Below are 115,343 nucleotides of genomic sequence, written 5' to 3' on the forward strand. Positions count from 1 at the left end.
GGAAGAAAAAGGAGGGGAAGAAGATTGGTTTATTTTAATTTTTAGGAAGAAAATCAAGAAAAGGAAAAAGAGAGATTATACATTTTCAAACCGCTGAAGAAAATACACTTTCAGATCGCCGCTGACAGCAATAAAAGAATAGTCGTAGAGTTTCTGACAAAAGCTGGTGATTGCCTTGACTTCCTTTTGATTTTTTGAAGCCAGTGTCAATTTTACGTTTGTGTAGCCTTTGGCCTGGATACGCTTAATTTTATCAACAACCTCTTGTAAGATATCATATTGATTTCCCAAGTCGAGAGCCACTTCATCAAAAAATCCAGTCGTATCAATTGCTTTCTGATCAACCGCTATCTGAATCTGCTTAGTTTGAAACCATTCTATGATGCTCAAATATTGCTCTTTTTGTGTTAACGCAGTCGTGTTATAGATGTCCATTGATTCAAGAGAGGTTTCTTCAACAACCTCAATCTCTGGGATCTGCGTCATTGAAATTTCCTGCTTTAATTGCTGTAACTCTTTATTTTTCAAATGATATTTTTCAATGACATTTTTAATAAAAGCCACAGTGTCATGAATTGGCGCAACTTCCTTACATTGAGGACACTTGACTGATTTTCCAATATAGTCATTTGGGACTTCTCGAAGATGTCCACATTTATTGCACCGAAATAAAGCCATGAGAAAAGAGTCTCCTAAATTTGAGGGGTTGGAAGCTTGAGAAACAGAATGCCATAATTAGGGCAAAACTCATTCGACCTTACATGAAATATTATTAATCCGTAACCTAAAAAGCTAAAAGAAACACACCCCTTGCGGCATCTGTGAAACTGAAATTGTGTTAATTCAGCGGGAATTGGAGTTTTCCATCAATTGAGTTAACATAGAAGTGGCCCCAAGATTTAGGACCACTGGCTAACCTTTATGATGCTCGACAGAAACATTGTCGCGGTCAGTTCCAGTTCAACCTATCGGGTATTAAGTTAGGTTGGTCTGTCGGCCAGTTGGCAAAAAAAGGAACAAGCATTGAACAACCGCTTGCTGCACATGACCATCCCCCTGTGTCAGGATAGAGTACGCCGGGAAAAAGGAGATCACAACTTGAAATGTTGAATCAACTGTCCCTGCCCTGCTTGGGAAAGATCGTGTCACCAAAGCAAATCAAGCACAACGTCACCGCCATATTTCAACTACCTGTCAGCGTTATTGTCCCCCTGGGCCATAACGAAAAAAATCTCAGTCACCAGGAAGGCGACCGAGATTTAAGGTGATCAACATCTGAACAACGTAAAAAAAGCTTTATAAAAGATTATCGATCTGTTGTTACTTACTAAAAATGGTGGAGGCGGCGGGAGTCGAACCGAACTCCTTTACCATCTCGCTAACCCTTTGTTATTGGTCGAAAGTTTTCCTCATCATCTTGCGTGTGGATAAAGCTTGTGGATAAAACATACAGCCCTTCTCGAAGCATTGCACTTAGTTTTTTACACTCCCCTTCTCAGCAATACTGGCTATGCAACCACTCCAGAGTCAACTCAGCATTTTCTGTATCTGCTCAATCGTCATAACATCATCCTTTCTACGATGAATCATCCTGTGACAGTTAGAACAGACAGGTAACAAATCTTTGACAGGGTCAACAGTTTGCTCTTTCTGGTTCAGATATAAAGGCTTCGTATGGTGAACTTCTATAAAGCCTCGTCCCCTCTCACCGTATACTGCTTCAAAGTCAAAACCACAGCCTTTGCATCTTGTCCCGTGTATCTCGATGGCCCTCATGCGATTCGCAGGGTTACGCTCATAGCGCTTGCCATAGTACTCTTTTGGTGCACCCTCTGGAAAAGCTTCTTCCTCTGCCATTTCGCCTTCAATGTCCTGCTGAACATCTGATCTACTGACAAACTCAAGATTATAATGTTGAGGGTAACCATGCGCATATTTTTCAAAACGTAATACTGGGGACTTACCTTCTAGCCCAGCGTTGTCCTTGAAGGATTCATAGCAATCAGGAAACTGTCGTCGTAAGACCTCTGCTAAGCTCTCACTCCAAAATAGCCTGGTACGACCATTGCTCAATGTCACTTTTGCTTTGTATTCGCTTCCTGCATAAAACAATGTCAGAGCTACTTCATCATCCATAGAAGGGACGTCGAGAGAAAAGAACTCCCTGATGCCTTGGGGTATCACAGTACCATTATGCAGAAATGTCGATTTATCAGAATGTTTCACAGCTATGGTTTCTGATATTTGTTCCCATGAATATGCTGTGATTGGTTTAAAACTCGAAGAGGATGATTCTTGCACAATTTCGAAACCTAGATTTTCCAAATAAGAGTTTGCTTCATTTCCTCCGGAGAAACCAACCGCTGGAAGCTCGTGCCCATTAGCGTAGATATTTGCGATAGCCAGAACATACTTTGGAGGGTACACCTTCCCTTCATGCAACAGGCTGAATTTCGTTGAATGTCTTTTATCTGGGACTCCATTTGATTGAATTTGTTTAATAGCCTTAATGATGTCTTCGTGCTTGATATTCTGAGGTATCATTATGTAAGATTTCCATAGCAGCAATTTTTAAACGACTGGTTCATGTACCCTGTAGCATCAAATATTGAGCATTGCACCCACATGCAGCGCCCAAGTATAATTTGTTGTATACCTATCTGAAATCATCAGCAATCATTTTTCACCAAAGGATATTCGTGCGCCTATTTATTGTTAACCTGTTGCTAACCTTTTTTCTATTGGTCACACCTGCTCTCTCCCAAGTCATAACAGGCAAGGTCATACACATTGCTGACGGTGATACCATTACCATACTGGACTCATCGAGGAACCAGCACAAGATCCGCCTATACGGCATCGATACCCCAGAGAAGGGTCAAGCATTCGGTCAAGCCGCCAAGAAGTTCACCTCAAGTCTCACCGCAAGCAAGACCGCCGAGGTCACAGTCTATGATACTGACAAGTACGGTAGGACTGTAGGCGTTGTCATGGTCAATGGAACTAATGTCAACCAGAGCCTCATCAAAGCTGGCTACGCATGGCAATACAGGAAGTACTGCAAGGAAGCTTTCTGTAATGATTGGCTCAGGCTGGAAGACAATGCGAGGAACTTAAGGTTGGGACTCTGGGCTGATAAACATCCTGAGACACCATGGGACTACAGGAAGGGCATACGGAATGGGACAACATCAAGCAAGACCGAAAGAACATACACAGCGTCAGCAGGAAGCTATCACGGCAATGTTAAAAGCCATGTGTTCCATGCACCGAGCTGTAGGGGCTATAACTGTAAGAACTGCGTGAAGAGTTTTGGGAGTAGACAGGCGGCTCTAAACTCTGGGTATAGACCTTGCGGGATCTGTAAGCCTTGAGTAAATATAACATATTGTAGTTGCGCATAGTTTCATTACCTCCAGATTTACCTTTAGGAGTGAGATATGAACCGTATTGCTACTGCCATTGTTAGAGGAATAAAGTTCCAAAAGTATTCTAAGATTAGTTTTGATCTAAATGGTCAAATAGCTCCCCTCCTGGCTCAAGTCAAAAAGACTCTCCTTTCAGAAGTTGACAATCCTAGTGAAATAAAGGATCTCATATCTTCTCTTGAAGAAGACCCCGAACAAGCAGAAGCTCAAAGAATATTGTCGGATTTAATAGCTGTCCAACAGAAAAGCCTAAGCCTAAAGCTTGCTTCTTTGGCTGAAGACCTCATTGAACTTGTGTTTGATCTTCAAGTGACTCTTGAACATGAATTAGGCTTCAGGCGGGAAAATGTAACGGGCCTGGCAGGCATACTGATTATTCAGGAAACTGAGTTTAAAAGAGGTTACAGTATTAGCGGTGGTGCTCGGCGTCCGGATGTTAAACAGCAAGTTGATACAGAAAGTGGAATTGATATTGATTCTGAGGAAGTAACAGAGCCACTCACTGAAGATTCACCGATTGCTGGTGACTTTCAAATTCTCCTCCAACGTGAGTTTGGCGGTTCTAAACCTCAAAATGTTGACCCCCTAGAGCAAATTGATCTCGATGAAGAGGTAGATACACCCTTTGAATCCGAGGAAGATGATGTCCATGAAATCACAACTATTGAGAAAACGGAATTAAAATTACCTAAACCTTTTCTTGCACGTGTACGACCACATCTATCACCACCTTCAATTTTACAACCAGCCCAAGCAGATCCTGCGATCAAGAGCTGGCGAGAGATACTTGAAGAGGAAATGGAACATCTACAAGTAGGGCAAATTGCTTTTAACCCTCCGGAAATGATGAAGGTAGGAAAGCCCGAAAGAGTAGAGGTAAGAATTACTAGAGAGAGGAACACTGATTTTGTATCTACGATGAAAGGCCGTGGTCACCCTCAAGTTGAAGAACTTAAAGTGTATGAATTCATGAGGGTAGACCTTAGTGGCGATGATTTCACAATCATTCCTTTAAATGAGCCTGATCAGATAATTGCATCGACAGGTTTTACTGAGTGGGCCTGGACGGTTACACCAAGCAAGAGGGGAAAAAAAGTATTACACCTCCATGTATCTCTTAGAATAAAATTACCAGACACTGAAAAGACAAAAGGACACCCAGTTATCGACAAAGCAATAGTTGTGAAGGTCAACCCTGCATATTCAGGAAAGCGATTCATTAAGGAAAACTGGAAATGGTTGATGACTGCTCTGGTGATACCTTTGGCTGGACTTATTTGGAAAAGCTTGAAATAGGAAAGACTTTGTCTGAATCAGTTAGCTATGTGCCATCATAAGCATAACAACGGCAATGTTAAAAGCCACGTGTTCCATGCACCTTCCTGTAAGGATTACAACTGTAAGAACTGCGTGCAGAGCTTTGGGAGTAACTATAGCGCTCAGCTAATTGCACCCGCTTTTGCTGTGCTAATTTCATCCAGCCAGGGCGTTTATACGCATAAACACTCATCTCGGCTGGGTAGAATTCATGTATGTTTGGCGGGGTAACGGAATATGAGAACCATCATTTTGCATTGTCGATGAATGGGTGAATTTATCTCAGCGTTATAGAGAAGCAGGAAGCTTTGAAATCTGGGTATCGACCTTGTGGGATGTGCAAACCGTAGTAGACTACTACGCAATATATTTAGAAAACAAAAAGCAGTTTAATATGAAGATTAAGCACTTCCAAGGGGAAAATACTGATGGACCTAACTGACAAGATAGAGCATGTGTCTAAAAGTGCTGGCCTTAGCGAGATTGGTACCAGAGCTGCCAAAGCATTAGCACGAGACCCACACGGAATTGAACGTGAAGCCGCCCCCTCTATGCTTGCATCGCTATTGGATATATCTCTCAAAGATGCAAGTGATGCAGTCATTGAATTGCTCACAAAAAAGGTTGTGCACGAAAAGACCAAGACAACACGACTCGAAGTTGACCTCTCACTACTTGGATTGACGTCAGAACAGATAGATACTCTAAGGATTCACCAAACTGTATTCGAGAATCATGGTGCCCCACATTCGAACAAAGCCATGCATTCCTTAAGCAAGCTTTTTGAAAAAACAGATGGAACACTATATATTGGGCTTGAGGTTACTCCCCCCTCAATTTTCAAGGATCTGAAAGCTAGAGCAAAGGCGAGGAAACAGACTGTATTCCTGATGCCTAGAAAACGTGACGTATCAACACAGCGCCAGTTACACTACTCTGAGGTATTGAAAGAGTGGAAGGACTTCTTTAGAACAGAAGAGGTAGCCGTGAGAAAAAACACTGAACTTCGTATTACCGAGATTCCATTCAAAGACCTTTATACGAGTGCCCTATCTTCAGATGTAGCTCGGTTTGATGTCCATTTTTTAGATTCTAGCTCAACGAGGAAAGGGGACATCATTGAGGTTAAGAACAAAACATCTCTCTATGAATCAATATCGGCTCGGTACAAAGAAGCGCTCGCCAGGTCGTGCCCGTTGTGGTCTATCTGGTGGTGGAAAGCAATGGCAATTTGGTTTAAATGTTTACTCTTACCACTCTTCCTCATCGTGCTAGGCTTAATCTTAGCTTCGTACACAAACCCATATGCTGCTGTTGTATCAACGATTGTACTCGGGACTTTAGTTAACATTATCACTAAGCACCTAGGAATACTTAATTGGCGCCCAGAAGCTCTTTTCGAAAACTAATTCAAGGTATAGAGGTATGTTACGATCCAGACCTTGACATCATTTCACAAGATAGACTGTCCAGGCAATTTACCAGCCTAAACCGTACTCAAGTTCAAGGCACGTTTGACCTATGTGCTGAAATAACCACATGGTGCAATCTTTTTTGCCAGAACTGTTTTTCATCCTCGATGGCCAGAAAGCAGGGGATTCACCTAGAATATCAAAAAGTCCATTCAGTACTACTCTCCAAAAAAAAGGAGTTAGTGAGATTCTGCATTACAGGCGGTGAGCCATTCCTACATCCCAACATTGAGAATTTCCTCACCTTGCCAAATGAGTTTAGCGACCTGGGGTGCGTACTCACAACAAACGGAACCCTTAGACCGGAACTTGATGTATCCCTCATTGCCAATAATTGGCTTATTGCTGTATCTCTCCATGGACGTGAAGATGCTCACAATGCTTACTGTGGCTTTGACTCATTTCAAGTTGTTCGCAAAAGGATTGAGAGCCTAGCGGGATACACTCGAGTACATGTTTACTGTGTCATACACGATGGATTAACAATTGAAGATATCGAATGGATGTTAAAATTTCGCTCTGAATCTGGTGCCAAGTTTCTGCGATTTATCGTACCACGAGCATTTGGTAGGTATAGGCCTTTGTATAGGCATTCTATATTAGAAGAAATAGCTGTCAGGCTTGATGGGGCCTCCGGTATTAAGCTCAATGCTTCGAAAACTTTGTTCCTTGAATCATCAGGCATTATTCGGTTGTCAGTATAATATGTGTTACAATCTTCACACTGTAGGCACTATGAATGTAAAATTTATGGGGAAAGGAGATTTAAGAGGAAGCTTGGACTCTAGGAATAGCCCTTGTGGGAATATAAAAGCATTGGGCTTCATGCTGATTCAGAACCTAGATTTAACTCTAGAGCGTTATCTTAATTGCCAAGTTTTCTCTGCGCAATTTTCTTTAAGTTCAGAGCGTCAGAATCATCTGGTTTAATTTCAAGAACTTTACTAAAGGCCTCCAACGCTTGCTCGTGCTTGCCAAGGTTGCCCAGCAAAGCACCCTTCCATAACCAGAAGTCTGTATCATGAGGTTCAAGCTCAAGACACTTGTTGAGAGCCTCCAAAGCGTCCTCCTTCCAGTCAAGCTCAAATAGACTAACAAATTTGCCCCTCAAGGCATTGCAATCAAGGGGATTTGTCTCAAGATACTTATTGAAAGCCCCTACAGCTTCCTCGTGCCTGTCAATCCTACTCAGAGCACTGGCTTTGTTGTACCAGGTAGCCACCCTGACAGGATCAAGCTCATGAGACTTGTTGAACGCCTCCAAAGCCTCATGGTGCCTGTCAAGCTTAGCCAAGGTAACACCTTTACTGTACCAAGTAGCTTCCTTGCCAGGTTCAATCTCAAGAGACTTATTGAAAGCCTCCAAGGCTTCATCATTCCTGTCAAGCATTCTTAGGCTAGTACCTTTGCTGAGCAGAGCTTCGCAATCAAGAGGATTTGTCTTAAGAGACTTATCGTAAGCCTCCAAGGCTTCATCGTGCCTGCCAAGCCTACTAAGAGCAATGCCTTTGTTGTACCAGGTAGCTGCCCTGTCAGGTTCAATCTCAAGAGACTTATTGAAAGCCTCCAAAGCTTCATCATTCCTGTCAAGTTCAGCCAGAGTAGCACCTTTATTGTGCCAGCCTACTGAAAGGTCAGGATCAAGCTCAAGACACTTGTCGAAAACCTCTAAAGCTTCCTCGTGCCTGTCAAGCTTAACCAGAACAAGGCCTTTGTTGTACCAGGAAAAGGTACTGTCAGGATCAAGCTCAAGACACTTATCGTAATCATCCAAAGCTTCATTATTCCTGCCAAGTGCAGCCAAAGCATAACCTCGTCTGTGCCAGGCAATCGGATCGTCAGTCTTCATCATTAGCAACAAGTCTGAAATAACCAAAACCTTTCCATGATCACCGGCAAAGGCAAGAGCTTGAGCTTTTCCATGGAGACTTTCAAATATCATTTGGTCTTCCGTACGAGTATCTTCAGCTAGGCTATCTCCTAAAGACACACCTCCCAAATTGACAGCTAAGTGATCCAGTCTTTGCTCAAATTCTTCAAATAAATCATATTGTTGAAATGTTGCCAGTCGCATGTCACCTCTTTCGCAATCTTCAAGTCTTACAGGCACAATGGTAAAAGAACTATCTGGCTGTGCCATAGCAATTTCATATGCTCTGTTGAGTTCATCATCCTGAAAACCTGGTTTATCGTCCCCAATTTTCCGCAGAGCATCCTCACTAATGCAGATAACAAAATAGCGACTTCGAGGGATTGCTTTCATGATCTGTGGTAACCACTTTCCAGGCTTCAAATCCACCTTGTCAAACCAGACATTAACCTTCCGCTTTACAAGTCCGTCATATACCATCCGAACCATCTCAAGGTTATCATGAGCATAGCTTAGAAAAACACGGTTGTTCAATTTATCATCCATAGTTTGACTGATTAAAATGCGGAGAGGTTTAAAACAATGATGTTCACCAAGTACATCCTAACATAATTGTTCCTGATCTTTCTATCAAGACAAGAACTGGCTTTGAGAATCATAAAATAATCCACCTCAAGTTTTACCAGCAAAAAATCTGAGACAGTATCGATGAGGATACTTCCCGCCGACATCCCCCGTCTACCCACCCTTCGTCCCCCACAGGAAGACATTAAACCCAAACCAAAAGGAGAAGACCATATAGCCCTCCCCAATTAATATACACATTGTCACCTACCCAAAGCGGTATACAAGGTCTGCCTTGAGACACCGAGTTCTGCCGCCAGTGCTTTCTTCTGTTCGCCTTTTTGAACCCTCTCCCTGATCTGTTCAACCTGTTCATCAGTCAATTTTTTCTGTGCACCAAACCTCACGCCTTTCTTCAGGGCATTCTGAATACCTTCTCTCTGCCGCTCTTTAATCAAGGCTCTCTCAAACTCTGCTACAGCCCCAATCATCTGAAACATCAGCTTCTGCATTGGGTTCTCGCCACCAGTAAATGTCAGTCTCTCCTTATGGAACTGGACCACCACGCCTTTACCTGTCAGCTTCTCCACTAAGTCCTGAAGGTCTTTCAGGTTCCTGGCCAGTCGGTCAATGCTGTGAACATGAAGCGTATCACCTGCTCTCAGATGCTCTAAACAGGCTCTCAATGCTGGTCTTTCGGTATCCTTGCCTGATGCCTTCTCTTTGAATTCTCGATCAACAGTGAGGCCCTCAAGCTGTCTCTCGGTGTTCTGATCATAACTGCTGACCCTGATGTAAGAAACGTTCTGTCCTGTCATTTGTCCTCCATTTGTTTGACTCAGTGTGCTCCTCTCGGAGAATCCTACCTCTTGCGTGTCTATATTTATCTAAACTACTCTTGACATTGTGTCAATATGAAAATTATCAAGTTTATTGGACACGAAGAAATACGGGTTTGAGAGGTGCTGCGGAAGTGCACAGATAAGTATACTTAACTGGACAGAACCATAGGTGATTGACACTGAGCTGAAACACAGAGCTGACGGACTTCTTGGATGACAACGGAGTAGAGAAGGCTGAAAGGCGACATACTGGAAGACAGCTCAAAGACATCACGTAAAGTTATAATATATCAGTAATTTCTATGACGCCTTCCTAATAGAAGCGAGAATCAAAAAGTGTCTGACCACCGTACACCGCTAGGAGAACAAGGCGAAGGTGTATAAAAGCCAGACCCTCAATTTAAGGGCAGCTCAAAGAAATAAGATAACGTCATAATATATCAACAACTTCTATGACGACACACTAACAGAAGAGAAAAGCGAAAAATGCCTGAAGGGTGGATACACTCAGCTCCTCACACTGGGTTAACTCCGTGCACAGCCCTTCAGGTTTTCTTTGTGAGGAAAAAACACCCTGCATTCGTAGGAATACAATCAATCCAGACACATTAGCCCTACCCAGCTCATGCGGTCAGTGGCATCCCAATGCTTGCATAGTGCAAGTAGTCGGACTGGTGTCTCATTTTATTAACCTGCCTTCGCCAGAGGGCAAACAACAATGTGAGGAGAAATAATGAAGTACATAGTAATTGACGCAGTAATGGGTACAGGAAAATCCACCTACATTACATTGAAGATTAAAGCGGACCCTGAGAGCAGGCACATAGTGGTCCTGCCGATGCTTACAGAATTGAAACGCTACGAGAAGTTGCTTCAGGATATCGAAGGTCTTGTCAGTCTTTATGAAGGCAACAGCAAGAAGGAACGCTTTGATGAAGCCCTTGAGCATGCACCTGTAATCCTGATCACTCATGCCCTCTTTGAGAAGCATCTCAATGATGAGAGCTTTGTGCAGGTCCAGCAGGGAAAATGGAAACTTGTCATGGACGAAGTAGTAACAGCATTTGAAACTGTCGGGGTAACAGATGTTGATATCTCAGGCCTCTGCACTCTGGGTGCGTTGACCATCAAGGAAATGAAGCCAGGTGTCGATTTATTGCAGTCTGATCCGTTGACTTTTCACAGCTTCAGGAAAGCAGACGGTAATCTAGCATCCAATACCCACAAAGCTCTACTGAAAGATGCACTGGTTAAAGACCTCTACAGGGTCACTGCCGATAGAGGAAGTCACTATTATACCTTCTCATTGCAGGAACAGAGACTTTCTGTATTCGAGGAAGTGACAATACTGACCTACCCGTTCAAAGATACTGACCTTGATTACTGGTTCCAGATTAAAGGGATAGAGGTAGAGCACCTTGAGCTGTCACGTAGAGTTAAAACCGGGAGCCTCAGTGATTTTGACCTTCAGCCTCACTCTGGGCATTACTCAGGAAATGCATTTAAGGACCGCATTGAGTTTCTTGAGCCACCAGTTGTGAGAGGGAAAACCAGATATGGACACTGGAACAATCACTTCTCTGCTGAATCTATGAGAAAGAACTTTAAGCCAAGGAAAAAGAGTCAGGAGGGGCAGATAATAGTCAATGAGTTGAGAACCCTATTCAGAAACAAACGAGGCAGAATGGTAGAACCCGACGACTTCATGTTCACCTGTCTTGCCGACTCGATGTTAGCCTTTCGTGATTCAAAGAATGGACTGACCAAAGAGTTCATTTCTGATGAGACTTTCGTTGCCTTCAACAAGAGAGCAACAAATGGTTACAGCCACAAGCACCACCTAGCGTATCTCTACAATGTCTTTCCGTTTCCACCAATTGTGAAGATGATAGAAGCCCATGGCCTGAAGTATAACGCAGAGAGGTGGGCGCTCTATATCCTCATACAGTGGATCTGGAGGTCGGCTATCAGGAATGACGAGAAGATTTACCTCTACCTGCCGTCAAAGCGGATGAGGAAGATACTCGAAGATTGGCTCAATGCCTGATGTTCCCAGCACTGGTGCAGACAATGGCTGAAACACTGTCCGCAAAAAAGCCGCACGGAGGTCTGTAAGCTAATGATATCATTGACGTCTCAAACATGACCCTTAGATAGAAAAGGTCATAACTCAGAGTACAAAACACAGAGGTAAAAGAAGACTCAGAGGTCTGATGAGACATATGCTTCTACTATGAGTTGAGACACATGTATATGTAGTTCTCTCTCATACAGTGACTATGAGTGTCTACTATGGTCTGATTATCCTATCAATAATAATGAGCTATAGTGGACACTCTATGTCTAGACTCATGTATATGAAGTGGGAACATAGAGCTGTTTATGAGCTACGCTGTAAAGACTCTATGCTCCCTAGCCCATGAATATGGAGTCTCAGAGCATAGACAATCAATACTGATGAATCACTTTGAGCTGTGATGATATTCATAAGATAATCATCATTACAGGTAGATAGACTCATAAGATACACTCTGAGTTGAGACACATGAATATGTGCAATAGCTCAGTGGAATTCCAGAGCAGTCATCCTGTTATGATCAGATATATCGATAATCAATACTAATGAAAGAATTCTGAGCTGAGACCTATGTATATGGAGTTCATGAACTCAGAGTATCACTGGTTACAAGTATCATAATTTGACTCTGAGCATCAAATACCTCTGAGCAGACTCTTCCATTCACCAGATGATGGGAGCTTTGAGTATAATCCCGATGGAAAAACCTTCCAGTGTCCACTTGATGCCTTGGCACATATGTCCTGACCTGAGTCAACAAATATTCTTATTGTCTCTTTATATATCTGTCTTCATCAAGCCGAATGGACCTCATTGTGATAACCGAAAGTTCCAACTCTGAGCACCAAATCTCGAAGCATCATCCCTTGATGTCCATCTCTTGTATCTCAAATAGAACAAACATCCGGCAGACCGACTTGGATTATCTCAGATCCGACCTCCCTGATCAATAACCTGCCAAGGAAGCATCTACTATTATTTTCCATAGAATTACTACGACTTAGAGAGAAGCTACTCTATGACGACTTCGTTATGAAGACACCTAACCGTCAAAACCCAAAGCCTTACTCTTTGTAATCCACGAAGAGCCATCTCATATTTCCACATAGTTACAATGCGTTAGATGTATTTCGAGCTATGACGACTTCGTAGAGAATACAAGGAACCGTCATACCGCAAAGCTTCTCCCCTTGAAACCCACAGACAAACCAACTGCTAACTCTCCGGTCTCCTGCATAGGGCAGGCACTGGATCAAACTGCCTCACGGTAATGATACCGGAGGTAAACACTACAAGTGCGCCTGAAGTGCGCCAAAAGGAGAAACATTATGTACACCATCTCAACAAAATCAATCATCAAGAGACAAGCTGAACGTACCTTAAGCATTGACGATGTAATCAATGGTATGTGGGATTGTAAGACAGAAACGCAGCAAGAACTCTTCAAGATTCTTAAGAAGAAAGGGTTCACATTAAGCAATATTTTTGGCGCATACCAATCAAAAATGTTCATGACGAATGCATTCCGTAAATTACTTTACGACCTGCATGATGAAGTTGATCGCATTAGTAACGAGAACAAACAGCTCAGTAGAATAGCCAAAAAATACGCCCAGACTCAGAGAGAATTAGCTCAGAACAAGAGCAGACAGCGGGACTTGCTCTATGAAGAGGAAGAAGGATTTCTTGACTTGCGGAAATATCGTCAGGCTGCAAGAAAACTGGATATTTACTCCAAGTCTTGGGTAACCATTGTTAGCCTTTTCTTCGACGAGAATTCAACAGAGTATCGGCTTGCCCAGCTCCTTGATGAGAGAACAAAAATCAGAGCACGAGCGGCACGCATAAAGAGGCAGCTTGAACAGGTTGGACAAGGTCTCCTTGATAAAAAAAGCGACAAAGATTGTTGAAAAAGATCAGGCCTGAATCACGCAACGCCAAACCGATATCAGCTTTCCAAAACAAGGTTATCAAACATGAGGTGGTCACACAATGTGGTCACCCTTTTTCTATGCTCAATAAAACAAGACGTACATGAAGTATGTCTACTAGGAGAATACAAATGAATACAATGAACAGCGCATACAATTTTTCAATCGATACAGAAGCAGAGAAGCATATGGTTCCTGTTATAGATTCCACCAACATGAATGGCAATGAGGTCAATACCGTTAACGCACGGGAGCTTCATGAGAAACTCGGAAGTCGACAAGAGTTTGCCAATTGGATCAAGAATCGTATTCAACGATATGATTTTACTGAGGGTTTGGACTATTTGATAACTTTGTCAAAAAGTACTGGAGGCAGACCAACCACCGAGTACCACCTCACGATATTCATGGCGAAAGAACTCTGCATGGTCGAGAACAATGAGCAGGGCAAGATGATCAGGAAGTATTTCATTGAGTGTGAACGGAGGGCATTAGAAGTGCCAGCTTATGAAATCCCTCAGACTTTATCCGAGGCTTTACTCTTGGCTGGCCAACTTGCAGCAGACAACGAGAAGCTCCAGCTCAAGGTCCAAGAGGATGCACCCAAGGTTGCCTACGTCGATCATGTCTTAGGTCAGTCTGAAGGTCTGATGACTCTTAGTGACTATGGGAGAGTCTTGAAGGATAAAAGCTTACCAACAGGTGCAAGGAAAATCTTTGAGCAACTCAGGGAACGCAATGTAATCCAGAAGGGTAACTCACTGCCCTACGACAGGTATGTGGACCAAGGGTGGTTCGTAGTGTCTGAAAAAGTTAAAGGGAACTCAGTGTATCCCACCACGTTTATTACACCAAAAGGCAGAATCAATATCTTACGGCTGATCAAAGAGGTCACGATGTATGAGCCTGGAGGTGAAGACCTTGTGTGGGATTTGGAGACTTTAAACTAAACTGCCAAAACGGTGGGTCACTCGTGGTGGGCGATGGTTACCGAACTGTCGTCCACTGTGAGTTTGCCGATTGGGAAGACTGTCCTCTCTCCAAACCACTCCACCGCACATCATTGACAAAAACATTTAGCCTTCCTCAAGTTTATCTTTGCCTTCCTTTCACCGATTATGTATACATTTACCATATATATCAGATATTTACATACATTAATGCATGATAATACACATCCGGATAGATCAAGGATGTTTAATGAGATGCAAAAACAAACGTCTGCCACAGAGAGGTATTAATGAGAGGGCTAATTAAAGTAAGAGGCATCTGGTTTATCGAGTCAATGGTCCAGGGAGTCCGGCTTCGGAAGTCAACAAGGACTGAAGACTATAACGAAGCTTGCCAGCTCCTGCGGGAAGAAAAGGAGAAATTGATCAAGAAGATTGACCACGAACGACAACGTGTAAAACAAAATATTCCACCAAAAGTCCTATCACCCCAACGTAAAACCTCTGTCCCCAAAGCAAATGGAAGACGATTTAGTGTGGCTGCAGCAACTGCCATAAGGCAACTCTGGCAAGATAATGTAACTCTTCGTGAAGCAACGCTAAAAGTTGAACTACTCACAGAGATGCTCGGTGATCCTGACATTAAGGAAATTACCTTCGATATGCTGGAAGACCTCAAGGATCGACTCAGAGAGGGAGAAGGTGGCAGAAAACATGGTGGGAGGGCACCAAGGACAGTCAATAAGTATCTATCAACCGTCACCACTATCCTGAAGAACGAGGTGAGACTTGGAAACCTTCAGAGCTATCCAACCGCCAAGAAGTACAGCGTCAAGAGTCAGAAACGGATTCTCACTCAAAGTGAACTTGATAGTTTGATTGCATATTTTGAAGCACGGGACCAAGACTTTGCCGATGCTGTCAAGGTTTTACTCGATACAGGCATGAGAACTGGCGAATTGTCACAGCTCACAGGCTATCATGTTGACTTCAATCAAAATGCCATCATCCTAAACCGGATCAAGACCAAATCAGGCAGAAGCAGGGTCATCACCATGACGGATCGTGTGAAAGAAATCATGGCAAGACGTGTCACAGGTCAGACTGACTCAGTGTTCCCATACAATAATTCAGACAACTATAAGCAGCGCTGGAAGAAATGGAGAAGGACTCAGCCGGGAGGTGAAGAGGATAAAGCACTGACACCTCATGCTTTGAGGCATACCTGCTGTACTAGACTTTTAGCAGCATACGAAAACATATATGTAGTCAAAACATGGATGGGCCATGCCTCGATTTCTACAACAGAAGAATATCTAGCCCTACTCCCAGGACAACTGGAAAATGCGGCCAAGAAGCTCCAAGAATTTAATGAGAAACTTTCAGCAAACCCGATGGAACCTGTAGAAAAGCCAGAAGTTACGACAATAAAATCTGACAAAGTGGAGTTTGATCTGCACATTACAGTCGATGTAAAACCAAAATGTCAGAAATGAAGTGATAATCTTCAGGTCTTCACTGGCCGATAAACTCCAAAACCAGTCTATTTGTATTGACTACAAGTAGTATCCGCTAGCACTATCTCAGCTTCGCCACAACCTCAAGATATTGATCAATAAGTTCAGGCTTAGGGTTTCCATACGCTTCCATTAAAAATGCCCTAGCAGCCTGATCATCAAGGTCGATTACTTCGTGAATTGATGTGGCATTGAAAATTGCATGAGCCTCGTCTATCAATTGCTCTATTCCGTCAGTGTCCATTCGGTCCTCCCTTGGTGTTTCTAGATTACGTTTTCTTGTATTACTGCAGAATAGACAGGTGACCTGACAAATTTCTTACATTTAGGGGAGGGATTTTGGGGGTTGCTCTTCGCTCGACTCAACGGGGGAGTGCTCAGGCACGATTTACGAGTCAGCAACGCTAAGTGGAAAAACCTCAAATTCACGAAATGGAATTTCAGAATTCGATAAAGTATCAATCACGCATAACTACCACCACTCTTTCTTTTAAAAATTTATCTGTGGATTTACAAAGCTGACCGGTGATTTTTCGTTATTTCGTATTTTCTTTCCAGAAAAACGAACAATTGTATTATTTTTTTGTGTATTCAGATGATCTAAAAAATATTTTTCCATCTAATAACAAACAATTAGGCAATATCATTTTATTTTAAATATTTGGCGTGAATTTTGCCAGACAATAGGCACGGCGCTTAATGTTTGGAGCTAACAATACATAGGGGGGGGGTATGAAAGGAATATTATCAAGATTATTGTTTATCGGATTGTTTTTTTTAGTCAACACAGGGATAGCCAGTGCCGATATTATAGAGGTTAATTTTGTTAGAGTATCGGATAATGCTCCTCAATTGCTGAATTTAGAGGATCAGTTACATCTCACTATAGCAGACAAGTCTTCTGCGCTTGCACTCTATCAGCAGACTATTAATGATGATCAAGTATTATTTGCATTCACAAATGTTGTCGGTATCAATTCAAGTATTTCTGAAATTTATCTTGACGACGCTTGGACATCATCTGGTTATCCAGCAAACCCAGAAACTGATAATCCGTACTTTGCATCACCCCAAATAATAAACAGCTTGGGTGGAAGTACATATTTTACTTTAGGAGCAAACCCAGCCAACTTACCTGAATGGGCCACCCTTTCACCATCTTTTCAAGCCACTACAATTCTTTCAGTTGATTCCGTGGGAAATCCATCAAGAGGCATAGATACAAGCACTGATATATTAGGTTTGGTCTACACTGTAATCCCCGATACTTCAATATTGGCTGGAATAAGCGCCGCATTGGCTTCTGGAGATTTAAGGATTGGAATGCATGTGACATCAATCGATCCTGGCGATTATAGTGATTCATTTGTAAATACGACTGTAGTAACCCCTGTCCCTGAACCGGCCTCCATGCTTCTTGTGGGTACAGGTTTAGCTGGTCTAGTTGGCGTGAGGCTCAGAAGAAAGAAGAAATAACATATCCTTTAATCCGGAATTCAAAGGCAGGGTCATTCATTTGGCTCTGCCTTTTTTTATGGGTTATATCCGAGATGTTTCCAGAACAACAACGATTAACCGCTATGCCTTCAGAATAAGCTGGACAGGCCGAATATTCATAATATCTAGCTGCTGATACTTCCAGCTACTACCTGAAGCGTCTTATAGTAAATTTCTGGGACCTTGCTTCCCCTGCTCCCAGCAACATTCAAGACCTCAATGCCATTCTCTCGGATAAAAGCCTTCAGTAAACCAACAGCCTCACCCATAGTAACTTTCCCCATGTCCAATGAATCATAGGCTTATCAGAATCGACCACATTCTTTTCAGTGCGCTTTGGGTAGGACTTGGTGTCCATCTCTTGCAGGTCATACCTTTCGGGAAGCGCACCGTCCTCAGTAAGTCTCCCTTTCGGTATAGATCCACCGTGCGGGACTCCATGCCTAATCGCAGCGTCTAAACCAGCAATGTCAGCTCCAGTCTGTCCACCTGATATGATTTTCTTTAACATTGGGTCATCACCAAAAAAATCAGGACCTATAAGATTTTCATCTCAACTCTTGTATCACTTCGAGGTATAAAATTTCTTTAGTGGCCATGGGGTTTGCCTGTTGGAGTTATGCTATTTCGACTTCTGTGATTTCTCCGATTTTAACGCTGACCACTCTATAGCCTTGCTCTGACATTATCTCAGCGAAACCCTTTTCAGCTTCACTGTCAGACACGAACCAATCAGAAAATACCGTTGAAGATATTCGTTCACCATTTTTCGTCACAACTCCATGATATTGAAAAAGTCCGTCTATTTCTTTTCTCTGTACGTGCTTCATATTCCCTACCTTTTTGTTATTTATCAATGAGCATTATGCCCAATGGGAACAAATGTAAAGAAAAACAATGCTAGGCAACAATTACTACTAAGCCACCATAAAGCGGGACACAGCGACCTTGATCAACCAGAAATCCACTTCAGGTCACTAAAATCAATCCCGTAGTCGAGCTTCTGGATTGCCTCCTTCAGCAGAATCTCAGGGGTAAACTTCTTGCCATACCGACCCATGGTTTCACTATCAACTGTGTGGCCGTCAAGCTCATGGATCATGAAGGGATCGACTTGCTTATGCTTGAGGTGAGTTATGAATGTATGCCTGAACGAATGGAAGGTCTGTCCTTTGCCAAAGCCTAATCGTTCTTTATACCGCCCAAACCATTTGCTGACAGTCTGTCCATATCCATCACGACGCTGCTGCAACTCAGGAAACAACCGTGCCTCACCTTTTCCCTGTAGGAATTTTGCATAATCGATCAAACCAAGGTCCATTAATTGCGGGTGAATTGGCACCAGTCTCTCACTGGACATATTCTTGAGCCGCTTCTCGTTCTTATCATTGATGTCAAACACCCAGACACCATCTTCCTGCCTGATATCCTCAAGGTGTAGCTGACATATTTCTTCCAAGCGACAACCAGTGTAGAGGGCAATGAGAGGCGTCCAGAAACCATAAGATTGTCTATGATTACCCTCACGATACTCTTTTGATCCAAACAGCTTCTCAAGGTCTTCCTTGGAGTAATCATTTCGCTCTTGGTCAACTCGCTTCTGGCTCTTTATCTGGGTTCCTTCAGCAGGGTTGGTGGTCATGTAACCGTTTCTGACAGCGTAATTGAATAGGCCACTCAACCTTCTGATGTATTTGTTCAAAGTATTTACGGTGAGTGTCTTGGGAGGTTTTGCAGCAATGATATCCTCAATGCTCATGTCTTTGTAAAGAGGACTCTTATTGAGATTAGGAGGCAATTTCATGAGAATTGTCTTGTATTCAGCCATCAGTTTCCGATCAATTTTATCGATAGCAAGGTCCCCCATCACCCGGACAAACAAAGCGAATATCGATAGGTTCTCAGCTTTGGTCTTCTCAGTCCAATTGCCAGCCTTTTCGACCTCACTCTGGTAGCTCTCTTGTACTTCAGAAAACTTCACTGCCGGGATTACTTCTGTTTTCGCCTCAGCACTCTCAGAAATGCCCTGTGCTCGTTGTTTTAATAAAGGTATCAGCTCATCGTCAGGCACAGAGTAATCACCCTGTGAACGCTTAATTCTGACCTGCAGTATAGACTGGAAGGCTACCATCAGCTCTCTGCTTAAGGTCTTATACTCTTCACTATCTGGAGCAACTTCAATGCCATGCTTGGTCAGCAGTCTGTTTGCCACTGGATGTAAGAAGGAATGATCCTGCTGCGCTAACCATCGTTTGACTGAGATATCAAGAGACTCTGCTTCCTTCTGGCCCATGCTTGAGCCACCAGTGACATAGAGTTCATCCATGGTGTGATTACCTAATGCTCTACACTTCTCGTCATCTTCGAGTGTCTGCCTGATGTACTCTCGAACCAATTGTTCAATACGCTCTGTAGAAAACTCTGACATGCTGCTGCGAACCTTTAAAAATAGTTTATGAATATATGATGCGATACAACGTGCTCGATGCTTCGCCACTCTCAGTATTCCAGTACGGAGAGAATACCTGAACTCACACTTGCTGACAATGGCCCTCAAGTCATTTGGAATACGTAATCTGAAGATGTAGCCAGAAGGACTCTGGTACAAATAGGTAGGGTTAGAAACAGAAAAGCCCATCTTTGATTCCTCTCGTTGGTTACCTTGTGGATAACGCAAGTGGATAAAGATAGGCTTTCGTGCATGAAGAATTCGACTTCTTCAATGATTTCAATAAGTTGGTGGAGGCGGCGGGAGTCGAACCCGCGTCCGAAAATGCTCCCCTCTCGTATCTACATGCTTAGTTCCGTGCTTTAATTTTCGTGCCGGGAACTCTGTCGGAACATAGATTTCCTGGAACTAGTCTGTGAGATCTCGTCCTCTGAAAGACAGGCAACCTTCAGGTGACCAGCCCGTTGAGTCGACGCCCCAAGTCCAGCCTTACGGGCGAAGGCTGGTGGAACGGCAGTATGACAGGTATTAAGCTGCTACTGCGTAGTTATAATCGTCTGCGATTATATTTATGTTCTACTGGTTTTACGAGCAAATAGAAGCTCGGCATGCAACAATGAGCTTACACATCCCCGTCGAATCCGTTTCGCCCCCTTTTTTATCTAGATTCAAGTTGCTGGTTATACTTTATCATGGCGCATCTCTCGCTGAATCTCGCGTTTACTCTGCTGTTCTTTGAGGGTGGCCCGCTTATCATATTCTCGTTTACCACGGGCAAGGCCGAGTTCAATCTTCGCCTTGCCGTTCTCTATAAAGTATATCTTCAGTGGTATCAAGGCAAGACCTTTTTCGTTGAGCTTACCGATAAGTTTCTTAATTTCGCGATGATGGAGCAGTAATTTTCGTACTCGAAGCGGCTCGTTTGGATTCTGGGTGGCAAAGGAGTACATCGAAATATGTACGTTATACAACATTACCTCACCACGGGAATCAATCTTCACATAGCCATCCCGCAGGTTCGCCTTGCCGGCCCGGAGAGATTTGACTTCCGGTCCCGACAGGACCATTCCGGCCTCATAGGTTGCATCGATATGGTAGTCGTGAAAGGCTTTCTTATTCTTGGCGACAATCTTTATGGCCATCAGCTGTTATCTCTTTTTTTCTCTTATTCTTATAATTATGCCTCGCATTTACGAGGCAGTCACCCGCAGGGCTTCTTGATAGGTCGTGATACCGCGCCGTACCTTGTCCCACGCGTCCTCGCGTAATGTAGTCATTCCTTCACGTATTGCAACCTGCCGTATTTCCAGGGTGTGCACATCATCGGCAACCATCTTTTTCACCTTGGAAGACATGGGAAATATTTCGAAAATCCCGCATCTACCCTTAAATCCAGTGCCACGACAATCCCGACAGCCCTTCCCGCGTTTCAGCACAAGACTGCCCGATTCCGCCACCGGAAAGCCCATTTTCAGAAGCTCTTCACTTTTCATCTCGAACTCCTCTGAGCAGCCAGGACAGATAGTTTTCACCAATCGCTGGGCCATGCATCCAAGCAGGGACGTGGCGATCATGAATGGCGGCAGCCCGAGGTCTCTCAATCGGGCAATAGACGAAACCGCATCATTGGTATGCAAGGTCGAAAAGACGAGATGACCGGTCATTGCCGCCTGCACCGCATGGGCGGCGGTCTCGCGGTCACGAATCTCCCCGATCATGATGATATCGGGGTCCTGGCGCAGAATGCTGCGCAGGATTGTGGTAAAAGTCACGTCAATCAGCGGCTGGACGGCGATCTGGTTAAACTCTTCATGCACCATCTCCACCGGATCTTCGATGGTGACAATATTTTTTTCCGGCGTGGCGATCTCTTTGAGGGTCGAATAGAGCGTTGTCGATTTACCGCTTCCGGTCGGACCCGTTACCAGGATGATCCCGTGGGGCGAGGCAATGAAAGAATTATACACCTCCATATCTCTTTTAGAAAAACCGAGGCTGTCGATCTGCTGAAACATCAAGTCGGAATCGAGGATACGCAGGACCGCCTTTTCGCCAAAGGCAACCGGAATGGTCGAGACCCTTATCTCCACATCCCTGCCGCTCTTTTCGCCGATTTTAATCCTGCCGTCCTGGGGCCGTCTTTTTTCGGCAATATCAAGGCGGGACAAAAATTTAATGCGCGCAACGATAGCCGCATGGACCGCCTTCGGCAGATTGTAGATGGTATGCAACGACCCATCGATCCTGAAGCGGATCATCGACACATTGCGCTTTGGCTCAATATGGATATCGCTGGCCCGCTGTTCAAGGGCGTAATGAAAGATATGGTTGACCGCTGTCTTGATATGCTGATCAGAGGAGGTAATCTCTTTCGCAGAAGAAATCTTCACATACCTCTCAAGATTGCCGATATCGATGGAACCAGCTCCTCCCGGAATGACCCCGTACTGATCTTCCGCCGCACTGATCGATTTCTGAAAGCCGAAAAAATCACCTATTATCCGTTTGATATCTGATTTTGTCGCCAGATACGGTTTTATCCTGATCTGATTGGCCTGTTCGATATCCGCCAGCGCCGCCTGACAGTCGGGATGATAGATGGCCGTTTCAACCACTCCATTTTCCATTTTAAACGGAAGAAGGAGCTGCCGAATGGCAAAATTGCGGGGAATGGTCTTGGTGGCAACCTCCATATCGAGATCAAGCGGATCAAGCTTTTTAAAAGGCAGATTCTTTTCTTTGGCGACAGCACGCATGATCACTTCTTCATCGATGACTCGTCCGTCGCCTCCCTGCAGCTTGAAGTTGAAGCCCACGGTGATATCGACCATATCCGGATATTCTTTATCGATCTCCCCTTCTTTGCCAGCCTGGCGCAGCAGCTTCTGACGCATTTTGCCTTTTTCCAGCGTGACAATCTGGCACTGTTTAGGGGTGAGCACCTTCAGCTTGACGAGGACGCCGAGAAGGGCATCGCTATGTAAAAATTTCAATGACATACCTTGACTTACCTTTGCAGAGAAAGAACGGAGTTTGCATCTATTCTCCCCCGTGGATCATTATTTTGCAAGAAGATAGCGAAAATTAGTGCGGAGTCTTTCGCAGAAGCGAACGGAGAACCTGCAGGTTTTGACGATCCTCTTCCAGGCTGTCGCTTTTAGGCGTTTCAAGGGTCATCGGCAGGCGGGCAAAACGTCTGTCGTTCAGCAGATTCTTGAACCCGTCGAGCCCGATGGCCCCTTGGCCGATATGTTCATGCCGGTCGACCCTGCTGCCCAGCTCTTTCTTCGAATCATTGAGGTGAAAAAAGAGTATCTTGTCCAGACCGACTGCACTCTCCAGCTCGGCAATTGTCGCCCGGTACCCATCCACGGTCCGCAGCTCGTACCCTGCAGCAAAGATATGACACGTATCAACGCAGACCGCCAGTAAATCGGGGTATTTTGAATTATCCAGGATATATGCCAGTTCCGCAAAACTGCTGCCAAGCCCGGTGCCCTGTCCGGCGGTAGTTTCGACCAGGACCTTGACCTTCCCGCTGCTTTGCTTCAATACTCTATCCAGCCCTGTGGTAAATCGCTCAAGCCCGGCATCAACCCCGTCACCGCCATGGGAGCCGGGATGCAGCACCACATACGGCACACCAAGCTGGGCACAGCGGTTCAGCTCCGAGAGCAGACCGTGCACGGATTTTTCCAATAAACCGTCTTTATCGGTAGCGAGATTAATCAGATAGGAGGCATGCGCAGCGACTGGCATTCCCCGGCTTTTCTCATGAGCTTTGCGAAAGAGTGCAATCTCTTCAGCTGTCAATTCGGCCGGATGCCACTGTCGCTGGTTGCGGGTAAATATCTGCAGTGCTTCACCGCCGACACTTTCGATGCGGGCAAACGCCAGATGCAGGCCGCCCGCGACCGATTCATGTGCACCCAATAACGGCATAGCCTACTTCAACTCCGCCTGGGCTGACTTTTGCGCCGCTTCGAGTGCAGCCATCGATTCCTCATACGTCTGGCTGGTAAACCTGATGATCCGCGCCAGGTAAAATCTCCGTTGGGATGGGTCCAGAGCCGCCGCTTCTTTTTCGGTACTTACTGCCGCATCGATCAGGCCATTTGCCCAATAGGCGGTAGCCAGCGTATCGAGTACATGCCCTTTCGGCTGAAGGGTCGCAGCCGCCCTGGCGAGAGTCAGGGCCTTCGCAGGATCCCTGAGTTTGAGGTTCTCGCTGGTCAACAGCAGCCAGGCAAAATTGTTCATGATCTCCGGGTTGGCCGGATCAAGACTGTACGCTTTTTCGTAGGCGGCCAGTGCTTTTTCTTCCATCTTTCGGGTCAGCATCAGATCGCCGATAAGCCGCTGCCAGAGAGCCCGGTCCGGTTCTTGTTTTATCTTCTGCTGCAGGACCGACTCGGCGAAATTTTCCTGATAACGCTGGGCCAGCATTTCCGTGGGGATCTGGTGAACCAAACCGAGGGTAAGCAGCAGTATTGCCACATACGCGATCAGACTGTAGCGGATCTTGCGGTCATGTCGCCTGACCAGTTCCGGGTCTCTTTCGGCATGTTCGAGACAGTCAATACGTTCGCCAATGCCGAAATGATGCCAGTTCGGCTGGTCACGGATATTACCGCTGAGAGCCGATATCTTTTCAAAGGCCGAAACCAGTGGCTGACCGTTGCCCATCGTCGCAAAACTGAAGAGATCGGCCTGCCTTTCGAAATTACGGATGAAATAGCCGAAAATAAACCGGAAATAAACCAGCATAAAAATAAGCAGCGGCACCGAACCCACCAGAGTCAGGGCCGTTTCCGCCGAAATACCACTCCAGGTAATCAAGGTATTTAAAGAATGCAGGGAGAGAAACATATAGATAAACGGCTCGGCAAGCATCCCGACCAACAGGCTGAAGCCCGTTATCAGAAAGACATACAGCACCAGATGAAACTTTTTCACATGACCGATCTCATGGGCCATGATGGCCTCGATCTCGCCGATGGACATGGTTTGAATAAGGGCCGGGGTAAGCAGAATATAGCGAAGACCGGGGACGATGCCCATCACCGCGGCGGTCAACATCTGTCCTTCAAAAAGAGGCCAGAGATAATAATCGGCACTGAAATTCTGCCTGGCACAAAACGCATCCAGATGTTTCTTCAATGCCCCTTCGGGCAATTTTCGGCATCCCCAAAGCCTGCGTACCAGCGGTGGAAAAAAAATCAGCACAAAAAAGAGGAAAAAGCCAAAAAGCAGCAAGTCACCCCACTCCGAGGCGATAACTTTCTGCAACCCGGGAAAGGGCAGGAAGGCAACGATATCGTAGAGCAAAGACAGCATAGCCCAGGGCAGGACAATAGGCAAATTGGCTTTGATATTGGACAGAATGAATGCCGGAGTGCTTTGTTTTCTGCCGAAGATCAGCTCATATTTGCTTTTTCCGGCCCGCCACATAATGGCCAGGAAGATGACAAAAAGCAGGAGCCCTGCCAGATTGACCAGGGCGGGTGTCGTGTCGCCAAAAGAGAGCAGGGACAGATAGTATTTTGCGTCGCATAAATAGAGGCTCATGCCAAAAAAGACCAGCGCGAGAATCGACAGCTGCTTTTCCGTCTGAAAATATCCCGCTGACCGACTGGCCCGTGATCTGCCGAACAGCCTGCCGGCAAGCCGGGCATAGCCGACCAGCAGCGCCAGAAAGAGGAGCAGCGCCTGCCAGCCAGGCAGAAGTGGCGCGGAAGGGACGCGGTCGATACTAAAAAGAAAAATTGCGACCAGAAACAAGAGAAGATTGGTATACATCAAGGCGATTCACCGGGTTTTAAAAAAGCATCCTAACGATCAATATATTTTAAAATTGTGTTTTAGTAGGATAGTTATCTTGTATTATTTCGCAACCAGAGATGCATCTGCCTGCATCCTGCCAGTCTTGAAAAGATTTTCTTACCGTTTTTGCTTTTTTGATTGACTTTATCCGCGATGTCATTTTTAATATGTTGTTTTATCTCTCAACAAAAAACGAGAGGGGCGCATAGCTCAGTTGGTAGAGCCATCGGCTCATAACCGATCGGTCGTAGGTTCGAATCCTACTGCGCCCACCAATTTTTACAGCAGCACTAATACAGCAGCTTTTGCGCAGAAACAACGGTTCCTTGAATAATTTAACATTACACATTACACAAAAGGGGAAGAGTACAAAACCCCTGATATATACATCTCGGTTCGGGCAAACAAGGCCTGAACGGGCGGAAAGACAAAAAGGTACATCCCCGGTGGGGTGTACCTTTTTTGTTTTATTTCCCATCTATCTGGACTAGATGCACGAAAAAAAATCGCTATGCCGGTACAAGTAAAGGACATTGTCGAAAGCCTGAATCAAGAGGCCCCCTTCAGCCTGGCTGAGGCATGGGACAACGTAGGACTCCTGGTCGGCGATCCGGACCAGGAAGTAACGGCTGTTCTTGCCGGACTTGACCCGACCAACAGGTTGGTGGAGGAAGCGATAGCCCTGGGTGCGAACACCATAATCACCCATCATCCGGTTATCTTCAAACCATTGCCGAACATCAATACCGCCGAACCCGGGGGCAGACTGCTGCAAAAGGCCCTTGCCGGTCAGATTGCCCTCATCGGCTGCCATACCAATTTCGACAGCGCCCGTGAGGGAGTCAGCGACTATCTTGCCCTCCAGCTTGGTCTTATCAACCTTTCCCCTCTTGTCTGTTCACCGGGCGACAATGCATCGGGCACAGGACTGGGACGCATCGGCTCGTATTCTTCCCCGCTCGCTGCAGTTGATTTTGTGGCGCGGATGCTGCGCGTACTGAATCTGCCAAGCGTGCAGATGGCCGGAACACTGCCGGCAAAGATCACCACGGTTGCCATCTGCGGCGGAAGCGGTTCAGATTTGGCCCCCCTGGCCTTTCAGCGCGGTGCAGACGTCTATCTCTCGGCCGAAATAAAACACAGTACAGCTTTGTGGGCCGTGGAAAACAATTTCTGTATTATCGACGGCACCCACTACGCAACAGAAAAGCCCGCGGTCGCCCTCCTGGTTAAAAAACTGCAGGAAGCCGGGGAACAAAAGAACTGGAACATCAGAATTCTACAAACGCAAGACGAACATCCCCCTTTCGTTTTGCTGGATAAAACATACAACCCTCAATAAATACCAGAGAAACACATTCCATAGGAGAATCATCTTGAACGATATCTTAACCCAACTTGTTTCACTTCAGGCTATTGATCTGGAAATCGATCAAATCGACAATGCCATCAAGTCTGAACAGAGCGGACTCGACGAACGCATGTCCGCCCTGGCGAAAAGAGAGGCTTTCATTAACGAATTGCAGGAAATAATCAGCGCTCTGCAAAAGGAAAGCAAAACCCTTGAAGGTGAGATGGCCGACAAGATGGATCATGTCAGAGAGCGCCAGTCGAAAATGATGCAGGTGCAGACCGGTCGTGAGCAGACAGCCCTGCTGAAAGAAATCGAAGACGCCAAGAAAAGCGCCAAGGAAAACGAAGAAAAGATCATGACCATCATGGAGTCGATCGAAAAACATTCGGCGCAGATGGAAGAGGAAAAAAACCTGCTGAAAGGCGAGAAGAAACTGGTTACCGAAGAGACGAATAAAGTTCGGGCCAACATCGAGGCGATCAACAAGGGCAAAAAGAAAAAAGATCAGATTCGCATTGACCAGGCCGGCAAGATAAAGAAATCGCTCCTGCGCAAATACGACACCCTGCGGCAGCATCGCAATGGGCTTGCGGTTATTAATGTGGTCGATGGTGTCTGCCAGGGATGTTTTATGGCACTGCCGCCGCAACGCTATAATATGCTGCTCAAAGGCGACGAAATCTACGATTGCCCAACATGCCAGCGCTTGAATTATTATCTGCCGCCGGCCAAAGAAGAAAACTAACCGTACGTTTTCGCTTTGACTTTTACGCGTTTCCCACTACATTAGCAAACGGAGCGGGTGCATGATCGCTCCGGTCTTACGACCGGAGAGGAAAGTCCGAACTCTACAGGGCAGGGTGGTTCGTAACGCGAACGCCGGGCGACCGGGGGAAAGTGCCACAGAAAACAAACCGCCTGGATCCATCAGGTAAGGGTGAAACGGCGAGGCAAGAGCTCACCGCTTCCATGGTGACATGGGAGGCACGGCAAACCCCACCCAGAGCAAGACCAAATAGGGAGATGTTTGAGGGCGGCCCGTCCGAGATCTCCGGGTAGGTTGCAAGAGGTGTTGAGCGATCAACATCCCAGTGAAATGATCATGGCCCTTCACCGGGTACAGAATTCGGCTTATAGCCCGCTCCTTTTTTAAATGACACACTCAGCTGCAGCCATAATTCCCGCCGCCGGATTCGGCACCAGGATGCACCTTGACCATCCGAAACAGTATCACCTGCTGGCAGGTGTACCGATTCTCGTCCATACCGTCCGTGCCTTTTTCAATCATGGCAGTATCAACCGTATCGTGGTCGTTGTTCCCGCCGACTTCATTGAACAGACCAATACATTATTTACCCGCCACCAGCTCAACAGCAGCAACCTGACAATAATAGCGGGTGGACGCCGGCGCCAGGATTCCGTCCGGGCCGGTCTTGAAACACTCGATAACGATATCGCAATCGTCCTGGTCCATGATGGCGCCAGGCCACTTGTCACCAGGGAAATCATCGACAGATGTTATCTTGCCGCCATCCGGCATGGCGCCTGCATTGCCGCAGTGCCGGTAAAAGACACGATTAAAAGAGGTGACGACACCGGCAGGATTACCGCCACCATCGACCGGACATCCCTCTGGCAGGCACAGACCCCCCAGGCGGTCCGCAGGGAACTGCTGGAAAAAGCCTATCGCCAGAACGGCGATGCCGATGTCACCGACGAAGCGTCCCTTCTGGAAAAAGCGGCAATTCCGGTAACTCTCGTTGATGGTGCTGAAACCAACATTAAAATCACCCGGCCGGAGGACCTTCTCCTGGCTGAAAAAATAATGCACCAGGATCTGCTGCCCAAAATGCGTATCGGTCATGGCTATGATGCCCATCGTTTTACTCAAGACAGAAAACTTGTACTGGGCGGCATAACCGTCCCCCACAGTCATGGCCTGGCTGGACATTCCGATGCCGACGTGCTCACCCATGCCCTGTGCGACGCCCTCCTTGGCGCCCTTGGCTTAGGTGATATCGGCAGACATTTTCCTGATTCCGATCCAAGGTTTGCCGGCATTTATTCGATTACTCTGCTCGAACATATCGTCGCGCTGGCCGAGGAGCACGGATACAACCTTGCCAATGCCGACATCACGGTCGTCTGCCAGGCGCCTCGCCTTGCACCCTACATTGACCAGATGAGAGAACTGCTTGCCCGCACCTGCAAAATCGCTCCCGGTGCTCTCAACATTAAAGCAACTACCACGGAAAAAATGGGTTTCACCGGAAGAAACGAGGGTATCAGCTGTCATGCCGTCGTTCTTCTTCAATCCCTCCAAAGCTCAGTCTAACAACGAAGATACCATAGAGGCTCTATCATGACCATTGCCATAAACCGGGAGCGGCTGGCCGCTACCTTTGCAGAATTATGTGAAATAAGCAGTCCTTTCAGAAAAGAAGGAGCCATCGCTGCCTATCTGAAAGATAAATTTGCTGCGCTGGGAGCCGATGAGGTTTTCGAAGATAATTCAGCTGTCAAAACCGGCTCGGAGTCCGGCAACCTCATCGTCCGTTTTAACGGCAGCTTACCGGAACAGCAGGGGTTTTTCTTATCCTGTCATATGGATACGGTTGAGCCCGCCGATGGCGTCAAGGTGGTGCGCACCGGTGATGTCTTCAGCAGCAAAGGAGACACAATACTTGGCGGTGACGACAAGAGTGGGATTGCCGCCATTCTCGAGCTGCTTACCCTGCTGAAAGAACACAACACCCCGCATCCGATGCTGGAAATTATTGTCACCACCTGTGAGGAAATCGGCCTGCTTGGCGCCAAACATCTTGAATACGACCGGCTTTTGACCACCTATGGCTACGCGCTGGATTCATCCGGCATAGATCACGTCATTGTCGGAGCCCCGGCGGCCAACAAGATCAAAGTGGAAATTAAAGGGTTGGCAGCGCACGCAGGCCTCTGCCCGGACGCGGGGATAAACGCTCTCACTCTGGCGGCTGAAGCCTTAAGCAGTCTGCGCATGGGCCGGCTAGACGAAGAATCAACCCGAAATTTCGGGGTCATCCAAGGCGGGGTGGCGACCAATATCGTCCCGGAACGGATCGTCTTACGGGGCGAAGTCCGCAGCCATTCCACCGACAAGCTGCATCGCTACACCAAAGAAATTTATGACACCTTTGAACAAACCGTGGCGCGCTGGCAGGGTGGTCCAGCCACTGGCGATAAGCGCCCGCTCGTCACTTTCGACATCATTGGTGATTATCCGGCACTGTCTCTTGCCGACGACACCCCGGTAATCAAGAGGATACGCAAGGCATCGGCAATGGCCGGGAAAAACCTGCAATACATCGTCGCCGGAGGTGGCAGCGACGCCAATATCTTCTGCGGTTATGGCCTGCCGACGGCTATCATCGCCACTGGCATGGATAAGGTACATACCCTTGAGGAGCAGCTTGATCTCAACGACCTGGTCCGCCTGACGGAAATTCTCCACGCCGTGGCCACAACTCCTTTTTAGTGACTTAGAAAGAATGTTCTTGTGCTTTCTACAAGTACATTCTTTCGTTAAGGAACTTATCCCCGTCAAGCGAGGACTAAACAGAGTCCCGCAATGCTTTTAGGCGGGATTAGTGACCAATTATTAAACCTCTTGTGCTTTCTACAAGAACATTCTTTCGTTAAGGAACTTATCCCCCTGGGGTACTGCCAAGAGTCCCGCAAAGCCTTTGGGCGGGGTTAAATTGAAAGATTGCCACTAATTAGTCAAATTCCCAGTATCTTGAGCACATACAGCCTGTCCACTCGAACGATCGTCCGGCAAAGGGACTCGAAATATTTTATGCCTGTCGGCTTTGTTTCTTATTGAATTTCGGCAATACTTATTATAGGTTTCATTGTTTGGGTTACCGGAAGAAAGGCACAGAGGTTGTCACTTTGTGCCTTTCGCGGTTTTTGATGGCATTGTAACAGGCCTGATATTCAGGATTTTCACAATGTCATCTCTGCATCGAAAAAAACAACCTAGGACCAACTCCTGATGTTACAACAACAAGCCGGAAAATTGTCAGACGGACGTCCCACCCACGAGTGCGGAGTCTGTGGTGTTTTTAACCATCAAGACTCAGCCAAACTTACCTATTTCGGCCTCTATGCCTTACAGCACCGAGGGCAGGAAAGCGCCGGTATTGTCACGTCTGACGGGACCAAGGTGGCCATGCACAAAAACATGGGCCTCGTTCCGGAAATTTTTACCGAGGAGATCCTCCAGGGATTAAAAGGACATTTATCCATTGGCCATGTTCGATATTCTACCACCGGGGCCTCAAATATCACCAACGCGCAACCGCTGATGGTTTCCCACAAGGGAACAACGCTGGCGGTTGCCCACAATGGCAATCTCGTTAATTCCATTGCCCTGCGCAATGCCATGGAAGAACAGGGGTCGATTTTTCAGACCACCATGGACAGCGAAGTGGTCCTGCACCTTATGGCCCGTTCCACCCATCTGGGCCTTGAAACTGCGCTGAAAAACACCTTCACCTCGCTGCAAGGAGCCTACTCGCTGCTGCTCATAACCGAGAAGACCATGATCGCGGTGCGCGATCCTGACGGGTTTCGACCACTGTGTCTCGGCAAATTAAAAAACGGCGGCTGTGGCCGCGCTGGCGGCTGGGTGGTCGCCTCCGAGACCTGCGCCCTTGATCTTATCGAGGCCGAATTTGTCCGGGAGATTGAACCGGGGGAAATTGTCATTTTTCAGGAGAGCGGCATCAGGTCGATCTTTCCCTGGCCGAAGCAGGACACCCATTTCTGTATTTTTGAACAGGTTTATTTCGCCAGGCCAGACTCGGAAATTTTTGGGATCAGCGTCTACCAGGCGAGAAAACGGATGGGTGAAATTCTGGCCAGGGAGGCAAAAATCGATGCCGATTTCGTCATGCCTTTTCCCGATTCGGGCAATTACGCGGCTATCGGCTATTCCCAGGCATCGGGTATCCCGCTGGAGATGGGAGTCATCCGCAACCATTATGTCGGGAGGACCTTTATTCAGCCGACCCAGTCGATGCGGGACTTCAATGTGAAGGTAAAACTCAATCCGGTTCGCTCTTTTCTTAAAGATAAAAGAGTTATCATCGTCGAGGATTCAATTATTCGGGGGACAACAGGAAAAAGCCGGGTAAGGGCCCTGCGCGAGGCCGGCGCCAAAGAAGTCCATATGGTGGTCAGTTGTCCGCCAACCCGACATGCCTGCTACTATGGCATCGATTTTCCAGACGTTAACCAGTTGATTGCCAATCAGAAAAAAATAGACGAGATTGCGCAATATCTCGGGCTGGACTCTCTGCACTACCTGAGCCTGGAAGGGCTTGTCAAGGCAACCGGGATGACGAAAAAGAATTTTTGTCTGGCCTGCTTTGACGGGGAATATCCGGTGGCACCGGATCGTACTTTTCGCAAGGATGCCTTAGGCTGAAAGCTGTTCTCCTGCGCTGACGGGTGCTTTTCCAACGCACCCGCAAAAGAGGTGATCACACCCGCGCCACCACGCAGTTCTTGCCGGCATTTTTGGCATCGTACATGGCTTGATCTGCCCTTTCTCTGATGGCTGCTTCATCCATTTCTCTCGGCAATTTAATGTTTCTTTTGCACGAGACAAGACCTATGGACAGGGTTGTTGTCCCAAAGCTCTGTTCAACAAAGCTGAGCAGAATGCGCTGGACTATCTCCGTACCCTGATTGGCGGTAGCCTGGGGCAGCAGGACGGCGAATTCATCTCCACCAAGCCTGAAACACATATCTACTTTATCTCTGGTGCATTCCCGCAAAATATCGGCGAGGTTGATAAGAACTTTATCCCCCTCCTGGTGACCATGCTCGTCGTTGTACTGCTTAAAATTATCGACATCAATAATCGCCAGCATCAAGGGATAATTCTGCCGATGGGCCCGCTCCACCTCGTCGGAAAAACGTTGGTCAAACGCCCTTCTGTTCAGGATCGAAGTCAGCCCGTCCTGCATTGACAACCGCTCCAGCTCTCGCATCATGCTTCGCTCACGAACTGCTCGAGCCAGTTTTGCCTCAAGCTCCGCCTGATCTATCGGTTTTTTGATAAAATCAATGGCTCCGGCTTTTATTACCTCTGAATAACTGGCCTTTTCATGATAGCCAGTCGAGATAATAACATCCGTTTCCCGATAATTTTCAATGATATGGGCAAGCAGCTCCAGGCCGTCCATCCCCGGCATGACGATATCGGAGAAAACCAGATCGACTGCCGTCGATTTCAGTACGGCAATCGCCTCAACGCCATCACCGGCAACCAGACAGTGGTAGCCAAGAGAGCTCACCAGGACACTCAGCGTCATGCGGACCAGCTCGTCGTCATCAACTATCAACACTACAACGGCATCTTTCTTTTCTTCCATCTTATTCCGTCACGCATAGATAACGCATTATTATAAGCGGGTGCATCTCTGGCCTAATTTCAAATTTGTATGTCAAATTGTACCCATAAAAACACATAAAGTCTAGACACCACTTCAATTGTATCACAAAAGTATCATACACGACAATCTAACATATATTAACTGTTCGATCTCATTATAGGTTATGTAAAATGAGAAAACATGATAAAATTATCGCAAGTGTCTGTTTTCCGGCAGGTCTATTTGTACAATTATTGCAGTCATTACGTAAATTGACAACACACCCCAGGCAATCAATATGGAAATGAAGAACCTGACCCACATCTTCGAGGGAAACTCTAACGGTACCCCTTTGGATGAAATTATTTTTCTTGCTGCAAAAATCTGTCCTTCCATCGATCTTGGGCTGATCCGGGAGGTAGACGACGACCTGACCGCGATTTTTTCTGAGTCATTTCTCCATTTCCCTGAAAATACCGTCCGATACCATAACCTGCGTCACAGCCAAATGGTGGTATTGGCTTCCGCCCGTCTGTTCCATGGGCTCCATTGCAAGCATATCCACGTTTCGTCCGAAACCCTGTTCAAAGGTCTGCTTGCCGCCTATTTTCACGATACCGGGATGCTGCCCCAGGAACGTGACCAGGCGCATTCCGATGGGCAGGAAACGGTAAAACACGAAACACGATCGATTCTCTTTCTTCAAAAATATGTGGCACAAAAGGGGTTTACCCAGGAAATTTTCCGAGACTGTGCGACAATCATCCGTTACACCGATCTGGACAGTGATCCGGCAACTTTTGACTATCACAGCCATGAGATCCAGCTTGCCGGCCAGGTTGTCGGGTCAGCGGATATTCTTGCTCAGATGGCCGACAGATATTATCTGGAGTGCCTGCCACTGCTCTTTGACGAACAGCAAGCCGGAGGCATAAATCGACATGATTCAGCCCGGGAACTCATGGAACATACGGAAAAGTTTTATCACGAAGTGGTTTTAAAGCGGCTCTCCACCACCTTTTCCAATACATCGCAGGCGATGCAGACCCATTTTCGCGAGATGTATAAACTCGACAGGAATCTCTATCTGGAAAACATTCATAAGAATATCAATTATCTTAAAAAAATTATTGCACAATGCGACAGCCCGGACTGCCTGAACCAGCGCCTGAAACGCAATCCCCCGACTACTTAGTACGAGGGTCCCGGCCCGTCTCAAACATCTCAAACAGATCGTAAAAAAGTTTGGTGACCGTGCTGAAATGGGTGGCCGACCCCGAACTGGCATAGGCCTTGGTGAGCTCCATTGCTTTGGCGATACTCTCCCGGGAGTCCAGATTGTTGGGATCCTTGATGGCCTGCACCAGCCGTTTACCGATATCTTCTTCCACTGCAGTCTTGCCCCTTTCCTGGATTTAAAAAACGACGTTAGCCTTAAGAATCAAGGTTTTTTCTGTTGCAGACGATACCGACCTTGCGATTGAGATTCTCCAGGAATTTCGAAAGTTTCTTTTCGGCATTTCTGATCACGTTGGTGATTTTCACCTCGTCGAGAGCGCCAACTACTGTCCCGCAGGCAACACATTGAATAAGACAGAACTTCTGCCCGGTTTTTGTCGTAACGGGAACAGCTTCAAATTCGTGATATTCACATGTCGGGCATTTTGACCTGGCCATAGACATACCTCTTGATAGTTTTAAACACTCAGTCGTTTACCATAACGCTAAACAGGTACCTGTTCAAGGGCGACTTTTACACTATTAATAATCCATGCCTGCTGCATCATCGGCTCAGCTCTCTGATTTTTATAAATAAAGATTGAAATATCAAATATTCGGTGCTACCATCAAAAACAACTTTTGTCAGTTAGGATTGAAAGAAACAGCTTAAAAGGCAATATTTATTTCCGCGTATCCTCCCGGTTGACGGGGAGATACATTTTATTCACAACCATCCAAAAGGAGATCCACATGAAAATCATTTTTCAACTACTGCTGGCACTGGCGTTGTGTACCGGAACTTTCACCACCCCATCGCACGCGGGAGACACGGACCCGCTGTTCATCAACTTGACCAGCAATGATGCACATCGCGCGAATATGGCAATCACCTTTGGCAGCCAACAGCACGAACGCGGCCATGCATTAACAATTTTTCTCAATGACAAGGGGGTTCTGGTCGGCTCCACGACCCAGTCCAAAACTTTCGCCCACCACCACAAAGCACTGACGGAGATCATGAGCAAGGGGGCCACAGTCCTGGTTTGCCCCATGTGTATGAAACACTTCGGGGTTAAAAAAGAGGATTTACTGCCAGGGTTGAAGGTTGGCAATCCTGAACTTACAGGCGGGGCCTTGTTTAAGGACAACACCAAGACACTCACCTGGTAACAACCCTATACTGCTTCGTACCGGAAGATGTACGTGAGGGGACAGGCAACTGCTCTGGGTGTATTCTTCGGTAATTTTTACCGATTGACACCACAAATAAACCACGATAACTAACGCATATTATTTTCCAGGTTTCACGAGAGTGGAGCAAGGGGGAACCCGGTTAAAATCCGGGACGGGCCCGCCGCTGTAACCGGGGACAAACATTGCAGTAAAGTCACAGTTTGCCATTTGCAAACGGGAAGGCGCAACCGCCGGTCAATGGATGAAATCTTCACCCTGGCCGAACAAAGTGAATGGGATCTGATCAGAACGAAGACCGGCGGATGCAGAGACCATGTGATTCGGGTGCTGATCGTCGGCATTCTGCACCGAAATTACGATATAGGTCGGGGGATGGAGGCGGAGGCCGCCGTGGCGCCGCTGCTGGGCAGCTTCGGGACGGTACTTGGTATTTTCAATCCTTTTGAAATGCTGGGAACCGGCTCAATCACCGAAAAAGTGCCTGTTCCATCCACGGCCATAAAGACCGGACCAGCCAGCCCCCACTATGACCAAAAACCCGAAACCACCCTATCCACCTGTCGCGCGAAAGCGCGGTTGGCAGGGAGTGGTTCTTCTGCCGGTCCGACCAAAAAGAATGTCCCTACATCCATGAAAGTACTGTTACCGGTGCATTTGCTCCTGCAATGAACCTGGACGTTACCGGGACAGCAGGCTTCACCGGCAAAGGACCTCAGTTCAGGATAACGCCCCTCAGGGGAGAAGTACTATTTTGCCGCAATTGCCATCATTCATAACCAATTGGTGGGCCATTGGCGCTTCGGCCAGAGCCATCTCACGGCTGATGCCTGGCACCAGGACGCCGCGTTCCATTGCCGATGCCAGGGCGGAATGCGTTTGATTTGTTTCTTCGGGAGTTGCATTGAAAACGGCAAGGCCTCTGATTTCGGTTTCTTTGCCCATGGTCAGCCGGGGATCAATTTCAATGCGGCCCCTGCTGCCGATGATAACTACCCGTCCACGCCGGGCCAGCAGATGTAAATCCTTTTCCAGGTTTTTATTGGCAAGCATCTCTAAAATAAGATCAAACCCTGCGCCGGAGCTCGCCTCAAGGAGCTTGTCTTCATAGCCCGGCTGGTTATGAGAAACCGCCTGAGCTCCGAGTTTTTCTACCAGGGAACACCCCCGATCACTGCCGGCCGTCCCGTACACGCTCATCCCGGCATCCCTGGCCAACTGCACTGCTGCCTGGCCAACCGAGCCGCTTGCCCCGTGAATCAGCAGGCGCTCACCCACCTTGCCCCGGCCCCGGATAAAAAGCGCCCGCCAGGCGGTGGCCGCAGGAACACCGATGGCAGCGCCCTGCGCAAAGGAAATATTTGCCGGCAGCCTGAAGACCTGATCTGCTTTGCAGAGCGCCATTTCAGCATAACCGCCACTGACTGTCGCGACACTATAGACCCGATCGCCTTTCTGCCACCGGGTAACTTCCGGGCCGCAGGACGCAATAGTCCCAGCCACATTACCGCCGGGAGTATAAGGTAATTCCGGCAGCATGGGATACGTTCCGGCGCGGATATAGGTCTCGACCGGGTTGACGCCAATTGCCGCAACCTGCACCACTACCTCATCCGGTCCGGGTAATAGGGCAGGTTTTTCGACCAGTTCCATGACCTCGGGCGCACCAAATTTTCTTACTTCGATAGCCTTCATCATCTTCCTCCTTTCTTCCAGCTTTTTTCCTTGCCGTGCAGCAACCGGTTGATATTTTCATGATGCTTCAGCCAGATGAGCAGAGCGATGCACGCCGCCGTACCGATGGTTATGCTCGAGGCGCCGAGAAAATACAACCAGAGGGGAATAAGGCCGGCGGCGAGTAAGGAGCCGGCAGAAACAAAACCAGTCAGTCCAACAGTTGCCAGAAAAACCACCAGACTGATCAGTATCGCCGGGGCAGAAAGATATAAAAACACCCCCATTCCAGTCGCGACCCCTTTGCCACCACGAAACTTTAAATAGACAGGAAACATGTGCCCCAGCACCGCCATCAAGCCGGTAAGGGCGACTACCAGCTCTTTGCCCGCCGATTCGGGCAGCAGGGCCGCTGCTCCATACATTGGCAGAAAACTTTTGAGACAGTCACAAATCAGGGTAATACAACCGAGCTTTTTACCGAGCAGTCTGTTGACATTGGTAGCGCCGATATTTCGACTCCCCTGCATGCGGACATCGACACCAACCATCTTGCCAATGACCAGACCAAAAGGAATCGACCCAACCAGATAGCCGATTACCGGCAATAAAATATGCATATGTTCCAAGACCTGAAAAGAGAATCTACAAAAACAACTCGTCCGCCAGAGCCAACTTAATCCTCGTTGCCCAGATGCCGGATGATTTTCCTGCGGAGTTTATCAGAAATTTCTTCATCACGATAGGAAATGACCGTAACCGGGCATTTCTGAAACATTTTCTCTGCCACCGATCCTGTAAAAATATGGCTGAAATCATGGGCTTTTACCCCCATCACCACGACATCCACATTTTGATCAATCACCACTTTCAACAACTCGTTTGCCGGGTCGCCGATACAGAAAGTATGGGTTAATTTTTCCTCAGTCAGCATCAGTTCACCCATAATTTTTTTCAGCTCTTCCCTTCGTTCAGCTTTAATGGTTTCAACATAATGCTCAACATCCACCTTGTAACCAAAGGAGGTGATCTTATTCACTGCCTCCAGACTACGCTGGTTGATGACATTGGCGACAAGCAGTTCAGCGCCGGTAGCTGCCGCCAGATCGGCGGCAAACCGCAGGATTCCCTTGGAGTATTTAGAAAAGGCAAGCGGTACCAGTATTTTTGTAATCATCAATTTCTCCCGAGTGGATGATAGCAGGGTGGCTGAGAAAAACTCGTCAACTCTTCGGCAACACAATAAATAACATATCCCCTCATTACAAGTAGTAATACATTTACGACAAAACACCATCAGCAAGACAGGTATTTCCCTGCCCGTCGACACAACACGCTTGCCAAGCCTTCGATTCCCTCCTCCTGCCCGCTATCAATTAGTCAATAGCATTTACTCATGTCATGCTTATCTTTGTAAGCGTAGCAGAAACGGAGCTGCTATGGTACATTGCCGGCAACAGAAAAAATCAACTATTACTGAGGATGTTTTAAGAGATATACCAATGAGTATTCAAAGAATTTACCAATATCCAGAACCGGTTTTACGCCAGAAAACGGAAAAAATTGCAACTTTTGACAACGGCCTGGCCCAGCTGGTCGAAGACATGGCGGAGACCATGTACGACGCCCCGGGCATCGGCCTCGCCGCGCCGCAGATCGGCAAATCAATCAAACTGATTGTCGTCGACATATCTGAAGACAAGGAAGGGGAAAAGAAATTCATGCCCCTGGTCAATCCCGAAATCGTAGCCCATGAAGGAAACCAGATAGATGAGGAAGGTTGCCTGAGCGTCCCTGAGCTGACAGCCAATGTCAAAAGATATCAGAAAGTCACCGTCGCCTATCAGGATCTGCAGGGACAAGCTCACGAACTGTCGACCGAAAATCGTTTTGCCGTTGTCCTGCAGCACGAAATCGATCACTTAAACGGTATTCTTTTCATTGATCATCTCAGCCCTTTGAAACGGAATCTGTATAAAAAGAAAGTGAAAAAGTGGCTGGAAAAATAACAGGAGCGAAAATGTCGAAGCGACCGCTACGTATTATTTTCATGGGAACCCCTGATTTTGCCGCAGCAACACTCCAGGCACTTATCGATGGCCCGGATGAGGTCGTTGCCGTTGTTACCCAGCCGGACCGCGCCAAAGGCAGGGGCAAAAAGCTCACCCCGCCGCCAACCAAAGTCCTCGCCGAGGCTGCCGGAATTCCCGTACTACAGCCGACTAAAATCAAGACGGAAGCTTTTCACAACGGCTTGCTTACCTATCAGCCGGATCTGATTGTGGTTACGGCCTACGGCAGAATCCTGCCCAAATCGCTGCTTGAGCTGCCTCCCTTAGGTTGTATCAACGTACACGGTTCGCTTCTGCCTAAATATCGCGGGGCCGCGCCTATCCAATGGGCGGTGATCAACGGGGAAAAGGAAACGGGGATTACGATTATCCAGATGAACGAGGGCATGGACACCGGTGACATCCTGCTCAAAGCAAAAATTAACACCGCCCCCGACGAAACCGCCGGCAGCCTGTTCGACAAGCTTGCAGTCCTCGGCAGCGCAACACTGTTAACCGCTATTAAGGGATTACAGGAAGGCACCATTATTCCGGTCGCGCAGGATCATGACCTCGCAACAGTTGCCCCAATGCTGAAAAAAAACGATGGCCTGATCGATTGGCATAAAGATGCCAAAGAGATAGAACGCCTTATCCGCGGCCTTGATCCCTGGCCTACTGCCTTTTGCTTTCTTGACGGCACGCGACTGCGCCTTTTCCGTCCGGAGGTGCTGCATCAGGACAGCGAGATGCAGCCGGGAACCGTGCTCCAGGCCGACAAGCGGGGAATCCTGGTCGCCTGCGGCCACAATACCCTGCTCACCAGAGAGATACAGCCGGAAGGGAAAAAACGCATGGACGTGGACTCCTTTCTTTGCGGCCACCCAATTGCCCCGGGGACACGCTTCGTCCAGTGAGCTCTCCTGCACCCCCTCAAATAGCCTACCTGGACTGTTTTTCCGGCGTCAGCGGCGATATGCTGCTCGGTGCCCTGCTGCACGCCGGCCTCGATCGCCAGCTGCTGACCGAAGAGCTTGGCAAGCTGCAGCTTGACGGGCTTGAACTGCTTGTTGAAGAAAAAAACGTCAATGCGATCAGCTCCATTAAGGTTACCATCAGCAGCAAGCGACGCCAGGAACTCCGAACGCTGCCGGCCATTGTGCAGATTCTTGAACAAAGTTTTCTTGCGCCGGCGATAATTGACCAGGCGAGCAAAGTGTTTCAGGCCCTGGCCCGCGCCGAGGCCAAAGTCCATGCCATCCCCGTCGATCAGGTGCATTTTCATGAGGTGGGTGCTCTCGACACCATTGTTGACGTGGTAGGAACCCTGGTCGGCCTGCATCATCTCGGCATTACCCGCCTTTTTTGTTCATTTTTACCAACCAGCCATGGCTTCGTCAAATGTGCCCACGGCCTGCTGCCACTGCCTGCCCCGGCGGTTTGCGAACTTCTCGTCGGCATTCCCACCTACGGCGTAGACCTGCAGCAGGAGCTCATCACCCCGACCGGCGCGGCACTGGTTGCGACCCTGGTCGAGGACTATGGCCCACTGCCGTCCATGGCAATCAGCGCAACCGGATATGGCGCGGGCAGCCACATTTTGACCAACGGGCAGCCGAATCTGTTGCGAATCATCATCGGCAGGGCCATCGACGTTGACGAACAACAAAGTGTCGAGGTCATCGAAACAAATCTTGACGACTGGAGTCCCGAGGGTTTTCCTTATCTCTGCGAACAATTATTCGCCCAAGGGGCGCTGGATGTGACGCTCGCCCCGATTCAGATGAAAAAGGGCCGACCGGGCTTTGCCCTGCAGGTCATCAGCCCGCCCGCGTATGCACATTTGCTCAAAGAAATCATCCTTTCGGAAACAACCGCCATAGGACTGCGCTTTAGAAGAGAAACACGACGGACGCTTCCCCGTGAGAAAGTTGCAGTCGCTACTCCATGGGGAAATATCATGGCCAAAAAAGTGCACACCCCGACGGGCAGCATCATCTATCCTGAATATGAAGAATGCCGGGAAATCGCCCGCCGGCACAGGGTGCCGCTGCAGGAAGTGTATAATGCGGTGCGCAGCAATACGGTACGTTGCTCATGAATCAATTGATAATGGCCCTTGCCACCGGGTTATATGTGGGAAAAATCGGCTGGGCACCGGGCACCTGGGGCTCATTGGCCGCATTGCTGCCCTGGCTGCTGATCAAGGATCTGCCCCTATCGACCTATCTGATGGTGTTATGCGTACTGTTTGTGGTCGGTTTTTTTGTCTGCGGCTCCGCCGAAAAAATTCTCGACCGCCCGGATGCCGGCTGCATCGTCATCGATGAAGTCCTCGGCATGTTCATAACCCTGACCCTCGCCCCGCCACATCCTGGCGCATGGCTGCTCGGCTTTGCCCTGTTTCGCATCTTTGATATTTTCAAGCCCTTTCCGGTCTGCTGGTTTGATCAGAAGATTCATGGTGGAATCGGCATCATGATGGACGATGTCGTCGCCGGGTTATATGCTCTTCTTTGCCTGCAGCTCTTGTGGTGGGGGCTCATCAACCCAATCTTTCTTCGATAATCGGGTCAGGTTCCCATGCAGCACATGGAAACCAGGTGGTGGCTAAGTAAAAAGCTTCGAAGCAGGGTCCCATGCGCCGCATGGGACCCAAATGCAGCTATAAGTTATCCGTCTTTATAAGAATTGTTACCGCCACGTTATAGGAGACGACAATCACGGCAACCCAGCCAATTAATAATACTGCAGCCATAGCTTTCTCCTCTTTTCAATACGCTTTTTTATCATTTATATCGCGCACACCAATCTTTTTTGAATCCATCTGCCGCCAGACATAGATTATATATGCCAGTACCGCAGGGATAAACAAAGCCACATAGGTCATTGCGGTCAAGGTATAATGGCTTGACGATGCGTTATAAATGGTCAGGCTCGATTGCAGATCAACCTTGGATGGATAAAACGGCGTTCCATTAAATCCGGCGGTGAAAAAAACTGCCAGGCCTACCAGCACGGTCCCCAGCCCACCAAACCAGATGCCGGTGGTTGACCGTGCCAGGCTCGTGCGGGTAACTCCGAGAATAACCAGAAAGAGGCCAACGAGCAGCAGACCAAGCACGATCGGCATTGCCAGCAGATTGGTCAGATATTTATGCTCTACCATGCTGACCATCCCATTCCCGTCGGTTGCAAAACCATCCATCAGCACCAGACTGACCACTACATAGAGCAAAAAAGGCAGAGCGCAGAGAAAATTGATCAGACAGGACTTTCTGACCCGCGCCTCAAACTCCGGAAAACCGTGGTAATCAATGTTATTCGCCAGATACATGGCACCCAGCGTCCTGGCGTTAAAGACCAGGAACAGGCCTAATGCAAGATTAAAGAATGAAAAGGCCGCCTCCACCCCACGCAAGGGGTTAGTCCAGGTCACCTGGCTAAAATCGTTCAGGGTAAAATTGGATCCGGTAAAAAAGGTGCCAACCGCCGCCCCGATAAGAAGCACACCAACCGTACCATTGATAAAAAGAAACAACTCATAGGTTCCGGCCCCGAGCAGGTTGTTTGGCTTCGCCCGAAACTCATAGCTGACCGCCTGGACAATGAAGGTGAAAAGAATCAGCAGCCACACCCAGTATGCGCCGCCAAAGCTTGTTGCATAAAATTTGGGGAATGCGGCAAATAAAGCCCCGCCAAAAAGTACCAGGGTGGTAAATGTCAGTTCCCATTTTCTGCCGAGGGAGTTTATTACCAGCGACTTTTCGCGGTCGTTCTTGGCCACCTGCCAGAGCAGGGTATTGCCGCCCTGGACAAAGGTGAGAAAGAGAAAGAGGGATCCAACGAGCGAGCAGATGATCCACCAGATCTGCTGCAGGATCACGATATCTAATTTTCCAATCATGTTACACGCCCTCCGGTCCTATTTTGATCTGCTTGAGCATAATTTTAATCTCCGCTAAGAGCAGCACGGCAAAGAGTACAAAGAAAATGGCAAAGGATGCCTGCACGTGGCCTGCGGCAATTTGGGTTGTGGCCATTTTCACCGGCAGTAAATCCTGAATAGCCCAGGGTTGACGGCCAACTTCCGCCACCACCCACCCAAGTTCCGAGGCGGTGAGTGCCAGAAAAAAGGAACAGAAGCCCAACACCAGCAGCCATTTCTTTTCAGCAAGCGTGTCTTTATAGGAATAATAGAGAAACAGCAGGGTGAGCAGCAGGAAAAAGGTGCCGAGATAGACCATTACATGAAAAGAATAATAGGTGCTGGCGACCGGCGGAACCGCCTCCTCAGGGGTATCGAGGTAGCCGAAGCCGAGATAGTCCTGATTCACCTTGAATCGTTCTATCGCTGCCGTTTTGGCCTGTTCGTCGCCATCTTTTTTCGCTTTCTGGATCAGGGCCAGATCAGCAATAGCCACCTTGCCTTTGGCCATTTTATCTCCAACCGACATGATCCCTTCCGCCTCGTTGCCATAGACCAGATCCTTGATACCCGGCACAAAAGCGCCGAAATCCCGTTTGGCCAACAGCGAGAGCCCCTTGGGGATGGACACCTCAAAGGCAAAAGGCGGCTGGCCGTCGCCTACTTTCTTGCCGCTGGTCAAAATTCCCATAGCAACGAGATCTGCCCCTTTAGACCCTTCGTAGAGTCCTTCATAGGCAGCCATTTTCATCGGTTGAAAATGGCCATTGGCATACGCCGATTCATCGCCGGTAAAGGCGGCGAAGACGGAGCCGATCAGGCCAAAAACCGAGGCGACGATGATTGACTTTTTGGCCATCTCCACATGCCGTCCCTTGAGCAGGTAATAGGAGGAGACAGTGATGACAAAAAGCGAACCAACAACGAAACTCGAGCTGGTTGTATGGGTAAACTTGGCCATGGCGACAGGAGAAAAAAGAACCTCCCAGAAATTCTGCATCTCGAAACGGGCACTCGTAGGATTGAAGGCCATGCCAACCGGATACTGCATCCAGCCGTTGGCCACCAGGATCCACAGGGCCGAAAGATTGGAGCCGATCGCCACCATCCAGGTGGAAAAGAGGTGGAAACCTTTCGACGTCCGTTCCCAACCAAAAAACATTACCGCGAAAAAGGTTGCTTCGAGGAAAAAGGCAAAGATACCCTCAATGGCCAGCGGAGCACCGAAAATGTCGCCAACCATCCAGGAATAGCTGGACCAGTTGGTGCCAAACTCAAATTCCATGATGATACCGGTGGCAACACCAATGGCGAAATTAATACCAAATAAGGTCATCCAGAATTTGGTCAGATGCTTCCACTCCTCCTTTCCGGTCCGCACGTAAATTGATTCAAAAAATGCGCAGAGAAAAGACAGCCCCAAGGTGATCGGGACAAATAGCCAGTGATACATCGCAGTCAGGATAAACTGTGCCCGCGCCCAGTTCACCGTGGCCAGATCTATTTCACCCATTACAACGTCCTCCGTAGTTAATTAAGATGTGCCGATCCTGTCAATTGTTCGATGACATGGTCAGCCCTTTGTTGATCGGTCGAAAAATTTGTCTGCAAGAAATCGGGGAAAAAGAACACCTTCAAAACGGCAAACATTATAAATAACTTTATGAAAATAATCTTCCATAGAGTCTTTCCGACGGTCATGCTTTTAAAACCGTTCCGATAAAAACGATATATCTTCCCAGGTTGAGGCAATAGCATATAATTCCCTCCATTATTCAATACACCCTGTCGGGATCACTCTCGCCCCGGCAGACGGGGAGAAAGCTGGATTTTTTAAACAGCCACTTGAAGTGGTAAGATACTAAACAATTCCTCTTAAACCGGCAATCAATCTAAGGAGGCATATTGCCAAATAGCTTGCAAATTTTCAAGAATAATTATCATTTGCACGCAAGGATAACAACAAAAAAAGCCTTCCCTCCGCAATTTATTGCAGAAGGAAGGCTTTCTAATCCCGGCGAATGTGAAAAAAGCCGGGATGAGTACCTTAGCGCAGGTTATCTTCTATCAAAAAGCAGCAGAAAACCCGCAGGTACTACTAGTCAGGCCCCGTCATGGCAGAGAACAGGACTAACTATATTGCGTCTTTACCTCTTTCCCCCGTCCTCACTCTCAGGACATCTTCAACAGGCAGGACAAATATTTTTCCATCCCCGATTTTTTCCGTATTGGCTGCTGTCCGAATGGCATCGACAACCTTGTCGACCAAATCAGCGGCCAGCACCAGTTCAATTTTTATCTTTGGATTAAAATCCACATTATATTCAGCTCCGCGATACATCTCCTTGTGCCCTTTCTGGCGCCCATATCCTTTGACCTCGGAGACAGTCATACCGGTGATGCCGATATCGGTCAATGCGTCCTTTACCGCCTCAAGTTTAAAGGGTTTGATTATTGCTTCTATTTTCTTCACGAGTACTCTCCCTTATTATTCTTTAGTAAACTCAGGATATACAACCAGACCACACTCCAAGACATCGACACCCCGCAAATCTTGTTCTGCTCATACAAACATCTCATGAACAGAGCTGCACTGATTTTTTTTGCAGCAACTGTCTCAGATTAATACAAGAATTGCGCCATATACTGTATATTTACACATTTCACTTTAATATCTGATACTTAAAATACTATCGCCCTGTCAGACCACCAGTCAACTCGGCATAAATCTTTCATTTTTGCAGTGACGATATGTTTTATATTACAATTATGTACTAAAATTTTGCAGCTATTGATGCCTCCAAAGGTCGCTGCAGAAAAAGGTAAAACGACCGCAACCCAAAAGCAAGGGGACCAAAAATCAAGCAAACCGTCGATCTGGATATTTTTTTTGAGTTAAAGTTGACTGCAAACTCAATCTTGAGCTATTCTATTGTTTTCAGGGCAGCCTCAAGTTCAACCCTTGAAAACATTCCTCCCCCCGACAGCTGTCAGACCTTTTTTTATCTGGTAAATCCGGCGCCAGTGCGTTGCTGGGAGTTGAGCCATAGCAAACGACACGACACACCCGACCACAAGCCAATAACAACTTTCATAATTAACACTATAAGTAAAAACATGATACGCGATTTAGCCCTTGCAGCAAAAGCATCATGCAGCCTTGAAGATCAAGAATCTTTGGTTCCTCTGGTACTGCAACTGAAAAGACTGTCTGAAATGGTCTCTAAACAGGGCATCCTCGCCCTGGAAAACGAACTTCCTCAGATCAAAGACACTTTTTTAAACCTTGGCATACAACTGATTATCGATAAAGTGGAGCGGGCAAACATCCAGGATATTCTCGATTCGGATATTTATTACAATCAGTCTAACGGCAGAGAATTATTAAAAAAAATAATCACCCGAGAGGGACTTCTGCGCATCCAGGCCGGAGATAGCCCGAGAAATGTGTTGATATGCACAAAAATATTCCTCGCCAAGGTTAACGATGCCAATTTTCAAAACCATTAAGGATTGCCAGCCAGAAGGCGAGAAATATATTCTGCCGCATATGCGGCGCCGCCGGCATGCAAAGCAACGGCTGGATTCAGCTTTCTTTGCAGATGGGCCAGCAACAGCCGCTCAAGCTGCTCAGCCGAAAGCAGGGATTCAGCAACCGTCACTAGAGCTTCGCCCAAGGATTCCTGCAGTTTTTGAAGATGAATCTGCTGCTCCTCATCCTGCATTTCCCGCAGGACGACCAGGGCAGGAATATTGGCATGAATAACATCCATAAGACTGTTATAACCGCCATATATTACCGCAATCCTTGAATGCAGCAATGCCGAAACGTATCGTTCCCCGGGCGGTTCCAGTTGACAATTTCCTGTTTCACTAAAGAGTTTCCTGATTTTCTGGCATACATCGGAATTGTTGTCCATATCGACAAAAATCCGCCAGTCACCATAGGATTGGGGGATTTTGGCTAATACCCTTGCCAGAATCAGCAGGAAATCGATGGTTTTTTCCCCAAGCCAGGGGATGGAGACAGTTCCGGCTATCACCCCTTCCTGTTCGAAAAGCCGTCCATTCCAGTGGGCATATTCTGCCAGCCGCACGACATATCCGCATTCAACCGGCTCCGTATTGTATTGATGCTGCAGCTGCTCACAGTGCGAATTACCGAGTACCGCACTGTCTCCGTACCAGAGCAGTGCATGATAATGATCTTTAAACAAATTTCCGGCAAACTCTGATCGGGCCTGCGCCACGGCGCCGACCACCCCGCGCACACCAAGTACCCAGAGAGCATCACTGCCTTTATCCGCCAGCAAGGCCGGGATAAGCTCCCGGTGCTTTCCCTGCGGAGTATGGTCAACCAGAACCAGTCGCGGCCGATACAGGGAAATTAAATGGGCCATCTCTTTTGAGCGCAACCAGCCAAGCTGCGTATCGGTAAACAGCGACTTTCCCGCCACTCCGATTGATTTTCCCGCAACCACCCTCGTTGCATACGAGGGAAGTTTCAGCCAGTCAAGCGGCGCTTTGCCGATTAACTCCTGAGAAAGACTACAGCCCGAGACAAAGAGAACCTTCAGCTCCGGATACAGACGACGCAGAGCCATACCCACGCCAATGCTGCGGCTGGCATGACCAAGACCACGACCATCGTGGGCATAAATCAAAACATCCAATCTTTCGGTCTGCACTGTCGTCTCACTCTTTTTCAAAAAAAACCAGAGATTAGCACTGCTTCAGAAAAGCGATGCAAAATCTTAGAATATTTGGTTTTCTGCAGCAATGCAATCTCTTTCATTTTCCCCATACGGTCGGACGACAAAGCCATGAAGATCGCCTACTACATGCCGTTCAAACCCATGGACCACCGCAATCCTTCCGGTGACCTGGTCACGGGGACCGAGATTTACAATTATTTGGCCGGCAAAGGTCATGCAATCACCCTTGCCAGCAGACTCCGCTGCCGCTGGATCTATTATCGGCCGCTGGTTTTGTTGCAGCTGTTACGGGAAAAAAACCGAATCCTCCGCGAGTGCCGCACGGAAAAGCCTGACCTCTGGCTCAGTTATCATTCGTACTACAAAGCTCCGGATCTTCTGGGATCAACCTGCAGCAGGAAACTGGGAATTCCTTACGTTATTTTCCAGGGGATCTATTCAACCAAACAGCGCAGGCGAATAAAAACCCTCCCGGGCTATCTCCTCAACAGACAAGTTCTCCAATCGGCCGATCATATTTTCACCAACAAACAAAGAGATTTTACCAATCTCAAAAGGCTCATCCCGGAAAATCGACTCAGCTATATCGGTCCGGGCATTCAGCCGCAGCTGTTTCGGTTTGCAGACGACTGGAGATTAAGATTACGGCGACAATGGGCGATTGACAACGAGACGATCGTCATGACCGCCGCCATGATGCGCCCCGGCGTAAAAACCGAAGGGATTGGACTCGTGATCGAGTCGTGCAGCGAGCTTGCCCAAAATGGCTTTCCCATCCGACTGATTATTGCCGGTGACGGCACCTGCAGGCAGCAACTCGAACAAAAAGCGGCCCAGCTGCTCCCAGACCGTGTCCAGTTTCTTGGTAAAGTACCCAGGTCAGAGCTCTATCGATACTACAGCGCGGCGGACATTTTCGCCTTTCCAGGCATCCAGGAATCGCTTGGCATGGTCTACCTGGAAGCCCAGTCCTGTAACCTGCCAGTCGTTGCCTATCGGGACTGGGGCGGCGGGGAAGCGGTTGTCGACGGGCAGACCGGGTTGCTCTCCCCCGCGGCAGCGCCTTCCCTTTTCACAAAAAACATCCAACGGCTGATAGAAGACAAAACAAAACGGGATATACTTGCCAATGCGGCCGGTGAGCACATCCGCCACAACCACGACCTGGACCGGAACTATCGCCAGTTAGAACAAAAACTCGTGCATATGGGGTCAAATCTTTAATCTTGACACATCCTGCCGTGTCAAGATTAAAGATTTGACCCCGCTTGTACCTCCCGCCCGCAATTGTTTGACAAAATACAATTTTTATCCTAGAAAATAGGACACTATTTTTTTCAATAATGGGGGGGCTTATGGAAAATCATCTTGTCAAAGATCTAATGGTGCCGATTTCCGAATATGCAACAGTAGTTGTCGGGACATCACTGATCGACGCGATACTGACCCTGGAGAAAGCCCAGGAAACGTATACCATGCGAAAATACATGCACCGCGCGGTGCTGGTCCTTGATGAGAGCGGCCAGGTTGTCGGCAAGATCAGCCAACTGCGGGCATTAAAGGCTATTCAACCCGATCATAAGGCACATGAGGAAATTGAACGACTTAAAGCGTTCAATTTCAGTGATAATTACATTGCCCAGCTCCGCGATCTGTATCGATCCCATGGCAAGATTATGAGCGACCACTCCTTACGCCAGGCAGCCACAAAAAAAGTAGAAGAATTCATGCAAACGCCCTCGCCCGGCGAATTCGTCTCGGAAAACAGCAGTCTCGACACGGCCATACAAAGACTGGTTGCGGGAACACACCTGTCTCTTTTAGTCACCCGTGATGATAAGATAGTCGGTATCCTGAGAATTTCCGATGTCTTTGCCGCCGTTTTTCACAAAATGACCAGTCTCGACAACTGATCCCGAGCTATAGTCCACTTTCAATACTCCCTGAGGATATCTTATGAAAGAACTGCAAAAACTTTTTAATAGAATTGTCCAGAGAGTCAATATCAATCTCAGAGAATTGAAATTTGACGTCAGCCCCTACGCCGATGCCCTGATCCCGCCGGATCAGATGAATAAGTTTTACGCCTTTTACGGTATAACCCCTGATCATCCGCTCGATCTGCACTTTGAGCATTCCGCCCTGGCCGGCAGCTATTTCCTGGGAAAATGCCGGGTCAGGAACTCGCTGTTATATAAAAGTGATATCCGCGGCGACGAACTGAAGCGAAAAAATGATGTCCGTAAATTCAATAGTTTCACCATCACCCTGACCAAAGATGAAATTATCGATATCGAGGACAGCGCCCTAGTCAAAACCCTGGTGCACAATTACTCCCACGACCCGGAAACCCCGGAAAAATTCTTTATAAAAGACACCCTGGCCATGGACTACGCCAACATCCATGGTGCTCCGTCCGACGGCTGTTTTCTCGGCCCCTTCGCCACCGTCGATCTCACCACCATGCGTGACTGCGTGATCGGCGCATATTCGTACATCCAGGCCGGCGAAATCAATCACCTCAAGGTCGATCCCGGCACAATCTGGGTAAACAGCCCCGGTAATTTCAACTTTTTCTATAAATATCCGCAGGAACCACTGGCTCATTACGTCTCACTTTCCCCGGACAATGTTCCATGGGGCATCCTGATTGATTTTATTGATGAGCGAAAGGATCAATTCCAGCGCGTATTCGACTTTGTCAATCTTGACACAATAGAGTCCGTCCCCGAGACCGCCTCGCTTGACCGATATGCGGTGGTCCTGCCCAATATTAAAATCGCCGACAATGTGCTGGTTGCCCAAAGGGCCTATATAGAAAATTCAAGCCTCGGCAAGGGTGCCAACGCCCAGGAAAACTGCTTTATCATCAATTCATGCCTGGAGGGATATAATGTCACCGCCCATGGCGCCAAAATAATCGAGGCCCGCCTGGGATCGAATGTTTTTGTGGGATTCAACAGCTTTCTCTACGGGAAAAAAGAGAGCCGACTCAAGATCGGCAGGGGATGCGTGATCATGCCCCATACCATTATCGATGTCGACCAGCCCCTGGAGATCCCCGAGGAACATATCGTCTGGGGCCTGATTAGAAACAGTGAAGAACTGCGCACCAATTCCATGTCGCTGGCAGAACTGGCCAGTGTCGAATGCTCTTTTACCAAGGGACGCATGCACTTTGAGGGCAAAGGGGCACTGCTAGTCAATGCTTTCAAGGAGCGGATCCAGCATATCCTCGAGGCCAACGGCGCCTTTTTTGAAGATGGTGCAAATGCCGGCCATGCCCAGCGCAACCAGAAACTTTCCCTGAACACCATCCAGCCGTTCCAGTTTGGGGAGATGGTTGGGATGTATCCCAGTATCAGGATATTGCCGTAGGCTCAGGCAGCATGTACTATACAATAATGGCAGAATCCCCCCCTAAAAAAAACCGCCGCAACCTGCTCATGCGAACACGCCCGGTGTTACGATGGGTTATCAAGCTGCGCAGTTCACCGCGTGCCATCGCCGGAGGCTTGGCACTGGGAACCTTTATTGCTTTCACGCCGACAGTCGGCGTACAGCTCGTCCTGGCCTTTGTGGCTGCCACAATTTTTAATATGAACCGTCCGGCAGCAATGATCCCGGTCTGGATCACCAACCCGGTAACTGTAGCGCCGATTTACACCTTTTGCTACTGGCTTGGAACTACGGTGTGGGCTGGCCCTCCCCTGTCAAAAGTATCCGGGCTTTTCATTGATATCGGACGAACCCTGGGTCATCTTGAATTCTGGAATATCAAAGAGCAGTTCTTTGCCGTTTTGCAGATGGGTAAAGAGATACTTATTCCCCTGCTCATTGGGAGCGTTGCAATCGGTGTCGTCTCCGGTATTCTCGTGTATGTTCTTTCACTCAAACTTTTGTCCATTTTTTTTAGCAGAAGGTCGCAAAAGCACTTGTTGAATCACCGAAAAGATCGCTAGTCGAAACATTTTCTTTCTATAAACATTTCAAGCAAAACAATGGATTAAGTTATACAACGACCCAAAGTTCCGCTCTATTCCATTTCCAGGAACTTCAAAAAAACTTGCCTGCCAGTTCTTATGTGAGTACATTAGCTCAACTTTATTTTATGCTTTTTGCAAGAAAACAATGGCTTGCTTGCCATGTCTCCCACATATTCTTCCAGGTGCAGTTTTAATGACAATCCTAGTAACCGGCGGTGCCGGCTTTATCGGCAGCAATTTCATTCTTGATTGGCTGGCACTGCATGATGAACCGATCGTTAATCTCGATAACCTCACCTATGCTGGAAACCTGCAAAATCTGGCAAGCATCGCAACTGATCCAAAGCATATTTTTGTTAAGGGTGATATTGCTGATTATGACCTCGTTTCAGCTCTTTTGAACAAGCACCAGGTCCGGGCTATAGTAAATTTTGCCGCCGAGAGCCATGTCGACCGATCAATTCATGGCCCGGACGATTTTATTCAAACGAATATTGTCGGAACCTTTCGCTTGCTTGAAGCTGTGCGTTATTACTGGAATGAACTGACGGATCAGAAGAAGAAAGATTTTCGTTTTCTCCATGTCTCAACCGATGAGGTCTATGGTTCACTGGCCCCGGCAAGCCCTCCGTTCGCCGAAACGAACCGGTATGAACCGAATAGTCCCTATTCGGCCAGCAAGGCGGCATCCGATCATCTGGTTCGCGCCTATCACCACACCTACGGATTGCCGGTCCTGACGACTAACTGCTCCAACAATTATGGCCCGTATCAGTTCCCCGAAAAACTGATCCCGCTCTGCATCCACAACGCACTCGCCGGAAAACCCTTACCTATATATGGCGATGGGCAACAGATCAGGGATTGGCTCTATGTGGCAGACCACTGCAGCTCAATCCGCTCGGTACTTGATGGCGGGCATGTCGGAGAAGTCTACAATGTGGGTGGCTGGAACGAGAAGACTAATCTGGAGGTCGTGCATACCATTTGCGACATCCTTGACGAAATGGTTCCACCGAGATCCGGTTTTGCGTTTTCGACCTACCGGTCGCTGATCACCTATGTAACAGACCGCCCTGGACACGACCGACGCTATGCAATTGATGCGGCTAAAATCGAACGCGAGCTTGACTGGCAGCCGGCTGAAAATTTCACATCGGGTATTCGAAAAACCGTGGCCTGGTATCTTGACCATCAGGATTGGGTAGCAAATATCACCAGCGGCGCGTATCGCGAGTGGGTGGAGAAGCAATATAAGGCATGAAGATTTTACTGTTGGGAAAAGATGGCCAACTCGGCTGGGAGCTGCAGCGGTCACTGGCGCCATTGGGTGAGGTTACCGCCTGTGGACGCAATGAGGCTGATCTGACAAAGCTGACGGAATTGCGGGCCCTAGTTCGTGCTACCTCACCCCAGATTATCGTCAACGCAGCCGCTTATACTGCTGTTGACCAGGCCGAATCCGAGCCAGAACAGGCTTTTCTCATCAACAGCGAGGCTGTCGATCTACTGGCACAGGAGGCCTGTCTGCTGAACAGCTGGCTGATCCATTACTCCACCGATTATGTCTTTGATGGCACGGAAAACGGTGCGTACGTGGAAACGGATACCCCCGCTCCTCTTGGTGTCTATGGGCAAAGCAAGTTGTCGGGCGAAGAGGCTGTCCGTGCTTCGGGTTGCCAACACCTGATCCTTCGGACGAGCTGGGTCTATGCTGCTCGAGGCAACAATTTCATTAAAACGATGCTTCGACTTGCCAGTGAGCGCGATGAGCTCAAAGTTGTCTGTGATCAAATCGGTGCGCCGACAAGTGCTGAGCTGCTCGCCGATGTCACCGCTTACTGCCTGTATCGTCTGCAGTATGATGCATCCTTTTCCATCGAAAAGAGTGGAACATATCATCTTACAGCGAGTGGAATAACCAGTTGGCACGGCTTTGCCCGGTTGATCCTGGAAGAAGCCTTTGAGCATGGCGTTGAACTTCGGGCAACCGCTAAAAATGTGCTGGCTATCCCCACCTCGGACTATCCCCTGCCAGCAAAACGTCCGGCGAATTCGCAACTCACAACCGAAAAAATACGCAACACCTTTAACCTGGAATTACCGCCCTGGCAGCTTCATGCAAAACGTGCTCTAGCTGAAATCGTCAGCTGCAACGGGCTAACCCAAAAAAAATTCCCATGATAAGCCCTTATACACCCAATATCGTCGCCAAACCACTGGTCACTCAGCGCCGCAAGGGAATTATCCTTGCCGGCGGTGCTGGAACACGTTTGCACCCTGCTACCCTGGCTGTATCAAAGCAGCTGCTGCCGGTGTACGATAAACCTATGATCTATTATCCGCTCAGCACCCTTATGCTGGCTGGGGTTCGGGACATTCTGGTTATTTCCACGCCACAGGACACGCCACGTTTCGAACAGCTTCTCGGCTCAGGTGAACAATGGGGGCTGAATGTGCAATACGCAGTGCAACTAGAGCCGCAGGGCCTGGCCCAGGCCTTTATAATCGGCGAATCTTTTATTGGCGATGACTTGTCTGTTCTGGTGTTGGGCGATAATATTTTTTATGGTCATGATATCCATCAATTGCTTGGTAGCGCCATGACCCGTACGCAAGGGGCGAGCGTGTTTGCCTACCGGGTACAAGATCCAGAACGTTACGGAGTGGTTGATTTCGATGCTGCCGGCAAAGTTTTATCCCTGGAAGAAAAACCCAAAAAGCCAAAATCCAATTATGTCGTCACCGGTTTATATTTTTATGATCAGCAGGTCGTCGAACTGGCCAAAAGCCTTCACCCTTCAGCACGTGGCGAGTTGGAAATAACCGATCTCAACCGCTTATATCTGGAAAAAGGCCAGCTTAATGTCGAAATCATGGGCCGAGGCTACGCCTGGCTCGACACCGGTACCCATGATTCCTTACTTGATGCGAGCAAGTTCATTTCCGTTCTCGAAAAAAGACAAGGCTTTAAAGTCGCTTGCCCCGAAGAAATCGCTTTTCGACAGAAATGGATCGATAGTGCTCAGGTGGAGCGTCTCGCTGAACCGATGATTAAAAATGGTTACGGCCAGTATTTATTGCAGCTGCTGAAGGAGAGGATCATTTAATGAAAGTTACTCGTCTTGAAATCCCTGAGGTATGCCTGCTTGAACCAAAGGTGTTTGGTGACGAACGGGGTTTTTTCTTTGAAAGCTTCAATCAGCGCCAGTTCAATGAAGCTATCGGCAAAGAAGTAATTTTTGTGCAGGACAATCACTCTCGCTCGGTAAAAAATGTCTTGCGCGGTCTGCATTATCAGATTCAACGCCCACAAGGCAAATTGGTGCGGGTAGTGCAGGGCGAGGTATTTGATGTGGCTGTGGATATTCGCCGCAGTTCGCCCACCTTCGGGCAGCACGTAGCGCTCGAACTGTCCGCCGAAAACAAACGCATGCTCTGGATACCCGAAGGCTTCGCACATGGTTTTATGGTGCTTTCAGATACCGCTGAGTTTCTCTACAAAACCACCGACTACTGGGCTCCCGAATTTGAACGCTGCATTGCCTGGAATGACCCAGCCATCGACATCCGATGGCCCATCCAAAGTGAACCTACTTTGTCCACCAAAGACCAACAGGCGAAACCATTGGCAGACGCGGAGCACTTCGCATGACCCACATCCCAAACGCGATCAATCCCCACGCCGCCCAACCCACCTCCTTAGCTGCATTGGGCAGAAGCCTCTGGTTCAACCGCCAGTTGATCGTGCAGATGACCAAGCGCGAGGTTGCCGGCCGTTACAAAGGATCTGCCATGGGCCTGGCCTGGTCGTTTTTCAACCCCGTGTTCATGCTGGTGGTGTACACCTTCGTTTTCTCCGAAATCTTTAAAGCCCGCTGGGGTGGGATTGGTGGTGACGATAGCAAAACACAATTCGCAGTAGTCCTCTTTGTTGGCATGATCGTGCTAAACCTGTTTAGCGAGGTATTCAACCGCGCACCCGGATTGATTCTTGCCAATGTCAATTATGTCAAGAAGGTCGTGTTCCCGGTTGAAATACTGCCAGTCATTGCTATGCTCGTAGCCCTGTTCCACAGTCTCATCAGTCTTGGCGTGCTGCTGACCGCCTTTGCATTTTTTAACGGCTACTTACACTGGACGGTGATTTTCATTCCCTTGATCCTTCTGCCGCTGATCACCATAACCCTTGGCTTAGCCTGGATTCTAGCATCAATAGGCGTATTCCTCCGCGACGTCGGGCAATTAGTCGGCATCATTTCCACCGTGCTAATGTTTCTTGCCCCCGTTTTTTACCCGCTGAACATGGTGCCGGAAAGGTTTCGCCCGATTATTATGGCCAACCCGCTAACCTTTATCATTGAGCAAGCGAGAGAAGTGTTGATCTGGGGGCATTTGCCAAATTGGGCGGGTTTGGGTGTTTATACCACAGCTGCTACCGTCGTAGCTTGGGCAGGCTACGCCTGGTTCCAGAAGACCAGAAAGGGGTTTGCCGATGTCCTCTGATATCGCCATCCGCGTCGTGAGTATTTGCAAACGCTACGAGATCTACAACACCCCGCGCGACCGTCTGAAACAGTTTTTTTTGCCCTCGATGCAGCGACTGACCGGTCGTCATCCTCTGCAGTACTTCAAGGAATTCTGGGCGCTCAGGGATGTGTCCTTCGAGGTCAAAAAAGGCGAAACCATCGGTATTGTCGGGCGCAACGGCAGCGGCAAATCCACGCTGCTACAAGTGATCTGCGGCACGCTGTTTCCTACTAGCGGCTCTGTGGAAACCGATGGGCGCATCGCAGCTTTGTTGGAGCTTGGCTCAGGTTTCAATCCGGAGTTCACCGGGCGTGAAAATGTGTATTTGAACGGTGCTGTGCTCGGGTTGGGCAATAAAGAAATTGATATGCGATTTGACGAGATCGTTGCATTCGCGGATATAGGTGACTTCATCGAGCAGCCAGTGAAGACTTATTCAAGCGGCATGTACGTCCGGCTGGCTTTTGCAATACAGGCGAATGTCGACCCTGAAATCCTGATCGTGGATGAGGCGCTGGCGGTGGGAGATCCAGCATTTGTTCACCGCTGCATGGATAGAATTCATACGTTACAAGCGGGAGGGACGACCATACTGCTGGTTACTCACGACAGCTTGGCGGTCAAACGTTTTTGCAGTAAAGCATACTGGTTAGATCGTGGTACGTTACGGTTATCAGGAGAATCCAACGACGTTGTGGATGCCTATTTGCACGAACTATTTGACAATGTTTCCAGCACAGTCAAGACCGTTACTGCCGAAAGTAACTGGAATTATAGTGAAAATGGAGAATTTATTTGGGAGACCACAATACCCAATCAAGATCGTAGACTAGGTGACTTAACGGCTAAAGTGATTGGGCTTGCTATTTATGATATCAATGGACAGAAAATTTCTGCTACTCAAAGCAATGAAAAAGTTCTCCTTCGTTTTAGTGTTATAAACGTTTCGATACCTGTAGGTACCGAGCTTTCGTTTGGATATATTTTTCGTAATTTTCGCGGAGAAGAAATTGCTGCCACTAATACTAATCTTGAAGAGTGTGTTCCTGTAAGGGTATCTTCCTTGAAAGAGGTATTTAATATTGCAGTAGAAATTTTTCTTCCGTCTCTACACTCTGGCAGTTACTCTATCTCTGTAGGGGTAAGCCATTGTTTAAATAGGAAAATAAAACTTGCTGACCGAATTGTAAATGGATTGTTTATTAATGTTGTAAACCCAAAGCAAATAACAACCATAACTAGCTTTGATAGCAAATTTGAGATTAAACCACTATGTTTATAATTTTTGGTTCGCCCCGTTCAGGAACAACCCTGCTAAGAGAATCATTAAATCAACACGATAAAATATTTATCCCTCATGAAACGGACTTTATTGTCCCGATAGCATTTGTGTTAGATAGGGTCTCAGACCCCAGAGTGGGTCGGGAAATAATTTCAAATCTTATTCCAGCCACACGGGATTTTGGGCCAAGTGTTGGCCAGTTTCTCTCCCCTAGTGAAGTAAGAGATTTGGTTCATGTCGCAGATTATTCGCTTCCAATGATTCTCAATGCACTTTATGGAGCAATTGGAAATAAACTGGGACGCGAGGTGGTGGGAGATAAATCCCCCAACGATTTAGGCTTTATAGGAATTCTAAAAAAAGTAGGTTTATTTACGTCTGACATTCGAATTATTCACATAGTACGTGATGTACGTGATGTCATTATGTCATTAAAAAATACAGAATGGGCACCGAAAGATATCGAAACCTATTTCCCGAGAATTTGGGAAGGAAGTAATTTAAACTTGACCACATTTCTGGAGGATTCACAGTATCCATATTTCCGAATTCGATATGAAGACATGGTAAGTAATCCAGGTAACATGTTACCTCTACTGTGTAATTATCTTGGGGTACAGTATTCTGAAAAAATCTTGAACACCGCAAATTTTGGCAACGACCTAAAGCACCTCGACCATCATCGAAATTTGGATAAGGGTTTTATGGTTGACCGGTGTTACGCGTGGAAATCGATGATGCCTACAGAATGGGTAGAAAACTGTTCCAACATGGCAAAAGAAGGGCTGCGTGTATTTAATTATGACTCATAATGCTTCAGTAATATCCGGTTAGAAAATTGCGTGTGAAATATCAATAAATATTAACAGGTTGGGTCCTTTTTTACTTGACAATGAAATAAATATTTTCGGTCGCCCCCTTAAAAGAAAAATCTTTTAAGGGGCTGACATGAAATTTGTGAAATTTTATTCACGGCAGTATGCTGCACCATCGCAGAGGCAATTACTCATACCGTTACACAATATAATGCCTAAAATACCACCACTTAGATCAAGGTCGAACAAACCACTGGCAATGAATACCGAAGAGCTGCTTAATATTTTGACATATTACCACCTGCAAGAGTTCTCGTCGGGCAGTGAATTGATCCAAGCTCTGCAGGAAGACGATTACGCCAGGAATTTAGTCGCCCCTGCTGGAGGTATTAAACACTCAACATTCTTTGATCTTGTTAATGACCGAGGCGTTGAACAACTTCTTGCTGTGTTTACCGAGCTGCAAAAGCAGGCGACCGGGATTTTGCCGACCCAATATCTCGAACTTGGTGATCTTGTTGCCATAGACGGATCCCTGATCGATTCAGTCCTTTCCATACACTGGGCCGAATACCGAACAAATTCCAAAAAAGCAAAACTGCACCTTGGCTTCGACCTCAATCATGGAGTTCCGCGTAAATTGTTTCTGACAGAGGGTAATGGTGCCGCAAGACCCTTTGTCAGCAGAATCATCGACCCTGGCCAAACCGGTGTGCTGGACCGAGGATATCAGGCACATCATTTGTTTGACCAATGGCAGCAGGATGGCTGTCATTTTGTTTGCCGCATTAAAGAAGATACTCATATAGAAATTATTGAAGAGTTTCCTGTGCATGAAAATTCTCATGTATTCTTTGATGCAATGGTTTTGCTAGGAACTCCCAATGCTAATCAAACCAAAAAACCTGTTCACCTTGTTGGTTATACCATTGAGGGCAAATCCTACTGGGTAGCCACCGATCGTTTTGACCTATTAGCTGAGCAGGTAGCGCTGGTGTACAAACTCCGCTGGGACATTGAAATTTTTTTTGCATGGTGGAAACGCCACCTTAATGTCTATCACCTTTTCGCCAGAAGCAAGAATGGCCTGATGGTGCAAATCCTCTCTGGTCTTATCACCTATCTTCTTTTGGCGATCTACTGCCAAGAACAGCACGGGGAACCTGTTTCTATCCACCGTGTACGGCAACTCCGCAATCAAATCCGAAATGAAGCAACACAAATGGCTGTGGAGAAAGCAGCGGTGCAAAATCGGAAACGAAGGAAGCACCTTAAACGATTAAAGAAACCCCATGCAATTTCCTAACCGGACATCACTGATAATGCTTGTTTTTTGACACTTGTATTTGTTTATTAAAAGTCATTCAGGAGAGTGTTATTAATGCAATTATATTTGGCGTAACAAGTACGTCGCCCATGCACACTCCGTTTCGTTTTTATTCTGTATTCAGACAGTTATTGCGAGAAAAATAAATTAAAGCTCTTTACAAATAGCCTCATATAATTTTCTATTATTATGCATATTGTAAAATTCGGACCGAATTCAATTATAGTTGAAAGCCTAACTAATACAAAACTCTACCAACCTACTAATATGTGGTTTCTTGGTGACGGACTTAGCAATTCAACAGTTGTGTGTATTAACAATCGTATTTTAACGAAGACAATAGTTAGTTTAGACAGAAATCTGGTTACAGTAGAGATACCTCAAGACATCCTCTCGCTTGAACAACGGCTATATATTTTCTTGATTGATACACGTACTGATGTACGTTCAAATATTGTAGAATCAAAGGTATCTTTCTTTGACTCAAAGAAAAATCTTTGCTCAAAACCTTTTTCCACTTTGGCACACAGGGGAAGACACATTCTAATTAGCTGCTTTCCCAAAAGTGGCTCGACGTTACTTCTTAAAACCCTCTGTAAAACTACTGGGTTTCAAAACTGTCCAATGGTTTTTGAATACGGGGGCAATGAACAGGACCTATTTTTGCCATCTATAATTGATGCTTACTCAGTAGATACAATTACACAACAACATGTTCGAGCCACAAATACCAACTTAAGATTAATCAAAAATTATGGTTTAAAAGTGATAATCTTGACTCGAAATATTTTTGACACACTAATTAGCCTGCATGACCATTTGCTTTCAGAATCATTGGACATGCCAATGGGATATCTAGATAAAAATTATAGAATGCTCACATTTGAGCAGCGGCTTGATTTTCTTGTGGATATTGTAACTCCTTGGTACTTCAATTTTTATGCTTCATGGTCGACAGTAAATACCTATTTAGCTCCTAATGATTTTTTGTGGATAACTTATGAAGAATTGATCAATGACAAAACTAAAACCATATCCCGACTGCTTTCGAAGTTCGATTTATTAGATGATAAAGAAAAAATATTTAGCTCATTGGCAGAAATAAAGAATGAAGATACACGTTTGAATGTTGGCATATCAGGACGCGGCAGGCAAATGTTGAATGATTGTCAAAAAAAAAGAATACTCGAACTCACCCAACGTTATCCTAATATGAATTTTTCCCTGATTCTAAATTGATAATCAATATTTGTTAACTAGTTTTTCGATGATAACTACCAACATGATCTTCGACCAATACAGCCGCTATAAAGCCTGTTCTGATTTTCTTTACCAAACGGAGTTTAGATCAGGCAATTCCGTTCTTGACATCGGCAGTGGACCAGAATGTCTATTTGGGCAATTCATGCCAAATGCCACAATGAACTATGTTGATCCATTAATCCCAAATGGTTCCGGTCAGGGACATATCACCGGTAATATATTTGCCAGCGAATTGGAAGGCCAGACTTTTGATTGCGTATCTGCGGTCGATGTATTGGAACATGTGCCTCCCGAATACCGACAGGCGTTCTTGGAGCGAATGTCGTCACTCGGAAACAATGCCTTGCTGCTCGGTTTCCCCACTTCGGACTCATCAGATGCGTCGGAGACAGACAGGGCAATCGATGAGCAGTACCGAGCATTTTTTGGTCACAATTATCCCTGGCTGGAAGAGCATTATCGGTATGGCCTTCCTTCGCTAGTTAAAACGGTTGAGCAGCTTAGTAAGTTGGGATGGCATTGTCAGTCGATTGGGCACGGTCACGCACCATGGCTGCGTGAGTTACTGGGCTTTGTGATTTGCTTATGGGATATTCCAGGTCTTCAAAAGGTTGTATTGGATATTAGCGACAAGTTTAACCGTGAACTCTATTCTTGCGATTTCCGTCCTCCTTACTATCGGCAATTTGTAATTGCTTCACGTAACCCATTACCGCCGATAATCGCACCCATTGGCACAAAAAAGAGCGTCAAAGCGGAAAGTGCCTTCCGGGCGCTAATTGAAGATGCACACCGTCAGTATTTTTCCGCGAGTATGCAGCAACTTGTCAATTTCAGCGGTATATTTACCGAACGGGATACGGCGATTGCCGAACGGGATACGGCGATTGCCGAACGGGATACCGCGATTACCGAACGGGATACCGCGGTGGCTCTTATTAACCTTATTAAGCGTAGTACCTCTTGGCGTATAACACAGCCTTTACGTTTTTTGGCCCGATTGGCTCGCTACGGATTTTCCAACGAAGATCGCCAACGGTTAACTCAAGGACTGCGTAATCGTTATCACCGCCTACCGCTGCCAACCCATGCGAAAAAATTGTCCAGTTTTTTCTACCATAAGGTGTTTGGCAAAATTGTGAGGAAGGTGCGCCGCAGTTCCTTACGCAAGGCCAAATTCCACACTCCAACTATAAAGATCGCTGATCAGCACGAGGGGTTGCCTGATTACATAGTCTGGGGCGTCATTGACTGGCATTTCCGCCATCAGCGGCCTCAGCAGTTGGTTCTGGCATTATCAGAAACCAGTCGACGTGTGTTCTATGTTTCACCAAATCTGGTAGACGATGAGCGGGCTGGCTTTGAGGTCGAAGCACTGGAAGCATCGGACCGACTATTTCAAATCAGGTTGTTTGTCAACGGTGCGCCATCTATTTATACTGTAGCCCCAAATCAGGAAATCGTTGGGCAGCTTAGGGCAAGTATTGGTGAAGTTCTGGACTGGACAAACAGCAAGCAACTTGTTGCTATGGTCCAACATCCCTACTGGTGCGACGTAGCTTCTGTTTTACCCAACAGCCGCCTCGTGTATGACTGCATGGATCACCATGAGGGGTTTGGCAACACCGGCAAGACTTTGGTGCAGTTGGAAAAAGCTCTGTTTGGTAAATCCGATCTGACAATAACAACCTCTGATTGGCTGGACAAAGAAGTTGCACAATACACTCAACATCGTGCCCTGATACGAAACGCAGGGGATTACGGTCATTTTTCCAGACCACCTGAAAGCATCTACCGTGATCCCACAGGCCGCCGCATCATTGGCTACTATGGCGCCATTGCTGAATGGTTTGACCTTAAGCTGGTTGAGGCCGTGGCAAAGCACCACTCTGACTGCTGTATTTTGCTAATCGGTGCAGATACCGCTAATGCGAAGTACAGACTTGGAAAACTCCCTAATATCAAGTTTATTGGCGAGGTACCGTACAATAAACTGCCGTATTACTTATACAGCTTCGATGTTTGTTTGCTGCCTTTTCATATCGTTCCACTCACCTTGGCGACAAACCCAGTTAAAGCCTATGAATATCTGAGTGCAGGCAAGCCTATTGTATCTGTAGATTTACCGGAAATGGTTCAATTTGATGGATTAATCTACATTGCCGCCAATCAAGCGCAATTTTTGAATGCTGTTGATCAAGTTCTGACTCGGTCAGAGCCGAAGGACTTGATTCAGCGCCGCAAGGTTTTTGCAGCAGGGCAGACCTGGAATCACCGTGCCGAAGTCCTAATCAAGCATGCGGAGTCCTCGGAGTATGAAGCAAGGGTTAGCGTAATCGTCGCTACTTACAACAACTTGGCATTAACCCGAGCATGCTTAGCCAGTCTCGACGATCATAGCCAGTATGATAACATGGAAATCATCGTTGTCGACAATGCTTCCAGCGATGGCTCAAAGCATTTTCTCGAAAACTGGGCCTCCGCTGGCGACGGTCGCAAACTGATATTGAACGACGATAACTGTGGTTTTGCAGCGGCCAATAATCAGGGCCTTTGTATTGCCACCGGTGACTTCCTCGTCCTGCTCAACAACGACACCTATGTAACCCCAGGTTGGGTGCGCACCTTAATGGGGCACCTGAAGCGCGACAAAAGCATCGGATTGATTGGCCCGGTCACCAACAATATTGGCAACGAAGCAAAGATAGACATTCATTACTCAGACATGAGTGAAATGCTCGTTAAGTCTGCCACCTACATATACCGCCACATCGGGCAAATATATCCGCTACGGACTGCTGCATTCTTCTGCGTGATGATGAACAGAGCAACCTACGAGCGCGTAGGTCCCCTGGATGAAGCCTTTGGCCGTGGTTTCTTCGAAGATGATGACTATTGCCGTCGTATTGAAAAGCTAGGTCTGCGAGTGGTATGCGCCGAGGATGTGTTCATTCATCATGAACTGTCAGCCTCGTTCGATATGTTGAAGCAACAGGAGCGACAAGAGCTGTTTGAAGAAAACAAGAAAATTTACGAGGCTAAATGGGGTGAGTGGGTTCGGCATGGGTATCGAAAAAACCATTTTAACGAGCCAGGTTCCTACCCTGCACCAGAAGTATTCGCTGGCCAAAAAAGTATTAATGGTCAGTGTAACGTTTGTGGAAAACAGACTCGTTTTTTCTATCAAAAAGAATCCTTGTGGCGTGAGTCGCTTAACTGCGAACACTGCCGCACTACCAGCCGATACCGTTCAATAACACGGGGAATTTTACAAGCAATCAACGAATTGACAGGAAATAACTCGACCTCATTAGCAACTCTTCCGCTGACCGGAAAAAAGAGACTTCGGGTTTATGATACCCAGCTTCCTTTCTATTACGAAACCTGCGCTTACCCGCTTCCTGATTTGTTGAAGGTAACGGGTTTGATCGAGGTGGAACTGTCCCAATACAAGCCCAAGAAGCTATTGGGCAAAGTACTTGCCAAGGGAGTAACAAATCAGAATCTCGAATGCCTCACCTTTGATAATGAGTCGTTTGATATCGTGATCACCAGCGATGTCATGGAACATGTGCGCCTGGATGATCGAGCTCACAACGAAATCCATCGCGTTCTAAAGCCGGGGGGAATTTATATTTTCACAATACCTCACAATCGTGCCTGGCACGAAACCCTGAACAGGATTCAGGTAATTGACCCTGAAGATCCGTCTCGAGATGTACATTTACTGGAACCGGAGTATCACGGAGATGCAAACAACGATGAAGGTGTAGGCGTTTTAGCGTATCGCACATATGGAAAAGATATTGAATCTCAATTGAGTCGTATCGGTTTTGAGGTCAACTATTCTAGGGAGGATATGAGTCAAACTGGCATATTGAACACGGAACTCTACTACTGTAGAAAAATAGGAAATTCATGAATCAGTTTCGGTCGATTCTCGTTCTATTGATGCTTGCTTGTGGTGTGCTGACCACGCTATGGGGCTTTTCCCAAATGGCGTGGCCGAGTGCGTCGGCATCTGCCTGGGCTAGCGTCGGTCGATATGTTGTCTTTCTGCTGATGGGGCTTTCGGCTGCAGTTCTTGCCTCGAGATGTTTTAAGGTCAGTTATTTGATCGTGGCCGCTTTTATTTGCGGTGGAATCGCTCTGCTTACAGACGCAACTTGGCCGCTATTTGTGACAATCTGGTTTTGGTTGAGCTCATATGGGTTGGGTGACATTGTCCTAAAAGGTCTGAAAATTGATCCTAAAGAAATAAGTGCTATTTATATTGCCTTGATCGGATCTGTTATCTATGGAACCACTGTAGGAATTATTTCTCATTACCCGATAAACTACCCGGGGTTATACGGGATTGCCCTGGCTCTCCCGCTCATTCTGAGATGGCAGTCCATCTCAGAAACCATTTTGCTTGTATATAGTAGGTTACTAATAAAAGAAAGATCAAATTTTACAGAACTTTTATTTGTTGTTTTAGCGCTTTTTTACTTCTCTGTCGCGCTTATGCCCGAGGTAGGACATGATGCGCTTGCAATGCACCTTTTTGTACCTGCCCATCTGTCACTAAGACATGAGTGGTCGTTTGACGTAACCAAATATGTGTGGGCGGTTATGCCTATGATGGGAGACTGGCTCTTTTCAATTGCCTACATGTTGGGGGGAGAATCAGCTGCAAGATTGATCAATGTAAGTTTTATTTTTGTCTTATGCCGGCTAGTCCGTGACTTGGTAATTTGGGCTGGTGGTAATGCCGTTGGTGCTCGTTGGTCTGTGCTTCTCTTTTTGGCGACACCACTTACATTCACAGAAAGCAGCAGTTTATTCATTGAGTCTGTCTGGGCATCCTTTATCATATCAGGATCATTGTCGATTTTCAAATTACTGCAATCAACTGAAGATAAAAAAAAACAATTGCTGATATCTGGTTTTCTGTTGGGAGGCGCGTTAGCAACAAAAGCAGTAACTTTTACCATACTTCCAGTATTCATGATTTTGCTGGTGTATTGTTACCGTAGTTGGCTTCACCGGAATTTAATCGGCAGCATTGCTTTAGGCTTGTTTTTCTTCCTGGCTATCGGAGCTGTTCCCTACGCAACAGCTTGGCATCTTACAGCAAATCCTGTTTTTCCTTTTTTTAATAACATTTTCAAGTCACCATTTTGGCTGGCCGTTGCATTTGACTCGTCTTCTATCTTTGGAAAAGGTTTGACGTGGGATGTACTTTATCAGGCAACATTCAATACGCAAAAATTCATGGAATGCCACCCGGGGGCTGCTGGTTTTCAGTGGTTGGTTTTACTTGTTCCAAGCTTTTTTGCGCTTGTTTTTCGTCGACAGTTTAAAGGCACTCTGTTATTTGTAGTAGCAGGTTTTTCTATCTTTTTGGCTTTTCAATCTGTTGCCTACCTGAGATATATATTTCCCTCTTTTGCCTGGGTGGCGGCCGGTATTGGTGTGATGCTGTCTACTAAACAGACTGACTCTATTGAAGACAGGATAATGCCTGTCGCCGTATTGGCAGTTGTCTTACTGAACTTGCTATTCTTCAGAGCTGGGACTTATTACGGTGATCTCTCATTGCAGCCGTTGTTGAGTCACACAGGCCGTGAAACTTATCTAAACAACCGCCTACCTATAAGAAATGCAGTTAAATTAGTAAACGAACTCAACATAGGGAGGACCCCAGTTGCCGTATTTTCGTCTCCTTTGACGGCTGGAATTGACTCCGACGTGCTTTATCCTAATTGGTACAACTATCAATTCCAGGCGAAAGTATCCGATGCAAAAACAGCTGATGATATTGCTCATCTTTTAATAGAAAAAGAGGTTGACTATGTTATATTAGATAGCAATTGGGGATCTACTGACAAAAAAATGTTTATTGAGGGCGCAACAGAAAAACTAGCTGAGGTGGGGGCAATCAGTATTCGGAAGCTCGACAACCGCTATCGATTCAAAAAAGAGTTGTTGAAAGATCCTGATTTATCTACCAAAGATGGGTGGGTTCTTCCAACGAACGAAAGTGAAAAATATAATGGTATTCTCACTGTAAGCGTGTCGGCACCAGCATATCAGATAGTCCCAGTAAGGCCGGGGCGTCGTTATAAGAACAGCATAACGGCTCGTTGTGCTATTCAGCCAAGCCAAGGAAGGATGCAGGTGAATTGGCTGGACTCGAAGTCAAATTTCATCAGTACCGATATACAGGTGTTCGGTTGCACAATGTCCGATACCACCTACACAATGGAAGTGGTTGCACCGAGCAAATCTGTAAAAGCGGTTGTCTACGCCTCCAGTCATACAAATATCCCTATCATTTTCAATAGGGTTTCTTTCAAGTAATGAAGACTGAATTGTTTGAAGCCTCTTTTACAAACTCACGGATCGCTGTAGTAATCCCCAGTTATAAGGTAACCCGTCATATTAGTGATGTTATATCAGCTATTCCACCAATGGTTTGGCGTATCTATGTGATTGATGATGCTTGCCCCGAAGGCTCGGGTCAGTTCGTCGAAACGAATGTCTTCGATAATCGTGTGAGGGTGTTGTACCACCAGCAGAACCAAGGAGTCGGTGGTGCTGTGATGACTGGTTACCAAGCTGCAATTGCCGATGGTGCAGGGGTGATAGTCAAGATTGATGGCGATGGCCAAATGGACGCAAATTTGATTCCATATTTTGTCGAACCAATACTCGCGGGAGAGGTAGATTACACTAAAGGAAACCGTTTCTACAATCTCGAGGAGGTTCGCGCAATGCCTCATGTGAGATTGTTTGGAAACGCGGTATTGTCGCTGATGACCAAGCTTTCCTCAGGGTATTGGAACTTATTTGACCCAACTAATGGATATACAGCAATCCATACAGATGTTGCCATACACTTGCCATTTGGAAAAATCAGTCGTCGATACTTTTTCGAAACCGACATGCTGTTTCGACTCAATACATTACGTGCTGTAGTAGTAGACGTACCGATGGATGCAAAATATGGCGATGAAATAAGCAATTTGAAAATATCAAAAATAATTGGCGAGTTCGTGTTCAAACATGCACGTAATTTTTTTAAAAGAATTTTCTACAACTACTACCTGCGTGACCTGTCACTTGCGTCAATTGAATTGCCACTTGGTCTATTGATGTTAATCTCGGGCATCGGCTTTGGAGTCTACCACTGGCTAGCGTCTGCAAGATCAGGTTTCTCGACTCCCCCGGGAACTGTAATGTTGGCGGCCATGCCCATTCTAGTGGGGCTGCAATTTGTTCTTGCATTTATCGGCTATGACATTTCCTCTGTACCAAAGCGGTCGCGACATAGAAAGCGCTTCAGTTTGTTGTCTGACGAGTTAAGGAAGAGCAATGAAAAACCTATTTGATTTATTGCGTGATCCTTTGATGGAGAACATAAACGTCGACGGCGATGAACGATTGGCCATTCACAGTATGATGCTGGATAACAAGCAGATGTTACGCCAAGTGTTTACAGAATTTCATCATCTCTTTCATCGTCTTGACAATAGGTTTTTTTCTGCCAAAGGAATCCGGGTGGAGGTTGGTGCGGGTGTGGTACCAATTAAAGGCTCATATTCGGATGTGCTTGCAACAGACATCGTCCCAGGTCCGGGGTTGGATCGAGTAATAAATGCTGAGGATATGGATCTGGACGACGGGTCTGTTCGTGTTGTGTTCGGTCAGAATTGTTTTCATCATTTCCCTCGTCCTGAGCTTTTCTTTCTAGAACTCGAAAGAGTGCTCTCGCCCGGAGGAGGGGTGATTTTGTTGGAACCCTATTATGGTCCATTTGCCTCTTTTCTTTATAAACAACTTTTTAAGACAGAAGGCTTCGATAAAAACTTTCCTTCTTGGGAAACGCCTGTTATAGGTCCCATGAATGGCGCCAATCAGGCACTCAGTTATATAGTCTTTGTGCGGGATAAACATGAATTCCAGCAGAAATTTCCAACTTTGAAAATTGTTCACACAGAACCCTGTGCCAATTACTTGAAGTACCTTGTTTCAGGTGGATTAAATTTCAGACAATTATGCCCAGACTGGGCTATTCCTATTTTATCGTTAGCACAAGGGATTTTGTCTCCATTTAACTGTTGGTTAGCTCTCCATCATGTTATAGTTCTAAGGAAAGAAAAGGCATGAAATTTGTACGTTATATTGCTGTTCAGGTCCTAGCTTACGGCCTGGATATGGGTGGATTCCTCATCGTATTCGACTATTTTGGAGCAGGGCCAATCATTGCTAATATTGTTGGCAAGATTGTGGCTGGAATTTTCGCTTTTTTTGTACACCGCAGTTTTACTTTTGTCGTTTCACGTGAGGGAAGAAAAACTCGGCAGGCTGCCATGTATTTCCTGCTGCTGGCCCTGAATGTGCCCATTTCTTCAGTTGTGCTCTCGATTGTGCTAATGGCTATTACGCAGCCCGTATTTGCCAAGTTCATTGCTGATGTTATATTTGTAATTGTGACATATTGGATTAGTAAAAAATTTGTTTTTTCAGATAGATGCAAAAAATTGCACTCGATCGCACAAGGTAGCGATATAATATGAGACTATTGGTTACAGGTGCAACTGGATATATCGGCGAACGTCTTGTTCGCCATGCCCTCTCTCAAGGGCACGAAATCATCGCAGCATCACGACGTCGACCAAATGAAGACATTGAATGGATTCCATTTGATCTCTCTGCTGCCAGCGAAATCATCCTACCTGAAGGGATCGACAGCGTTTTTCATCTCGCCGCAACAACGATTTCGCACGATATTGATCCCGATATCGAGATGGAGGCGGCAAAACATCTGATCAAAGCAGCAGTGCAAGCAAATGCTAAGATCATATTCATTTCAAGCCAGACGGCGCGTAAAGATGCACCGACCGTCTATGGCAGGACGAAGTGGCAGATAGAAAAGTTGGTTCTTGCCGCAGCGGGTTTGGTGGTTCGACCTGGGCAGGTTTATGGTGGACCAGAACGTGCCTTGTTTGGAGAACTACTGCGTTCGGTGCGCAGACTGCCTGTAATACCTGCTTTCTTGCCAGCACCTAAGGTTCAACCTGTTCATATAGACGACCTGATTGTTGCACTCTTGCATTGTGCCGAATCGAATAGTATTCCATCTTCAATTCTACATATCGGTGCTACCCAGCCAGTTTCATTTACGAAATTCCTTCGCACAATCTCAATAGTGCGCGTGCGGGGCTATCGACCACCGATTCCCTTGCCCATTGCGCTTGTCCGTTTTGCAGGGTTAATATCAGGAAAGCGTTTACGTATAACTCTCGGAATAGATAGGTTAAGTTCCTTGTCTGATCTGCCAACAATGCAGACTGATCACGACTTGCAGCTATTGGGTGTTACCCTGCGCCCACTGTCCTCAGGAATGACTCGCTCGGGGAATGAACGACGTCGAATCTTGATCCGCGAGGGCCAAGCTCTTCTGCAATATGTGTTGAAGGTCAGACCAACTCCGGCTCTCATCCGAAGGTATGTGCGTAGCATTGAACTAATAAGAGATGGTGAATCTTTAAACCTGCCTGAATTCCTGCTTGTTGCGCCTATGGCCATTGCTCTACTAGATCACACTCCCGCACAGTCGACGTCCTACGAAGAAGAATTCACATGGCGCTTGAATACAGCTGTTGTTCTTGCTGAAGCCAGTGTCCAGGGTGCGAAACGCTTCCTTGGAATTGGTGAATATAACGGTTTTGTTATCTGCCTCGGTCGAATGACGCGTGCGGTAATTTTGGAGCTATGCTGGCGAATTCTGCGATTGATTGCCTGTCCTTTTTGGGGAATACTATTTCGTAATTCAAGGTTGTCAAAATGAGCGCTGACTTTGATGCCATTGTAGTGGGAAGCGGTCCTGCCGGTGTATCAGCCGCCTTTCCTTTGGTACAGGCAGGTCTAAAGATATTATTAGTTGATGGTGGGCGAGAAATGCAGGTTAAACCACCATCGAAACCTTATCTGGTTAGCCGTGCAGAAGACGAAAACCAATGGGAGTGGATGGTTGGGCGAGATTATTACTCTCTTCGCAATATAAACACCGTTTCGCCAAAGCTTAGAGTTCCTACACTTTCCTATGTTTTTGAGGGATTCGAAGCTGCAAACAGGATTAATGCCCACGATTTCATTGCTATTGGCTCCTTAGCTCGTGGCGGGTTGTCGAGTGCTTGGGGATGCGGAATTGCCCGTCTTTCTCCTGAAGAGTTGAACGACTTCCCTTTTTCTCCATCCGAAATCTTGACGTCTTATGAGACAGTATCCCGTCGTATCGGTTTAAGCGGTGCCTTAAAGGATGATCTTTCAGAATATTTTGGCATTGATGAATGGGCTGACCCACCGATCCCGATTGATGACTTGCGCAGTAGAATATTGCACAGATATGAAAAGCGTAAAGCAGACGTAACGCCGCTGGGATTCAAACTGGGACGTTCACGTATTGCTGTCCTAAGCCAAGATCGAGCAGAACGCAAAGCCTGCGATACGTCAGGAAACTGTATGTGGGGATGTCATCGGCGTGCTTTATACACGGCAGCAGAAGATCTTGAACTTCTAAAAAAATTCTCCAATTTTACCTACAGAAGCGGTTTCGTGGTTGATGAACTTGATTGCGCTGGAGCACTTCGAGCGGTGAGGGGAAGCGATATGTCGGGCAATCAAACCATCTCTGCCAGCAAAATTATCCTCGCTGCTGGAACTCTTGCGACCACTCGACTTGCTTTACAGGCGCTAAATCTCAATAAACCAATAAGCATGCATGCATGCCCGATTGCTGCATTCATGCTCTGGTTACCAAAAGCTTTAGGTAGTGCACGGCCACCTGCTTTTGGTCTCGGGCAATTATCATTTGCCCTTAAACTAGAACATGGCGTCGCTGGTTTTGGCTCTCTTTTCAATACAACAGGCATACCCAGTGCAGAATTTGTGCGGCATATGCCTTTAAGCAAACGGTATGGGATTGATTTCCTCAAAGCTTTGTTGAGTTCCTGTGTCGTAGGAAATTTGTTTCTACCAGGAAAATTATCAACGTCGATGCTCTCCCTGCGCACTGATGGCTCCTTGCATGTGGAGGGCGGTTTTCGAAAGGAGGTGCCCGAGTTAATGCATCTGGCTGAACAACGCCTGCGAAAAGTGTTTTGGAAACTCGGGGCGGTACTGCTTCCCATGAGTTTTACTGTGGGAAAACCCGGCGGCGATATACATTATACTTGTTCACTGCCGATGCGAGCAAGACCGGATTACGGTGAAACCGACGCCTTTGGTGAACTTTTTGGGTTGGATGACATCTATGTTGTTGACGGCGCAAGCCTTTCTGACCACTCTGAAAAATCACATACTCTGACTATTATGGCAAATGCAGACCGGATTGGTAGAAAAATATCTTATGATTACAAGGATGCTAAGTGCAATATAGTGTAGTCATCCCTGTCTATAACAGCGCTGCAATCGTCGGAGAGACTGTTGATCGAGTGCGTGAGTTTTTCCTTGTGCAAGGTCATCATTACGAGATTATCTTAGTCAACGATGGCAGCCGAGACGATAGTTGGAGCGTTATTACTCGCCTGGCCAGAGCTTTTCCCGAGGTGATAGCGATCAACCTGCTAAAAAACTACGGTCAGCACAACGCCAACCTTTGTGGTTTCCGCGAGGCCAAAGGGGATTATGTCATCACCATGGATGACGACCTGCAAAACCCACCGGAAGAGGTTAGTAAATTGATCGAGTCGGTTCGGCAAGGCCATGATCTGGTAATCGGCCACTTCGAGAGCAAGAAACACTCTCTAATGCGTCGCATTGGCAGCCATATGGTTGGATGGTTGATCCGCACGGCATTTGACGTGAAAGACGATCTTGTATTGAGTAATTTCCGCATTATCCGGCGCGACGTTGTTGATCGTGTCTGCCGCAACACTTCAGTGGCCCCTTATATTCCCGGCTTGGTTCTCAAATATTCCGCGCATCGCTGCAACGTTTTGGTACGTCACCTTCCGAGGGCCGAGGGCAAAAGCAATTATACAATTCGCAAATTGCTGGGTCTAGTAGCCAATATAATGTTTAACCATTCCACCATACCCCTGCGCTATGGAGCCGCGTTTGGCTTCATAGTTTCCGGCATCAGTTTCTTGCTTGGCTTGTTCTATCTGCTGCGCACGCTGATTGACGGTGTCGGTATTCCGGGATGGGCCACTCTGGTGGTGCTGATGTCCTTTTTCAACGGGGTACTTATTCTGCTGTTAAGCGTGATTGGAGAGTACCTTATACGTGTTCTGCGTGAAATAGGTACTTTCCGTAGCTACGAAATAAGCGAGGTAGTTCGCCAATGAATCATCTGTTCATTATTGGAGCCCAACGATCTGGGTCAACCTATCTCTATCATCTTTTGAACACTCACCCGCATGTGTTGATGGCACAGCCTGTCCAACCAGAGCCCAAGTTTTTTTTAAATGATAAGCTCTATGCCAAGGGGCGGGAATTTTACGAAGCTGCATATTTCAATTCCTGGACAAATGAAACACGCTACTTAGGCGAAAAAGGTACATCCTATATTGAAACTGAAACAGTCGCGCAACGTATTCGAGAGTTCTACCCAAATGCCCGTATCTTGATGATTCTACGCGACCCGGTGCAGAGAGCATGGTCCAATTACCGTTTCAGTGTTCAGCATGGTCTAGAGCCACTTGATTTCAAGACCGCACTTGTGGCTGAATCTGATCGCCTAAAGCATGCCGCATTCAATACTTCGGTCAATCCATATGCTTATCGCCGCCGGGGGCATTACATCGATTACATCAAAACCTATCTCAATATTTTCGATGCCAATCAGGTATGCATCCTTATTCTTGAGGAAATTGCCGGTAATCTTAAGGGCGTGCAGGCCTTGTATCGCTGGTTGAATATCGATGACTCATTTAACCCACCTACACTTGGAGAGATAATCAACCCAACGAACGTTAAAGGAGAAGCACCAATAAAGGCTTTACGTGACTTAGCGTCTGGTTATCAGCAATCTCAAGAAATGCTAGAAAGCTACCTTGGTCGTCGGATCGAAATGTGGCGCCGTCATTGGGAGACCTTGTGATTTCACACCCCCTCATTATAGTCACGGCAACGGTACTTCTGGGGCTGGTGAGCGCAGTTTTGTTGAAGGAGGCATCCTTCCAGCATTTCCAATCTTGGCTGCCTATGTGCTTTCTTTTCTTGGGCGTCTTGTTTGTAAACTGCTTGAGATTTTTCCTCTGGGGTTACGTGCACAAACGCCATCCCATTAGCTTGACTTACCCGCTCGGCAGTACCTTCTTTCCCCTTATTTTGCTAGTTGGACATTTCTTGTACGGAGAGCCGGTGACCATACAAAAAATGATCGCCTCTAGCATCATCATGCTTGGTGTAGCTTTGCTTTCCATAGAGGAATCGGTTGATGGTATTTAATTTTAGGCAATGGCTGTACCGCAATCATTACGCGAAAAGTGTTGTCAATAGCTTGTATGTCTATGGAATATTTTTATTTCATATGGTTACCAACTGGATGCCTGGAATATTGCGTACTGCTTTTTTCAGGCTGCTCCTTCGTCGCTGCGGAAAACGGGTCTTTTTTGATCACAATATTTATATAAAATTTCCTTGGCTCGTTGTTATCGGTAACTCTGTAGTGCTCAATCGTGGCGTTGAGATTTATAGCGATTTCTTTAATAATTCGATGGTTCGAATTGGCTCTGGAGTAAGACTGGCTCCCAACGTTCAGATTCATGCCTCAGGACATGAAATTGAATCTGGAGAATTTCTTCATCAAGGTGCTGGAGTGGAGATCGGCGACAACGTCTGGGTAGGAGCTGGTGCCATTATTCTTTCAGGGGTTTGCATCGGCGAAGGCAGTGTCGTTGCAGCTGGAAGTGTTGTGACCAAAAACATTCCACCCCATTCGTTGGTGGCAGGCGTACCAGCTGTGGTGAAAAAATCAATGCTATACGGTGGAGCTGGGATATAATGTTGCTCCCATTGGTGTTGGCGATCGTTACTACCGCAGGCGCTCAGGTGCTGTATAGACTTTTTTTTCTCCGTCGAAAAAAAAGATATCTCTTGGCTACGATTGGACTGTTTTGTTTAGCACCAGCAATGAGCTACATTGCTTTGCAACACTGGAGCTTGAGCACAGTTTACATGGCCACCGGGCTGACTTATGCTCTCGTTCTGATTCTGGCAAAGGTGGTACTCGGTGAAACGATTAGTCGACGAAAGATGCTTGCGATGTTGCTGATTGTCGGCGGCGTTGTCATTTTTAATCTATAATTGGTTCTGAGTCCTTATGACAATTCGATTTAATTTCCCCTACCTGGTCGGCACCGAGCTTGAATACATCCAAGACGCTGTGAAATACGGACGACTTGCCGGTGACGGCTTATACACCAGGAAATGCTCGGAACTGCTTGAAGCCTATTTGGGTCACGGCAAAGTGCTGCTCACTCACTCCTGTACAGCTGCGCTGGAAATAGCCGCCATCCTGGCAGACATTCAACCTGGTGACGAAGTCATTATGCCATCCTACACTTTTGTGTCCACGGCGAACGCCTTTGTGCTCAGAGGAGGTGTACCGGTTTTTATCGATATCAGGCCAGACACCCTGAACATAGACGAACGGCTGATCGAGGCAGCCATCACTCCACGCACAAAAGCCATTGTGCCGGTCCACTATGCGGGGGTGGCTTGCGAGATGGATTTCATCATGGAGATTGCCAGGCACCATGGTCTGCTGGTTATTGAGGATGCAGCACAGGCACTAGGCAGCAGTTACAAGGGGCGTAAGCTTGGCACGTTGGGCGATTTTGCCGCTTTTAGCTTTCATGAGACTAAAAATATAGTCTCCGGTGAAGGTGGGGCGCTGGTCATCAACACTCATCACTTTGTGGAGCGAGCGGAGGTTATCCGTGAAAAAGGAACCAATCGTTCGCGCTTTTTTCGAGGCGAAGTGGATAAATATACCTGGGTGGATGTGGGCTCGTCCTACTTGCCGAGCGAACTCGTGGCGGCGTTCCTCTACGCCCAGCTTCAGCATATCAACGAAATCAATCAAAAGCGCATGTTGATTTGGAAGAAATATGAATCGACTCTCCAAGGCACAGCACATCAGGGTCACATCAGACTGCCTGTCATCCCTGAGGCTTGCGTTCATAATGCACATCTTTTTTATCTCCTTACGCGCACACATGCCGAACAGATCGAACTATTGGCTGCTATGAAGGCTAAAGGGGTTAACGCCGTATTTCACTATATTCCCCTGCATGCAACGGATGCCGGACAGAGGTTTAGTAAAACAGGCAGTTCCATGGCAATTACAGAAGACTTGGCTTGGCGATTAATAAGGCTGCCTATATATCCTGGACTAGGAGCGTCTGATCAACATGAAATTCAACGGCAAGTAATTGATTGGGTGAGTGATAATGTCAGATAAACTGTCAGGTAAATTGTGTGGCAGCTTAAAAAATATATCACACCAGAATTTGATTGGAATATTTCTCCTTGTTTGCGTTTTTGGAGTGCTCTTTGCCAAAGAAGTACAAGTAGTCGATTTGCGGCAAGTTGACACCGTAATGTTTATCGAGGCACTTGAAAACACCAAAACACTCGGTTTGCCGCTATCGGCGAGCAATAAAACCGTGAGAGATGCCGCCTCTATGTTTAGATGGAATGCGGAAAAGGTTTGTCATACAGAGAACTATGCCCTAGATGATTCTCTAGCAAAAAATGTACTTCAGAATCATGCATACTATGCTGTTTACCTCCTTGCACCGTTGGCTTACGTATTGGATTCGAAGCCCCTTGCTGCAGCGATACATGTTCTTATATATGTCATTTTCGCTGGGTTGGTTTACGGGTATCTGATACGAAGCGGAGTGGGTGCACTTGCATCATTGTTATTCGTAGCCCTTGTCATGGTTCAGCCAAACTGGTCTTTAGGTGTGCAAGGTCAGTATTATTTTGATCGCTTGTTTATTCCCGTTGGATTTCTGTTGGCATGTATTACTTTCGGCTTACTAAAGCGAAATTTTGATTACAAAAAATTTATACTGCTTGCAGTGGTTACTTTTTTAGCTGCCTCAATACATGAACGTGCGGCACTTATGACCGCGATATTCTTCGCTGCATTTTGTTTTTTGTTTTTTAAAACCATTAATAAAAAATTCCTAGTTTGCCTTTACTGTTTATCATTGCTGCTTTTCGTCTACACGATATGTATAATGTCTACATTTACATCCGATGCCCTTCAATCGAATTCTTCTTTATATTTAAAGGCAATAAATAAGGCCCTAGACCCGTGGTATATTTACGGAGATCCTGAAAAGCGGATGCTCGTGTATGTATTTCTGCTTGTCAATTTGCTTATTGGATTTTTTGGTTTTTTTTCGGGCCGCCTCATGCTTCTTGCGTTATTGATGATGCTACCCAATATTCTTATATGGGCACCTGGTGCTGCAAGCAAAACAGGCTGGCTATCCCACTATCACAGTTACTATTTCCCATTTCTTGTCTTTGCTTCAGCAACTGGATTTGCAACGCTAATGAATCAGCAATCTTGGAAGAGAGTTACATTAATTGGGGTGACTATGCTTTTGACCTTATCATTGTATTTGGTACCATATCCCACAGGTTTAGGACTTTCTCTCCAAGCAATCAATGATAACGCAATAGTTTCTTCTATTCGATTTTTATCTAAAAACGAAGTGTCTGAAAAAGTATTTTTGTCTAATATGAATGACTTGAGAACAATCATTCCGCAGGGATCTACTGTATCAACGACTGAGCAGTTTTTTTCAGCCCTCTACGGGAATCGCACTCTGTATTATTTCCCGATAGGTTTAAGCAAGTCGGATTTTGTTGTGTTGCCTAACTACACCGAGCAAGATAATGGACCCAAATTTCATACTGCTGTGACATATCAAGGGAAAGAGGCTCAACGATTCATAGATATGTGTATGGAAAAAAGAATGAGAGATCATGGATTTGACGTCGACGGTAGGGAAGTTATCGGATATTTTAGCGTTATTTCAAAGAAATAATAATTCTACTCTGTGGGTACATTGTTGAATGCAAAAAAAAATATTTTAGTTGTTGTGGGCACACGTCCTGAGGCCATCAAAATGGCCCCAGTCATTCTCCTTTTAAAACAGCAATCTTGGGCAAATGTTCGTGTTCTTGCAACCGCCCAACATCGCCACATGCTGGATCAGGTTTTAATGTTCTTCGCCATCAATCCGGATATTGATCTGAATATCATGCGACCCAATCAGTCTTTGACCTCGCTCACAGCAAGATTATTGCTTGAGCTCGACGATGTATTACTAGCAGAAAAACCGGATGTGGTGCTTGCCCAAGGCGATACGACCACGGTGATGACGGTGGCACTGGCCTGTTTTTATCATCGCATTTCCTTTGGCCATGTTGAAGCTGGTCTGCGAACTTGGGATATGCAAAATCCGTTTCCGGAAGAGGCTAACCGTGTGATTGCCGGGCGCCTGGCGCGCTGGCATTTCGCGCCCACCGAAAGTTCACGTCAAAATTTGCTGCGAGAAGGCATGAGTGATAGCGATATCGTTGTCACCGGTAACACAGTCATTGATGCGCTGTTAATGACGGCATCGAAAGAGCTTGAACTTGGTATTGCACTGGATGACACCAAGCGGCTGGTGCTGGTAACAGCGCATCGGCGTGAGAACTTTGGTGAGCCATTCCGCAATATTTGCCATGCGTTGAGAACTCTGGCCGAATGTAATGCCGATATCCAGATTCTCTATCCAGTGCATCCAAATCCGAATGTGAAGGATATGGCTCATGAGATATTGGGCGCTTTTGACAACATTATCTTGTGCGAGCCTTTAGATTATGCGCCATTCATCGCGGCAATGAAAAAAGCCTATTTGATCATTAGCGATTCTGGTGGTGTACAGGAGGAGGCGCCAGCGTTGGGTAAACCGGTATTGGTTTTACGTGATGAAACTGAACGGCCCGAGGCTGTCAAAATGGGCGTAGTGAAACTGGTTGGGTCTAACTACGAGCACATAGTCAAAGAGGCTCAGTTGCTTTTGGATAATGAATCTGCCTATCAGGCAATGGCACGAGGTGTTTCTCCATATGGTGATGGTAAAGGCGCCGAACGAATCGTGAAAGTGTTGCAGGATCACTTTTCCTGATGCGGCTAGTTTATTTCTCGCCTGTCCCATGGGAAAGTTTTGCACAGCGCCCCCATAAATTTGTGGAGTGGTGGTTACATGCCAGTCGTGGCGGAGAGGTTCTCTGGGTTGATCCCTACCCTACGCGCTTGCCGGAATTAGCAGATTTTAGGCGTATAAAGGTTGTGGAAGGAAGTACGACAAAGCTAGCAGTTAAGGTGAATACTCCAGCGTGGCTAACTGTTCTCCACCCGAATTCATTGCCGATTGAACCGTTGTCAGGCGCCGGTTGGATTAATGCTCAGCTCTGGAAAAATATCTTCCAGTCAATCAAAGCGTTTGTTGAGAAAGGGGGATGCAAGTTCGCGATTGGAAAACCATCCAAACTCGCGCTGCAAACACTGAGACGACATCCGCTCGTTCCTTCACTTTATGATGCCATGGATGACTTTTCGGCGTTTTATCGTGGACTGTCTCGGATAGCAATGAGCCGAAGAGAACGTGAGGTATCTGAACGGGTTACACGGATATCAGTATCGTCTACAATACTCGCCGAGCGGTTCGGCGCCTATCATTCAAAACTTGCTTTGGCACTTAACGCCTGCGCGATTGAAACCTTGCCGCCTCCCAAAGCGATTACTAAAAACTCGGGAAAGCTTGTGCTTGGCTATGTTGGCACAATAGGCCATTGGTTTGATTGGCCTTTGGTGTTTGATTTAGCAAAAGCGAATCCATCCATGTGCATCCGTCTGATTGGTCCCACCTATTCTTCACCTCCTGAACCTTTACCACGCAACATTGAGTTGTTGCCAGCTTGTGACCATGCGAAGGCGATGAACTATATGCAGGAATTTTCGGTTGGATTAATTCCCTTTAAACGTACCGATCTTACAGCATCAGTTGACCCAATCAAATACTACGAATATCGGGCTTTGGGTTTGCCAGTCATCTCCACGAGTTTTGGAGAGATGGCTCTGAGGGGTCGACAAACGGGAGTTTTTCTTACAAACAAATATTCTGATCTGGCCAAGCTAGTCGAAAAAGCGATTGCATTTGAATGTGAAGTTGATGAAATACAAGAATTCCGCACTTTGAATTCCTGGGAGGCACGTTTTAACGCTAGCGGTATCCTACCTTGTTAACGATTTAGTCATCGGAAATTACAACGCCGATAAGATACTATTGTTCGGTTGACGAAATAAGCAGATATTTTAAAAAACCTGGTAGAAAAACAAATATGAGTACAATCGTCTCAACAATCATCGTCAATTATAACGCGGGTGCGCTGTTGCGTCGATGCATTGATTCATTACTTAATTGTCCACTAGAAATCAAAATTATTGTAATTGATAACGCATCGACGGATGGCAGTTTAGATACGTTGCGGGGATTACCAAATGTACAGATAATTAAAAATCTAACCAACGTAGGTTTCTCTACTGCTTGTAATATTGGTTTACGTGTTGCTTCTGGATCATTTCTGCTGTTCCTTAATCCAGATTGTTCCTTCCAACCAGGGGCCCTTGCTGAATTGCTGTCTACAATGAGTTTGGATGATCGCGTTGGTATGGTGACAGGGGTTCTGACTAATTCAGACGGATCCGAACAACCTGGCGGGCGCAGAGCAATACCCACCCCTTGGCGATCATTTGTGCGGGCATTTGGACTGGCCCGTTTTTCTCATCGTTGGCCTCGCTTGTTCTATGATTTTCACATGCACAAGCAACCTTTACCACATCAGCCTATTGAGGTCGAAGCCACTTCAGGTGCCTGCATGTTGATTAGACGTGAGGCGATGCAAGATGTCGGTGATTGGGACGAAGGGTATTTTTTGCATTGCGAAGATCTTGACCTATGTATGCGCTTTCGCCTAAAAGGTTGGAAAATTCTCTTCGCCCCAACTGTTAATGTTATTCATGATAAAGGCACTTGCAGTCGAGCCCGTCCAATATTTGTCGAGTGGCATAAGCACAAAGGCATGATAAGATTTTACCGAAAATTTTTTCGACATCAATACCCTGGAGTGTTGTGGCCACTTGTTGTGTTTGGTGTGTGGTTTCGTTTTGTGACTGTGGCAGGATATTACGGCATTCGTCGAATGGCTGGAGCTGTCGGAGAAAAGTGTGTTTAGCAAAAAAATTGGCTTGTTTGGGGCAACCAGTCTGGTTGGTGAAAGATTGATTTCACTATTGCATGATTGTGGTGAACAGATTCACGCTTTTTCGCGAAAGGCACAGAAACCAGGGAGTGATGGGCTGGCCTGGCACCAGTTATCAGCTATAGATTACAGGAACAATGATATAATAGAAGATTGGCTGTGTGCCGCACCAATTTGGGTTTTACCGGACCATTTCATCCTACTTGAATCCTACGGGGTGCGTCGTATTGTAGTCCTCTCTTCCACTAGTCGTTTTACCAAGACAACGTCCTCGGATCAAACAGATATAGCTACTGCTGCTCGTTTGTCAGAGGGTGAACAAAGGCTTAAAACCTGGGCGGCTAGCAAAGGGATTAAGTGGATTATTCTTCGACCTACCTTGATATATGGGCATGGTCGGGACAAGAATATTGCTGAGATAGCTCGTTTTATTCGTCGGTTTGGATTTTTCCCATTGCTGGGCAAAGCGAACGGCTTACGCCAGCCTATTCATGTCGAGGATGTGGCAAAAGCGTGTGTCGCAGCTTTGAAATCCCCTGCGGCAGTAAATCGTTCATACAATATTTCTGGTGAAGAAACCCTGCCCTATCATGAAATGGTCAGCCGAGTGTTTGCCGCTTCACATCGTTCACCACGAATGTTACGGATACCTTTGGCAGTATTCAGCTTTGGGGTGAGTTGTATGCGCTTGCTGCCAAGATATAAACATTGGTCCGTTGCCATGGCGGAGAGAATGAACAACGATTTGGTTTTCGATCATTCAGATGCGGTACGGGATTTTAGTTTTTCGCCTCGTCCATTTCAACTCTCAGCGGAGGATTTACCGCGCTGAGCTGGTACAGATGAGATCTAGTCTTCAACATTCAACACTCGATAATTTAAGATACTTTTTTCCTAACCCAACAGGTAAAACCCATAAATATTACACTACAAAGAGCCAAAACCACCAACTGATTCCAAAGCCCCCTATTCCATGCCCATAGCATGGTTATTCCAACAACCAACTGAACGAAACCATAACCACAGGATACAAGCCAGTGGGGCAAGGCACAGTCATTGGCCAAGACTTGATAGAGGTGACATCTGTGTGCTTGGGTCAATTTTTCTCCATCTCTCCAGCGTACAAAGAGCGTCGATAATGCATCGGCGTAAAATGGAAACATAAAGGCAAGAAAACAAAGAAAACTTCCCAGATCGTTCGACAGGGTAAAAGTGATTCCAGCAAAAACAAATCCCAGCAGGATGCTTCCCACATCCCCCATAAAAACTCTGGCTTTGGGAAGATTGAAAGGGAGAAAACCAGCACAGGCGGCTGACATTGCCAGCGATAAGAAAAACAGTGTGCTGTCAGCATCTACTATTCTGATAAACGCGGCAGCAAGACCAAAACCGACCACACCGGTAATACCGGCAATTCCGTTGATACCATCCATGAAATTGTAGAAGTTGGCTGTGCCGACAATGAAAAGCAGCCAAAAAGGGATAAAGATCAGGTCTAGATAAGAGAATTCGTTAACCCCGGCACCGAGGACCATAATAGCAGCAGCTCCAAGCTGAAAAAGAAGTCTTGCCCTTGGGCTTAAATCCAAACGATCATCAAAAAAACTCACCAGGGCGAGGAAAGTGGCTGGCAGCCAGAGGCTCTCAGAGGCATGTGTAAGAAAAACAGAAACCACAAAAAATGCGAGCAGCAGCCCTACCCCACCTCCACGGGGAGTTGGGCTGGTGTGGGAACTTCTGCTGTTGGGAAAATCTACAAGTCCTAAAGAGAATGCATATCTGGACATAAACCAGGCTCCTGCCCCTCCCAAGAACAACCCAATAAATATATACATCATCGGCTCAACCACGTGCCAGATACCAGTCGACAGTCTCTTGAATACCCTGGTCCAAAGTATAGGGTGGCTGCCAGTCCAGAACTTCCCGTATCTTAGAGGTATCGACACAAAGAGAACCTGTTAATCGTTCGATTTCAGCTCTTTTACCCGTCAATGAGAATATTGCCTTGAGTAGATTTAGAGAAATCGGCAAAAGGATTGCCTTGCGCCCCATGGCAGAGGCGAGTTTCCGGAATAATTCTGGTGTAGAGACATCCTCACCGTCACTGACCAAAAAGGTTTCACCTGCAGCTTTTGGGTGCTCTAGACACGAGGTAATGGCGTTTACGAGGTTACCTATATAGACCATGCTGCGACTATTATGGACACTTCCCAGCGGCACAGGAAAATGGTTTTGAGTCAGCTGGAGGAGCTTGAAGAAATTGGCTTTAACCCCTGGCCCGTAGACCAGTGGTGGACGAATAATCACCACCTCCATTCCGGTCTCGGTCATCAACTCCCGCAACTCATTTTCTGCTTCGTGCTTGGAAATACCATAAGGGTCAACAGGTGAAGGTAGATCATCAGCGGTAAAAGACTGCCCGGGCACTGTGCTCTCCCCATTTACCTTGACCGAACTGACAAAGACAAACCGCTTGACACCTGCTTCGGCGGCTTGCCGGGCTAAATTCAGCGTACCCTGTACATTCACATGACGAAATTCAACCAGGGGGGCAGTAGATGTGCCTTGCATTTTATCGGTGAGCGCTGCGGCATGAACCACTGCACGACATCCGTTCAACGCCTCATGCCAGTCGGCGGTTGCTGTAAGCCCTTCAACAAGAACAGGTTCAATGCCTCGCGTCGAAAATTGCAAATCAGTACGCAGGGCTGCACGAACGGAAAAACGACTGTCAGAAGCGGTTTTTGCCAGGAATGTTCCGCCAATAAAGCCGGTAGCCCCGGTAACCAGAACCTTCATGAACCAGTTCCTGTCAGGCTGTGATAAATTTCCATATGAGCCGATATAACCTTTTCGATTGCAAATTTTCTCTCTGCCAACCTCCTGCCTGCCAGTCCCATCCTTTTGCACAACTCCGTATCTTCCAGTAGATGCTGGATGGCATCTGCCAAGGCAACGGCATCCCGTGGCGGAACCAGTATTCCAGTTTCATCCTGCACAACTGCATCACGACAACCTGGCACATCCGTTGTAACTACTGCGCGCCCCGAGGCTGCCGCCTCAATCAGTACCTTGGGCAAGCCCTCCCTATACGAAGGCAACACCACAAGAAAGGCTTGAGCGAATAGACCTATAACGTCAAGTCTATACCCCAGGACTTCGATTGTCTCTTCACTGCGCCAGGCCAGGAGGTCTTCTTTCTTGACACTGGCAGGATTGTCGGGATCCGGCTCACCTACCAGCCAGAACCTTGCATTAACTCCACGCTGCTTCAGTAATCGCGCCGCACTAACGAACTCATACACCCCTTTATCACGCAGCAGGCGAGCAGCCATAATCACTACGGGGACACCTTGCGGGAATTGCATGGGCGTATATGCGGACAAATCAACTCCCGAACCCGGAATCATTGCCACCTTTTCCAACGCCAGGCCTGCCGCCTGCATTAAGGCTTCGCGATCATCGGGATTTTGACAAATCACTTTCAAATTGCGCTGGCCGAGTGCCAAACGATACAGACCCGCCACCAAAGAGCGAACAACTGTCGCCTTCCAGCCCTTGGCCATAAATATATACCCAAGGCCTGAAATTGCCGCCACCACCGCAGGAACGCCCGCCAGACGAGCGGCAATACCACCGAAAAGCACCGGTTTTATTGTAACCAGATGGACAATATGAGGCTGAACCTTACGGAAAACCTGCAAAATTTCCCAGAAGGTTTTTACCTCGCCTACAAGGCCGGTGCTGCTTCTTTTAAGCGACAACGGATGAACGATCAAACCGTTAGCATGCAGTACATCCAATTTATTGGTAATACCTGTTGCTATATGGACTTCATAACCCTGCCTCAGTGCCTCTAGAGCGATTGGCAGCCGGTGGGACAAAAAGAACCAGTCTACATTGATGAGAAACAGAAGTTTCTTTTTCAAGATTTCTGAGCCTTCGTTTTTTTCGGAAACATCAGTGGTGCCTCGCAACTACTGTACGAAGCAACCCGGCAACAACGGGACCGGTTTGCTGCAAACAATACGTTTCTTCCACTCGTCGCCGACCTGACGCTCCCATCCTGGCACACAATAAACGATCACCTAACAGCCGCTGCAATGCATTCACCCAGTCATCGGTATTGTTTGCGATAAAACCATTTTCTCCAGACTTGACGATTTCAGGATTACCCCCTACACCGCTTGCCACCACCGGCAGACCGCAGGCCATATACTGAATCAACTTATAGCCGCATTTCCCGCGCTCCCACGGGGAATCAAGTAACGGCATGATACCAACAGCACATCCTCGTATATTCTCAGTTTCCGTGGCTTCAGACCAGGTCATAGCCTCTACTGGGACACCAGGTAGTCCGATTTTTGAGCCACCAATGATGCGCAAGACAAAAGGGTTTTGTTCGGCCACAGCCTGGAGAGCCTCTCCGATCAGATGCAGATAGTGGACAGTAGAGGGAGAGCCTATCCAGACGATGCGCGGCAGCGTATCCGGAGCACCGTCAACCGTTTGTGTTTTCGCCGGCACGGGATAGCGCGCTAGATCTATTACCGTGGGCACCACCTCCACCCATGTTGCACCGGCATCCATTGCCCGTTTGGCAAGATACCTGTTTCCACCAATTACCAACGCTGATCCAGCCATCAAGCCATCTAGTCGTCGACGATAAATACGTCTCACCCACGACGAAGCATGTCGGTCGTAGTTATGAAAAATGGCATCGTCATAGTCCAACACATAGGGTACCCCTCGCAACAAAGCTCGTTCCGTCCACAGAGGCCACCACGGTAAAGCTTCCTTTTCAATCCATACTATATCAAATTTTCGGCATTGAAGTAAATTTTTGCATCGATCTGCATACGCTCGAGACAGGGCTGCGATCCCATAGAAACCGCGCTGATAACGCAGTCGTAAAAGCTCATCGGAAAGCAGAGGTTGCACAGTAATTTCAAAACCCTCTTTCTCTAGAAAAGGCAGATACTGCCAGGTACGCATACGCGAGGAAGCCCCCAAACGTGCGTATTTAGTCAAGGCCAGGATTCGAATGGAATTAGAATGTCGTAGCTGTCTGGCATCAAAATAAACCATCTCATCCCCTTCCAAACAGCCACTTCGGCAGCCAACACCACAACCATGTATAGGCTACCCAGATCTCCTTCAGGTTTGTAACGGAACGCCGTAGCACAGCGAGCAAGGAGCGCGACACGGGTTCAACCAGCAGCGTTGTGAGGAAAACGCACACCGCTCCAAACCGGGAAAAGTGTTTGCAGGCATATAATAAGCGGCTGCGCAACGAATAAAACAAACGCCGCGCTTTCACCTGTTTGGAGGTACCGCCACCGACATGGAAGGCCTGCGCTTCAGCCAGAAAAACGCTACGCCAGCCAGCATTGTAGGCACGATACGAAAAATCCAGGTCTTCCAGATAAACGAAAAATCGCTCATCGAATCCATCCAGCGCTACAAATAATTCACGTCGAACCATAAAAAATGCCCCGATTACATGATCAACCCGCCGTGTTTGCTGATGATCCCATTCGGTCATGAAATGCCCCAACCCTTTAATAAAACGAGTCAGTCCCATCGCATGCGCAACAAAACCCATGGCAGTAGGAAAACGCGAGCAACTGCGCGATACCAGGCCGGCTTCATCCAGTAACTGCACGCCACAAATACCGACCTGGCTATGGGCCGGCTCCTGCATATAGGCGAGCACCCTTGCCAAGGTATCATCATAGAGCGCCGCGTCGGGATTCAGGAACAGGAGATATCTTCCTTGAGCATGGCTGGCGCCAAAATTGCAAGCCCTGCCAAAACCCAGATTCGTACCCGCACGAATCAGGGTGACATTAGGTAGATCTTCAATGCTGGTATCAGAACCATCCTCTGAGCCATTGTCAACCACGACGATCTGTTGAACGAGTCCGGTGCTATACCGAAGAATGGAATCAATGCAGGTGCGGAGTTGATTCCCGGCGTTCCAGTTAACGACAATGACAGTTAGCACAAGAGCACCATTTCGCGGTCAATTTTTGCCACGCAACATGGCGCGAAAAATATACTGACTGGCAAGAAACTCGGAAAAGAGGCCAAGGGTAATAAGATTAAATTTTCCAGAATTTAAAGAGATATCAAGACTTGTCCGTTTTGTTGCCTCAATCGTTAATCCCGCACTATGCAACAGCTTCACGGCAGAACTTCTGGTAAAGAAGCGAAGGTGTGTTTTATCAATTATGCCGCGTTCGGTATAATCGAATTTACCAAACAAAAGAGGTCCAACCAGGGAAAAGTGCCGCGCATTCGGCAAAGAGATTATTACCCTGCCACCGACGCTGAGATGTTTCTCCGTCAGTCGTGTGAGCAAAGACCACGGATCGACCAGATGCTCTAAAACATCCAGCAAGAGAATAAGATCGAATGTACCAATGGTATCTGGCAGTGTCTGTTTCTCAACATCCATACAATAGACGAGATCAATGTTGTTGCGAGCCTCATCAGCCGCCTCTGGAAACAATTCAATGCCAACGGTCTCGGTACAGAGCTTTTTTTTCTTCAGCATTGCCAGCGTCTTCCCCGAACCACAGCCAATTTCCAGAACCCTCTGCGAAAAATTCGGGATAAGCTCAAGAATATCGGTCCGCGTACTGGAAAAATAGTCCGCCTTTTTATCGTGATAGTGTTTCATTTACGCAACAATTATCAATTTCGTTTTTTGCTCATCAGTATCAAGGCCAGTGTATCCATGGTCGCGCGGATGCTCCATGCAACGGCACAGCCAATTATGCCAAATTCAGCAATAAGATAGACGAGAAGCACCATATAAAAGGGCAATTCAATGCAGTGTAAAATTGCCGTCTGCTTCACACACCCCCTGGCGTGTAATAAAGAAAAATACATTGCCCCGATCGTATTAAAAAAAACGCCAACACAAAGGAGCTGCCCTACCCGAACAGACTCTTCTGTTATCCGCTCGCCGACCCACAAGTGCAATAAGGTTGGCATAGCGTAGGCGAGCAGGGACAATACAACAAACATTACCCCGACGATGCGAGCCAGCCAGAGGTGAAATACGGCCATCGCCTGTTCCGGTTCTTTGTTGAGCAGATTTGTCACAACCGGAAAAATGACCGTAGTAAGGGCCCCGGCCAGAATAAGGGTCTGCGTAGTGACCTCATATGGAATTACATATAGCGTAACTGCTGTCGCTGATACATAAACGCCGACAAAAAAACGGTCCGCCTTGACCATTATCGGACCGACAATACTGGTGATTGAAAACCATCCGCCGAATCGCAGTAAGTTTTGCGCGTGACGCTTGATATATTTCCCGCGCGCAAGAGGACTGTTATTAAAAATGCAACAGTACGCCAGATGCCTGAAGATGGCTAATGCCAAAAAACGAGAAAGCACCAGTGTCGCAACCAGCCAGTATACTTCTGTTGTGTACATTGCCACCAGGTACGGGGCGCCAAAATTGGCCACCCCCAACGCCGTCCGCAGGATATTGATACCCCTGAAATTAAGATAGGCTTCGTTGACACCGCGATAGGTCGCGCTGATAGCCTGCATCGGTAAGGCTAAGGCGAGCAAAATCATTGAAACTTCAATCTCACCGGCCGGTACGGTTTCAACATGGATAAAGCGATATGCACCGCTCAGGGCAGCTAGCAAAATTATCAGCATCCCAATCATGCCGGTTATTGTCGTTATCCTGATTGCCGTTGCAACCACATCGGGGATCTCGTTTTCCCCTGCATTATTCCGCAATAACGAGACACGCTGTGTCGTCGCACGACCGATGCCCAAATCCAACATGCCGGCATAGCCGATTAATCCCCAGGCCAATGCCAGAAGACCAAATCGCTCCGAGCCAATACGGGTAAGCAGACCGGGTATGGCGATAAGTGCCATGAACAAAGGCAGACCAAGCCCCATCAGGTTCCACAAAATATACCTAATGCGCACTCCAAACCTCGCTGGTCTCATCCCCCAGTCCTACCGGACTGGATTGCATTGGAACGTTAAGAAGATGCATGAAATGCCTGAACAATCGATACCGCCTGCAGATCAGGCGTATATTCCGGAAGGATCTCCTGCAAAATTTCTTTTATACCGCGGGCATCATAGAGAGTGGCCTTTTTTGCTAATTGGCGAAGCAGCTCCTCCATTTCCGGCTCTGACTTTCCATTTCCAAGCAATACCATGATTTTTTCATGTTTTGTCGGCACAATGCCTTCACCTTCCGTAATCAACTCTTCATATAATTTTTCACCCGCACGGAGTCCGGTATATTCTATTTTGATATCTTTTTCCGGCTCATACCCCAACAGTTTAATCAGATCACGGGCCAGGTTCACAATCTTCACCCGCGCTCCCATCTTCAAGATGAAAATCTCACCACCTCCGCCCATGGCTCCAGCCTGAAGGATAAGCTGCGCTGCTTCTTCTATCGACATAAAATAGCGGGTCATCTCTGGATCGGTGACGGTAACCGGCCCACCTTTTTCGATCTGTTGTTTAAAAAGAGGGATGACCGAGCCGGAAGATCCGAGAACGTTGCCGAATCGCACCGCCATAAAAGCCGTATTATTTTTATTACCTGCAGAGGAATGTGCCGATTGTTCGTGACAATAGGCGAGCATAAGCAGCTCGGTGACCCGTTTGGTCGCACCCATGACATTGGTCGGCCGCACCGCCTTGTCGGTTGAAACGAGCACAAACCGTTCGACTTTATGGGCGATGGTTGCTTCAATCAGACCTTTTGTGGCAAATACATTGTTGAAGACTGCTTCCCAGGGGTTTGCTTCAACCAGAGGCACATGTTTATACGCTGCGGCGTGAAATACCACAGAAGGTGCATATTCAGTAAAAATTGCATTGAGCAATGGTTGGTTCTGAATTTTACAGAGAACTGGAACATAGTCATGAAAGTGATGATCATGGTGCAGTTCCATCTGGATTTTATAAAGATTCTCTTCGCCTGCATCCAGCAGGATAATCTTTTTAGGCTCAAACCGGATGATCTGCCGGCAGAGCTCAGAGCCGATGGACCCTCCGGCCCCGGTGACGAGTACCGTTCGACCGGTCAGATAGCGGCCGATTTCCTCTTGATCCAGATGGACGACGGGCCGGCCGAGCAGATCTTTGTAGGCGATTTCCCGACTGGAGGTGACACTTAATTTCCCCCTGATGATTTCACCCATGCTCGGCAGGACCTTGAATTTCGTCTCTGATTTCTGGCAGAGATCAACGATCCTCTGCATCTGTTCGGCGGTCGCAGATGCAACGGCGATTAAAAGTTCGGCCGGCCTGGTCCTGGCGATGCACTGCTGAAGATTATCCAGTCCACCGACCACGGGGATGCCGTGAATTTTCAACCCCTGCTTGCTTCGATCGTCATCAACGAGGCCAACGACCTCGTACGGTACGTTATTGTTATCTCTGATTTCACGAATAACTTTTTCGGCAGCAGCACCTGCCCCGATGAGCAGCAGCCTTACCTTATCCTGTCTTGCCACATCATGAACAAGCCAGGGCATCTGTTCTTTATTCTGCAGAAAGAACCGGATCGTACCGCGATGCAGACAAAGCAGCAGAAAAGTAAACACCCCGTCCATGACGAAAACCGATCTGGAAAATCCGATAAATCGATTAAAATAGAGAACCGACATAATAATAAAGCCTGACGAAACCGCGACAGCCTTGGTTATATTGAGCAGATCGGTAGTGCTCGCATAACGCCACATTCCCCGATAAAGGCCGAACATGTAAAATATGGGGATCTTACAGAGAATCATGAAGGGCAGGACGCTTGCAATCTGCGGAATCCACCAAGATATCTGCGAATCGAACCGGACCAGATAGGCAAGAAAAAAAGCAGCAACGATAAGAACGATGTCTACCAGGAGAACTATCCAGAAATTTCTCCTCCGGGCAAGAGTCCACAGAAGGCGGGGTTGTTCTTTCAGCCTTTTGATAAAAGTCATTTCCATGGACCAGTTATTTCCCCTCTCGCGAGGGGTGTTTTCGTACAGTCATTTCGCATTTTGCACAGTCAAATTCAAGTAGATAGGCACCGGTATTATCCATAATGGTTAACGGCCCAGCCGACTCGTCGCGATGGCTGGTCATTTTGGGACATGTTTTCAACTGGGCCCTGACACAATACCTGGTGGTCATCAGGGCGCAGTTTTCAATGTCCGCTGCCCGGAGCGTTGTGCTGTCAATTTTATGCACGCCATGCCGCCGGTAAAATGCCGCAGCTCTTTTATTAGCTATATTATCGAAATAACTGACCTCTTTTGCCGGCCAGGGGAAATCATTGGCGATGATTTCAATACGTTCAACCACGTATTGCCGGATCCTTGTCGCCAGATGATGGTCCAACCCTTTACGCCGTAGATCATTAAAAACCGCGGCGGGAAAGAAAAGTTCTGGATCAAGATCCACGGAGACCTGTTCAATTGAGAAAACGGAACCACCACTTTTTCTCAGTTGCTTTTCCGCCACAGCTGCTATCATTCCAGCTTGTTTGGCCACCGCTTTTTCTGCCTTGACATCGGTTGTCGATTCTATGCCGTCTTCATCTCTTATCAGCAGCTGCAACCCATCGTCAGTCTCTTTTAGCTTCAGCTGTGCTGCAATTGTTCGGCACTGCCCGCTGTTGGTCAGCAGTTTATTGAAGACCGTATCGGAGTTGCGGTATACCATAGTTCCAACGGGAAAGCCCACTGGATCTTTGGCATATATTTTACCATTTTCAACCCGGTTCACTCTTATCCCGACCAGACCTCGTGCACCATCAAAATAACAGAGCCCGTCGCCGTTGCTGATGAGCTGCTCCGTTGCCACACTAAAATACTGTTTTTCGGCGTGCACAACCTGCCCCAGCATCTGTCCTGTTGATTTCGGGCTGTCAATTGCGCCCGGCGTATTGCGCCGTTTATTCAGAAAATATTCCGTCGATCCCCGATTGAATGATTTTTGCGGATCCGGGGTAAAACCAAAACTGCACCTGCCGGACGAAGCACGTTGCAGGTCGGTATTTGCATCAATTATTGTATCGAGCGCCTGACGGTAGTAGGCGGTCACATTTTTCACATAATTCTCATCTTTAAGGCGGCCTTCTATTTTAAAGGAGCTGATCCCGGCATCGATGAGCGCGCCCAGATGGGCCGAAAGATTTAAATCCTTGAGGCTCAGCAGGTAACGATCTCTCTCCAAAATTTTTCCCTGTCCGTCTTTCAGGGTGAATTTATGGCGGCAAAACTGGGCACATTCTCCTCTGTTGGCACTGCGCCCGGCCATGACCTCGCTTATATAACATTGGCCACTGTAAGAAACACAGAGCGCGCCATGCACGAAAAACTCCAGCGGGACACTCGTGGCCTCGCGAATCTCTTTGATCTGGGTAAGGCTCAACTCCCGGGCCAATACCACCTGGGCAAAGCCAACCTTTTCCAGAAATCGGACTTTCTCCACCGTCCGGTTATTCATCTGGGTGGAACTGTGCAGAGGGATTGGCGGCAGCTCCGTCTCCAGTAATCCGACATCCTGGATGATGAGTCCATCGACGCCGATTGCGTAGAGCTGATGACAGAGCTTGACGGCAAGATCGATTTCGTGATCGGTTAAGATGGTATTGAGGGCAACATATACTTTTGCCCAAAACTGATGCGCATGAGCCACCAGTTTTTCAATATCGGCCAGGCTGTTGCCGGCAGCGGCCCTGGCGCTAAACTGTGGGCCTCCGATATAGACCGCATCGGCGCCATGGTTTATCGCGCTGATGCCGCAGGCAATATTTTTGGCCGGGGCCAGCAATTCAATTTGTTGAAACAGCATGGTGGGATACGTTTAGAGCCGTTCAGAACGAGATTACTTGATACCCGTCGCGGACAAAGCCCTCAATGGATGGATGTCCCTGCATATCGCCGACAATTGCCAGGCCCTGCTTTTCCGCCTCAGCCAGAGTCCCCATTTTCTGGGAACACGCCTTGCATATACAGGTAAGCAGGTTTTTGTCACGAAGTTGACTGTAGAGGTTGGCAAAAGGGGCACCGGTTTTGGCCAGCTCGGTAATAAGGCTGGTGGCAGCGCCTTCAATCACCACCTTCACCTCATAGCCTTTTTTTTCAAAATCAAGGGCATAGAGCATAACATGGGCAAAACAGGTGAGTTCCCCATTATAGGCAAGCAGGGCGATTTTTTTCATCATTGACTCCGTTCAGGGTTCTGTTCTCGTTCCCATGCAGCGCATGGGAGCGAGCCTACTGTATCATTTATGTACTCCGGATAACACCATACTAAAACTTGCCCGATTATGAAAGTCCGGTTCCGGTCCAAGGTGATCAATGGCCCAATAGCTGATGCTTCCCCGGGTATCCTGTATGACACTGCTGACCGCCAGCTCAAGGTCGGCCGAATCGTCGACGAGAGCCTGGCAGTCAATGGCGCAGCCAAGCGAGAAAAGAGCACCATCGGCGGCAACATGACAAACAGGTGGATCGACCTCTGCTTCCTCCCGCATGCCGGTACGGTAACCCGTAAAGCGATAGATATTCCAGCAGCCATTTGGACTCAGATTCACTTCCCAGTAGGCGGGGTCACCCGGAATTGCAAAAAATAATTCAAAACAGGTGTGCCGCCACAGTTCCTGACAACGCCCGGTACTCCGGGATGTTCCAAGCCAGTTCACCCATTCCAGACCACCTTGCACCTCGAATGCTGCATGAAGTGCCCCGGATTGCCTGGCTATTGATCCGGAAATGGATATGGTTTCGGTCACCGATCCGGCCGCAAACGGATAAAGCTTGAATTCTTGCAACGAAGACATACCCTTAAGAGCTGCAACTGGCATCGCTATACCGTCAGGCTCTGCCCATGCAGCGGGACTTCAACGGTAAATCCCTCGCTGCGGAGATATTCCGCAAACGCAAAAGACTGCTCTTCTTCACCATGGACCAGTGCAATTTTTTTGATTGACAGGTTCGACTCTTTCAGCACCCTGGTCATTTCCTTCCGGTCCCCGTGGGCACTGAAACCACCCAGAGTCACCACTCTTGCCCGCAGCGGGTAATCCTTGTTATAAAACCGGACGACCGGAGGGTCCCCCTTCCGCCCATTGGCGGCATATTCTTCGCCTTTTTCCTGCAAATTTCTGCCGAAGGTGTTTTGTCCCATATAGCCAACGATCAGCACGGTATTTCGTTCGTCATGGATCTTATGCCGGAGATGGTGCAGTACCCGCCCGCCCTCACACATACCCGATCCTGCGAGGACAATGTGCGATCTGGTATCGCGGTTCAGCGCCATCGACTCCTCAACCGTCTGGACAAACTGCAGCTGTTCAAAATCAAAAGGGTTGATGCCGTTTCTCAGGAAAGTCTCATGGGTCTCCTCGTCGTAGGTCTCCGGGTGTTCACCAAAAACGTTGGTGATATTTGTTGCCAGCGGGCTGTCTACCCAGACCGGCATCGGCGGAATTTCTTTGGCCAGGAAAAGTTCATGAATAAAATAGAGCAATTCCTGGGTACGGCCGTAGGCAAAGGCCGGAATAATCACCGAACCACCCCGGTCGAAGGTTTCGATTAAAACTTTTTTCAGCAGCGGCTTCATGTCGACTACCGGCTCGTGAAACCTGTTTCCGTAGGTGCTCTCCATGATCATAAGATCAATATTTCGGTGTTCTTCAGCAAAATCAAGGGTCGGATCATTGATGATCGGCTTATCAAAGCGCCCCAGATCACCGGAATAGAGCACCGTTTTCGTCTGACCACCTGCCTTATACTGGATGACGGACATCGCCGAGCCGAGGATATGACCGGCATCATACAATGTACAGGTGAGATCCTGACCGATGGTAACAGTTTCGCCTAACGAGATGCCTTGGAAATATTCTAAAGACTCTTCTGCCTCCGCTAAGGTATACAAAGGTACAATAACCTCCAGATGATGGTCGCGCAGCAGTTGTTCGGCGACTTCCGTGCGCAGATCATGGTCTCCCGATTTCAAGAGAGCCTTAATCTCCTGCTGGTCGGCCTGGGAGATCTCTGTTTTTCCTCCGCCGGTTTTTATCTGGGCCAAAAAAACTTTGGCTGTTTTATAATTGAGATACGCAGCGTCACCTTCCTGAATCTTCGCCGAATCCCTCAGCAGATAGGCACTGGCATCCGCTGTTGCCCGGGTGCAGAATATTCGTCCGCTGAATCCATCTTTGACCAGCATGGGTATGCGGCCGGAATGATCGATATGGGCATGGGACAGCACCATGTTGGTCAAAATTTTCGGATCAATAGGGAAAACGCGGTTCTTGGCCTCGGTTTCCTTTCTCCTGCCCTGAAAGAGGCCGCAGTCGAGTAAAATATTATCCTGGTCGGTTACCAGGGTGTGAAAAGAACCGGTAACCTCTCGAGTAGCCCCATAGAATGTGACGTGCATAGATTCTCCTTAAGGGATAAATAATACAACTATTTCTAAGTCACTAAAGACCCTGACATCGCATTATTTCTTAACAATTCGTTCGACAAAACTCAACAGCCATCCATTGAAGCAATGTAATCATTATTTCACGAAATTCGGCTATCTATACAGATCCGGTAGATATTTGGCGCACAATGCCCGCAGCGGGTGATGGTTGACGAGAGGACCGTCCGACCGCAGGCGGCGGATGCATCGCTGATTTTCGCAAGCGACTGGTCATACAATGCGGTTCGCTGCATATCATAGAAATGCAAAACACCGTTTGCCTTCAATGCCTGCAATGCGCATGATAAAAATTCTGCACCCCTGGTGGGCAGGGGCATGATCACCCGGTCAAACATTGCCGGCAGAGTCGGCACCACATCCCGCACATCGCCGAGATAAAGCTCTATGTTCTTGTGGTATTTGTTGCGGCTCAGGTTTGTGACCGCATAGGCGTGGGCCTGAGGATTTTTTTCTATGCCGATGATGGTTCCGGCTTGACTGTGCCTGGCAATGACCAATGGAAAAGGGGCAATTCCGGAAAAAAGGACCAGAACCGACTCCCCTGGCGCGACCAGAGAGGCAATTCTCCTTCTTTCATTGCCGCTTCTGACCGAATAATAGACGGTCTCCGGATTGACCACCAGCCGGACGCCGAATTCTTTCACCTCGGTCTCTTTTCGTTTTTCGCCGGCAAGAATCTGCAGCGGCAGAGTTCTGAATTCGCCGCCGTAATAACCGGCTCTTTTGGCGACAACTTTGATCTTGCGGTTACTGGCCAGGATCGCTGTGGCAATAGTCTGTTCTTTGGCGGTCAGCGCCTCCGGAATGATGACAATGGCAATATCGCCCACCACATCATAGGCGCCTACCAGGGCTTTTAACTCTCTTGCCGAAAGACTCTCCGCCAACCGTTTCTTCAGTTGCATCTGCAAAAATCGGCCACCCATAAAAAAAACAGCGCCAGAGAACCTTGGAAAGTTCCCATGACGCTGTAGCAATCAAAGTCCAATCCCAATGAGGCTTGGACTATGGGAAGAACGTGTCAGATCTTGACTACATTCTCCGCAGCGGGGCCTTTTGCTCCGTCCACAATATCAAATTTCACCCGCTCTCCTTCCTCAAGAGACTTGAAGCCTTCCATCTTGATCGCCGAATGATGAACAAAAACGTCCTTTCCCCCATCTTGCTCAATAAAACCAAAACCTTTAGAGTTATTGAACCACTTCACTGTTCCTTCTGCCATGACATACTCCTTTGACACAAAATGCAATTATGACTTTTTTTGTACCATACAAAAGTCAGCCTGTTTTTCCTTATACCCTTACTGCCATAAAATAAAAATAAAAAAGTTTATTTTTCACTCTAAAATAACTGATTGATAGCGTTTTTCACCCAACCAAGGCAACAAGATGCGCGGGGCAATGGCGTCGCAATTTCAACTGCCGCCCCGTTCACAGGAAAACGAGCCAGTCCCGTATACGCAGAAAACCGTTATCGTTTACCCGTGCCGAAGATGGGCGGATCTGGTCTTTAAATGGTACCAGTTACACATGAAGGCCAAATACAGAACAGATCCGTCGCCGATTGACAGTTACCTGCTCCATGACACTGCCGGCACAACAATAGAGGTTGATTTAATAACGACTTTATGATTACTTATCCCTGGAAAAATCGCCTAAAATCGAAATATTTTCTGTCTGTAGGATTCAATGTTTTTTACACTTGGAGGGAAAAATGTTTAAGATTGTGAAACGCGAAGAAATGGCTGAAGGGACTGTGATTCTCAATGAAATCGACGCCCCGTTAATAGCCAAAAAGGCAAAGCCTGGCCAGTTCGTCATCCTTAAAGCAAACGAGGAAGGCGAGAGAATCCCCCTTACCATGGCGGACACCGACCCGGTAAAAGGCACCATCACCATTATCTACATGGTTGTGGGGAAATCAACCGCCCTCTTCAGAGATCTCAAGGTAGGCGATTCCTATCAGGATGTCATTGGTCCTCTCGGCAAAGCGACCCATCTGGAAAAAGTCGGCAAGGTTGCCTGTGTCGGCGGCGGTACCGGTGTTGCCGTACTGCACCCGATCACCCGCGGCCTCAAACAAGTCGGCAACGACGTCCTCTGCATCATCGGCGCACGCAACAAAGGACTGCTGATGATGGAAGAACAGATGAAAGCTGCCTCCAATGATCTTCGCGTTTGTACCGATGACGGCTCCTACGGCCATCACGGCTTTGTTACCGATGTCCTCAAAGAGGCCCTTCAAGCAGGAGATATCAAGCTGGTCGTCGCTATCGGCCCTGTTCCCATGATGAAAGCAGTCAGCAATCTTACCAAAGAATTTAATGTCGAGACTATCGTCAGCCTCAACCCGATAATGGTTGACGGTACCGGTATGTGCGGTGGCTGCAGGGTTTCCATTGGCGGTGAAACAAAATTTGCCTGCGTCGACGGCCCTGAATTCGACGGCCATAAAGTAGATTACGATGAGTTAATCTTAAGACTCAGAGCCTACCAGGAAGACGAGAAAAAGTGCCTTCAGGATTACTGCACTATCCGGGATGCCAAATAACCAGGCTCCCCGTTTTCCGATTCGAGGTTAATCATTTGGTGAATTTATTTTTCGTGGCTTACGATTTTCTACGGAGGACATTATGGCTGAAACAGCAGATAAAAAAGTGACCAATACACGACAACCCATGCCTGAACAGGACCCCAAGGTCCGTGCGCGAAATTTCCTTGAAGTACCTACCGGCTACACCATGAAAATGGCCCAGGAAGAGGCCGCCCGTTGTCTGCAGTGCAAAAAACCCGGCTGCGTCAGCGGTTGCCCGGTCGGGGTTGACATCCCGGGATTTATCGATCTTATTGCCCACGGCGATATGACTGGTGCCATCCGCAACCTCTGGACCAAAAACGCCTTGCCGGCAGTGTGCGGCCGGGTCTGTCCGCAGGAAATACAGTGTGAAGGGAAATGTATTGTCGGCAAAAAAGGCGAGCCCGTGGCTATTGGCAATCTCGAGCGCTTCTGCGCTGACTATGAGCGGGAACACGGCACCGGCGAGCTGCCGCCGAAAGCCGCCCCGACCGGCAAAAAAGTGGCCGTAGTCGGTTCCGGCCCATCGGGATTGACGGTGGCCGGCGACCTCATCACCAAAGGTCATGACGTGACTATCTTCGAAGCCTTCCATAAGCCGGGTGGCGTTCTGGTATACGGCATCCCTGAGTTTCGTCTGCCAAAAGCCATTGTTGCCCAGGAGGTTAATTTCCTGGCACGACTGGGGGTTAATGTACAGTGCAATGCCGTTGTCGGCAGAACGGTCTCACTCGACGAATTGCTCGAAGAAGGTTACGACGCCATCTATGTCGGAGTCGGTGCCGGTCTGCCACGATTCATGAATATCCCCGGTGAAAACCTGGTCGGGATTCTTTCGGCCAATGAGTATCTTACCCGGGCCAATCTCATGAAAGCTTATCTGTATCCAAAAGTTGACACGCCCATCCCCATCGGCAAAAACGTAGTGGTCCTGGGTGCCGGGAACGTGGCCATGGACTCGGCCCGTACGGCCATGCGTCTTGGTGCGGAAAGTGTCAAAATTGTCTACCGTCGTTCCCGGGAAGAGATGCCTGCCCGTAAAGCTGAGATCCACCATGCGGAGGAAGAAGGTATCGAACTCTTCCTGCTGACCAATCCAACCAAGTATCTCGGCGACAAAGACGGTAGACTTACCGGTATGGAGTGTTTGCGCATGGAGCTTGGTGAGCCCGATGCCTCCGGCAGACGTCGGCCGGTCGCCATCAAAGGCTCCGAATTTGAAATAGCCTGCGACCTGTGCATCGTTGCCGTCGGCTCCGGAGCCAACCCGCTGCTGACCAGCGAGACACCCGATATGCAGTTAAATAAATGGGGTAATATCGTGGCCGATCCCAAAACCGGCAAAACCACGAAGAAAGCAGTCTGGGCCGGAGGTGACATCGTCACCGGCGCGGCAACGGTCATTCTGGCGATGGGCGCTGGCCGTGATGCCGCCAATTCGATGCACGAATACCTGACTCTCGGATGGTAACTGGCCTTCGCCCGTCTGCCAACTGATCTCTTTTTGCCGGCGATCCTGTCACAATCCCTATCGACAGGATCGCCGGAGCCATCTCATGCCCTGCCAATCTTGCCCCTTTCGCCCATAGTTGTGTTCTCACTGCAAAACCGGCACAGCGCACCACCCGAGCATAATCAACTCTGAACATTTTTTTTACTGTTTTGAATAACAAACTCCCGTCAGCCATCCCTTTGAATTTTCGCTATTAAAGCATTTTCTTAAAATCCGTTTTCAGGATCTTTTTCCTTGTCAGACCAAGAAAAACATCCTTTCCAAGACAGGATCAACCTTGTGCGTGCTGTGCGCTTTTCGTGCTCGTTTATACCGAACGATGTTGGTTTTTTTGTTTCTACCAAAGCAATAGTAGTCTATCACATTAATATATATGTTATTTTTACATTTTCATGACAATCCCCTTGATCACCCGCTTCACCCCGGCGAGCCGCCCAAAAAGACCAGAAGCGCCAACATGCAAGCACAACATGCACATTACGATCAACGACAAAACAGCATAACAAACCACCAGAGAAAACTTTAAGTACTTGTTTGCTATAAAGAAATAATTTCTTGACAGGGAATAGAGGGTCCTGTTAATGAATGGTTATTCATAATTCATTTTGTTTCGGTGTGTGCTGTTAATCGGCCACATGGTATGGAAAAAAGCAGTGAGAGGAAAAAACAATGTCAACGGAACTGGTTTTCTCGACAGTGGCACTGATAGGTCTTGCCGCTCTTGTTCCCCTCATCATGGTCGCAACCACGGTTTTGGGACCGCGCTCCAAGGGGAAAATAAAAAATGAGGCCTACGAGAGTGGTATAGGTCCTATCATCGGTACAGTTGACCAGAAATTCAGCGTCAAATTTTACCTTCTCGCTATTCTTTTTTTGATATTCGACATTGAAGCAGTGTTCATGTATCCATGGGCTGTCAGTGTCCGTGAACTTGGCTGGTTCGGATTTACCGAGATGGTCGTCTTCATGCTGCTGCTTCTCACGGGACTCATCTACATTCTAAAGAAAGGGGTGCTCAATTGGCGTTAGGACTCGAAGCAAGCCTCGGCGACACAGTCATCACCACAAAACTGGATGAGTGCATCAACTGGGGTCGGCAATATTCACTGTGGCCATTCATTTTCGGCACCGCTTGTTGCGCTATTGAGTTTATGAGTGCAGCGGCGAGCCAACATGATATCTCCCGTTTTGGCGCTGAAGTTGTTCGCTTCTCTCCGCGCCAGGCGGATCTTTTATTGGTCTGCGGCACCATCAGTTACAAGCAGGCACCTATCTTAAAACGCATCTATGAACAGATGCCTGATCCGAAATGGGTCGTTGCCATGGGCGCCTGCGCAAGTTCCGGTGGGATATACGACAATTACTGCACCGTTCAGGGAATTGATAACATAATACCCGTGGATGTATTTATCTCGGGTTGCCCTCCTCGGCCGGAAGCTGTGCTGGATGCCCTGATTGCGATCCAGGACCAGATCAAAGGCGAAAGTGTACGAAAAGATCGCCATAAAGACTTTAAAGGGATTCTCGACTGATATGAATGCGACGGCTTTAGAAAAAATCCGAGCCGCGTTTCCGGACGCGACCTGCAAAGTTGTTCTGGATTCAGTGGTTATCGATGTACAGCCAGAAAACCTGGAAAACACTCTTTCCCGGTTAAAAAACGAACCTGATTTTAACTGTGGTTTAATGGTAGATGTCACCGCAGTCGACTATCTCCAGTATCCACAACCCCAGAATGCCAGGTTCTATGTCATTTATACCCTGCGCAACTGGGAGAAGAATATCCTGGTTCAGGTACGAACCCCCGTCAAAGATCCAACGGCAGGGATTCCCACTGCCACTCATCTTTGGGGTGCGGCGAAATTTGGCGAACGGGAGGTGTACGATCAATACGGCATCCACTTCCAGGGCCATCCAGACCTGCGCAGAATACTCAATCACTGGCAATTCGAGGGACATCCGCTTCGTAAGGACTATCCCATCGAAAAGGGCCAGGTATGTTTACAGTCTGACAGCCTGGAAAAAGAGATTCGCGCCAGACTGGCCCACAGAGGTGTCGATAAAGCGACAATGATGGACATCAATACCGAGGTCATGTTCCTCAATATTGGTCCTTCTCATCCGGCAACCCATGGGGCAATCAGAATTCTTACCGCACTGGACGGCGAGACCATTCTTGCCAACGTCAATGAGATTGGTTATCTCCATCGCGGTTTTGAAAAAACAGCCGAAAACAGAACCTATAACCAGATTATCCCCCTCACAGACCGGCTCAACTACTGTTCCTCGATGATCAATAACATCGCCTACGCCAAGGCGGTTGAATCGTGGCTGGGTGTGACAATCACCGAGCGGGCCCAGTTCATGCGGGTCGTACTCACCGAGTTTTATCGGGTGCTGGATCATCTCGTCTGCCTGGCAGCCGCGCTGGTCGACATGGGAGGCTTGACCAACTACTGGTATCTCTATAACGAAAAAGAGGCCGCCTACGACCTGATTTCCCGTCTTACCGGTGCACGACTGACCAGTTCTTTTACCCGAATCGGCGGCATGTATCGTGATTTTTACGATGGCTGGGAGACGGATCTGGAACTGCAGCTTCGCGGCATCGAGAAAGGAATAGGCGATGCGCTGAAACTGGTTGATACCAACCGCATCGTCCACGACCGGACGCAAGGGGTCTGTATTGTTTCCGCGGAAACCGCCCTCAATTACGGCTTTACCGGACCTGTTCTTCGCGCCAGCGGCGTGCCTTTCGATTTACGCAAGGATGCACCCTATTATAACTACGAATCTTTTGACTTCGAAGTTCCGGTCGGCACCAACGGCGATATCTACGACCGATTCATGATCCGTTTTTATGAGATGGCCCAGTCTATTCGCATCATCCGCCAGGCCATGAAACATATCCCGGCCGGCCCGGTCAACGTCGATGAATCTCAGGTGTGCCTGCCGCCAAAGCAGCAGGTCTACAACAACATTGAAGGATTGGCCAACCACTTCAAACTGATCTTCGAGGGTGTGAAGACTCCGCCAGGCGAATGGTACGACTCTTTTGAGGCAGCAAACGGGGAACTCGGTTTTCATTTTGTCTCGGACGGGTCAGGCAAGCCCTACAAATTAAAGGTGCGACCACCGTGTTTCTATATCATGGGTGGTTTTCATAAAATGGTTGAAGGTAATATGATAGCTGACGCTGTCATCAACCTGAGCTGTATCAATATAATCGGTGGGGAGCTGGACAGATGAGCGATCGTTCACAACTGATTTCGACAGGAAAGCCATTCCAGTTCGACAAGGAAAGGGATGCTGAATTCGAGAGGCTTATCAAACGATATCCGACCCGAGAATCGATGATTCTTCCTGCTCTGTGGCTGATACAGGAGCAGGAAGGCTGGATAAGTCAGGAGGCAATGGCGTATGCGGCAGATCGCATCGGGACCTTTGCCAGCAAGGTGTATGAAGCGGCAACGTTCTACACCATGTATAACCTGCATCCGATGGGCAAGAATCATATCTGCGTCTGTCGCACCCTTTCCTGCTGGCTCCGCGGCAAACAGGAGATTGTCGACTACCTCAAAAATGAAATTGGTATACAACCCGGCCAGATAAGTGACGATGGCAAGTTCAGCCTGGAAGAGGTTGAATGCCTTGGTCACTGCGGTTCCGCCCCGGTTGTTCAGGTCAATGGCGAATTCCACGAGAACATGGATGTGGATAAGCTGAAATCGCTGCTGGCCACACTGAAATAAGGAGGCGGAAGAAACATGGAAGTCAAAATTCTCAGTGCCAACTTCGACACGAAAGACGCCCATAAAATTAAGGTTGCCAAAAAACACGGCGCGTATTCCACCCTTGATAAACTCTTTTCGATGAAACCGGAAGATGTCACTGATCTGGTGAAAAACAGCGGTCTCAGGGGAAGAGGCGGGGCAGGTTTTCCGGCGGGGGTAAAGTGGTCCTTTTTGCCCAAGAATACCGGTAAACCCGTCTACCTGACAGTCAACTCTGACGAGTCGGAGCCGGCAACATTCAAGGATCGATATATCCTGGTCAAAGACCCGCACATGATGATCGAGGGTATCATCATCTGCAGCTACGCCATCGGTTGCCATGATGCATATATCTACATCCGGGGTGAATATACTACCCAGGTGAAGGCGCTCCAGGCAGCGATTGATGAAGCCTACGCAGCCGGTTATCTCGGTGCCAAAGTCGCCGGTCATGATTTTAAACTGGACGTCACGGTGCACCGTGGGGCCGGAGCCTATGTGTGCGGTGAAGAAACGGCACTGCTTGAGTCGATTGAAGGGAAAAAAGGGCAACCGCGCAGCAAGCCGCCATTTCCTGCTGTGGCCGGTTTGTATGGATGCCCGACAATCATCAACAATGTGCAGACGATAGCATCACTGCCGTTTATCCTCAAAAATGGTGCGGATGCGTACAAGGTGCACGGCACTGAAAAAAGCCCGGGCACACACCTTTTCGGCATTTCCGGTCACGTGGAAAAACCCGGCATGTATGAACTGCCGCTTGGCTTGCCGCTTCTTGAAGTCATTGACAAAATGGCAGGAGGTGTCTGGAAAGGCAGAAAACTCAAGGGAGTCATCCCCGGCGGAAGTTCCACTCCGGTGCTGCTGCCCGAGGAAGCCAAGACGGTCACCCTAGATTACGAATCCATGGCCGCGCATAAAACCATGTTCGGCTCCGGCGGAATAGTCGTCTTAGATGAAACCGTCGATATGGTTAAGCTGGTTAAAAACCTGATCGACTTTTATCACCACGAATCGTGCGGACAATGCACTCCCTGCCGCGAAGGACTTGGCTGGATGTTGAAGATTGTCAAGAAAATACTTGCCAGTGACGGCACAATCGATGACGTCAACCTGCTCCGCGAGCTGTGCGACAATATTGAAATGAAGACTGTGTGTGTTTTATCTGCTGCCTGCACCATGCCGGTGCGCAGTTATCTGGATAAGTTCAGGCACGAATTTGAGGCATATGTGGCAACAAACGATTCTTTAGCAGCAGAAGCGAAATAGGAATAAGGCACCCCATGGCTGACAAGATTAAACTTTTTGTAAACGGAGTCGAGGTCGAGGTCGAAGCAGGCAAAAATCTGATCGACGCGGTCGGTGCTGTCGGCATCGAAATACCTCACCTATGTTACCACCCGGCACTCGGTGCCGATGGCAACTGCCGCATGTGTCTGGTCGGTATTGAAGACGGCAGACCTCCTCTGGTACCGGCGTGCAAAACGCCTGCCCAGGAAGGTATGAAGGTGTTACTCGATGCGGAACATATCAAAAAGATCCAGCACGATGTGATGGAGTTTGAATTGATCAACCATCCCACCGATTGCCCCGTCTGCGACCAGGCCGGCGAATGCAAGCTGCAGGACTATTATATGTCCTACGATCACGCAAAGAGCCGGATGAACGTTCCCCAGGTGGTCAAAGGCAAGAAGATGGATTTTGGTGCCGGGGTGGTTCACGATCAGGAGCGTTGCGTCGTCTGCGGCAGATGTGTCAGATTCTGCCGCCAGATTACCAAGACCGGAGAACTTGGCATCATTAACAGGACCGATGATGCGCGGGTCAATATTTTCCCGGGCAGGCCGCTTGCCAATCGCTATGCCATCAACGTCGTCGACCTGTGTCCGGTCGGCGCGATGACCAGCAAGGATTTCCGTTTTAAACAACGGGTCTGGTTTTTGAAAAAAGCTCCGGGAATCTGCCACGGCTGCTCTAAAGGCTGCAACATCACCATTGATCACAACCGGGAAAAATATAAAGACGATATCATCTACCGGTTTCGACCACGGCTCAATGAGCAGGTCAATGGCTATTTCATGTGCGATGAAGGACGGTTAAGCTACAAAAAGGAAAACGAAGGACGGCTGACCGAAGCGAGGCTTGGCACGAAAGTTCGACCGATAGATGATGTCCTTGCCGCCTGCAGCAAAGAGATGGAACAGGCCGCGAAAATCGCCATCCTGCTTTCGCCGAACTGTTCACTGGAACAGATGGTTACGGTACAGGCCTTGGCTGAGAAAATTGGCGCAGCTCTGTCCGGCTACAGTGAAGGGTACATAAAAACAGGCGATGGTGACGATTATCTCATCCAGGATGACAAATCGGCCAACCGGGCCGGCCTTAACCTTCTTGGCATCGATAGTTCGAAAGAAGGGTTTGAAAAGGCGGTACAGGAAGCCAGCCTGCTCCTTAACTTTAACAACGATCTGACCCTCTCCTACCAGGAAAACGAGCTGACAAAGCTGCTCAAAGACACCAAGATAGTCGCCGTAGCAGCTGCAGCCAACCAATGCACAGCCATGGCCGATATGGCAATTCCGGTTGCGTCGTTCAGTGAATACGCGGGCACGCTTATCAACTGCGATAACATTCTGCAGCACTTTGCCAAGGCGATTACCAAGAACGAGGATCTCGCCGATATCTGCACCATCGCTGCCCGGCTCGGCAGTCCTCTGCAGAACGACAACGAGCGATACTCCGTATTACAAAAATGTATCAGCGCTCTCAAAGAGTTTGGAGTCGACCAGATCCCGGCGGAGGGATTGAACTTAAAGAAAAGTGAGGCTGCCAATGTCACCGCTTGATTATTTAATGATTGCCATACGCGTTGCCTTCAGCGCCTTTGTTCCGCTCTGTTTCGTCGCTGTCTGCGTGTGGATGGAACGAAGAGGCGCCGGGTATTTCCAGGACCGCTCCGGTCCGAACCGCGCCGGTATTTTTGGTTTCAGGGCCGCCGGCCTGGTTCAGAATCTCGCCGATGGTCTGAAACTTGCGTTTAAAGAAGATATTATATCGCAGCACATCAAACATAAATTTTTCTTTGTTCTGGCCCCGGTTATAGTCTTTTTTACCGCAGTTGTCTCATTTGCGGTCGTCCCCTATGCCGACACCCTGGTCCTGAATGGCAAAAGCTATATGATGCAGGGCATTCCCGTTGATCTGGGGATCCTCTGGTTTATTGCCCTGGCCGGTTTTTCCGTGTACGGAATCATCCTTGCCGGCTGGTCGTCATCCAATAAATACGGCATCCTCGGCAGTCTGCGTTCAGCGGCACAGGTTATCAGCTACGAGATCCCCATGGGACTGGCGATTGTCAGCCTCCTTATCGTCTACGGGACCGTCAGCCTCAACGAAATGGCGCAGTTCCAGGGAAAACTCCTCTTTGGATTCATCCCCATGTGGGGCGCGGTTCTTCAGCCTGTTGGCATGGTTATTTTTATCATTGCCGCCTTTGCCGAGTGTAACAGGACACCATTTGATCTGGCCGAGGGCGAAAGCGAGATCGTAGCCGGCTTTCACGTCGAATACAGTGCCATGAAATTTGCCATCTTTTTTATGGGTGAATATGTGGCCATGTTTGCCTCAAGCTCAATCATCGTCACCCTGTTTTTTGGCGGCTATCAGATTCCGTTTCTTTCCACAGCTACCTTGCTGAACTGGGCGAAACCGGTAGCATTTCTGCTGATGATCGCGCTGCCGGTGGTAATGTACTTTTTTGCCGGCTGGATAAGAAGAAGCAATGTAAGTCATTATCCGCGGGAAAATGATCCCCGCGTGTTCGAGGCGAACGTCTATATAAAATGTTTCTGGGGTCTGATCGTCATCCTGGAGCTGGTTCTGCTTGCCATCCTGTTCAGTCCATCCGGTGGTGCGGCAGCGTCCATTTTCGTGGCGCTCCTGCAGATCTGCACTTTGCTGCTGAAAGTGACCATGATGATTTTTGTCTTCATCTGGGTGCGTTGGACCTTGCCCCGTTTTCGATATGACCAGCTACAAAAACTTGGATGGCAGATGCTCCTACCACTGGCACTTCTGAACATCTTCATTACAAGCGCGGTTGTCGTGGCGTTGAGCTAGAGGAGGATGATATGGGTGCAACTGTCAAAACAATAGAAAGAAAAGGTTCGAGTCTTATTGAAAGGCTTTACCTGATTGAGATCTTCAAGGGCATGGCCACCACCTTTGGTCATCTGTGGCGAAATCTTGCCGATAACCGCAGGCTCTATGTCCGGCATTATCCCGAGGTTCAGCCGGAGATTCCGGTCCGCTGGCGTGGTCGGCATCGCCTGACGACACACCCGGACAACACGGTAAAGTGTGTCGCCTGTTTCATGTGCCAGACCAACTGTCCGGCAAACTGTATCATGATTGAGGCTGGGGAAAGGCTGGACGGCAAGGCGGAGAAAATGCCCGTAAAATTTAACATAGACCTGCTTGAGTGCATTTATTGCGGGTATTGTGTTGAAGCCTGTCCGGTGGACGCAATCCGCATGGATACCGGAATTTTCTCCGTTACCGGTAACAAGAAAGAATCATTCGTTCTTGGGCTCGAGGAATTGTTAACAACTCCCGGTGCCTTTTCCGAAGAAGAATATAAGAAAGGGGGCGCTTGATATCATGTTTGCAGAGTGGTTATTTTACGTGTTTTCAGTGCTGTCTGTTCTGGGGGCCGTTGGTCTGGTGCTGTTTCGCCACCCGATGAGCGGGGCAATGAGTCTGATAGTGACAATGATCTCACTGGCTGGACTGTATGCACTCTTATCCGCCAAACTGATTTTTGTCCTGCAGCTGATCGTCTATGCCGGGGCAATCATGTCCCTGATCCTCTTCATCATCATGTTTCTGAATATTCAGACCAGTGATCTGCCTGAGGAAAAGGGGAAATTGTATTTCCTCGCCGGCGGCGTTGTCCTTCTTCTTCCGATCGCCTCCTTTCTCATTAAGGTCGTGAAAAGTCTGCCCGGCAGTGAGGCCACGATCGTCGGCAAAGGATTCGGCGGGGTGAAAGAGGTTGGACTGGTTCTCTTCCAGGACTGGTTATTGCCTTTTGAAATTGTTTCCATTCTGCTGCTTGTGTCTCTTATTGGTGCAGTCGTGCTTGCAGGAAAGAGGAGGGTCGGTAAATGATTCAGCATTATCTCATTCTCAGCATCATTCTCTTTTGCCTGGGAATACTCGGGGTTATATCGAGACGAAACGTTTTTACGGTGTTCATGTCCATAGAACTCATGCTCAACGCGGCTAATCTGGCCTTCATTACCTTTTCACGTCTGCATCTGAGTATGGACGGACAGGTTCTGGCCTTGCTCGTCATGGCGGTTGCTGCAGCCGAGGCTGCGCTGGCTCTCGCAGTAGTCATACTGCTTCATAAGCACAAGGGTAACCTGGATACGAACGTATTCAGCCTGTTAAAAGGGTGATTTCATGGAACATACTGCTGCATATCTCGGACTGATCCCCCTGCTGCCGCTTACTGGCGCGCTGGTTATCGGATTGTTGTACATGTTTACCTGTACGACGAACCCGTTGCCGGAAAAATTGTATGGCGCTCTTGCCTGCGTCGGACCGCTGTTGTCCTTTTTCCTGGCTCTGGTCGTCTTCTTCCATTTAAAAGGACTTCCGCCTGAGGAACGCTTTCTCGTGCACAACGCCTATACCTGGTTTGCAGTAGGTGATCTGCACATCAACATGGGCTTTCTGGCCGATCCTCTGAGCGCTTTAATGTTGCTTTTTGTCACCTTGATCGGCTCGCTGATTCATATCTATTCAGTTGGCTACATGGCCGAAGATAAAAATTACGGCAAGTTTTTCTGTTACATGAATCTGTTTTTGGGCGCGATGCTGATTCTTGTTTTAGGCAGCGGTCCTGTCGTCATGTTTGTCGGCTGGGAAGGTGTCGGTCTCTGCTCCTATCTGTTGATCAGCTATTTCAGCGAAGATACCAACAATGTGCTGGCCGGCAACAAGGCATTTATCGTCAATCGCATCGGCGATCTTGGTTTTGTCCTCGGCATGTCGGTTTTATTCTGGGCAATCGGGGCCAGCGGCTTTGATTATCTCTCACTCAGAGCGAATGCCCATAACCTTACCCCGGCAATTGGCATTACGGTCTGCCTGCTGCTTTTTGTTGGTGCAACCGGCAAATCGGCGCAGATTCCTCTCTATGTGTGGCTGCCCGACGCCATGGCTGGTCCCACCCCGGTATCCGCGCTCATCCATGCAGCAACGATGGTTACTGCCGGTGTCTACATGGTCGCCCGTTTCAGCTTTATCTACGCTCATTTCCCAATCGCCGGTTCGGTGGTAGCCTGGGTGGGTATCCTGACCGCGCTGCTGGCGGCAATTTTTGGCATGTTTCAAAAAGACATCAAGAAAATTCTCGCTTACTCGACGGTGAGTCAGCTGGGCTATATGTTTGCCGCAGTCGGGGTGACGGCGTATTCGGCCGGTATCTTTCATGTCTTCACCCATGCTTTTTTTAAGGCCCTGCTCTTTCTCGGTGCCGGTTCCGTCATCTATGCCCTGCATCACCAGCAGGATATTTGGAAAATGGGTGGCTTAAAAGATAAACTGCCCAGAACCTACTGGACCATGCTGATCGGTGCTTTGGCCCTCTCCGGCGTCCCGCCGTTTTCCGGATTTTTCAGTAAGGACGAGATCCTTTTCTCTGCACTGGCCACCGGACATACCGGAATTTGGTTTATCGGTGTATTGGTTGCCGGAATGACCGCCTATTACACCTTCCGGATGATATTTCTGGTTTTTCATGGTGCACCTCGTGACAAGGAAGCCTTTGATCATGCCCATGAGCCGCCGGCGGTAATGACTATCCCCTTAGTCATCCTCGCGGTTGGTGCGGCTTTTGCCGGGGTGCTCAATCTGCCGGCAATCTTCGGCGGTTCGCTGAACGTCTCGCAGTGGCTCGAACCAAGTCTTGTCGAACATCATGGACATGCAAGCATCTGGCTGGAAATAATGGCCATGCTTGCCAGTATTGGTGTTGTCGCCTGCGGAGTTTACATTGCCTATAAAAAATTCGGCCAGGGTGCTGAAGAGCCTGTGTTTACTGGTTTTGCCAAAATTGGCTACTACAAGTTTTATGTCGATGAGATTTACAACGCCGTCTTTGTCCAGCCCTATAAAGGATTTGGCTCGATAATCAGCAGGTTCCTCGAACCAAAGGTTACCGACAGCGGTGTCAAGCTTTCCAGTTGGCTGTACCAGAAAGCGGGGACGGCGTTCAAGGCCCTGCAGGTTGGCTATGTGCGGATTTATGCACTCTATATGATTATAGGATTGAGCCTTATGAGTCTCTTCCTCTCTCAAACGATCAACTAGGTAAGGTGTAAGAATGTTTGAATATGCCCTTTCAGTCATGATCTTTCTGCCCATCCTCGGCGGATTGGCAATGCTCCTTATGCCCATTAGCAGGGGGGCATCTCGAATCACCGGATTGATCGTTTCGCTGGTTGTTCTCCTCATGGGTATCGAACTGTTCCTCGGCTTTACCGGAACAGGTGGCATGGAATACCTGGAGAATCGACCATGGATCGAATCTCTCGGCATCAGTTATGGCCTTGGCGTAGACGGAATCAGTCTTTTGGTACTCATGACCGGTGCAGTACTGTTCCCCATGGTGTTCGCCATCTTCACCACTCAGAGTAAAGGGTACTACGCGAATCTGCTCATTGCCCAGGGAGCCATGATAGGTGCCATCTGCGCGACTGATCTGGTGCTCTTTTATATTTTCTGGGAGATCATGCTGCTGCCGATTTTCTTTATGATTGGAATTTATGGCGGTCCAAAACGACTGCCCGCCACCTTGAAGATTACTATCTACACTATTGCGGGTTCGCTGTTGATGTTAGCTGCTTTAGTGTATGTAGGCGTTTCTTACCATAATCAATTCGGTAAATGGACCTTTGATATAGTTCAACTCGGGGCGCTTGATCTCGGCGGCGGTTTTGCAATATTAGCATTTCTCATGTTCATGGTCGCTTTTGCCATCAAGATCCCCCTCTTCCCGTTCCATACCTGGTTACCCGATGCGTATACCGAAGCACCCACGGCGACAACTTTTGTGCTGTCGGCAATCATGGCCAAAATTGGCGTCTACGGAGTTATTCGTTTCGTCATCCCGGTTTTTGAAGTTGAATTTGTCCGGTTCGCCGTTCTGCTCTCCCTGGCTGGTGTGGTAGGCATGATGTACTGCGGACTCGCCGCAATTGCCCAGAAGGACATGAAGAGAATGCTGGCATTTTCATCCGCCTCGCACATGGGAATCATCGCCGTTGGCGTTTTTTGTATGAATACCCAGGCGTTAACCGGTAGCCTTTTTCAGATCGCCGCCCACGCTACCAGTACCGGGGTGCTCTTTCTTTTTGTCGGCCTGATGGAGGAAAGAATGGGTACCAGGGAAATTGGTGATCTTGGCGGGATTGCATATCGGGCGCCGATCTTTGCCACCTTTTTTGCGATCGCCATGCTTGCATCCGTCGGCTTACCCGGTACCAGTGGATTCATTGGTGAATTTCTCATTATCCTTGGCGCCATTAAATTCAGCGGTTTCATCGGATTTCTGGCCGGCACCTCGCTTATCATTGGCGTCTGCTACATGCTATGGATGTTCCAACGGGTTTTCTTTGAAAAAGAAAATGACCGCACGGCGGCATTTCCAGACCTCAACGTAAGGGAAATACTCACTTTTCTGCCCGTTATTCTCCTTATTATCGGCATGGGTATTTTTCCCCAGACATTTATCAAAAAAATCGAACCGGCTGCTCAGCTGCAGATTGCCAAAGTATTTGCCATGACTCAGAGTCAAGTTGCCGAAACAACAGTCCCGAAACCTGGACACAACAACCATAAGAATTAAGGCAGGGTACCCACTATGCATGATTTTTTGTCCATCCTCCCTCTTCTCATCATCGTTGGCGGCGCCATCCTGCTGATGCTTCTCTCTGCTTTTGAGAAGGTCCAGGTCGAGATTGCATCATTTATCAGTATGGCGTTCTTCGCTGCGGCGTTTTTCGTTCAGCTGCTGGTCGGCTGTGGCCCTGAGACAGTGGTGTTTGCCAAAATTTTCAATGGGATGCTGGTAACCAGTAATTTTACTATGGTCGGCGGTCTCATCATTCTCGGCTGCGGCTTTTTCACCGCCATGAGTGCCCATAGCTACTTCAAGGTCAATCTTTTCTGTACCCTCGAATTCTATTGTATGATGATGTTTGCCGCCTGTGGCATGCTGCTTCTGACCATGTCGCAGGAACTCATCTCGGCATTTATCGCTCTTGAGATCATGTCGCTTTCCATCTATATCCTGGTTGGCTATGATCGGGCTAATGTTACCGCAACAGAGGCAATCCTCAAATATCTGATGCTTGGAGCCTTTGCCGGCGCCTTTTTCACCATGGGTACAGCACTCATCTATGGCGGAACCGGAACAACTAAGTTTGCCGGCATCGCCACAATGATCAGTGCTACCCCCGCAGCGCATCCATTTTTAATTGCCGGTTCTTTTTTTATCTTCGCCGCCTTACTCTTTAAAGTGGCAGCCTTTCCATTCCACGCATGGGTTATCGATGTATACGATGGTGCATCTACCCCAGTGACTGGATTTATGGCCACCGCACTCAAAACAGCAGTTTTTGTAGTTTTTGCCAACTTCCTGGCCCTTAGTGCTGGCATGCACAGCAGCTGGATAACCTTCCTTTTCTGGGTCTCTGTTCTTACCATGTTTGGCGGCAACCTTGTCGCTATAGGGCAGAGCAGCTTGAAACGAATGCTGGCGGCATCCGGTATAGTTCATTCTGGGTATCTGCTTATTGCCCTGGTAGCCATCAGCACCGATCACTTTACCGGCAGTGTCATCGGTTATTATCTTGCAGCCTATGCCGTTGGAACACTTGGTATCTTTGCCGCACTTTCTTATCTGGGTGGCAAAGATGAAAAAAGAGGTACTTTTGACGACTTTAAAGGCCTTGCTCAAGTCCGCCCATATTCGGCTGCCGCAATCACAGTATTTCTGCTTTCCATGGCAGGTATTCCACCCACTGCCGGTTTTATGGGCAAATTCTATATCATTACCAGTGCAATTTCGGCCGGGCAGACAGCCCTTGCCGTTCTAGGGGTGATCAGCAGCATCCTGTCCATGTGGTACTATTTGCGCCTCGTGATTAATATGTACTTTTATGAAGCTGAGGACAGTTTTGAGATAGCGGGATCACCTCTTGCAACTGCCGGAACTTTTGTATTGGTGGTCTGTGTGTTTGCCATTGGCCTGTATCCTATAATTATATAGCGACACAACAAACTTAGGGGGCATACCAGGTACGGAACTCAATGCAGCAATACCCACCCTGTTGCTGACTGATCTGGGAAAGTTATTTCTAAGTCACTAGCCCCGCCAAAAACCTTTGCGGGATAAGTTCTTTCACGAAAAAGGTTCCTTGCAAAGAACACAAGAAACCTTTTTCTAAGTCACTAAACGTGGAGTCTACGATATGAAAGCAAAAGAAATTCTGGCAACCAAAGGTAGTCGAGTCGTCACCGTTGCAAAGGATAGTTCAGTCATCGACGCCATGTCGATTTTTTCCGCCAACCGGATCGGCTCTCTCCTCGTTGTTGACAAAGACGGCAGGATCCTTGGCATCATCGGCGCCCGTGATGTCCTCATGGCGGTCATTAACCATCTCGACGAAATTAAAACGCTCACCGTCGAAAAAATAATGACCACAGATCTTATCGTCGGTACCCCGGACGATTCTATCGATTATTTGTCCAATATCATGACGGAAAACAGGATTCGTCACGTGCCGATTATTGAAGGAAAGGAGCTCAAAGGCATCGTCTCCATCGGTGATGTTGTGAAATCGCAGTTGAAGGAGACACATGTAGAGAATAAATATCTGAAAGATTATATTGCCGACAAATATCCCGGTTGATGAATAAAGGCTATTAACACGACAGCTGCAAAACGAAAGACAAAAAGCTTTTTCCCGAACTGATTCGGAAAAAAGCTTTTTGTCTTTTTTTATATCCAGGCAAAGAATCTACAAAACCTGGAATTCGTCTTATTTAGAGAAATACTTCTTTGTTTCAGACACAACCACCGGAGTCAAAAAC

Annotated in this window: 107 protein-coding genes, 1 tRNA gene, 2 other RNA genes, 1 pseudogene and 1 riboswitch (1 of these 112 running past the window's edge); of the genes and pseudogenes, 70 read left to right on the plus strand and 41 right to left on the minus strand. The window is 47.7% G+C overall.

Annotation, left to right across the window (positions count from 1 at the left end; translation table 11 throughout):
• Positions 1–75: 75 nt before the first annotated feature.
• The gene (locus FCL47_RS09935) at positions 76–678 is read right to left on the minus strand and encodes a hypothetical protein (RefSeq protein WP_136813359.1); all 603 of its coding nucleotides are present in this window, start codon (positions 676–678) and stop codon (positions 76–78) included.
• 849 nt (positions 679–1,527) lie between these two features.
• Entirely contained in the window at positions 1,528–2,544 is a 1,017-nt protein-coding gene (locus FCL47_RS24760; protein ID WP_205747274.1) for an HNH endonuclease, read from the minus strand.
• A 155-nt stretch (positions 2,545–2,699) separates the two neighbouring features.
• Here FCL47_RS24760 and FCL47_RS09945 point away from each other — a divergent pair, with 155 nt between their 5' ends.
• The 4 genes from FCL47_RS09945 (at position 2,700) to FCL47_RS25615 (ending at position 6,921) form a co-directional block, all read left to right on the plus strand.
• On the plus strand, positions 2,700–3,374 hold the full coding sequence (locus FCL47_RS09945) for a thermonuclease family protein (RefSeq protein ID WP_240744199.1): 675 nt from the start codon (positions 2,700–2,702) through the stop codon (positions 3,372–3,374).
• Positions 3,375–3,440: 66 nt separating this feature from the next.
• On the plus strand, positions 3,441–4,724 hold the full coding sequence (locus FCL47_RS09950) for a hypothetical protein (protein WP_136813360.1): 1,284 nt from the start codon (positions 3,441–3,443) through the stop codon (positions 4,722–4,724).
• A gap of 449 nt (positions 4,725–5,173) precedes the next feature.
• Positions 5,174–6,154, plus strand: coding sequence for a hypothetical protein (locus FCL47_RS09960; protein WP_136813361.1), 981 nt, complete (start codon positions 5,174–5,176; stop codon positions 6,152–6,154).
• Positions 6,124–6,921, plus strand: a complete 798-nt coding sequence (locus tag FCL47_RS25615; protein ID WP_136813362.1) for a radical SAM protein — start codon at positions 6,124–6,126, stop codon at positions 6,919–6,921. The genes FCL47_RS09960 and FCL47_RS25615 overlap by 31 nt, the downstream gene beginning before the upstream one ends.
• 161 nt (positions 6,922–7,082) lie before the next feature.
• On the opposite strand, the gene FCL47_RS09970 is transcribed toward FCL47_RS25615, so the two are convergent.
• Together FCL47_RS09970 and FCL47_RS09975 are read right to left on the minus strand one after the other, a co-directional pair.
• Positions 7,083–8,633, minus strand: a complete 1,551-nt coding sequence (locus FCL47_RS09970) for a tetratricopeptide repeat protein (RefSeq protein WP_136813363.1) — start codon at positions 8,631–8,633, stop codon at positions 7,083–7,085.
• Positions 8,634–8,914: 281 nt separating this feature from the next.
• Positions 8,915–9,469 (minus strand): recombinase family protein, encoded by a 555-nt coding sequence (locus FCL47_RS09975; protein WP_136813364.1) that lies wholly within the window; start codon positions 9,467–9,469, stop codon positions 8,915–8,917.
• A gap of 757 nt (positions 9,470–10,226) precedes the next feature.
• Between FCL47_RS09975 and FCL47_RS09980 the strand changes: the two genes are divergently transcribed.
• The 4 genes from FCL47_RS09980 to FCL47_RS09995 all read left to right on the plus strand — a co-directional run bounded on the left by FCL47_RS09980 (position 10,227) and on the right by FCL47_RS09995 (position 15,947).
• Positions 10,227–11,540, plus strand: coding sequence for a DEAD/DEAH box helicase family protein (locus tag FCL47_RS09980; RefSeq protein ID WP_136813365.1), 1,314 nt, complete (start codon positions 10,227–10,229; stop codon positions 11,538–11,540).
• A 1,358-nt stretch (positions 11,541–12,898) separates the two neighbouring features.
• Positions 12,899–13,480: a hypothetical protein gene (locus FCL47_RS09985; protein WP_136813366.1), complete on the plus strand. Its 582-nt coding sequence runs from the start codon at positions 12,899–12,901 to the stop codon at positions 13,478–13,480.
• A gap of 152 nt (positions 13,481–13,632) precedes the next feature.
• The gene (locus FCL47_RS24540) at positions 13,633–14,451 is read left to right on the plus strand and encodes an antA/AntB antirepressor family protein (protein WP_167496447.1); all 819 of its coding nucleotides are present in this window, start codon (positions 13,633–13,635) and stop codon (positions 14,449–14,451) included.
• Positions 14,452–14,741: 290 nt separating this feature from the next.
• Positions 14,742–15,947, plus strand: a complete 1,206-nt coding sequence (locus FCL47_RS09995; protein WP_136813367.1) for a site-specific integrase — start codon at positions 14,742–14,744, stop codon at positions 15,945–15,947.
• Between the two features lie 82 nt (positions 15,948–16,029).
• On the opposite strand, the gene FCL47_RS10000 is transcribed toward FCL47_RS09995, so the two are convergent.
• Positions 16,030–16,212 carry a hypothetical protein gene (locus tag FCL47_RS10000; protein ID WP_136813368.1) on the minus strand — a complete coding sequence of 61 codons (183 nt, stop codon included), beginning with the start codon at positions 16,210–16,212 and terminating at the stop codon, positions 16,030–16,032.
• A gap of 488 nt (positions 16,213–16,700) precedes the next feature.
• On the opposite strand from FCL47_RS10000, the gene FCL47_RS10005 reads away from it, so the two are divergent.
• A complete protein-coding gene (locus tag FCL47_RS10005) occupies positions 16,701–17,444 on the plus strand; it encodes a PEP-CTERM sorting domain-containing protein (RefSeq protein ID WP_136813369.1) in 744 nt (247 codons plus the stop codon).
• Positions 17,445–17,590: 146 nt separating this feature from the next.
• Here the strand turns inward: FCL47_RS10005 and FCL47_RS25620 are convergent, their stop codons facing one another.
• From FCL47_RS25620 to FCL47_RS10050, 10 genes and pseudogenes are all read right to left on the minus strand, one after another.
• Complete coding sequence (locus tag FCL47_RS25620) at positions 17,591–17,749, minus strand: YpsA SLOG family protein (protein ID WP_136813370.1); 159 nt, start codon at positions 17,747–17,749, stop codon at positions 17,591–17,593.
• Positions 17,710–17,976, minus strand: a complete 267-nt coding sequence (locus FCL47_RS25625) for a YpsA SLOG family protein (protein WP_136813371.1) — start codon at positions 17,974–17,976, stop codon at positions 17,710–17,712. The genes FCL47_RS25620 and FCL47_RS25625 overlap by 40 nt, the downstream gene beginning before the upstream one ends.
• 106 nt (positions 17,977–18,082) lie before the next feature.
• Complete coding sequence (locus tag FCL47_RS10020) at positions 18,083–18,295, minus strand: hypothetical protein (RefSeq protein WP_136813372.1); 213 nt, start codon at positions 18,293–18,295, stop codon at positions 18,083–18,085.
• Between the two features lie 122 nt (positions 18,296–18,417).
• Positions 18,418–19,791, minus strand: a complete 1,374-nt coding sequence (locus FCL47_RS10025; RefSeq protein WP_167496448.1) for a site-specific integrase — start codon at positions 19,789–19,791, stop codon at positions 18,418–18,420.
• A gap of 120 nt (positions 19,792–19,911) precedes the next feature.
• Positions 19,912–20,103 (minus strand): annotated as a pseudogene (locus FCL47_RS25630) (DUF6538 domain-containing protein); the annotation flags it as partial.
• Positions 20,104–20,202: 99 nt separating this feature from the next.
• Positions 20,203–20,568, minus strand: a transfer-messenger RNA (tmRNA) gene (gene ssrA, locus FCL47_RS10030).
• 26 nt (positions 20,569–20,594) lie between these two features.
• Entirely contained in the window at positions 20,595–21,056 is a 462-nt protein-coding gene (gene smpB, locus FCL47_RS10035; RefSeq protein WP_136813374.1) for an SsrA-binding protein SmpB, read from the minus strand.
• A gap of 48 nt (positions 21,057–21,104) precedes the next feature.
• On the minus strand, positions 21,105–22,913 hold the full coding sequence (locus tag FCL47_RS10040; RefSeq protein WP_240744200.1) for a GspE/PulE family protein: 1,809 nt from the start codon (positions 22,911–22,913) through the stop codon (positions 21,105–21,107).
• An 85-nt stretch (positions 22,914–22,998) separates the two neighbouring features.
• Positions 22,999–23,856, minus strand: coding sequence for a deoxyribonuclease IV (locus FCL47_RS10045; protein WP_136813375.1), 858 nt, complete (start codon positions 23,854–23,856; stop codon positions 22,999–23,001).
• A gap of 3 nt (positions 23,857–23,859) precedes the next feature.
• Entirely contained in the window at positions 23,860–25,713 is a 1,854-nt protein-coding gene (locus FCL47_RS10050) for a M48 family metallopeptidase (RefSeq protein ID WP_240744201.1), read from the minus strand.
• A gap of 223 nt (positions 25,714–25,936) precedes the next feature.
• On the opposite strand from FCL47_RS10050, the gene FCL47_RS10055 reads away from it, so the two are divergent.
• The 7 genes from FCL47_RS10055 to purF all read left to right on the plus strand — a co-directional run bounded on the left by FCL47_RS10055 (position 25,937) and on the right by purF (position 32,561).
• Positions 25,937–26,012 (plus strand) — tRNA-Ile (locus FCL47_RS10055).
• Positions 26,013–26,248: 236 nt separating this feature from the next.
• Entirely contained in the window at positions 26,249–27,079 is an 831-nt protein-coding gene (locus FCL47_RS10060; RefSeq protein WP_136813377.1) for a Nif3-like dinuclear metal center hexameric protein, read from the plus strand.
• 34 nt (positions 27,080–27,113) lie between these two features.
• Complete coding sequence (locus FCL47_RS10065; protein WP_136813378.1) at positions 27,114–27,836, plus strand: zinc ribbon domain-containing protein; 723 nt, start codon at positions 27,114–27,116, stop codon at positions 27,834–27,836.
• A gap of 49 nt (positions 27,837–27,885) precedes the next feature.
• An RNA gene (rnpB, locus tag FCL47_RS10070) (RNase P RNA component class A) lies at positions 27,886–28,241 on the plus strand.
• Between the two features lie 3 nt (positions 28,242–28,244).
• Complete coding sequence (gene ispD, locus FCL47_RS10075; protein ID WP_136813379.1) at positions 28,245–29,426, plus strand: 2-C-methyl-D-erythritol 4-phosphate cytidylyltransferase; 1,182 nt, start codon at positions 28,245–28,247, stop codon at positions 29,424–29,426.
• A 27-nt stretch (positions 29,427–29,453) separates the two neighbouring features.
• On the plus strand, positions 29,454–30,605 hold the full coding sequence (locus FCL47_RS10080) for a M20/M25/M40 family metallo-hydrolase (protein ID WP_136813380.1): 1,152 nt from the start codon (positions 29,454–29,456) through the stop codon (positions 30,603–30,605).
• 519 nt (positions 30,606–31,124) lie between these two features.
• Positions 31,125–32,561 (plus strand): amidophosphoribosyltransferase, encoded by a 1,437-nt coding sequence (purF, locus tag FCL47_RS10085; protein WP_136813381.1) that lies wholly within the window; start codon positions 31,125–31,127, stop codon positions 32,559–32,561.
• Between the two features lie 55 nt (positions 32,562–32,616).
• Here the strand turns inward: purF and FCL47_RS10090 are convergent, their stop codons facing one another.
• Positions 32,617–33,513, minus strand: a complete 897-nt coding sequence (locus FCL47_RS10090) for a diguanylate cyclase (protein WP_136813382.1) — start codon at positions 33,511–33,513, stop codon at positions 32,617–32,619.
• 298 nt (positions 33,514–33,811) lie between these two features.
• Here FCL47_RS10090 and FCL47_RS10095 point away from each other — a divergent pair, with 298 nt between their 5' ends.
• Positions 33,812–34,708 carry a hypothetical protein gene (locus FCL47_RS10095; protein ID WP_136813383.1) on the plus strand — a complete coding sequence of 299 codons (897 nt, stop codon included), beginning with the start codon at positions 33,812–33,814 and terminating at the stop codon, positions 34,706–34,708.
• Here FCL47_RS10095 and FCL47_RS10100 read toward each other — a convergent pair.
• Together FCL47_RS10100 and FCL47_RS10105 are read right to left on the minus strand one after the other, a co-directional pair.
• Positions 34,701–34,904, minus strand: coding sequence for a hypothetical protein (locus FCL47_RS10100; RefSeq protein ID WP_136813384.1), 204 nt, complete (start codon positions 34,902–34,904; stop codon positions 34,701–34,703). The genes FCL47_RS10095 and FCL47_RS10100 overlap by 8 nt on opposite strands.
• 43 nt (positions 34,905–34,947) lie before the next feature.
• Complete coding sequence (locus FCL47_RS10105) at positions 34,948–35,190, minus strand: hypothetical protein (protein WP_136813385.1); 243 nt, start codon at positions 35,188–35,190, stop codon at positions 34,948–34,950.
• Positions 35,191–35,484: 294 nt separating this feature from the next.
• On the opposite strand from FCL47_RS10105, the gene FCL47_RS10110 reads away from it, so the two are divergent.
• Both FCL47_RS10110 and FCL47_RS10115 read left to right on the plus strand, forming a co-directional pair.
• On the plus strand, positions 35,485–35,904 hold the full coding sequence (locus FCL47_RS10110; protein ID WP_136813386.1) for a DsrE family protein: 420 nt from the start codon (positions 35,485–35,487) through the stop codon (positions 35,902–35,904).
• 112 nt (positions 35,905–36,016) lie between these two features.
• A riboswitch (cobalamin riboswitch) is annotated at positions 36,017–36,245 on the plus strand.
• A complete protein-coding gene (locus tag FCL47_RS10115; RefSeq protein ID WP_136813387.1) occupies positions 36,244–36,597 on the plus strand; it encodes a hypothetical protein in 354 nt (117 codons plus the stop codon). It overlaps the preceding riboswitch by 2 nt.
• Before the next feature lie 63 nt (positions 36,598–36,660).
• Here FCL47_RS10115 and FCL47_RS10120 read toward each other — a convergent pair whose 3' ends face one another.
• Genes FCL47_RS10120 through FCL47_RS10130 form a run of 3 tightly spaced genes read right to left on the minus strand, consistent with a single transcriptional unit; the run spans position 36,661 to position 38,776 of the window.
• Complete coding sequence (locus FCL47_RS10120) at positions 36,661–37,623, minus strand: NADPH:quinone reductase (RefSeq protein WP_205747275.1); 963 nt, start codon at positions 37,621–37,623, stop codon at positions 36,661–36,663.
• Positions 37,620–38,219 carry a glycerol-3-phosphate 1-O-acyltransferase PlsY gene (gene plsY, locus FCL47_RS10125; RefSeq protein ID WP_136813388.1) on the minus strand — a complete coding sequence of 200 codons (600 nt, stop codon included), beginning with the start codon at positions 38,217–38,219 and terminating at the stop codon, positions 37,620–37,622. The genes FCL47_RS10120 and plsY overlap by 4 nt, the downstream gene beginning before the upstream one ends.
• A 56-nt stretch (positions 38,220–38,275) precedes the next feature.
• Entirely contained in the window at positions 38,276–38,776 is a 501-nt protein-coding gene (locus tag FCL47_RS10130) for a universal stress protein (RefSeq protein ID WP_167496449.1), read from the minus strand.
• A gap of 325 nt (positions 38,777–39,101) precedes the next feature.
• Here FCL47_RS10130 and def point away from each other — a divergent pair, with 325 nt between their 5' ends.
• The 4 genes from def to FCL47_RS10150 are packed head-to-tail and all read left to right on the plus strand — an operon-like array spanning position 39,102 to position 42,218.
• The gene (gene def / locus FCL47_RS10135; protein WP_240744202.1) at positions 39,102–39,608 is read left to right on the plus strand and encodes a peptide deformylase; all 507 of its coding nucleotides are present in this window, start codon (positions 39,102–39,104) and stop codon (positions 39,606–39,608) included.
• Between the two features lie 11 nt (positions 39,609–39,619).
• Positions 39,620–40,567, plus strand: a complete 948-nt coding sequence (gene fmt / locus FCL47_RS10140; protein ID WP_136813391.1) for a methionyl-tRNA formyltransferase — start codon at positions 39,620–39,622, stop codon at positions 40,565–40,567.
• The gene (gene larC / locus FCL47_RS10145) at positions 40,564–41,751 is read left to right on the plus strand and encodes a nickel pincer cofactor biosynthesis protein LarC (RefSeq protein WP_240744203.1); all 1,188 of its coding nucleotides are present in this window, start codon (positions 40,564–40,566) and stop codon (positions 41,749–41,751) included. Before fmt ends, larC begins: the two co-directional genes overlap by 4 nt.
• Positions 41,748–42,218 (plus strand): phosphatidylglycerophosphatase A, encoded by a 471-nt coding sequence (locus tag FCL47_RS10150; protein ID WP_136813392.1) that lies wholly within the window; start codon positions 41,748–41,750, stop codon positions 42,216–42,218. Before larC ends, FCL47_RS10150 begins: the two co-directional genes overlap by 4 nt.
• A gap of 205 nt (positions 42,219–42,423) precedes the next feature.
• Here the strand turns inward: FCL47_RS10150 and cydB are convergent, their stop codons facing one another.
• The 4 genes from cydB to FCL47_RS10170 all read right to left on the minus strand — a co-directional run bounded on the left by cydB (position 42,424) and on the right by FCL47_RS10170 (position 46,051).
• A complete protein-coding gene (gene cydB, locus FCL47_RS10155; protein WP_136813393.1) occupies positions 42,424–43,557 on the minus strand; it encodes a cytochrome d ubiquinol oxidase subunit II in 1,134 nt (377 codons plus the stop codon).
• Position 43,558: 1 nt separating this feature from the next.
• Entirely contained in the window at positions 43,559–45,091 is a 1,533-nt protein-coding gene (locus tag FCL47_RS10160) for a cytochrome ubiquinol oxidase subunit I (protein WP_136813394.1), read from the minus strand.
• A 17-nt stretch (positions 45,092–45,108) separates the two neighbouring features.
• Positions 45,109–45,336 carry a DUF4492 domain-containing protein gene (locus FCL47_RS10165; RefSeq protein WP_136813395.1) on the minus strand — a complete coding sequence of 76 codons (228 nt, stop codon included), beginning with the start codon at positions 45,334–45,336 and terminating at the stop codon, positions 45,109–45,111.
• 376 nt (positions 45,337–45,712) lie between these two features.
• Complete coding sequence (locus FCL47_RS10170) at positions 45,713–46,051, minus strand: P-II family nitrogen regulator (protein WP_136813396.1); 339 nt, start codon at positions 46,049–46,051, stop codon at positions 45,713–45,715.
• Between the two features lie 644 nt (positions 46,052–46,695).
• Between FCL47_RS10170 and FCL47_RS10175 the strand changes: the two genes are divergently transcribed.
• Positions 46,696–47,088 (plus strand): hypothetical protein, encoded by a 393-nt coding sequence (locus tag FCL47_RS10175; RefSeq protein WP_136813397.1) that lies wholly within the window; start codon positions 46,696–46,698, stop codon positions 47,086–47,088.
• Here FCL47_RS10175 and FCL47_RS10180 read toward each other — a convergent pair.
• Positions 47,085–48,266: a glycosyltransferase gene (locus FCL47_RS10180; RefSeq protein ID WP_136813398.1), complete on the minus strand. Its 1,182-nt coding sequence runs from the start codon at positions 48,264–48,266 to the stop codon at positions 47,085–47,087. The genes FCL47_RS10175 and FCL47_RS10180 overlap by 4 nt on opposite strands.
• A gap of 135 nt (positions 48,267–48,401) precedes the next feature.
• Here FCL47_RS10180 and FCL47_RS10185 point away from each other — a divergent pair, with 135 nt between their 5' ends.
• From FCL47_RS10185 to FCL47_RS10330, 30 genes are all read left to right on the plus strand, one after another.
• Positions 48,402–49,517: a glycosyltransferase family 4 protein gene (locus tag FCL47_RS10185; RefSeq protein ID WP_136813399.1), complete on the plus strand. Its 1,116-nt coding sequence runs from the start codon at positions 48,402–48,404 to the stop codon at positions 49,515–49,517.
• A 131-nt stretch (positions 49,518–49,648) separates the two neighbouring features.
• Positions 49,649–50,206 (plus strand): CBS domain-containing protein, encoded by a 558-nt coding sequence (locus tag FCL47_RS10190; protein WP_136813400.1) that lies wholly within the window; start codon positions 49,649–49,651, stop codon positions 50,204–50,206.
• Between the two features lie 43 nt (positions 50,207–50,249).
• Complete coding sequence (locus FCL47_RS10195) at positions 50,250–51,671, plus strand: transferase (RefSeq protein ID WP_136813401.1); 1,422 nt, start codon at positions 50,250–50,252, stop codon at positions 51,669–51,671.
• Between the two features lie 11 nt (positions 51,672–51,682).
• Positions 51,683–52,255 (plus strand): DUF2062 domain-containing protein, encoded by a 573-nt coding sequence (locus FCL47_RS10200; protein WP_136813402.1) that lies wholly within the window; start codon positions 51,683–51,685, stop codon positions 52,253–52,255.
• Between the two features lie 217 nt (positions 52,256–52,472).
• Positions 52,473–53,543 carry a dTDP-glucose 4,6-dehydratase gene (rfbB, locus tag FCL47_RS10205; RefSeq protein ID WP_136813403.1) on the plus strand — a complete coding sequence of 357 codons (1,071 nt, stop codon included), beginning with the start codon at positions 52,473–52,475 and terminating at the stop codon, positions 53,541–53,543.
• On the plus strand, positions 53,540–54,463 hold the full coding sequence (gene rfbD / locus FCL47_RS10210) for a dTDP-4-dehydrorhamnose reductase (protein ID WP_136813404.1): 924 nt from the start codon (positions 53,540–53,542) through the stop codon (positions 54,461–54,463). Before rfbB ends, rfbD begins: the two co-directional genes overlap by 4 nt.
• Positions 54,460–55,389: a glucose-1-phosphate thymidylyltransferase RfbA gene (gene rfbA, locus FCL47_RS10215; RefSeq protein WP_136813405.1), complete on the plus strand. Its 930-nt coding sequence runs from the start codon at positions 54,460–54,462 to the stop codon at positions 55,387–55,389. The genes rfbD and rfbA overlap by 4 nt, the downstream gene beginning before the upstream one ends.
• Positions 55,389–55,934 carry a dTDP-4-dehydrorhamnose 3,5-epimerase gene (rfbC, locus tag FCL47_RS10220; protein ID WP_136813406.1) on the plus strand — a complete coding sequence of 182 codons (546 nt, stop codon included), beginning with the start codon at positions 55,389–55,391 and terminating at the stop codon, positions 55,932–55,934. Before rfbA ends, rfbC begins: the two co-directional genes overlap by 1 nt.
• Entirely contained in the window at positions 55,931–56,785 is an 855-nt protein-coding gene (locus FCL47_RS10225) for an ABC transporter permease (protein WP_136813407.1), read from the plus strand. The genes rfbC and FCL47_RS10225 overlap by 4 nt, the downstream gene beginning before the upstream one ends.
• Entirely contained in the window at positions 56,775–58,091 is a 1,317-nt protein-coding gene (locus FCL47_RS24545) for an ABC transporter ATP-binding protein (RefSeq protein WP_167496450.1), read from the plus strand. Before FCL47_RS10225 ends, FCL47_RS24545 begins: the two co-directional genes overlap by 11 nt.
• Positions 58,082–58,903 carry a sulfotransferase gene (locus FCL47_RS10235; RefSeq protein ID WP_136813408.1) on the plus strand — a complete coding sequence of 274 codons (822 nt, stop codon included), beginning with the start codon at positions 58,082–58,084 and terminating at the stop codon, positions 58,901–58,903. Before FCL47_RS24545 ends, FCL47_RS10235 begins: the two co-directional genes overlap by 10 nt.
• A 136-nt stretch (positions 58,904–59,039) precedes the next feature.
• Positions 59,040–60,212: an IS4 family transposase gene (locus tag FCL47_RS10240; protein WP_136813409.1), complete on the plus strand. Its 1,173-nt coding sequence runs from the start codon at positions 59,040–59,042 to the stop codon at positions 60,210–60,212.
• 210 nt (positions 60,213–60,422) lie between these two features.
• Positions 60,423–61,472 (plus strand): sulfotransferase domain-containing protein, encoded by a 1,050-nt coding sequence (locus FCL47_RS10245; protein WP_136813410.1) that lies wholly within the window; start codon positions 60,423–60,425, stop codon positions 61,470–61,472.
• Positions 61,473–61,515: 43 nt separating this feature from the next.
• Positions 61,516–65,418 carry a glycosyltransferase gene (locus tag FCL47_RS24550; RefSeq protein ID WP_167496452.1) on the plus strand — a complete coding sequence of 1,301 codons (3,903 nt, stop codon included), beginning with the start codon at positions 61,516–61,518 and terminating at the stop codon, positions 65,416–65,418.
• Entirely contained in the window at positions 65,415–67,841 is a 2,427-nt protein-coding gene (locus FCL47_RS10255) for a glycosyl transferase (protein ID WP_136813411.1), read from the plus strand. Before FCL47_RS24550 ends, FCL47_RS10255 begins: the two co-directional genes overlap by 4 nt.
• Positions 67,841–68,872, plus strand: a complete 1,032-nt coding sequence (locus FCL47_RS10260) for a glycosyltransferase family 2 protein (RefSeq protein ID WP_136813412.1) — start codon at positions 67,841–67,843, stop codon at positions 68,870–68,872. Before FCL47_RS10255 ends, FCL47_RS10260 begins: the two co-directional genes overlap by 1 nt.
• Complete coding sequence (locus FCL47_RS10265; protein ID WP_205747276.1) at positions 68,856–69,650, plus strand: methyltransferase domain-containing protein; 795 nt, start codon at positions 68,856–68,858, stop codon at positions 69,648–69,650. Before FCL47_RS10260 ends, FCL47_RS10265 begins: the two co-directional genes overlap by 17 nt.
• Complete coding sequence (locus FCL47_RS10270; RefSeq protein ID WP_136813413.1) at positions 69,647–70,060, plus strand: GtrA family protein; 414 nt, start codon at positions 69,647–69,649, stop codon at positions 70,058–70,060. The genes FCL47_RS10265 and FCL47_RS10270 overlap by 4 nt, the downstream gene beginning before the upstream one ends.
• Positions 70,057–71,334, plus strand: a complete 1,278-nt coding sequence (locus FCL47_RS10275) for an NAD(P)-dependent oxidoreductase (protein ID WP_136813414.1) — start codon at positions 70,057–70,059, stop codon at positions 71,332–71,334. The genes FCL47_RS10270 and FCL47_RS10275 overlap by 4 nt, the downstream gene beginning before the upstream one ends.
• The gene (locus tag FCL47_RS10280; protein WP_136813415.1) at positions 71,331–72,929 is read left to right on the plus strand and encodes an FAD-dependent oxidoreductase; all 1,599 of its coding nucleotides are present in this window, start codon (positions 71,331–71,333) and stop codon (positions 72,927–72,929) included. The genes FCL47_RS10275 and FCL47_RS10280 overlap by 4 nt, the downstream gene beginning before the upstream one ends.
• Positions 72,914–73,834: a glycosyltransferase family 2 protein gene (locus tag FCL47_RS10285; RefSeq protein ID WP_136813416.1), complete on the plus strand. Its 921-nt coding sequence runs from the start codon at positions 72,914–72,916 to the stop codon at positions 73,832–73,834. Before FCL47_RS10280 ends, FCL47_RS10285 begins: the two co-directional genes overlap by 16 nt.
• Positions 73,831–74,589, plus strand: a complete 759-nt coding sequence (locus tag FCL47_RS10290; protein WP_136813417.1) for a sulfotransferase — start codon at positions 73,831–73,833, stop codon at positions 74,587–74,589. Before FCL47_RS10285 ends, FCL47_RS10290 begins: the two co-directional genes overlap by 4 nt.
• Before the next feature lie 339 nt (positions 74,590–74,928).
• Positions 74,929–75,495: a DapH/DapD/GlmU-related protein gene (locus FCL47_RS10295; RefSeq protein ID WP_167496453.1), complete on the plus strand. Its 567-nt coding sequence runs from the start codon at positions 74,929–74,931 to the stop codon at positions 75,493–75,495.
• Positions 75,495–75,797 carry an EamA family transporter gene (locus tag FCL47_RS10300; RefSeq protein ID WP_136813418.1) on the plus strand — a complete coding sequence of 101 codons (303 nt, stop codon included), beginning with the start codon at positions 75,495–75,497 and terminating at the stop codon, positions 75,795–75,797. Before FCL47_RS10295 ends, FCL47_RS10300 begins: the two co-directional genes overlap by 1 nt.
• A 16-nt stretch (positions 75,798–75,813) precedes the next feature.
• Positions 75,814–76,956: a dTDP-4-amino-4,6-dideoxygalactose transaminase gene (gene rffA, locus FCL47_RS10305; RefSeq protein ID WP_136813419.1), complete on the plus strand. Its 1,143-nt coding sequence runs from the start codon at positions 75,814–75,816 to the stop codon at positions 76,954–76,956.
• Complete coding sequence (locus FCL47_RS10310; protein WP_136813420.1) at positions 76,946–78,562, plus strand: hypothetical protein; 1,617 nt, start codon at positions 76,946–76,948, stop codon at positions 78,560–78,562. The genes rffA and FCL47_RS10310 overlap by 11 nt, the downstream gene beginning before the upstream one ends.
• Before the next feature lie 24 nt (positions 78,563–78,586).
• A complete protein-coding gene (gene wecB, locus FCL47_RS10315) occupies positions 78,587–79,693 on the plus strand; it encodes a non-hydrolyzing UDP-N-acetylglucosamine 2-epimerase (protein WP_136813421.1) in 1,107 nt (368 codons plus the stop codon).
• Positions 79,693–80,814, plus strand: a complete 1,122-nt coding sequence (locus FCL47_RS10320; RefSeq protein ID WP_136813422.1) for a glycosyltransferase family 1 protein — start codon at positions 79,693–79,695, stop codon at positions 80,812–80,814. Before wecB ends, FCL47_RS10320 begins: the two co-directional genes overlap by 1 nt.
• Positions 80,815–80,909: 95 nt before the next feature.
• Complete coding sequence (locus FCL47_RS10325; protein ID WP_136813423.1) at positions 80,910–81,803, plus strand: glycosyltransferase family 2 protein; 894 nt, start codon at positions 80,910–80,912, stop codon at positions 81,801–81,803.
• Positions 81,796–82,662 (plus strand): NAD(P)-dependent oxidoreductase, encoded by an 867-nt coding sequence (locus tag FCL47_RS10330; RefSeq protein ID WP_136813424.1) that lies wholly within the window; start codon positions 81,796–81,798, stop codon positions 82,660–82,662. Before FCL47_RS10325 ends, FCL47_RS10330 begins: the two co-directional genes overlap by 8 nt.
• Positions 82,663–82,708: 46 nt before the next feature.
• On the opposite strand, the gene FCL47_RS10335 is transcribed toward FCL47_RS10330, so the two are convergent.
• The 14 genes from FCL47_RS10335 to FCL47_RS10400 all read right to left on the minus strand — a co-directional run bounded on the left by FCL47_RS10335 (position 82,709) and on the right by FCL47_RS10400 (position 97,539).
• Positions 82,709–83,617, minus strand: a complete 909-nt coding sequence (locus FCL47_RS10335; protein ID WP_167496454.1) for a glycosyltransferase family 4 protein — start codon at positions 83,615–83,617, stop codon at positions 82,709–82,711.
• A 55-nt stretch (positions 83,618–83,672) separates the two neighbouring features.
• A complete protein-coding gene (locus tag FCL47_RS10340) occupies positions 83,673–84,629 on the minus strand; it encodes an SDR family oxidoreductase (RefSeq protein WP_136813426.1) in 957 nt (318 codons plus the stop codon).
• Entirely contained in the window at positions 84,626–85,759 is a 1,134-nt protein-coding gene (locus FCL47_RS10345; RefSeq protein ID WP_136813427.1) for a glycosyltransferase family 4 protein, read from the minus strand. Before FCL47_RS10345 ends, FCL47_RS10340 begins: the two co-directional genes overlap by 4 nt.
• 31 nt (positions 85,760–85,790) lie before the next feature.
• On the minus strand, positions 85,791–86,918 hold the full coding sequence (locus tag FCL47_RS10350; RefSeq protein ID WP_136813428.1) for a glycosyltransferase family 4 protein: 1,128 nt from the start codon (positions 86,916–86,918) through the stop codon (positions 85,791–85,793).
• A 1-nt stretch (position 86,919) separates the two neighbouring features.
• Complete coding sequence (locus FCL47_RS10355; protein ID WP_136813429.1) at positions 86,920–87,837, minus strand: glycosyltransferase family 2 protein; 918 nt, start codon at positions 87,835–87,837, stop codon at positions 86,920–86,922.
• An 18-nt stretch (positions 87,838–87,855) separates the two neighbouring features.
• A complete protein-coding gene (locus FCL47_RS10360) occupies positions 87,856–88,515 on the minus strand; it encodes a bifunctional 2-polyprenyl-6-hydroxyphenol methylase/3-demethylubiquinol 3-O-methyltransferase UbiG (protein WP_136813430.1) in 660 nt (219 codons plus the stop codon).
• Positions 88,516–88,529: 14 nt separating this feature from the next.
• Entirely contained in the window at positions 88,530–89,795 is a 1,266-nt protein-coding gene (locus tag FCL47_RS10365) for an oligosaccharide flippase family protein (RefSeq protein WP_136813431.1), read from the minus strand.
• A 56-nt stretch (positions 89,796–89,851) separates the two neighbouring features.
• Positions 89,852–91,822 (minus strand): nucleoside-diphosphate sugar epimerase/dehydratase, encoded by a 1,971-nt coding sequence (locus tag FCL47_RS10370; protein WP_240744204.1) that lies wholly within the window; start codon positions 91,820–91,822, stop codon positions 89,852–89,854.
• A 7-nt stretch (positions 91,823–91,829) separates the two neighbouring features.
• Positions 91,830–93,674 (minus strand): U32 family peptidase, encoded by a 1,845-nt coding sequence (locus FCL47_RS10375; protein WP_136813432.1) that lies wholly within the window; start codon positions 93,672–93,674, stop codon positions 91,830–91,832.
• Positions 93,675–93,696: 22 nt separating this feature from the next.
• Positions 93,697–94,047, minus strand: a complete 351-nt coding sequence (locus FCL47_RS10380; RefSeq protein ID WP_136813433.1) for a DsrE family protein — start codon at positions 94,045–94,047, stop codon at positions 93,697–93,699.
• A gap of 60 nt (positions 94,048–94,107) precedes the next feature.
• Complete coding sequence (locus FCL47_RS10385) at positions 94,108–94,665, minus strand: DOMON-like domain-containing protein (RefSeq protein ID WP_136813434.1); 558 nt, start codon at positions 94,663–94,665, stop codon at positions 94,108–94,110.
• A gap of 26 nt (positions 94,666–94,691) precedes the next feature.
• Entirely contained in the window at positions 94,692–96,269 is a 1,578-nt protein-coding gene (locus FCL47_RS10390) for an MBL fold metallo-hydrolase RNA specificity domain-containing protein (protein ID WP_136813435.1), read from the minus strand.
• Between the two features lie 128 nt (positions 96,270–96,397).
• Positions 96,398–97,222: a class I SAM-dependent methyltransferase family protein gene (locus FCL47_RS10395; RefSeq protein WP_167496455.1), complete on the minus strand. Its 825-nt coding sequence runs from the start codon at positions 97,220–97,222 to the stop codon at positions 96,398–96,400.
• Positions 97,223–97,338: 116 nt separating this feature from the next.
• Positions 97,339–97,539: a cold-shock protein gene (locus FCL47_RS10400; RefSeq protein ID WP_136813437.1), complete on the minus strand. Its 201-nt coding sequence runs from the start codon at positions 97,537–97,539 to the stop codon at positions 97,339–97,341.
• Between the two features lie 491 nt (positions 97,540–98,030).
• Between FCL47_RS10400 and FCL47_RS10405 the strand changes: the two genes are divergently transcribed.
• The 16 genes from FCL47_RS10405 to FCL47_RS10480 all read left to right on the plus strand — a co-directional run bounded on the left by FCL47_RS10405 (position 98,031) and on the right by FCL47_RS10480 (position 115,162).
• Entirely contained in the window at positions 98,031–98,867 is an 837-nt protein-coding gene (locus FCL47_RS10405; RefSeq protein ID WP_136813438.1) for a sulfide/dihydroorotate dehydrogenase-like FAD/NAD-binding protein, read from the plus strand.
• A gap of 82 nt (positions 98,868–98,949) precedes the next feature.
• Positions 98,950–100,362: an NADPH-dependent glutamate synthase gene (gltA, locus tag FCL47_RS10410; protein ID WP_136813439.1), complete on the plus strand. Its 1,413-nt coding sequence runs from the start codon at positions 98,950–98,952 to the stop codon at positions 100,360–100,362.
• Between the two features lie 711 nt (positions 100,363–101,073).
• The gene (gene ndhC / locus FCL47_RS10415) at positions 101,074–101,433 is read left to right on the plus strand and encodes an NADH-quinone oxidoreductase subunit A (RefSeq protein ID WP_136813440.1); all 360 of its coding nucleotides are present in this window, start codon (positions 101,074–101,076) and stop codon (positions 101,431–101,433) included.
• The gene (locus FCL47_RS10420; RefSeq protein ID WP_136813441.1) at positions 101,424–101,936 is read left to right on the plus strand and encodes an NADH-quinone oxidoreductase subunit B; all 513 of its coding nucleotides are present in this window, start codon (positions 101,424–101,426) and stop codon (positions 101,934–101,936) included. The genes ndhC and FCL47_RS10420 overlap by 10 nt, the downstream gene beginning before the upstream one ends.
• Before the next feature lies 1 nt (position 101,937).
• Positions 101,938–103,653: an NADH-quinone oxidoreductase subunit D gene (locus tag FCL47_RS10425; protein ID WP_136813442.1), complete on the plus strand. Its 1,716-nt coding sequence runs from the start codon at positions 101,938–101,940 to the stop codon at positions 103,651–103,653.
• Positions 103,650–104,156 (plus strand): NAD(P)H-dependent oxidoreductase subunit E, encoded by a 507-nt coding sequence (nuoE, locus tag FCL47_RS10430; protein WP_136813443.1) that lies wholly within the window; start codon positions 103,650–103,652, stop codon positions 104,154–104,156. Before FCL47_RS10425 ends, nuoE begins: the two co-directional genes overlap by 4 nt.
• Before the next feature lie 15 nt (positions 104,157–104,171).
• Positions 104,172–105,446: an NADH-quinone oxidoreductase subunit NuoF gene (nuoF, locus tag FCL47_RS10435; RefSeq protein ID WP_136813444.1), complete on the plus strand. Its 1,275-nt coding sequence runs from the start codon at positions 104,172–104,174 to the stop codon at positions 105,444–105,446.
• A 14-nt stretch (positions 105,447–105,460) separates the two neighbouring features.
• Positions 105,461–107,023, plus strand: coding sequence for a 2Fe-2S iron-sulfur cluster-binding protein (locus FCL47_RS10440; protein ID WP_136813445.1), 1,563 nt, complete (start codon positions 105,461–105,463; stop codon positions 107,021–107,023).
• Positions 107,010–108,296 (plus strand): complex I subunit 1 family protein, encoded by a 1,287-nt coding sequence (locus FCL47_RS10445; RefSeq protein ID WP_136813446.1) that lies wholly within the window; start codon positions 107,010–107,012, stop codon positions 108,294–108,296. The genes FCL47_RS10440 and FCL47_RS10445 overlap by 14 nt, the downstream gene beginning before the upstream one ends.
• A gap of 11 nt (positions 108,297–108,307) precedes the next feature.
• Positions 108,308–108,832: an NADH-quinone oxidoreductase subunit I gene (locus FCL47_RS10450; protein ID WP_136813447.1), complete on the plus strand. Its 525-nt coding sequence runs from the start codon at positions 108,308–108,310 to the stop codon at positions 108,830–108,832.
• A gap of 4 nt (positions 108,833–108,836) precedes the next feature.
• The gene (locus tag FCL47_RS10455) at positions 108,837–109,346 is read left to right on the plus strand and encodes an NADH-quinone oxidoreductase subunit J (protein WP_240744205.1); all 510 of its coding nucleotides are present in this window, start codon (positions 108,837–108,839) and stop codon (positions 109,344–109,346) included.
• Positions 109,343–109,639 (plus strand): NADH-quinone oxidoreductase subunit NuoK, encoded by a 297-nt coding sequence (gene nuoK, locus FCL47_RS10460; RefSeq protein WP_136813448.1) that lies wholly within the window; start codon positions 109,343–109,345, stop codon positions 109,637–109,639. The genes FCL47_RS10455 and nuoK overlap by 4 nt, the downstream gene beginning before the upstream one ends.
• 4 nt (positions 109,640–109,643) lie before the next feature.
• Positions 109,644–111,557: an NADH-quinone oxidoreductase subunit L gene (gene nuoL / locus FCL47_RS10465; RefSeq protein WP_136813449.1), complete on the plus strand. Its 1,914-nt coding sequence runs from the start codon at positions 109,644–109,646 to the stop codon at positions 111,555–111,557.
• A 13-nt stretch (positions 111,558–111,570) separates the two neighbouring features.
• Positions 111,571–113,094, plus strand: a complete 1,524-nt coding sequence (locus tag FCL47_RS10470; protein ID WP_136813450.1) for a NuoM family protein — start codon at positions 111,571–111,573, stop codon at positions 113,092–113,094.
• Positions 113,095–113,109: 15 nt separating this feature from the next.
• Positions 113,110–114,519 carry an NADH-quinone oxidoreductase subunit N gene (locus tag FCL47_RS10475; RefSeq protein WP_136813451.1) on the plus strand — a complete coding sequence of 470 codons (1,410 nt, stop codon included), beginning with the start codon at positions 113,110–113,112 and terminating at the stop codon, positions 114,517–114,519.
• Between the two features lie 202 nt (positions 114,520–114,721).
• Entirely contained in the window at positions 114,722–115,162 is a 441-nt protein-coding gene (locus FCL47_RS10480) for a CBS domain-containing protein (RefSeq protein ID WP_136813452.1), read from the plus strand.
• 129 nt (positions 115,163–115,291) lie between these two features.
• On the opposite strand, the gene FCL47_RS10485 is transcribed toward FCL47_RS10480, so the two are convergent.
• Positions 115,292–115,343: the final stretch of a sodium:alanine symporter family protein gene (locus FCL47_RS10485; protein ID WP_136813453.1), read on the minus strand. The gene runs 1,289 nt beyond the window's last position; 52 of the gene's 1,341 nt are visible here — the last part of the coding sequence; its start codon lies beyond the right edge, outside the window; the stop codon is at positions 115,292–115,294.

Source organism: Desulfopila sp. IMCC35006, from assembly GCF_005116645.1.
Classification (GTDB): domain Bacteria; phylum Desulfobacterota; class Desulfobulbia; order Desulfobulbales; family Desulfocapsaceae; genus Desulforhopalus_A.

Excerpts from the sequence above, each read along its gene's own strand:
- FCL47_RS10200 (WP_136813402.1), top strand. The coding sequence starts at position 51,683 with ATGTACTATACAATAATGGCAGAATCCCCCCCTAAAAAAAACCGCCGC.
- FCL47_RS09960 (WP_136813361.1), top strand. The coding sequence starts at position 5,174 with ATGGACCTAACTGACAAGATAGAGCATGTGTCTAAAAGTGCTGGCCTT.
- FCL47_RS10130 (WP_167496449.1), bottom strand. The coding sequence starts at position 38,776 with ATGATTACAAAAATACTGGTACCGCTTGCCTTTTCTAAATACTCCAAG.
- FCL47_RS10150 (WP_136813392.1), top strand. The coding sequence starts at position 41,748 with ATGAATCAATTGATAATGGCCCTTGCCACCGGGTTATATGTGGGAAAA.
- plsY (WP_136813388.1), bottom strand. The coding sequence starts at position 38,219 with ATGCATATTTTATTGCCGGTAATCGGCTATCTGGTTGGGTCGATTCCT.
- FCL47_RS10450 (WP_136813447.1), top strand. The coding sequence starts at position 108,308 with ATGGGTGCAACTGTCAAAACAATAGAAAGAAAAGGTTCGAGTCTTATT.
- FCL47_RS10235 (WP_136813408.1), top strand. The coding sequence starts at position 58,082 with ATGTTTATAATTTTTGGTTCGCCCCGTTCAGGAACAACCCTGCTAAGA.
- FCL47_RS09970 (WP_136813363.1), bottom strand. The coding sequence starts at position 8,633 with ATGGATGATAAATTGAACAACCGTGTTTTTCTAAGCTATGCTCATGAT.
- FCL47_RS10290 (WP_136813417.1), top strand. The coding sequence starts at position 73,831 with ATGAATCATCTGTTCATTATTGGAGCCCAACGATCTGGGTCAACCTAT.
- FCL47_RS10270 (WP_136813413.1), top strand. The coding sequence starts at position 69,647 with ATGAAATTTGTACGTTATATTGCTGTTCAGGTCCTAGCTTACGGCCTG.
- FCL47_RS10195 (WP_136813401.1), top strand. The coding sequence starts at position 50,250 with ATGAAAGAACTGCAAAAACTTTTTAATAGAATTGTCCAGAGAGTCAAT.
- FCL47_RS10255 (WP_136813411.1), top strand. The coding sequence starts at position 65,415 with ATGAATCAGTTTCGGTCGATTCTCGTTCTATTGATGCTTGCTTGTGGT.
- purF (WP_136813381.1), top strand. The coding sequence starts at position 31,125 with ATGTTACAACAACAAGCCGGAAAATTGTCAGACGGACGTCCCACCCAC.
- FCL47_RS10425 (WP_136813442.1), top strand. The coding sequence starts at position 101,938 with ATGAATGCGACGGCTTTAGAAAAAATCCGAGCCGCGTTTCCGGACGCG.
- cydB (WP_136813393.1), bottom strand. The coding sequence starts at position 43,557 with ATGATTGGAAAATTAGATATCGTGATCCTGCAGCAGATCTGGTGGATC.
- nuoE (WP_136813443.1), top strand. The coding sequence starts at position 103,650 with ATGAGCGATCGTTCACAACTGATTTCGACAGGAAAGCCATTCCAGTTC.
- FCL47_RS10475 (WP_136813451.1), top strand. The coding sequence starts at position 113,110 with ATGCATGATTTTTTGTCCATCCTCCCTCTTCTCATCATCGTTGGCGGC.
- FCL47_RS10105 (WP_136813385.1), bottom strand. The coding sequence starts at position 35,190 with ATGGCCAGGTCAAAATGCCCGACATGTGAATATCACGAATTTGAAGCT.
- FCL47_RS09950 (WP_136813360.1), top strand. The coding sequence starts at position 3,441 with ATGAACCGTATTGCTACTGCCATTGTTAGAGGAATAAAGTTCCAAAAG.
- FCL47_RS09975 (WP_136813364.1), bottom strand. The coding sequence starts at position 9,469 with ATGACAGGACAGAACGTTTCTTACATCAGGGTCAGCAGTTATGATCAG.
- FCL47_RS10095 (WP_136813383.1), top strand. The coding sequence starts at position 33,812 with ATGGAAATGAAGAACCTGACCCACATCTTCGAGGGAAACTCTAACGGT.
- FCL47_RS10045 (WP_136813375.1), bottom strand. The coding sequence starts at position 23,856 with ATGCCGTTATTGGGTGCACATGAATCGGTCGCGGGCGGCCTGCATCTG.
- FCL47_RS10360 (WP_136813430.1), bottom strand. The coding sequence starts at position 88,515 with ATGAAACACTATCACGATAAAAAGGCGGACTATTTTTCCAGTACGCGG.
- FCL47_RS10080 (WP_136813380.1), top strand. The coding sequence starts at position 29,454 with ATGACCATTGCCATAAACCGGGAGCGGCTGGCCGCTACCTTTGCAGAA.
- FCL47_RS10245 (WP_136813410.1), top strand. The coding sequence starts at position 60,423 with ATGCATATTGTAAAATTCGGACCGAATTCAATTATAGTTGAAAGCCTA.
- FCL47_RS09995 (WP_136813367.1), top strand. The coding sequence starts at position 14,742 with ATGAGAGGGCTAATTAAAGTAAGAGGCATCTGGTTTATCGAGTCAATG.
- FCL47_RS10040 (WP_240744200.1), bottom strand. The coding sequence starts at position 22,913 with ATGTCATTGAAATTTTTACATAGCGATGCCCTTCTCGGCGTCCTCGTC.
- FCL47_RS10020 (WP_136813372.1), bottom strand. The coding sequence starts at position 18,295 with ATGAAGCACGTACAGAGAAAAGAAATAGACGGACTTTTTCAATATCAT.
- nuoL (WP_136813449.1), top strand. The coding sequence starts at position 109,644 with ATGGAACATACTGCTGCATATCTCGGACTGATCCCCCTGCTGCCGCTT.
- FCL47_RS10395 (WP_167496455.1), bottom strand. The coding sequence starts at position 97,222 with ATGCAACTGAAGAAACGGTTGGCGGAGAGTCTTTCGGCAAGAGAGTTA.
- FCL47_RS10025 (WP_167496448.1), bottom strand. The coding sequence starts at position 19,791 with ATGGATGAACTCTATGTCACTGGTGGCTCAAGCATGGGCCAGAAGGAA.
- FCL47_RS09935 (WP_136813359.1), bottom strand. The coding sequence starts at position 678 with ATGGCTTTATTTCGGTGCAATAAATGTGGACATCTTCGAGAAGTCCCA.
- smpB (WP_136813374.1), bottom strand. The coding sequence starts at position 21,056 with ATGGCCATAAAGATTGTCGCCAAGAATAAGAAAGCCTTTCACGACTAC.
- FCL47_RS10440 (WP_136813445.1), top strand. The coding sequence starts at position 105,461 with ATGGCTGACAAGATTAAACTTTTTGTAAACGGAGTCGAGGTCGAGGTC.
- FCL47_RS10260 (WP_136813412.1), top strand. The coding sequence starts at position 67,841 with ATGAAGACTGAATTGTTTGAAGCCTCTTTTACAAACTCACGGATCGCT.
- FCL47_RS10120 (WP_205747275.1), bottom strand. The coding sequence starts at position 37,623 with ATGATGAAGGCTATCGAAGTAAGAAAATTTGGTGCGCCCGAGGTCATG.
- FCL47_RS10160 (WP_136813394.1), bottom strand. The coding sequence starts at position 45,091 with ATGGGTGAAATAGATCTGGCCACGGTGAACTGGGCGCGGGCACAGTTT.
- FCL47_RS25625 (WP_136813371.1), bottom strand. The coding sequence starts at position 17,976 with ATGTTAAAGAAAATCATATCAGGTGGACAGACTGGAGCTGACATTGCT.
- nuoF (WP_136813444.1), top strand. The coding sequence starts at position 104,172 with ATGGAAGTCAAAATTCTCAGTGCCAACTTCGACACGAAAGACGCCCAT.
- FCL47_RS10000 (WP_136813368.1), bottom strand. The coding sequence starts at position 16,212 with ATGGACACTGACGGAATAGAGCAATTGATAGACGAGGCTCATGCAATT.
- FCL47_RS10185 (WP_136813399.1), top strand. The coding sequence starts at position 48,402 with ATGAAGATCGCCTACTACATGCCGTTCAAACCCATGGACCACCGCAAT.
- FCL47_RS10335 (WP_167496454.1), bottom strand. The coding sequence starts at position 83,617 with ATGTCCAGATATGCATTCTCTTTAGGACTTGTAGATTTTCCCAACAGC.
- FCL47_RS09985 (WP_136813366.1), top strand. The coding sequence starts at position 12,899 with ATGTACACCATCTCAACAAAATCAATCATCAAGAGACAAGCTGAACGT.
- FCL47_RS10320 (WP_136813422.1), top strand. The coding sequence starts at position 79,693 with ATGCGGCTAGTTTATTTCTCGCCTGTCCCATGGGAAAGTTTTGCACAG.
- FCL47_RS10445 (WP_136813446.1), top strand. The coding sequence starts at position 107,010 with ATGTCACCGCTTGATTATTTAATGATTGCCATACGCGTTGCCTTCAGC.
- nuoK (WP_136813448.1), top strand. The coding sequence starts at position 109,343 with ATGATTCAGCATTATCTCATTCTCAGCATCATTCTCTTTTGCCTGGGA.
- FCL47_RS10455 (WP_240744205.1), top strand. The coding sequence starts at position 108,837 with ATGTTTGCAGAGTGGTTATTTTACGTGTTTTCAGTGCTGTCTGTTCTG.
- FCL47_RS10470 (WP_136813450.1), top strand. The coding sequence starts at position 111,571 with ATGTTTGAATATGCCCTTTCAGTCATGATCTTTCTGCCCATCCTCGGC.
- FCL47_RS10050 (WP_240744201.1), bottom strand. The coding sequence starts at position 25,713 with ATGTATACCAATCTTCTCTTGTTTCTGGTCGCAATTTTTCTTTTTAGT.
- FCL47_RS10370 (WP_240744204.1), bottom strand. The coding sequence starts at position 91,822 with ATGGAAATGACTTTTATCAAAAGGCTGAAAGAACAACCCCGCCTTCTG.
- FCL47_RS10165 (WP_136813395.1), bottom strand. The coding sequence starts at position 45,336 with ATGCTATTGCCTCAACCTGGGAAGATATATCGTTTTTATCGGAACGGT.
- FCL47_RS10060 (WP_136813377.1), top strand. The coding sequence starts at position 26,249 with ATGCCGGTACAAGTAAAGGACATTGTCGAAAGCCTGAATCAAGAGGCC.
- FCL47_RS10480 (WP_136813452.1), top strand. The coding sequence starts at position 114,722 with ATGAAAGCAAAAGAAATTCTGGCAACCAAAGGTAGTCGAGTCGTCACC.
- FCL47_RS10175 (WP_136813397.1), top strand. The coding sequence starts at position 46,696 with ATGATACGCGATTTAGCCCTTGCAGCAAAAGCATCATGCAGCCTTGAA.
- FCL47_RS10090 (WP_136813382.1), bottom strand. The coding sequence starts at position 33,513 with ATGGAAGAAAAGAAAGATGCCGTTGTAGTGTTGATAGTTGATGACGAC.
- FCL47_RS10405 (WP_136813438.1), top strand. The coding sequence starts at position 98,031 with ATGTTTAAGATTGTGAAACGCGAAGAAATGGCTGAAGGGACTGTGATT.
- FCL47_RS10265 (WP_205747276.1), top strand. The coding sequence starts at position 68,856 with ATGAAAAACCTATTTGATTTATTGCGTGATCCTTTGATGGAGAACATA.
- FCL47_RS10275 (WP_136813414.1), top strand. The coding sequence starts at position 70,057 with ATGAGACTATTGGTTACAGGTGCAACTGGATATATCGGCGAACGTCTT.
- FCL47_RS10300 (WP_136813418.1), top strand. The coding sequence starts at position 75,495 with ATGTTGCTCCCATTGGTGTTGGCGATCGTTACTACCGCAGGCGCTCAG.
- FCL47_RS24760 (WP_205747274.1), bottom strand. The coding sequence starts at position 2,544 with ATGATACCTCAGAATATCAAGCACGAAGACATCATTAAGGCTATTAAA.
- FCL47_RS24545 (WP_167496450.1), top strand. The coding sequence starts at position 56,775 with ATGTCCTCTGATATCGCCATCCGCGTCGTGAGTATTTGCAAACGCTAC.
- FCL47_RS24540 (WP_167496447.1), top strand. The coding sequence starts at position 13,633 with ATGAATACAATGAACAGCGCATACAATTTTTCAATCGATACAGAAGCA.
- rffA (WP_136813419.1), top strand. The coding sequence starts at position 75,814 with ATGACAATTCGATTTAATTTCCCCTACCTGGTCGGCACCGAGCTTGAA.
- FCL47_RS10295 (WP_167496453.1), top strand. The coding sequence starts at position 74,929 with ATGGTATTTAATTTTAGGCAATGGCTGTACCGCAATCATTACGCGAAA.
- rfbD (WP_136813404.1), top strand. The coding sequence starts at position 53,540 with ATGAAGATTTTACTGTTGGGAAAAGATGGCCAACTCGGCTGGGAGCTG.
- FCL47_RS10325 (WP_136813423.1), top strand. The coding sequence starts at position 80,910 with ATGAGTACAATCGTCTCAACAATCATCGTCAATTATAACGCGGGTGCG.
- gltA (WP_136813439.1), top strand. The coding sequence starts at position 98,950 with ATGGCTGAAACAGCAGATAAAAAAGTGACCAATACACGACAACCCATG.
- rfbC (WP_136813406.1), top strand. The coding sequence starts at position 55,389 with ATGAAAGTTACTCGTCTTGAAATCCCTGAGGTATGCCTGCTTGAACCA.
- FCL47_RS10385 (WP_136813434.1), bottom strand. The coding sequence starts at position 94,665 with ATGTCTTCGTTGCAAGAATTCAAGCTTTATCCGTTTGCGGCCGGATCG.
- FCL47_RS10110 (WP_136813386.1), top strand. The coding sequence starts at position 35,485 with ATGAAAATCATTTTTCAACTACTGCTGGCACTGGCGTTGTGTACCGGA.
- ndhC (WP_136813440.1), top strand. The coding sequence starts at position 101,074 with ATGTCAACGGAACTGGTTTTCTCGACAGTGGCACTGATAGGTCTTGCC.
- FCL47_RS10280 (WP_136813415.1), top strand. The coding sequence starts at position 71,331 with ATGAGCGCTGACTTTGATGCCATTGTAGTGGGAAGCGGTCCTGCCGGT.
- FCL47_RS10390 (WP_136813435.1), bottom strand. The coding sequence starts at position 96,269 with ATGCACGTCACATTCTATGGGGCTACTCGAGAGGTTACCGGTTCTTTT.
- rfbA (WP_136813405.1), top strand. The coding sequence starts at position 54,460 with ATGATAAGCCCTTATACACCCAATATCGTCGCCAAACCACTGGTCACT.
- FCL47_RS10190 (WP_136813400.1), top strand. The coding sequence starts at position 49,649 with ATGGAAAATCATCTTGTCAAAGATCTAATGGTGCCGATTTCCGAATAT.
- FCL47_RS10375 (WP_136813432.1), bottom strand. The coding sequence starts at position 93,674 with ATGCTGTTTCAACAAATTGAATTGCTGGCCCCGGCCAAAAATATTGCC.
- FCL47_RS10340 (WP_136813426.1), bottom strand. The coding sequence starts at position 84,629 with ATGAAGGTTCTGGTTACCGGGGCTACCGGCTTTATTGGCGGAACATTC.
- fmt (WP_136813391.1), top strand. The coding sequence starts at position 39,620 with ATGTCGAAGCGACCGCTACGTATTATTTTCATGGGAACCCCTGATTTT.
- FCL47_RS10240 (WP_136813409.1), top strand. The coding sequence starts at position 59,040 with ATGAAATTTGTGAAATTTTATTCACGGCAGTATGCTGCACCATCGCAG.
- FCL47_RS10225 (WP_136813407.1), top strand. The coding sequence starts at position 55,931 with ATGACCCACATCCCAAACGCGATCAATCCCCACGCCGCCCAACCCACC.
- FCL47_RS09980 (WP_136813365.1), top strand. The coding sequence starts at position 10,227 with ATGAAGTACATAGTAATTGACGCAGTAATGGGTACAGGAAAATCCACC.
- FCL47_RS24550 (WP_167496452.1), top strand. The coding sequence starts at position 61,516 with ATGATCTTCGACCAATACAGCCGCTATAAAGCCTGTTCTGATTTTCTT.
- ispD (WP_136813379.1), top strand. The coding sequence starts at position 28,245 with ATGACACACTCAGCTGCAGCCATAATTCCCGCCGCCGGATTCGGCACC.
- rfbB (WP_136813403.1), top strand. The coding sequence starts at position 52,473 with ATGACAATCCTAGTAACCGGCGGTGCCGGCTTTATCGGCAGCAATTTC.
- FCL47_RS10350 (WP_136813428.1), bottom strand. The coding sequence starts at position 86,918 with ATGGTTTATTTTGATGCCAGACAGCTACGACATTCTAATTCCATTCGA.
- FCL47_RS10310 (WP_136813420.1), top strand. The coding sequence starts at position 76,946 with ATGTCAGATAAACTGTCAGGTAAATTGTGTGGCAGCTTAAAAAATATA.
- FCL47_RS10400 (WP_136813437.1), bottom strand. The coding sequence starts at position 97,539 with ATGGCAGAAGGAACAGTGAAGTGGTTCAATAACTCTAAAGGTTTTGGT.
- FCL47_RS10005 (WP_136813369.1), top strand. The coding sequence starts at position 16,701 with ATGAAAGGAATATTATCAAGATTATTGTTTATCGGATTGTTTTTTTTA.
- FCL47_RS25620 (WP_136813370.1), bottom strand. The coding sequence starts at position 17,749 with ATGGGGAAAGTTACTATGGGTGAGGCTGTTGGTTTACTGAAGGCTTTT.
- FCL47_RS10380 (WP_136813433.1), bottom strand. The coding sequence starts at position 94,047 with ATGATGAAAAAAATCGCCCTGCTTGCCTATAATGGGGAACTCACCTGT.
- def (WP_240744202.1), top strand. The coding sequence starts at position 39,102 with ATGAGTATTCAAAGAATTTACCAATATCCAGAACCGGTTTTACGCCAG.